The sequence below is a fragment of the Cupriavidus malaysiensis genome (assembly GCF_001854325.1).
In the GTDB taxonomy this organism is placed as follows: domain Bacteria; phylum Pseudomonadota; class Gammaproteobacteria; order Burkholderiales; family Burkholderiaceae; genus Cupriavidus; species Cupriavidus malaysiensis.
Genome location: NZ_CP017754.1, coordinates 904971 through 1017996, shown reverse-complemented (window position 1 = coordinate 1017996; position 113026 = coordinate 904971). Strand labels below are relative to the sequence as shown.

Here is a 113026-nt window from a genome sequence, read left to right as displayed (position 1 = left end):
GCGTACCGCTCCAGCCACGCGACTGGTAGAAGGCCGGCAACCACGCCACCAGGGAAGCATAGCCGCCGTTGACCAGGCCGAAGCAGGCCATCAGCAGCCAGGTGCGCGGGCGCTGCAGCAAGCGGGCACCCGCCGGTGCCGGCCCCGGACGTGCCGGCGCCGGCCTGGGCAGCGCACGCCACGCGAACAGCAGCGCCAGCCAGGCAGGCGCTGCCCAGGCGGCCAGCGCGCCGCGCCAGTTGCCGGACCACTGCGCCAGCAACGGCGTCAACTGGGCACCGAGCGCACCGCCCCCCATCAGCGCGGCCGAATACAAACCCATCACGGCAGCGACCTGCCCCGCCGAACGCTGCTTGATCAGCCCGGGGAACACCGCCTGGATGACGGCCACGCCGGCGCCGCACACCGCCGTGGCGGCAATCAGCGCGCCCCCCTGCGGCCAGGCGGCGCGCAGTGCCGAGCCCAGCCCCAGCAAGGCAAGGGCGCCCAACACCGCGTGGCGCGCCGGCACGGCGCGCCACAGCAGCGGCGACAGCAGGGCACCCACCCCCATCAGCCACATCGGCAGCAGCGTGAGCCAGGCCATGCCGCGGAAAGTCAGGCCGGTGCCGTCGTGGATCTGCTCGGCGAGCGGCCCCACGCCGGTCAGGAACGGCCGCAGGTTCATGCCGACCAGCACCACCAGCGCGAGCCAGGCGGCGCGCGACCCGGGCCGCGCGCGTACTGCCCGCTCAGGCACGGCCGGCCCGTGCGCCGTACACGGCCATCGCGCTGACGCCCACATCGAGCTTGGTCAGCGCCAGCGGCGGCGGCACCAGCGGCAGGCGCAGCTTCTGGTAGGCGGCTTCGCTGGACAGGCCGAAGGGCGCGGCATCGGGATTGTCGAAGGCGTAGTAGACCGCTTCCACGCCCGCCATGACCAGCGCCGCCAGGCACATCGGGCAAGGATGGCCGCTGGCGTAGACCACGCTGCCGGACAGGTCGGGGGTTGCCAGGCGGCGGCTGGCGGCGCGCAGGGCCTCCATCTCGGCATGCGTGGTCGGATCATGGCTGTGCACGATGCCGTTCACGCCGGTGGCGACGATCTCGCCGTGCCTGGCCAGCACCGCGCCGAACGGACGGCCGCCGCGCGCGCGATTGTCCTGGGCAAGGCGTACGGCCTCGCGCAGCAGGTCTGGATGGGTGGACATGGAAACTCCCCGCGGAAATGAGATGAGACGGCCGGGCGTGACAGCGGCTTGGCGACGGCTTGGCGGCAGCCGGCCCGGTCGTGGCAGGCCATTCTAGGAAGCGCCTTGCTGATTGGGAAATTAAATGATGAAATGCCGATCAGTGGCTTTTCAAATACCAGCGATGCTCGATCCCGTACTGCTGCGCAGCTTCGTGGCGGTTGCCGACACCGGCAGCTTCACGCGTGCCGCGGACAGCGTCCACTTGACGCAATCCACCGTCAGCCAGCAGGTGCGCCGGCTGGAGACCCAGTTCGGCTGCGAACTGCTGCACCGCGGCGGGCGCTATGTGACGGCCACGCCCGAGGGCGAGCACCTGCTCGGCTATGCGCGCCGCATCCTGCAACTGATGGACGAGGCCGTGGCCCAGCTGGCGCAAGGCGATGCGCAGGGGGAGATCCGGCTGGGCGTGCCCGAGGATTTCGTCGCCCATGCCTTGACGCCCGCGCTGGCGGCCTTCGCCGATGCGCACCCCGGCGTGCGCCTGGAAGTGACCAGCGGACTGAGCCACGAGCTGTGGCAGCGCTTCCAGCGCAGCGAGCTGGACCTGGTGCTGATCAAGCAGCGCGTGGGCAGCGCGCCGGGCCTGGCCAGCTGGGCCGAACCGCTGTGCTGGCTCGACAGCCGCGAGCGCCCCGCGCGCGGGCGCGACCCGCTGCCCCTGGTGGCCTTCCCGCTGGGCGGGCTCTACCGCGGCGAAATGACCCACCTGCTCGATGCCGCCGGCCGCCGCTGGCGCATCGCCTATGCCAGCGCCAGCCTCGCCGGCATCCGCGCGGCCGTCGCGGACGGGCTGGGTATCACCATGCTGCCGCGCCGGCTGGCCGCCGACGGGCACCGCATCCTGGAGGCGGCGGACGGCTTCGCGCCGGCGCCGGCGCTGGAGCTGAGCCTGCACGTGCAGGCCGAGACCGCCGCCCATACGCGCGACCTGGCCGCGCGGCTGGTGGCGGTATGCGATGCGGCGATGCGGGCCTGAGCCTGAGCCTGCGCCCTAGCCCGTCGCCTCAGCCCAGCATGCCCTCCAGGCGCTCACGGATGATGCGGTGCGCGCCGTCCATGATGCCGTCGATCAGCGCCTGCACCGTCGGCACATCGTCGATCAGGCCGGCCACCATGCCGCAGCTCCACGCCCCGGCGTCCAGCTCGCCTTCCGCCATCACCTTCGGATAGACCCCGGCCACCTGGTCGTAGATGTCGGCGATCTGCAGCGCCTCGCCCTTCTCGCGCTCGATCTCCAGCAGGCGGTCGACGCCGGCATTGCGCAGCACCCGTTCGGTATTGCGCAGCCGGCGCATGATCAGCCGCGTATCGAGCTCGCTCGCCTGCACGATGGCCTGCTTGACCTTCTCGTGCACCGGCGCCTCCTGCGTGGCGATGAAGCGCGTGCCCATATTGATGCCATCGGCGCCGAGCGCCAGCGCCGCCACCAGGCTGCGCGCATCGGCCATGCCGCCCGAGGCGACGAAGGGGATGCTGAGTTCGTCGGCGGCGCGCGGCAGCAGGATCATGTTCGGCACGTCGTCCTCGCCGGGATGGCCGCCGCATTCGAAGCCATCGACGCTGACTGCATCGCAGCCGATCTGCTGCGCCTTCAGCGCATGCCGCACCGAGGTGCATTTGTGGATCACCTTGATGCCGGCCGCCTTCAGTGCCGGCATATAGGCCTCGGGGCTGCGCCCGGCGGTTTCGACGATGCGCACGCCACCTTCGACGATGGCCGCGATGTACTCGGCGTACGGTGGCGCCGAAAAGGTCGGCAGGAAGGTCAGGTTGACACCGATCGGCCGGTCGGTCATGTCGCGGCAGCGCGCGATCTCGCGCGCCAGCAGTTCGGGGGTCTTCTGCGTGAGGCCGGTGATGATGCCCAGGCCGCCGGCGGCCGAGACCGCCGCCGCCAGCTCGGCGAAGCCCACATAGTGCATGCCACCCTGGATGATCGGGTGCCGGATGCCGAACAGTTCGGTGATGCGCGTCTTCATCGTGTTGTCTCCTCGGTTGGATGCGAAGGCGGTAGCGCCCGCGCTATCGTACCGGCTGCGGGCGTTCGGGGCACTGGATGCCTGACTCTAGTCCACTGAATCACTGAAGTCGGTCGGTGCCTGCCATGGCATGCGGGCTCATCGCGTCGTTGCCGATGCTCGCCATAGCCGGGCTATGGCTGCGCTTGGCGCCTAGCGCTGATTCCCGCATGCCATGTCTTTCACCTCCCATTTCAATACATTCTGTCTAGGCGTGAATCGGTGGCCCCCGCGGGCGCGCGCAGGGCAACCCGACTACACTATGGGCTGGCCGCGCCGCCCCGGCGGCGCGGCCCGACCCCAGGAGACAATCCGCCTATCATGACAAGCACAGACAAGAGCGGCAGCCAGACCACCCCCCACTCCCTGCGCAGCGCGGCCAGCGTGCTGGTGCTGCGCGACAGTCCCGCCGGCCCCGAGGTATTGATGGTGCGCCGCGCCGAACGCGACAACGACCGCAGCAGCGGTGCCTATGTCTTCCCCGGCGGCACGCTGGACGCGCAGGACCGCGACCTGCACGCCCACGCCGCCGGCCTCGACGACAGCAGCGCCAGCCAGCGCCTCGGCCTGGCCGCGGGCGGACTGGACTTCTATCTCGCCGCGGTGCGCGAATGCTTCGAAGAGGCCGGACTGCTGTTCGCCTACGGCACCGGTCCCGAGCCGCTCGTGCCCGACCAGCTTCTCCCCGACCAGCTCGCGCTGCTGCGCGCCGCCGCACGCCGCGGCGGCCCCGGCCTGGCCCAGGCCTGCGCGCAGATCGGCCTGAGGCTGGCGGTCGATCGCCTGGCCTACCACAGCTACTGGCTGACGCCGCCAGGCTTGCCCAAGCGCTTCGATACCCGCTTCTTCGTCGCCATCGCTCCGCCCGGACAGGTTGCGCTGCACGACGGCGACGAGGTGGTCGAGCACTGCTGGATCCGGCCCTCCGAAGCAATCCATCCGGACCATGGCCTCAAGCTCGTCAATGCCACGCGCCGCAACCTGGCGGCGATCGCGCACTTCGAGAGCGCGCAGGCCTGCTTCGACTTTTCCGCGCAGCGGCGCGACATCGCCTGCATCATGCCGCGCATCGGCCTCGGCGCCGGCGGCCCGCGCCCGGTCATGCCGGACGAGGCCTGCTACGCCGAGATCGGGCGCATCGACCCGCACGGCAGCGCGCAAGCGCGCTATGAGCTGGAAGCCGGCGCGCCGGTGCGGCTGTCGGAGCGCGTCTGGCGCGTGACCGCCGGCAATGGCAGCGTGATGACCGGCCCCGGCACCAATACCTACCTGGTAGGCGATGCCGCGAGCGATGCCTGGGCCGTGATCGACCCCGGCCCGGACGACGACAAGCATGTGCAGGCCGTGCTGGCCGCGGCGCCGGGCCCGATCCGCTGGATCCTCGCCACCCATACCCACCTCGACCACTCGCCCGCGACGCCGAAGCTGCAGGCCGCCACCGGCGCCACCGTGCTGGGCCGCGCGGCGCCGCCGGGCGCCCGGCAGGATGCCGGCTTCGCCCCGGCACGCGAGCTGCAGCATGGCGAGCGCCTCGCGCTGGGCGAAGGCTGCACGCTGCGCGTGGTACATACGCCCGGGCACGCGTCCAATCACCTGTGCTACCTGCTCGAGGAAGAGAAGACGCTGTTCACCGGCGATCACGTGATGCAGGGCTCGACCGTCGTCATCAATCCGCCCGACGGCGACATGCAGGCCTACCTCGACTCGCTGCGCGCCCTGCTGCAGGAGGACCTGGAATGGCTGGCGCCAGGCCACGGCTTCCTGATCCCGCGCCCCGCCGACGCCATCCGCGTGCTGGTGCGCCACCGCCTGCAGCGCGAGGCCAAGGTCGTCAACGCGCTGGCCGAACTGGGCGCGGCCGAGCTCGGCGCCCTGCTGGCGCGCGTCTACGACGACGTGCCGCCGCGCATGCATCCGGTGGCGCAGCGCTCCTTGCTGGCACACCTGTTCAAGCTCGCCGCCGAGGGGCGTGCGCGCGAGACGGACGGCCGCTGGCAGGCGGCCTGAGACCGGTCGGGCGCGCAGGGCGGACACGACAGGCGCCGGCGCCACCGGCGCGTCCTCCTTCATGCATCGCGCGCATCAGCAAGCGGAATCGACATGGACCTGCGACAACTCCGGCATTTCCAGGCGCTCTACCGCCTGCGCAGCTTCGCCCGCGCGGCCGACGAGATGGCGATGAGCCAGCCGGCGCTCAGCCGCAGCATCCAGAACCTGGAACGCGCGCTCGACTGCCGCCTGTTCGACCGCACCACGCACACGGTCACGCCGACCGAGGCGGCGCGCCGGCTGATCCACCAGGCCGAGACCGTGATCGCGGCCGCCGCCGCGCTCAAGGAGGATGCCGCGGGCTTGAAGGCGTCCAGCCAGGGCACCGTGCGCGTCGGCTGCGGCGCCTATCCGCTGCAGCCCCTGCTGACCGAGACCGTCACGGCCTTCGCGCACAGCCATCCGCTGGTGCACCTCACGCTGACCAGCGGCGATACCACGCCGCTGCTGCAGCGCCTGCTCGACCGCGAGCTCGACCTGGTGGTATGTGATCGCCGCCGCTTCGACGCCTCGCGCTTCGCCGAGGACATCCTGATGCTGGCGCTGCCCACCGAGCCGCTGGCGGTGGTCTTCTCGGCCGAGCATGAGATCGCCGCCATGCAGGGCGAGGCGATCGACTTCTCCGCCTATCCCTGGGCGCTGCCCCGGGTACCGGCCGGCGGCGAGCCTGACTTCACCCCGGCCAGCGTGGCCATGCGCGCCGGCGGCGCCTTCCCGCAGTTCCAGCTGCAGTCCACCGCGGCCTGCCTCGACCTCGCGCGCAGCGGCACCGCGCTCACGCTGGTGCCGCTGTCACTGGCACGGCGCGCCGCCGCCGACGGCCGCCTGCGCTACCTCACGGCCGACCGCCACCTCAGCACCAACGACGGCGTGCACCTGCTCAAGGGACGCAGCCAGACCCCCATCATGCGCGCCTTCGTCAAGGAACTGCGCAGCACCGCGCGGCGCCTCGCGCAGCAGCCAGCCAGGGATGCCGGCTGGCCGGTGACGGGCGGCGCCTGAGCCCGCACACGGGCGCCCCGCCCTTGCTGCATTGCACGCGCGGCACGGCGCCAGCCCTGCCTACTCGCGCCAGCGCGGGGATATGCGAGCGCAGCATGCAGGCGCGCTATTTTCTGATGCGCGATATGCATGACGAAAAGCGCGGCGGCGCACCTAGAATGGGTCGCTGGAGTGCGCCCCCATGACAAGCGAACACGCCCCCCATCCCGCGTCCTTGCGCGCCGCATGCCCGGCCCAACCGGCCGGGCGCCCCGGGCCCCGGCCACCATGCGGCCGGTCATCGCACTCCGCCGATGCCTGAAGCACGGCGCCCCGCCGGCGGCCCGCACCACTTGACGGCCGCGGCCGCAAGACGACAATACGGCCCCCGCCTGCCGGCCCACCAGACCCCGCACCTGCCACGGAGAGACGAGACAATGCAAGCCAACGACCCGCGCTGGGACTTCGACCCGGCCGCGCTGAAGGAAAAGTACCGGCAGGAACGCGAGCGCCGCCTGCGCGCGGACGGCAATGCGCAGTATGTCGAGATCGCGGGCGAACTGTCCCGCTTCGCGGCGGATCCGCACGCCGACCCGGCCTTGCGCCGTGCACCGCAGTCCGACACCTTCGATGCGATCGTGATCGGCGGCGGCTTCGGCGGGCTGCTGGCCGCCGCGCGCCTGCGCGAAGCCGGCTTCGCGCGCATCCGCATCATCGAGAAGGGCGCCGATTTCGGCGGCACCTGGTACTGGAACCGCTATCCCGGCGCGGCCTGCGACATCGAGTCCTATGTGTACCTGCCGCTGCTGGAAGAAGTCGGCACCATGCCCACGGAGAAGTACGCCAAGGCGCCGGAGATCCTCGCGCACACCCAGGCCATCGGCCGGCATTTCGACCTGTACCGCGACGCGCTGTTCCAGACCGAGGCGACCTCGCTGCGCTGGGACGAAGCCGGCGCGCGCTGGCAGGTCGGCACCGACCGCGGCGACCGCCTGCAGGCGCGCTTCCTGGTACTGACCACGGGCCCGCTGAACAAGCCCAAGCTGCCCGGCATCCCGGGCCTGGAGCACTTCGCCGGGCATAGCTTCCACACCAGCCGCTGGGACTACGCCTACACCGGCGGCGATCATCGCGGCGGCATGGCCGGGCTGGCCGGCAAGCGCGTCGGCATCATCGGCACCGGCGCCACCGCCGTGCAGTGCGCTCCGCACGTGGCCGAGGCGGCCGGGCACCTCTACGTGTTCCAGCGCACCCCCTCGTCGATCGACGTGCGCAACAACCAGCCCACCGATCCGGCCTGGGCCGCCAGCCTGGGGCCGGGCTGGCAGCAGCAGCGCATGGACAACTTCAACAACCTGGTCTGCGGGATCCCGCAGGCCGAGGACCTGGTCAACGACGGCTGGACCGACATCATGCGGCTGGTGCGGCCGGACCGCAGCGTCGCCGATCCGGTCCAGGCGATGCAGATGGCGGACTACGCCAAGATGGAGCAGATCCGCGCCCGTGTCGACCACGTCGTGCGCGACCCGGCCACGGCGGCGGCGCTCAAGCCCTGGTATCGCCAGTTCTGCAAGCGCCCCTGCTTCCACGACGGCTATCTCGACATGTTCAACCGCGCCAACGTCACGCTGGTCGACACGGCGGGCCGCGGCGTGGAGCGCATCACGCCGGCCGGCGCGGTGGTGGACGGCCGCGAGTATCCGCTGGACTGCCTGATCTTCGCCACCGGCTTCGAGGTCGGCACCGGCTTCGAGCGGCGCGCCGGCTTCGAACTGCATGGGCGCGGCGGCCTGTCGCTGTCCGACAAGTGGGCCGAGGGCGCCTCCACGCTGCACGGGCTGCTGACGCGCGACTTCCCTAACTGCTTCATCGTCAGCGTGACGCAGTCGGGGCAATCGCCCAACTTCCCGCACATGCTCAACGAGCAGGCCCATCACATCGCCTATGTCGCCGCGCGCTGCGTGGCCGAGGGCGCCGACACCGTCGAGCCGAGCGCCGCGAGCGAGGCCGCGTGGACCGCCACCATCGTGTCCGCCGGCACGCGCCGCGCCGCCTACCAGGCCGAGTGCACGCCCGGCTACTACAACGCCGAAGGCAAGCTGTCGGCGCGCGAGATCCGCAACGGCCCCTACGGGCCGGGCGCCGCCGCCTTCATCGACATCCTGCAGGCCTGGCGCGCCAGCGGGGACTGCGCCGGCCTGGAGTTCGGCCGCGTGAGCGAGGAGGTGCGCGCATGAGCACCCGCCGCGCCATCTTCATCACCGGGGCCGCCTCCGGCATGGGCCGCGAGACGGCCCGCCTGTTCGCCGCGCGCGGCTGGTTCGTCGGCGCCTACGACATCGATGCGGCCGGGCTCGACTCCCTGGCGAACGAACTGGGCCCCGATGCCGGCCTGTTCGCGCCGCTCGACGTGAGCGACCGCGCCGCCTATCTCGCCGCCATCGAGCGCTTCGGTGCCGCCAGCGGCGGACGCATGGACCTGCTCTTCAACAATGCCGGCATCGGCGCCGGCGGCTACTTCGACGAGCAGCCGTGGGAGACCATCGAGCGTATCGTCAGCGTCAACCTGCTGGGCGTGCTCGGCGGCATCCACGCCGCCATGCCCTTGCTGAAGGCCACGCCGAACGCGCTGTGCTTCAGCACCTCGTCGGCCTCGGCGATCTTCGGCGCCGCCGGCATTGCCGTCTATTCGGCCACCAAGCATGCGGTCAAGGGCTTCACCGAGGCCCTCTCGGTCGAACTGTCGCGCCATGGCATCCGTGCCGCCGACGTGCTGCCGGGGCTGATCGACACGCCCATCCTGCCCGAACGCGTGCGGGCGGGAGCGGCGACGGAAGGCATGTGGCGGCTGCTGCCGCCGGTCGCCGTGGCCGAGGCCGTGTGGGCCGCCTATCACGAGGACAAGCTGCACTGGTACGTGCCGCCCGAGCTGGCGGCATTCGACGTGCAGGTCACCGCCGAACCCGAGCGCGCGCGCGACGAACGCAAGCGCCTGCTGGCCGAACGCAAAGGATTCGCACCATGAGCGCCACACCCATGACCACCACGGCGGTCCCCGGCGACCGCCTCGACCTGGGCGCGGTGTCCTGGTCGCTGTTCGAGGCCGGACGCAATCCCTTCGTCATGCTGGTGACCATCTATGTGTTCATGCCCTACTTCTCCACCGTGATGGTGGGCGATCCGGTCAAGGGGCAGGCGCTGGTGGCCACCTACGGCCAATGGGCCGGCTGGATCATCGCGCTGACCGCCCCGCTGCTGGGCGCCTCGATCGACCGCATCGGGCCGCGCAAGCCGCTGCTGCTGGTGTCGACGCTGGTGATGGCGGTGCTGATGATGTCCCTGTGGTGGGCCCGCCCCGACCTGACCGGCCTGGGCATCGGTGGCGTGGTGGTGGCAGCCACCTTGATCAACGTGCTGTTCGGCTACACCGAGGTGCTGCACAACGCCATGCTGGCGCAGGCAGCCGGCCCCCGGCTCGCGCACAAGGCTTCCGGCCTGGGACTGGCGCTGTCGAACGCCGTCTCCGTGCTGGTGCTGGTGTTCGTGCTGTGGGCCTTCGCCCTGCCCGGCAAGGTGCCCTGGGGCTGGATCCCGGCGCAGCCTCTGTTCGGCATGGATCCCGCCGCGCACGAACCCGAGCGCATCGTCGGCCCCATCGCCGGCGTGCTGTGCGTGCTGGGTGCCCTGCCCATGTTCCTCTTCACCCCGGATGCCGCGCGCACGGGCAACGGCATCGCGCGTTCCCTGCGCGAGGGACTGCGCACGCTGCTGGGCATGGTGGGCAAGCTGCGCGGCCACCGCGACATGACCGCCTTCCTGCTGGCGCGCATGCTGTACGTCGACGCGATGACCGCCGTGCTGCTGTTCTCCGGCGTCTATGCCGCCGGCGTGATGAAGTGGCATACGCTGACCATGCTGAGCTACGGCGTGCTGCTGAGCGTGTTCGCGGCGCTCGGCGGCATCCTCGGCAGCCGCCTGGACGCCGCGCTGGGGCCCAAGGTCGCGGTACGCATCGAGGTCCTGATGACGCTGGTGGGCCTGGTCTGCGTGATCGGCATGGCACCCGAGCGCATCCTCTACTTCTGGCACTACGACGCCGCCACCGCGGCGCCGCTGTGGAACGGGCCCTTCTTCCGCACCTGGCCGGACCTGCTCTACCTGCTGATCGGCTTCTCCAACGCGGCCTTCATCACGGCATCCTACTCGTCCAGCCGCACCCTGCTGCTGCGGCTGTCGCCGCCGGGGGAAAGCGGGGCCTTCTTCGGCATCTTCGCGCTGTCGGGTACCGCCACCATGTGGCTGGGCTCCTTCCTCGTGCACTACGCCACCGCGACCTTCCACTCGCAGCAGGCCGGCATGGGGGCCATCGTGGTCCTGATGAGCTGCGGATGGATCGGCATGTGCTTCGTGCGCGGCGGCGGGCGGCTGGCGCCGCATGGTTGACGCGGCATCCGGCATGGCGATCCGGGCGGGGAGGCGGCACACGGGCCGATGATGGTGTAAGTTGTCCTGGTGGCGAGCGCGCTGCGCGCGCGGCCCCAAGAACCCGCCGACGCCATGCCCGATGCCCCGACCCCACGCCAGACCGGCACCGCCGCAGGCAGCCGGCACGGCAAGCTCGATCACGACATCCCCGCCCGGCTGGACCGGCTGCCCTGGTCGCGCTGGCATTGGCAGGTATGCGGTGCGCTCGGCATCGCCTGGGTGCTGGACGGACTGGAAGTCACGCTGGCCGGCTCGCTCGGCGCCGTGCTGCAGCGGCCGGATACCCTGTCGCTCAGCGCTGCCCAGGTGGGGCTGGCCGGCACGCTCTATGTTGCCGGCGCGATCGGCGGGGCCCTGGTGTTCGGCCGGCTCGCCGACAATCTTGGCCGCAAGCGCCTGCTCCTGCTCACGCTGCTGGTCTACCTGCTGGCCACGCTTGCCACTGCCACCGCCCCCGGCTTCGCCTACTTCGCAGGCTGCCGCTTCTGCACCGGGCTGGGCATCGGTGGCGAATATGCAGCCATCAATTCCGCCATCGATGAACTGATCCCCGCGCGCGTGCGCGGACGTGTCAACCTGGCCATCAACGGGACGTTCTGGCTGGGTGCCGCGCTCGGCGCCGGGCTCAGCCTGTTCCTGCTGGATCCCCGCGTGCTGGGCCCCGCGCGCGGGTGGCGCGCCTGCTTCGGCCTGGGCGCGGCGCTGGCCGTGGCCATCCTGCTGGTGCGCCGCCACGTGCCGGAAAGTCCGCGCTGGCTGGCCATGCACGGACGCCTCCACGAAGCCGACGCGACCCTGCGCAAGATCGAGCAGAGCATTGCCGCACGCGCTGCCGCAGCCCCGGCGCGGCCGGCGCCGGCAGAGCGTCCCGCGGCCCGCCGCACGCCGCCCACACTGGGCGACGTGGCCTGGCTGCTGATGCGACGCTACCGCATGCGCAGCGCCGTGACCTTGTCGCTGATGGTGTCGCAGGCCTTCCTCTACAACGCCGTCTTCTTCACCTATGCCATGGTGCTGGTGCGCTTCTACGGCGTGCCGGATGCCCGCGCGGCCCTCTACATCTTCCCCTTCGCGCTCGGCAACGCCGCCGGCCCCCTGCTGCTCGGCCCCGCCTTCGACCGGATCGGGCGCCGCCGCATGGTCTCCTGCACCTATGTCATGTCCGGCGTCGGGCTGGCCTTGACCGGCTGGGCCTTCCTGGCCGGCTGGCTCGATGCGCGCACCCAGGCGCTGTGCTGGGCGGCCGTGTTCTTCCTCGCATCGGCGGCGGCCAGTTCCGCCTACCTGACCGCCAGCGAGATCTTCCCGCTGGAGATCCGCGCACTGGCCATTTCCCTGTTCTACGCCGTCGGTACGGGCGCGGGCGGCCTGGTCGCGCCGGTGCTGTTCGGCCTGCTGATCCAGAGCGGCAGCCGCGCCGCCGTGGCGGGTGGCTACGCCATCGGCGCGACGCTGGTGGTGGCGGCAGGACTGTTCGCCCTGCGGCATGGCATCGATGCCGAACGGCGGCCGCTCGAGGAAGTGGCACCGCCGCTGGGCGGCGGGCCGGTACGGCGGCCCTAGGCGGCACTGGGCGGCACTGGGCGGCGCTAGGCGGCGGCGCGATGCGGTGCCCCCCTGCCGGGCGGGCGCGCCAGCCCGAAATGCTCGCGCAGGGTGTGGCCCGCGTATTCGCTGCGGAACAGGCCGCGGCGCTGCAGGATCGGCACCACCCCGTCGACGAAGTCCTGCAGGCCGTCCGGCAGCGCATCGGGCATCAGGTTGAAGCCGTCGGCGGCACCGTGGCGGAACCAGTGGGCGATGTCGTCGGCGATCTGCTCCGGCGTGCCGACGATGACACGATGGCCGCCGCCTCCGGCCAGTTCGCGGATCAGCTGGCGCACGGTCAGGCCGCGCCCGCGCGCCAGCGTGGCACGGAAAAAGGTGTGATTGCCGTTGCCGCCCGCCGGCAGGGGCAGGTCGTCAGGCAGGCCCTGGTCCAGCTTGAGCCGCTCCGGCGCGATGCCGAGCGTGCCGGCCAGCCGCGTCAGGCTGTAGTCCCAGGGAATGCCATCGACCAGCTCGTCGCGGCGCCGCCGCGCCTGCGCCTCGGTCGCGCCGATGATGGTGGTCAACCCCGGCAGCACGCGTACGGCCTCGGGGCCGCGTCCCAGCGCCTGCGCGCGCGCCTTCAGCCCGCGCGCGTAGTCGAGCGCCTCCTCGAACGACTGCGAGGCCGAGAACACCGCCTCGGCATGGCGCGCGGCCAGCTCACGCCCGTCGGCCGAACCGCCGGCCTGCACCAGCACCGGATACCCCTGCGGCGAACGCGGCAGGTTGAGCGGCCCGTGCACGGCGAAGTGCTCGCCGCGGTGCTCCACCGGATGCACCTTGCCGGCATCGACGAAGCGGCCGCCGGCCTTGTCGCCGAGGAAGGCATCGTCCTCCCAGCTATCCCAGAGCGCCTTGACCACGGTGGTGAACTCGTCGGCGCGCGCGTAGCGCTGCGCGTGGTCGGGCACGCTGTCGCGGCCGAAATTGCGTGCCGACGGCAGGTCGGCGGTGGTGACCACGTTCCAGCCGGCGCGCCCGCCGCTGACATGGTCCAGCGTGGCGAAGCGGCGCGCGATGTTGTAGGGCTCGTTGTAGCTGGTCGAGGCCGTGCCGATCAGGCCGATGCGGGTCGTGGCGGCGGCGATGGCGGCCAGCAGCACGGTCGGCTCGAGCGCGGTGATCGGCCGGAAATGGATCTGGTCGATGATGGCCGCGCTGTCGGCCAGGAAGACCGCGTCGAGCTTGCCGGCCTCTGCGATGCGGGCCACGCGCACATAGTGCTGCACGTCGGTGAAGGCCGCCGGATCGCTGTCCGGCAGGCGCCAGGCCGAAGGCACGAAGCCCGAGTGGAGGATATTGACGTTCAGGTGCAGTTGTCGCGGCGGCGTGGTGCTCATTGGCAGGTTCCCGGTAGCGTAGGACCGGCACCGGGCGGACCAGCCGCATCCGGCGCCATCGGCTTGCGGCGGCGCGGACGGCCCGCGGACGGATGGGTCCGGAGCGCGCTGCGTCCGCCGTATCGCGCCATCACCTTAGGGCACCGCTCCAGCGACGCCAACGAAGCAATCCGCGCATGGATATGCAGGGCGGCCCGGTATGGCCGCCTGTATGGCCGCCTATATGGCCGCCCGTATTGCCACCCGCCTCCCGGCGGTTCCGGCATCGCCACAGGCGCGCCCTCGCACCGCGCGCCGCTTCGCCGCGCTCGCCGCATTTGCAAGTGCGCATTCCTTCTTGGACCGCCACCGCGTGCCTGCCTAGACTGGGTCTCCCGGCTTGGTGCCGGCCGACTTCCACCGCAAACCCTCCCAGTCCAGGTGAACCCGCCCATGAAACGACGCTCGCTTCTTTCCGCGCTGCTGGCCGGCGCTACGATCTTCTCCCTCGCGCTCGGCGGCGCGCCGGCGGCCGCTGCCGACAAGGTGATCAAGGTAGGCGTGCGCGGCGGCGTCGACGAAGAGATCTGGGAAGTGGTTACCAAGGTGGCACAGAAGCAGGGCCTGAACGTCCAGCCCATCGTCATCACCGGCACCGCCAGTCCCAACGAAGCGCTCAACAACGGCGACCTCGATGCCAATTCCTTCCAGCACATTCCATTCCTGCGCGACCAGATCAAGCAGCGCGGCTACAAGCTGGTCACCGTGGGCAACACGCTGATCTCGCCGATCGCCTTCTATTCGCGCAAGTTCAAATCCCTCGAGGCACTGCCGGCAGGGGCGCGCATCGGCATCCCCAACGATCCGAGCAACCAGACGCGCGCGCTGGTGATCCTGCGCGATCACGGCCTGATCAAGCTGCGCGAGGGCTTCGACCCCTTCACCGGCACCGCCACGCTGGCCGACGTGACCGCCAACCCGCGCAAGCTGGAACTGGTGGAGAGCGCCTCGGTGGTGCTGGCGCGCTCGCTGCCCGACGTGGACGCCGCGGCCATCGTCAATACCTTCGCCTACCAGGCCGGCCTGATCGCCACGCGCGACGGCATCGCGGTGGAACGGAAGGAACACAACCCCTACGTCAACGTCATCGCGGTGCGCGAGCAGGACCGCAATGCACCCTGGGTGGCGCCGCTGGTCAAGGCCTACCAGTCGGAGGAGGTGCGGCGCTTCATCCTGTCGAAGTACCAGGGATCGGTGATCCCGGCATTCTGAGCGCGCAGCGCCCCCCGCCCCGCCACCGGCCCCCGAGCAAGGAGAGCCATCGTGACCTTCGCCCCTTCCCCGCCCCCGCCGGATTCCGCGCCGGCCCACATCGTCTTCGAACACCTGGGCAAGACCTATGCCGGCGCGCCGGCGGCCGCGCTCGACGACGTCTCGTTCCAGGTCGCGCGCGGTGAGATCTTCGGCATCATCGGCCGCAGCGGCGCCGGCAAGTCCACGCTGCTGCGCACGGTCAATATGCTGGAGCGTCCCAGCCGCGGCCACGTGCGGATAGACGGCGCCGACATCGGCCGGCTCGACGAGGACGGCCTGGTGGCGCTGCGGCGCCGCGTCGGCATGATCTTCCAGCACTTCAACCTGCTGTCGGCCAAGACCGTGTTCGAGAACGTGGCGCTGCCGCTGCGCGTGGCCGGCGTGCCACGGTTGGACATCGCACCGCGCGTGATGGCGCTGCTCGACCTGGTCGGGCTCGCCGGCAAGGCACAGGCCTATCCCGCCATGCTCTCGGGTGGACAGAAGCAGCGCGTCGGCATCGCCCGCGCGCTGGTGCACCAGCCCGAGATCCTGCTGTGCGACGAAGCCACCTCGGCGCTCGACCCGGAGACCACCGAGCAGATCCTCGCGCTGCTGCGCGACATCAACCAGCGCTTCGGCCTGACCGTGGTGCTGATCACGCACGATATGTCGGTGATCCGCCAGGCCTGCGATCGCGTGCTGGTGCTCGACCACGGCCGCGTGGTGGAACAGGGTGCCGTGCGCCAGGTCTTCCTGGCGCCGCGTGCCGACGCCACGCTGGCGCTGCTGCGGCCGCTGCGCGCGCTGCACCAGGCACTGCCGCCGGCCGCCAACGAACCGGACCCGGGCGCCGCGCGCGGCGCCATGGATGAGGCGAGCGGCCACGCGGCCGGCGCACACGCCCTTTACCAGGAGATTCCGCGCCATGTTTCCGCCGCTGGCTGACAAGTACCTGCGCGCCCTGGGCGAGACGCTGCTGATGTCCGGCAGCGCCTGTGCCGTGGTGTTCGTCTGCGGCATGGCGCTGGCCATCGTGCTGACGCTGTCCGCGCCGGGCGGGCTGTGGCCGCGCCCGCGCCTGCACCGCGTACTGTCGGTGCTGGTCAATGTGTTCCGCTCGATCCCCTTCATCATCCTGCTGGTGGCAATGCTGCCGCTCACGCGCCTGATCGTCGGCACCACCATGGGTACCTGGGCCGCCGTGGTGCCGCTGAGCGCGCACCTGATCCCCTTCTTCGCGCGCGTCGCGCAGGTGGGCCTCAACGAGGTCGATCCCGGCCTGGTCGAGGCCGCGCGCGCGATGGGCTGCCGCCGCTGGCACATCGTGCGGCACGTGCTGCTGCCCGAGGCCATGCCGGCCCTGGTCGGCGGCGCCACCGTCACCGTGATCGCCATGATCGGCTCCTCGGCGATGGCGGGCGCGGTCGGCGCCGGCGGCCTCGGCGACCTTGCCATCCGCTACGGCTACGAGCGCTACGAGACCGCTGTGATGTTCAACGTGATCGCCATCCTGGTGGTGCTGGTGACGCTGGTGCAGTTCGGCGGCGAACGGCTGGCGCGGCGCTTCGACCACCGGCGCTGAGCAACTTCCGGCGCCCGCGCGCATCCGCCCAGGCCCAGTCCGGCGAGGATCTGCCGGGTATGCTGGCCCAGGCGCGGCGCGCAGTCGCCGCGGTTGCGCATCTTGGTCAGGAAGACGTCGGCACCGGCCACCGCGCGGCCGATCACCTCGGCGGCGTCGGGCGGCTCGATCGTGATCACGTCGGCGCCGCATTCGGCCAGCATCGGCGCCGATGACGCCGCCGGGGGCTTGTTATCGACCACCGCGGCCTGTCCCGTCCCGGCCTGCACGGTACGCGAGCTGGCGCGATATGACGCAGCCGGCCGCGCGCAGCGTCCCGGCCGAACCGGTGCCGGCACTGCGCGCGCGGGAAGCCGCCGGGGACTGAGGCGTTGCGCGCCGCCCCGCCCCTGCGCGCGCTGTCAGCGCAGCAGGTTGTGATGGCGCGCGAAGTCGGCCAGCTCGATCAGCGAAGCGATGTGCAGCTTCTCCATGATATTGACCTTGTGCGTGCTGACCGTCTTGCTGCTGATCAGCAGCTCCCGGGCGATGTCCTTGTTGGAATAGCCGCGCGCCAGGTATTGCAGCACCGTGACCTCGCGCTCGGTCAGCAGCGTCAGGGCGTCGCGCCCGGTGGCATAGCCCTGGTGGCGGGCCGCCCCGAGCGCGTGCAGCGGAAACACCGAGTAACCGGCCAGCAGGCTGCGTACGGCGCTGATCAGTTCGCCCAGGCTCTGGCGCTTGGCCACGAAGCCGTGCGCGCCCGCCCGCATGGAGCGGGAACAGGACAGGTCCTCGTCCTGACCGGACAGGACCAGCATGCGCACTTCGGGATGGGCCGCACCGACGCGCTCGATCAGGTCGATGCCCGACATGCGGGGAATGCCGAGATCGACGATAAGCAAGGGGGGCAGGTGTTGGCGCACCAGCTCGAACGCCTCGTCGCCATTGTCGCTCTCCAGGATCTCGTGGAACCCGAGTTCGCGCTCCAGACGCGCGCTGACCGCGAGTCGGATGGCGGGATGATCGTCGACGATGAGCGCGTCGGCCATGGCGGAACGTCCTGGCGGCTGGACCGGGGGAGATGCGCCTGCTTGCCCGCGCGCCGCACTGGCGGGCTTCCGGCCGGGGGCGATGGGTGGGCCGGGCGGCGATCCGCCTTTCCTCATCAGGGCTGAGAAATAGGCTGGAACAAGCATAGGACGCAGGCAGGGTCCGCCACCTGAGTAGCTCCCTCAATGTATTGGCCGTTATTCCGAAACGCAACGAGAATATTCTCAATCAGCCCGATGCCACTGAGGATGCGGGGCGCCTCCGCAGCACGCCGCGCCGGGCACGAGCGCCACACTGCGGCCAGGCGCCTGGCGGGTGCCCGCCGGCTACGCCGCCCCGGAGGCTCCGCCCTGCTCATGCGCGGCGGCCTCGAGCACCTCGGTCAACCTACGGCTGGCGTCGAGGGCGGCAGGGAAGCCGCAGTAGACCGCGCTGTGCACCATCAACTCGCGCAGTTCCTCGGGCGTCACGCCATTGGCGAGCGCACCGCGCAGATGCCCGGCCAGTTCCTGCGGACGATTCAACGCGACCAGCATCGAGACGGTGGCGAGGCTGCGCTGCTTGCGGTCCAGCGCGGGCCGGGTCCAGACCGTGCCCCAGGCGAATTCGGTCACCAATTGCTGCAGGCTGGTGTCGCCTTGCGCCTGGGCGGCATCCAGCGCGCGCTGGACGTGGGCTGGGCCGAGCACTTCGGTGCGCACGCGCAAGCCGTCCTGGAATGCAGGCGTGGGGGCGTAGCCGTCCGGCGCGGTGGTGGTCGATGGGGACAGGGTGCTCATGCTGGCATGCCTCGCGTAGGGGAAAGGGACCGGGATGCCGCAAGCATAGCCGAAGGCCGGAGCACGCCGCTGGCTGCCGGGCACCGTTCCGTGCCCGGCCGGCGCCCGCCGGTGCACCGATGCTCAGTCCGCGCCCGGAGCCAGGAAGCGCGGCGCCGGTGCGGCGCGGGCGAACTCGCGCCCGTCCAGCGTATAGCGCAGGAAGGTCCCGCGCGCCGCATTGTGGGGATGGCGCGCCGCCTCCTCCAGCGTCAGCACGGGGGCAAAGCAGACATCGCTGCCCTCGAACCGCTCGCACCAGTACGCGCTGGGCCGCTGCGCGATGCGCGCGGCGATGCGCGCCTTCAGCGCGGGCCAGTGGCTGCTGTCGTACTGCGCGGCAGGATCGACGTCGTCGAACTCCAGCTTCTCCAGCAGCAGCCGGTAGAACTGCGGCTCGAGGGCGCCCAGCGTGATGGCGCGGCCGTCGGCGCAGCGGTAGACATCGTAGAAGGGTGAATCGTGGAAGGGGCTCGGGCGCGGCCCGCCGATGGTGCCGGCGGCGTGGGCCACCTGCGCCAGCGAGCCGATCATGGCAGCGATATCGGTGATGGCGGCATCGACCACGCAGCCTTGCCCGCTGGCGCGCGCATGCAGCACGGCACTGACGATGCCGAAGGCCAGCCCGAGCGCGCCGGCACCGTCGCCGGTCATGGTCGGCGGCACCATGGGCAGCGCGCCGTCGCGCGCGGCCAGCGACAGCATGCCGGTCAGCGCCACGTAGTTGAGGTCATGGCCGGCGCTGTGGGCCAGCGGGCCGCTCTGCCCCCATCCCGTCATGCGGCCGTAGACCAGGCGCGGGTTGCGGGCATGGCACGCGGCCGGCCCGAGGCCCAGGCGCTCCATGGTGCCCGGGCGCAGCCCTTCGATCAGCACGTCGGCACCGGCCACGAGTTCCAGCGCCGCGGCCACCCCCTCGGCCTGCTTGAGATCCAGGCGGACCACGCGCTTGCCGTACTCCTGCTCCATCTGGGGCGGCACCGCCGCGCCCTTCAGGACGCGCCGCGCATCCGGCGGCACCGGCCGTGCCACCAGCGTGACCTCGGCGCCGAGCCCCGCCAGCATGCTGCCGCACAGCGGCCCGGGGCCGATCCCCTCGAATTCCACCACCTTGACACCGCCCAGGGGCCGGATGCCGCCTTGTCCGCTCATCGTTGTCTCCGTCGATTCCTTGTGTTCCGCTTGTCTTCCGCTTGTGTTCCGGCCGAGCCGGCTGCCACGATGCTAGCCGCGGACCGGCGCCGCCGGCAATGGCCGAATCTGTCAGGCGATTAGCCGAAGCGCTCAGCGCCGCGCGGCTGCCGTGATCGCGGCGGGATTTGATCCAGATCGTGGCAGGCGTGCCGGCAAGCTGCGATGATGGCCATAGGTCGGGGGCGCAAGCGCCCGCGGCTTCCTCTCAGCCCCCAAGACAGGAGATGCCATGAGCAATATCGTGCTGGCGACCGACGGTTCGCCCTTCAGTGATGCCGCTGCCCGTTCCATCGTCGAAGGCCGCCTGCTGAAGGCCGGATTCACCGTCCACGTGGTCCATGTCACCCCCGACGTCACCGGCCAGGTACGCGCCTTCGTCAGCAAGGAAACCATCGACGAGTGGCACAAGGAAGAGAGCGAAAAGGCCATGCAGTCGGTGTGCGACATCCTCAAGGCCGGCAACATCCCCTTCGAGGCCCATTCGCTGCGCGGCTTCGCGCCCGAGCGCATCGTCGCGCACGCCGGCGAAACCAAGGCCGAGGCCATCGTCATGGGCACGCACGGGCGCGGCACCTTCTTCGACGCCGTGATCGGCTCGGTGGCCGGCCGGGTGCTGGCGATGGCACCGTGCCCGGTACTGCTGATCAAGGGAGAGCGCGCGAAGTAGCGCGGCGCTGTCCCGGCCGGCGGCCGCCGGCGGGATACAAGGAAGGAATCAACAAGGCGCCGCGGCTTGCGGCGCCTTGTCCATTGCGGCGCCGGTGCGGGCAGCTCGCTCGTGGCGGACGATGGGTGCGGTTCGCGCCCGTCCAGGAAGACCCGGCAGAGACTGCCCACCCTGCACCAGCCCCGGAGACTAGCTCCAGAGTGGCGGCTCGTCCATCAGCGCGATCTGCTCGCGCAATTCCAGGATTCGGTCCTGCCAGTAGCGCTGCGTGCCGAACCAGGGGAACGCCGCCGGAAACGCCGGATCGCGCCAGCGGCTGGCCAGCCAGGCGCTGTAGTGCAGCAGGCGCAGCGTGCGCAGGGCTTCCACCAGGTGCAGTTCGCGCGGGGAGAATTCGGCGAAATCCTCGTAGCCGGCCAGCACGTCGGCCAGTTGTCCCTGCATGGCGGCACGGTCGCCCTCCAGCAGCATCCACAGGTCCTGCACGGCAGGCCCCATGCGGCTGTCGTCGAAATCCACGAAGTGCGGGCCGGGCTCGGCACCGCGGGCATCCTCGGGATCGATCCACAGCACGTTGCCGCGATGGCAATCGCCATGCAGGCGCAGCAGGGAAACATCGCCGGCGCGTTCGTAGCAGCGCCGCACGCCATCGAGGGCGAGATCGGCGGCAGCCTTCCAGGCCGGCAGCAGGTCGGGCGGCAGGCAGTCGTGGGCCAGCAGCCAGTCGCGCGGCGCCACGCCGAAGGTATCCACGTCGAGCACGGGACGTGCCTGGTAAGGCAGGCGCGCGCCGATGGCATGGATGCGGCCGATGAAACGGCCCAGCCAGGTCAGCGTGTCGGACCGCTCCAGCGCCGGCGCCCGGCCGCCGCAGCGCGGGAAGACCGCAAAGCGGAAGCCGCCATGGTGCAGCAGGGTGCTGCCGCCCACGGCCAGCGCCGGCACGGCTGGCACCTCAGCTTCCGCCAGTTCGGCGACGAAGGCGTGCTCCTCCAGGATGGCCGCGTCGCTCCACCGCCCCGGGCGGTAGAACTTGGCCACCAGCGGCGGGCCGTCCTCGATGCCGACCTGCCAGACACGGTTCTCGTAGCTGTTGAGGGCGAGCAGGCGGCCATCGGCGGCGAAGCCTGCCCCCTCCAGCGCGTCGAGGATCAGTTCCGGCGTCAGGCCGGCATAGGGCAGGTCAGCCCCGGCCCCTTGCGGGGTACCGTTGCCGCCCGGGTCGCCATCGGTATCGCGCATCGCAGCCGGCCTCCGCGGTTCAGGCAGTCAGGATATCAGGACGTGGTCTTGGCACGGCCGCCGAGCAGCGCGGCCTGCTGCGAGGGGCGGCGGCCGCGGGCAGGCGCCTGCGCGCCATCCTGCGGCGGACGCGGCGTCGCGTTGCCGCGCGCGCCGCCGGGGCGGCCACCTTCACGGCCACCTTCACGGCCACCTTCACGGCCGCCTTCACGACCACCCTCGCGGCCTCCTTCGCGATTGCCGCGGTTGCCGCCGTTACCGTTGGCGCCGCCGTGGCCATTACCGCCCTGGCCGCCACGCGCGGCATTGCCGGCACGATCGGCCTGGCCGCCACCGTTGCCACCGCGGCCGCCCTGGCCGCCGGCCGGACGTGCGCCGTTGGCGCCGGCCGCCGGCCGCGGCGCGGCCTGGCCTTCGCCACGCGCGCGCGCTGGCTGGGCCGGCGCGCCGCCTTGCGGCGCACGCGGTGCGCGCGCTTCCTGGCCGCTCCGGCCACGGCCGCCCTGGCCCTGGCCCTGGCCGCGCGACTGGCGGGCCTTCTGGATCGGTTCGGGCGGGATGCTCGGATCCACCTCGAAGCCCGGCAGCACGATCTGCTCGAGCTTGCGCTTGATCAGACGCTCGATGTCGCGCAGCAGGCCATGCTCGTCCACGCAGACCAGCGACACTGCCTCGCCCTCGGCGCCGGCACGGCCGGTGCGGCCGATGCGGTGCACGTAGTCCTCGGGCACGTTGGGCAGGTCGAAGTTGACCACATGCGGCAACTGGTCGATGTCGATGCCGCGCGCGGCGATGTCGGTGGCCACCAGCAGGCGCAGCGTGCCGGCCTTGAACTCGGAGAGCGCGCGGGTGCGCGCCGACTGGCTCTTGTTGCCGTGGATCGCCAGCGCCGACAGGCCTTCCTTGCTGAGCTGCTCGGCCAGGCGGTTGGCGCCGTGCTTGGTGCGGGTGAACACCAGCACCTGGTGCCAGTCGTGCTGGCGTACCAGGTGGGCCAGCAGTTCACGCTTGCGTTCGCGGTCGACCGGGTAGATGCGCTGCTCCACGGTCTCGGCGGTGGTGTTGCGGCGCGCCACCTCGATCGAGGCCGGGTTGTCCAGCAGACGGTCGGCCAGCGCGCGGATCTCGTCCGAGAACGTGGCCGAGAACAGCAGGTTCTGCCGCTTGGGCGGCAGGACGTTGAGGATCTTGCGGATGTCGTGGATGAAGCCCATGTCGAGCATGCGGTCGGCTTCGTCCAGCACCAGGATCTCGATGGTCGACAGGTCGATGGTGCGCTGCTGCACGTGATCGAGCAGACGGCCGGGCGTGGCCACGACGATGTCCACGCCGCGCTTGAGCTGCTCGATCTGCGGATTGATGCCGACGCCGCCGAACATCACCATGGAACGCAGGCGCAGGTATTTGCCGTAGTTGCGCACGCTCTCCTCGACCTGGGCGGCGAGTTCGCGCGTGGGGGTCAGCACCAGGGCGCGCACCGGAGTGCGGGCGCCGCGCGCGGGCGCCGCGGCGTTGGAGCCGGCCAGCAGTTGCAGCATCGGCAAGGTGAAACCGGCGGTCTTGCCGGTGCCTGTCTGGGCACCGGCCAGCAGGTCGCCGCCCTTGAGGATGGCGGGAATCGCCTGCGCTTGAATCGGGGTCGGTGTGGTGTAGCCCTGTTCGGCCACGGCGCGCACCAGCTTGTCGGACAAGCCTAGTTCGGAGAAAGACATGAAATGACGCTTCGGCCACCCGTTCCGCATCAAGATGCGCCAATCGCGGGGCGGCTGCAATGGAGTTCCGGCCGGGGGGCCGGCGAGACGGGGCGACTGCCCCCCGCCTCTTTGGGGGGAAAGGCCGGTAGTGTACCAGCCCTGCGCGACCTGATCAGGTGGCGGCTGCGCTATCATGGCGGCCACGCCACCCGCCCCTTTCCCGTCCGTGCCGGCCCGATCGGCGCCGCGGCACGGCACTGGCGCCGTCCGTCCCCGCCCGGGACCGCCGGGCGCCGGAGTGCTTTCCCCGGATGCCAGCTCCATGCGGTTCAGGTTCATAGAAGACCAGGAAGTCATTCTGTTCGCGGCGATCCCCGTCGGGGTCGCCGCCGCCATCGCCACCACCTTGTTCCGCGAAGCCCTGGAAGGCTCCGGCCTGCTGCTGTTCGGCAGCCGCGCCGACGTGGTGCTGGTCTTCGCCAGCCTTGCACTGGGCTGGCGCGTGGTGATTCCGGCGCTCGGCGGCGCGCTGGCCGGCCTGCTGCTGGTACTGTCGGCCCGCATCGACCGCGGCCGCGCCGGCGTGACCGACTATATGGACGCGGTGGCGAGCGGCACCGGCCGGCTGCCGGTGCGCATCACCCTGCTGCGCTCCCTGTCCTCGTTCTGCTCGATCGTCAGCGGCAGCTCGGTCGGCAAGGAGGGCGCGATGATCCAGCTGGCGGCGCTGTGTGGCTCGCTGTTCCCTTCGGGGCGCGGCGGCGCCGACACCAATATGCGGCGCATGCTGACCGCGTGCGGTGCCGCAGCCGGCCTGGCCTCGGTCTACCACACGCCGCTGTCGGCGGCCGTCTTCGTCGCGGAAGTGGTATTCGGGGCACTTGCAGTCCAACGCCTGATGCCGCTCTTCCTCGCCTCCGTGGCAGGCGCCATGGTCAGCCAGTGGCACAGCGGGCTGGAGCCGCTCTACCCCGGGCTGAACGTAACGGCCGACCTGCACGCGCCGCTGCTGCTGGCCGCCGCGCTGATGGGCGTGCTGGCCGGCGTGAGCGGCGCGCTGTTCCTGCGCGCGGCCGGCATCGCCAAGCGCATCTTCGGCCGCCTGCCGGGTGGACCGGTGGCGCGCCTGGCGCTGGGCGGCGCCTGCGTCGGCGTGCTGGCGCTGGCGGTGCCCGAGGTGGTCGGCAACGGTTACTACACCATCCAGACCATCCTGCAGGAGCACCCCCTCAGCATGCCGGTGGCGGTGGTGCTGGCCGCCAAGCTGGCGGCCACCGTGCTGAGCATCGGTTCCGGCGCGGTGGGCGGCGTGTTCACGCCCTCCCTGTTCATCGGCGCCGCGCTGGGGCAGATGCTGGCGCCACTGGTCGGCGGCGGCTCGCCGGCGCTGCCGCTGGTCGGCATGAGCGCCTTTCTGGCCGCCACCAGCCAGGCGCCCTTGATGTCGGTGCTGATGGTGTTCGAGATGACGCTGGCGCCGGCCCTGCTGCTGCCGTCGATGATCGGCGCGGTGGCCGCCTACTACACGGCATCGCGCTGCCAGACCCTGTCGCTGTACAGCGTGGTCGCCGAGCGCGCCCAGGCCTCGGCCGCCGCCGAGCGCGCCCGCAACATGACGCTGGCCGGCCTGTGCGATCCGACCAACACCACCATCGCGCCGGAGGCGACCCTGGCCGAGGCCAATGCGAAGTTCGCCGAGGCCGGCACCCGCTATCTCTATGTGGTGACCCCGGGCGGCGAGATGCTGGGCGCGGTCTCGATCCACGCCCTGCACCGCGCGCTGGCGCACGGGCCGCAGTCCAGCGTCGCCGACCTGATGGAGCGCGATTTCCCGACCCTGACACCGGACTCCCGGCTGCACGACGCACTCGCCATGTTCTCGGCCAACGCGCTCAACCGCATCCCCCTGGTGCGGGACGCGCAGAGCCGGGAGCTGCTGGGCATCGTCTACAAGCGCCGAGTGCTGCAGGAAGCCTCCACGATGTTCTGAGCCGGCGGCCGGGCGCTCGGCGGCGACAGGGCGCTGCGGGTACAATATCGGGTTGCCCGCTGATGCCGGGCCGCAACCGAGCCAACCCGTCGCCCCGCCGGAGACCCCATGCCCGCTGGCCGTGCCGCGCACTGTCCCGTCCGCCGCCATGTCGGCCTCCTGCCTCGCCTGGCCACCCTGCTGACGCCGCTGGCGCTGGCGCTGCCGATGGCCGGCGCCCTGCTGCCGCTGTCGACCGCCCGGGCCCAGCCGGCACGGGTGATCCCGGCCGATGCGGCCGCCGCCAAGCTGGTGCTGGCCGCGCCCACGTCGACCGGGCCGCAGACCGCGGCGCTGGACGGCAGGACGGTCGGCGTCGCCCCGGGCCTGCGCCTGTTCGGCCCCGACAACCAGCTGCTCACCGTGACGGCGGTGGCCGGCCAGACGCTGCGGGTGCGCTACAAGCTCGATCTGTACGGCCAGCTGCTGACCGCCTGGGTGCTGACCGAGCCGGAGCGCAAGGCCCTGCTGCAGGCGAACTGAACCCCGGCCCCGCCGCGGCCGACGCGCCGCCGGGCAGGCCCACGAATTGCCGGCCTACGCCCCGCGCCATGCGGGCCGCCGGTGCATTGCAACCCCTGATGCCCCCAGGTCAACCACTGAGATCGGCACCATGAAGAAAGTCTTCGTCAAAACCTACGGCTGCCAGATGAACGAGTACGACTCCGACAAGATGGTCGACGTACTCCGCGCCAGCGAAGGGCTGGAAGCCACCGACCGCGTCGAGGAAGCCGACGTGATCCTGTTCAACACCTGCTCGGTGCGTGAGAAGGCGCAGGAGAAGGTGTTCTCCGAACTCGGCCGCATGAAGGCCCTGAAGGCGGCCAAGCCGGACCTCGTGATCGGCGTGGGCGGCTGCGTGGCCAGCCAGGAAGGCGCCGCCATCGTCTCGCGCGCGCCCTATGTCGATGTCGTGTTCGGCCCGCAGACGCTGCACCGCCTGCCCGAGCTGATCGAGCGCCGCAAGGAGACCGGCCGCTCGCAGGTGGACATCTCCTTCCCCGAGATCGAGAAGTTCGACCACCTGCCGCCGGCGCGGGTGGAAGGCCCCAGCGCCTTCGTCTCGATCATGGAAGGCTGCTCCAAGTACTGCAGCTACTGCGTGGTGCCTTATACGCGCGGCGACGAGGTCTCGCGCCCCTTCGAGGACGTGCTGGCCGAGGTGGCCGGGCTGGCCGAGCAGGGTGTGCGCGAAGTGACGCTGCTGGGGCAGAACGTCAACGCCTACCGCGGCGCCATGGGCGGCACCAGCGAGATCGCCGACTTCGCGCTGCTGATCGAGTACGTGGCCGAGATCCCGGGCATCGAGCGCATCCGCTACACCACCAGCCACCCGAAGGAATTCACCTCGCGGCTGATCGAGCTGTACGGCCGCTGCGACAAGCTGGTCGACCACCTGCACCTGCCGGTGCAGCACGCCTCCGACCGCGTGCTGATGGCGATGAAGCGCGGCTACAGCGTGCTGGAGTACAAGAGCATCATCCGCCGGCTGCGCACGTTGCGGCCGAACCTGTCGCTGTCCTCGGACTTCATCGTCGGCTTCCCCGGCGAGACCGAGGCCGACTTCGACAAGCTGATGGCGATGATCGAGGAGATCGGCTACGACACCTCTTTCTCCTTCATCTTCAGCCCGCGCCCCGGCACGCCCGCGGCCAGCCTGCACGACGACACCCCGCACGAGGTCAAGCTGCGCCGCCTGCAACACCTGCAGGCCACCATCGAGGAGAACGTGCAACGCATCAGCCAGGGCATGGTCGGCACGGTCCAGCGCATCCTGGTGGAAGGCCCGGCGCGCAAGGACCCGACCGAGCTGCACGGACGCACCGAGAACAACCGCGTGGTGAATTTCGCGCTGCCGGGCGTGCCGCAGGCCAGCCGCGAGCGCCTGATCGGCCAGATGGTGGAGGTCAGCATCACCGAGGCCTTCCCGCACTCGCTGCGCGGCGAGCTGGTGGTGCGCCAGTAAGCGGCGCGCCCAGCCGGACCGCCAGACCAAGACACCGCAGAAGAAGACAGCCGGAGCGATCCGCCCACGATGAAGATTCCCACCGCCGAATTCGTCGCCCCCAAGGACGACAACACCCGCCTGCAGAACCTGTGCGGGCCGCTGGACGAGAACCTGCGCCAGATCGAGCAGGCGCTCGACGTGACCATCCAGCGCCGCGCCCACCGCATGACAGTGCGCGGCGCCAACGCCAGCGCGGCCGCCGCCGCGCTGGAGCGCTTCTACAACCAGGCACGCACCTCACTGTCGATCGACGACGTCCAGCTCGGCCTGGTCGAGACGCGCCAGGTGGGGGCGCACGGCGCCTACCTGCCGGTCGAGGCAGGCGACGACAGCGCCGATGGCACGCCGGCCGACGAGTCGCCGGTGCTGCACACGCGCCGCGCGGGCCTGCACGGGCGCACGCCGGCGCAGCGCGACTACCTGCGCAATATCCTGTCGCACGACCTGACCATGGGCATCGGGCCGGCCGGCACCGGCAAGACCTACCTGGCGGTGGCGTGCGCGGTGGATGCGCTCGAACGCGATTCGGTCAAGCGCATCGTGCTGACGCGCCCGGCCGTGGAGGCCGGCGAGCGCCTCGGTTTCCTGCCGGGCGACCTGGCGCAGAAGGTCGATCCCTACCTGCGCCCGCTCTATGACGCGCTCTACGACCTGCTCGGCTTCGACCGCACGCAGAAGATGTTCGAGCGCCAGATGATCGAGATCGCACCGCTGGCCTATATGCGCGGGCGCACGCTGAACCATTCCTTCATCATCCTCGACGAGGCGCAGAACACCACGCCCGAGCAGATGAAGATGTTCCTCACCCGCATCGGCTTCGGCTCCAAGGCGGTGATCACCGGCGACACCACCCAGATCGACCTGCCGCGCGGGCAGAAGAGCGGGTTGGTGGAAGCCCAGCACGTGCTGCGCGACGTGCGCGGCATCGCCTCGACGCGCTTTTCCAGCGCCGATGTGGTGCGCCACCCGCTGGTGGCGCGCATCGTCGACGCCTACGACGAATTCCACGCCCAGCACAAGGACGCCTGACTTGAAATCCCGCACGCCTTCCCCTGCCGCCGCCCCGGCCCTGACGCTGTTCGACGCCGACGGCCGCGCCCGCAAGAGTGCCGCCCACGCACTGCGCGTGCAGTTGCCCGACGGCCGCAGCCTGACCATCGACCTGTCGCAGGCCGCCGACGGCGTGGTCGCGCTGGTCGCCGAGCACACCGACACCCGCCAGCAGGCCGGCCTGCTGGTACGGCCGGACAACCACGACGCGCTGGCGGTGGCCATCACCGCCACGCCCCAGACCACCACCACCGGCACGCCTGCCTCGCCGCCGGCGCTGGAACTCGAGGTGCAGACCGGCGAAGGCATCGGCAAGCGCGCCGGCCTGCCGCCGCGCCGCAGGATCGAGACCTGGGTCAAGTCGGCCCTGTATGCCGATGCCACGCTGACCCTGCGCTTCGTCGGTGAGGAAGAAGGCCGCGCGCTGAACCGCAGCTACCGCGGCAAGGACTACGCCACCAATGTGCTGACCTTCGCCTACGCCGAAAGCGTGGACGACCCGGTGACGGCCGACATCGTGCTGTGCTGCCCGGTGGTCGAAGCGGAGGCGCGTGAGCAGGGCAAGCCTCTGGAAGCCCACTATGCGCACCTGATCGTGCACGGCGTGCTGCACGCCCAGGGCTACGAACACGAGGACGATGCCGAGGCGGAGGAAATGGAAGCCATCGAGACCGAGACGCTGCAGGCGCTCGGCTACGCCGACCCCTACCGCAGCATCCGCGACTGAGGCCGGCGGCCGGCGCGGGGGGCGCTCGCCTCGCGCGCGGCCCCTCCCGCACGGCAACCGTGGCATGCCGCTTGAAGCACACATGCTGACATCTGGCGCCACGGGCTTTTAGTGTATCCTTCAAGCGATATCCACTACGCGCTCGTCGCGACATGAACGACCCTTATCCCAGTTCGAAGCCTGCAGATCGTCCCAGATCCCTGCTCGAACGCCTCTCGGACTTCATCTCCCCCGAGCCTGAATCCCGTTCCGAATTGCTGGAGGTGCTTCAGGATGCGCACGCGCGCAACCTGATCGACGCCGACTCGCTCTCCATGATCGAGGGCGTGTTCCAGGTTTCCGAGTTGACCGCGCGCGACATCATGGTGCCGCGCGCCCAGATCGACATGGTCAACATCGCCGACGCGCCGGAGGCCTTCATCCCCTTCATGCAGCAGACCGCGCACTCGCGCTTCCCGGTCTACGAGGGCAGCCGCGACAATGTCATCGGCATCCTGCTGGCGAAAGACCTGCTGCGCTACTTCACCGACGAACACTTCGACCTGCGCGAGGCGCTGCGCCCGGCGGTGTTCATCCCCGAGTCCAAGCGGCTGAACATCCTGCTGCGCGATTTCCGCATCAACCGCAACCACATCGCCATGGTGGTCGACGAGTACGGCGGCGTCGCCGGCCTGGTGACCATCGAGGATGTGCTCGAGCAGATCGTGGGCGACATCGAGGACGAGTACGACCTCGACGAGGACGAGGACAATATCGTGCCGCTGCCCGGCGGTGGCTGGCGCGTGCATGGCCTGACCGAGATCGAGCAGTTCAACGAGACCTTCGGCACGCAGTTCTCGGACGATGACGTCGACACCGTGGGCGGCTTGTTGACCACCCACCTGGGCCATGTGCCGCACCGCGGCGAAGTGGTGACGCTGCCGCCGATGCACTTCGAGGTGCTGCGCGCCGACGCGCGCCAGGTGCACCTTCTGCTGGTGCAGCGCGAACCCGAGCCCGCAGCAGTCTCCGTGGCGGGCGCATGACGGAGCCCACCCAGGTGCTGGGCGCCGCTTCCGGCGCGGTACGCTCGCGCGAGACCGCCGGCCGCCTGGCACTCGCCGCGATACTGGGCGTGGCGCACACGCAGGCATTCGCCCCGCATACGTGGTGGTGGCTGCAACTGCTGTCCCTGGCCGGACTGTGTGCGCTGCTGGCACGCGCCCCGCGCCCGCGCGACGCGGCCGCGACCGGCTATGCCTTCGGCCTGGGCTGGTTCCTGTCCGGCATCTGGTGGCTCTACATCAGCATGCACGTCTACGGCGAAATGCCGGCCTGGATGGCCTCGCTGGCGGTGCTGCTGTTCGCGCTCTACCTCTCGCTCTACCCGGCGCTGGCCGCCGCCGCCTGGCACTGGCTGGGAACGCGCCTGCGCCCGCCGGCTCGCGCCGCCCCCGCCGTCCCCACCGCAGCGGCCGCGCTGCTGCTGCCGCTCGCCTTCGGCGCGCTGTGGGGCCTGTCGGAATGGCTGCGCGGCGTGGTCTTCACCGGCTTCCCCTGGCTGTCGGGCGGCTACGCCCACACCGACGGGCCGCTGGCCGGCTACGCACCGCTGGTCGGTGTCTACGGCATCGGCGCCCTCTCGGCCGCCTGCGCAGCGCTGCTGACTGCGGCGGCCGGGACGCTGGGCGCCGGCCGGGACGGCCGCCGTACCGGCCTGGTGGCGCTGGCGTCCGCGCTGGCCCTGCCGCTGGCCGGTGCCGCGCTGGTGCCGCTGGCCTGGACGCAGCCGGCCGGCCAGCCGATCCGCGTGCGCCTGCTGCAGGGCAACGTGCCGCAGGACATGAAATTCGAGCCGGTCGGCGTGCAACGTTCGCTGGAGCTCTACCGTGACCTCATCACGGCAGCCCCGACGGACCTGGTGGTAACGCCCGAGACGGCCTTCCCGCTGATCCTGCAGGACCTGCCGGTGGACATCGCCATCGCCATCCGCGACTACGTGCAGCACAGCGGCAGCACCGTGCTGTTCGGCGCGGCCGGCGCCGACTCGCCGACCGACTTCACCAACAGCGTGTTCGGCCTGGGGCCGGAGACCGCGCAGCTATACCGCTACAACAAGCACCACCTGGTGCCTTTCGGCGAGTTCATCCCCTTCGGCTTCCACTGGTTCGTCAATATGATGAAGATGCCGCTGGGCGATTTCCGCCGCGGCGGGCTGGACCAGCCGGCGCTGCCGGTGCACGGCATCCACGTCGCGCCCAACATCTGCTACGAGGATTTGTTCGGCGAGGAGATCGCGCAGACGCTGCGCGATCAGGCGGTGCCGGCCAACGTGCTGGCCAACGTGACCAACCTGGCCTGGTTCGGCGACACCATCGCGCTCGACCAGCACCTGCAGATTTCGCGCATGCGCGCGCTGGAGACGCGCCGGCCGATGCTGCGCGCCACCAATACCGGAATGACGGCGGTGGTACTTCCCGACGGCACGGTGGCGCAGCGCCTGCCGACCTTCACGGTCGGCACGCTGGTGGCCACGGTGCAGGGCATGCAGGGGCTGACGCCCTATGTGCGCTGGGGCAATGCGCCGCTTCTGACGGCCTGCCTGGCCTTGGCGCTGCTGGCGTTCTGGCGGGCCCGGCGCCGCGCCTGAGCGCGGCGCCGGGATGCCGCTCAGGCGGCGATGCCGCCGGCGATCGACAGCAGCGCAGCCGCTGCCATGACGGCAATCGCGACGAGATAAGGCTTGCGTGCGAGAAAGGCCATGATGCTTGTCCCCCATTTATCGGTGTTATCGGGCAGCCGGGCCCGACCGTTTGCGTGACGTATCCAGTATCTCCGGCTGCGCATCAATACTGTATACAAAAACGGTATCGGCGCGTATCGGCAGAGTCTTGACCCCCCCTGGGATTTACCCCATGCGTTGCGATTCCCCGACAGCCGCACGGCCCCCTTCGCCGCCGCCCGGGCGCATGCCGCGAGAGCCTTGGCCCGGCTTGGCCGGAGCGGGGGAAAAAACCGATAGAATTCAGGGTTTGGCACGCGCCTGCCGCGCCTGATGGCGCACGTGGCCGTGATGGCCGCCCCGCGGCCCCCACCCCGAGTCTTCGCCTATGCTGACCTTCCAACAAATGATCCTCACCCTGCAGGCCTACTGGGACCGGCAGGGCTGCGCTCTCTTGCAACCCATCGATCTGGAGGTCGGCGCCGGCACCTCGCACGTGCATACCTTCCTGCGCGCCATCGGGCCCGAGCCCTGGCGCGCCGCCTATGTGCAGCCGTCGCGCCGCCCCAAGGACGGCCGTTACGGCGACAACCCGAACCGCCTGCAGCACTACTACCAGTACCAGGTGGTGCTCAAGCCGGCGCCGGAGAACATCCTGGAGCTCTACCTCGGCTCGCTGGAGGCCCTGGGCCTGGACCTGAAGCAGAACGACATCCGCTTCGTCGAGGACGACTGGGAGAACCCCACCCTGGGCGCCTGGGGCCTGGGCTGGGAAGTCTGGCTCAACGGCATGGAAGTGACGCAGTTCACCTACTTCCAGCAGGTCGGCGGCCTGGACTGCAAGCCCATCACCGGCGAGATCACCTACGGCATCGAACGCCTGGCCATGTACCTGCAGAAGGTCGAGAACATCTACGACCTGGTCTGGACCGAGTGGCAGGAGAACGGCAAGACCCGCCGCCTCACCTATGGCGACGTCTACCACCAGAACGAAGTGGAGCAGTCGACCTACAACTTCGAGCAGAGCAACGCCGACATCCTGTTCCGCCATTTCGCCGAGCACGAGGGCGAAGCCAAGCGGCTGATGGAAGCCGCCGATGGCGCGCCGCGGCTGGCGCTGCCCGCCTACGAGCAGGTGCTCAAGGCCGCCCATACCTTCAACCTGCTCGATGCGCGCGGCGCCATCTCCGTGACCGAGCGTGCCGCCTATATCGGCCGCATCCGCAATCTGTCGCGCCAGGTGGCGCAGGCCTACCACGATTCGCGCGAGGCGCTCGGTTTCCCGATGTGCCACGGCGAAGAGGCCCGCGCATGATGGCTCCCGTGCGCAGCAAGCTGTGCTGCGCAGCCGCCGCCCTGGCGCTGGCCGCAGCGCCGGCGGCCGGCGCGCGCGCCAGCACGGGCATGCCCTCGCCGCAAGCGCTGTACCTGCCCGCCGCGCTGTCCAATATCTGCGAGGCCGACCAGCAGGCGCTGCAGCAGGCCATCCTGCGCCACTGGCAGCCCTCGCTGAAGGCGATCGACCAGTGGACCCAGCTGGTGCGCTCCTTCTCCTGCGACCTGTCGGGCTCGAAGGACCTGGGCTGGCACCGGGTGCAGCTGCGCGCCTACGAAAGCGCGATCCGCTACCCGCTGACCTGGCTCGACAGCGAGGTGCGCAACGGCCACGTGCGCAAGCGGCTGAGGACCTACTATTCGGCGGCGCAGTTGCCGCCGCGCATCGACTTCTGGGTCGGCGGGCAGATCGACGAGATCCGCTACGACCGGCGCGCGCAGCGCCTGGACGCGCGCTTCCCGGCCACGCCGGGGCGCGGCACCGGCGGCCCGCCCGGCCAGTGCGCCACGACGCTGCAGTTCCGTCAGCAGAACGGCCTGTGGCTGCTGTCGGGCGTAGAACCTAATACCGGCCCGCACTGCTGATCGCAGCGCGGGACACAACCTGTTGGAAACGATTCATGTCGCAACCCATGACCGACTCGCTGCTGATCGAACTGTTCACCGAAGAGCTGCCGCCAAAGGCGCTGGCGCGCCTGGGCGACGCCTTCGCCGAGGGCCTGTTCGCCGGTCTCGGCGCGCGCGGGCTGCTGGAGGCCGACGCTGCCGTCACCCCCTTCGCCACGCCGCGCCGGCTGGCCGCCCTGGTCTCGGGCGTGCGCCGCACCGCGCCGGACCGTGAGCAGCGCGAAAAGGTCCTGCCGCTGTCGGTGGCCCTCGATGCCGCCGGTGCTCCCAGCGCACCGCTGACCAAGAAGCTGGCCGCGCTGGCCAAGTCGACCGGCGTCGAATCCATCGACTGGCAGACGCTGGAACGGGCCTCGGATGGCAAGGCCGAGGCCTTCTTCTATCGCTACACGGCACGCGGCGCAGCGCTGGCCGAGGGCCTGCAGGCCGCGCTGGACGACATGCTGGCCAAGCTGCCCATCCCCAAGCTGATGAGCTACCAGCGCCCGGACGGCAGCACCGTGCACTTCGTGCGGCCGGCCCACCGCCTGGTCGCGCTGCACGGCGCCGAAGTGGTGCCGGTGTCGGTGCTGGGCCTGCAGGCCGGCAACCTGACCCAGGGCCACCGCTTCCTGTCGCAAGGCACCATCGAGATCCCGCACGCGACCCGGTACGCGGCCCTGCTCGAATCGACCGGCCGCGTGGTGGCCAGCTATGCCGAGCGCCGCGAGCGCATCCGCGGCGAGCTGCTGGCCCAGGCCGGCGCCGACCGCGTGGTCATGCCCGACGCGCTGCTGGACGAAGTGAATTCGCTGGTGGAATGGCCGGTGGTCTATCCCTGCCACTTCGAGGAGGCCTTCCTCGCCGTGCCGCAGGAATGCCTGATCCTGACCATGCAGACCAACCAGAAGTACTTCGCGCTGACCGATGCCGACGGCCACCTGCGCAACCGCTTCCTGATCGTCTCCAACCTGGCCACCGAAACGCCGCAATCGATCATCAGCGGCAACGAGCGCGTGGTGCGGCCGCGCCTGGCCGACGCCAAGTTCTTCTTCGACCAGGACCGCAAGCGGACCCTGGCCTCGCGCGTGCCGCAGCTCGCCAGCGTGGTCTACCACAACAAGATCGGCAGCCAGCTCGATCGCGTGCAGCGCCTGCAGCAGATCGCCGGCCATATCGCCGACGCGATGGACGCGGCCGGCGTGGCGGTGGACAAGGCGGCGGCAATGCGCGGCGCCGAACTGGCCAAGGCCGACCTGCTGACCGACATGGTGGGCGAGTTCCCCGAACTGCAGGGCACCATGGGCACCTACTACGCCCGCCACGACGACGAAGCCGAGGAAGTGGCCCTGGCCTGCTCCGAGCACTACCGCCCACGCTTCGCCGGCGATGCGCTGCCGGCCGGCGCGGTCAGCACCGCGGTGGCACTGGCCGACAAGCTCGAGACGCTGGTCGGCATCTGGGGCATCGGCCTGCAGCCGACCGGCGAGAAGGACCCGTTCGCGCTGCGCCGCCACGCCCTGGGCATCCTGCGCATGCTGGTCGAGAAGCCGCTGGCGCTGCCGCTGAGCCGCCTGCTGGAACTGACCGAACAGGCCTTCGCCGGTGCGCCGGCGGTCAAGCCCGCGCGGGAAGCCATCAGCGACTTCCTCTATGACCGCCTGCGCGGCTACCTGAAGGAAAAAGGCTACACCACCAACGAGGTCGAGGCCGTGGTGAGCCTGCGCCCGGACACCCTCGACGACGTGCTGGGCCGCGTCGAGGCCGTACGCACCTTCGCCGCGCTGCCGGAAGCGGAGGCACTGGCCGCGGCCAACAAGCGCATCACCAACATCCTGCGCAAGAACACCGAAGCGGTGCCGGCGCTGCGCGCCGACCTGTTCCGCGAAGACGCCGAGGGCGCGCTGCATGCCGCCATCGAGCGTGCCCGCCCGGGCGTCGAGGCAGCCTTCGCGCGCGGCGACTTCACCGCGGCGCTGCGCGACCTGGCGCAACTGCGCGAGGCGGTCGACCGCTTCTTCAACGATGTGATGGTGATGGCCGAGGACGCGGCGCTGCGCGCCAACCGCCTGGCCCTGCTGGCCTCGCTGCACGCGCTGGCCAACCGCGTCGCCGACATCTCCAAGCTGGCGGCCTGAACGCCGCCGTCCCGGAACCGCCCACAACGCCGCACCGACCATGCCGCAGACGCCTCCCAAGTTCATCATCCTGGACCGCGACGGGGTCATCAATCTCGACAGCGACCAGTTCATCAAGTCGCCCGACGAGTGGATCCCCATTCCGGGCAGCCTGGAGGCGATCGCCGCGCTGAACCAGGCCGGCTACCGCGTGCTGGTGGCCAGCAACCAGTCGGGCATCGGCCGGGGCCTGTTCGAGATGAGCACGCTCAATGCCATGCACGAGAAGATGCACAAGCTGCTGGCCGGCCTGGGCGGGCGCATCGACGCCGTCTTCTTCTGCCCTCACACGGCTGCCGACGACTGCGACTGCCGCAAGCCGCGACCCGGCATGCTCGAACAGATCTCCGCGCGCTACGGCGTCGAGCTCAAGGGCGTGCCGGTGGTCGGCGACGCGCTGCGCGACCTGCAGGCCGGCGTGGCGGTAGGCTGCAGCCCGCACCTGGTACTGACCGGCAAGGGGCGCGGCACCCTCGATAAAGGCGGCCTGCCCGACGGCACCCGCGTCCACGACGACCTGCAGGCCTTCTCGCGCTGGCTGCTGGCCGGTGCCGGCAAGCCGGCGGCCGCCTCCTGAACCCGAGCCTCCTTCCATGCTCTTTCTCCGCTCCCTGCTGTTCACGCTGTACCTGCTGGTGCTGACGCCGCCCTACGCCTGCGCCTGCTTCCTCGTCTTTCCCTTCATGAGTGCCGAGCGCCGCTTCGCCTTCGTGCGCGGCTGGCCCAGGCTGGTGATCTGGGCGGCGCGCGGGATCTGCGGCATCCGCTACCGCTTCGAAGGCTGGGAACACCTGGAGGCGATGCGCGACAAGCCGGTGGTGCTGCTGTCCAAGCATCAATCGGCCTGGGAAACCATCGCCTACGTGGCCACCCTGCCCAAGCCGCTGTGCTTCGTCTTCAAGCGCGAATTGCTGCTGGTGCCCTTCTTCGGCTGGGCGCTGGGCATGCTCAAGATGGTGCACATCAACCGCAAGGAAGGCCCGCGCGCCTTTTCGTCGGCGGTAAAGCAGGGGCGCAAGCGCCTGCAGGAAGGGGCCTGGATCATCATGTTCCCCGAAGGCACGCGCACGCCTTCCGGCATGGCGGCGCCGCGCTACAAGAGCGGCGGTGCGCGGCTCGCGGTCGAGACCGGCGCCTGGGTAGTGCCGATGGCCGTGAACTCCGGCCGGGTCTGGCCGCGCAACTCCTTCCGGAAGTATCCCGGCCTGATCACCATCTCGATCGGCCCCGCCATTGCCACCGCCAACCAGACCGCCGAGCAGGTCAACCAGGCGGTCCAGCAATGGGTCGAGGCCGAGATGCGCCGCATCGACGCCGACAGCTACCGCCGGGAGGCGGCATGAGGCTGCTGCGGCCGGCCACCGAAACGCCAGGCGCGCAGCTCGAGCTGCCGCTGGCCGAAGGCCAGCCGCCGGAGACGCCGGCCGCGCTACCGTGGCCGGCGCCGCAGCCCAACGCGCGCGCCCTGCAGGTCGGCGAACGGCTGCTGCACTACACCCTCAAGCGCTCGAGCCGGCGCACCATCGGCTTCACCGTCGACGACCGCGGCCTGTCCATCACGGCGCCGCGCTGGGTCACGCTGGCCGACGTCGAAGCCGCCATCTTCGAGAAGCAACGCTGGATCTTCACCAAACTGGGGGAGTGGCGGCACCGCGAAGCGCGCCGCGTGCTGCCCGCCATGCAGTGGCGCGAAGGCGCGAGCCTGCCCTTCCTCGGCCGCCCGATCACGCTGCAGCTGGAATCGCCGGCCGGCATCCTGCTGTTCGATGCCGATCAGGCCACCCTGCACCTGGCCCTGCCCTCGCACGCCGACGAGCAGCAGATCAAGGACCGTGTGCAGGGCTGGATGCAGCAGCAGGCGCGCCGCCTGCTGGCCGAGCGGCTCGACCACTATGCCGACAAGCTCGGCGTGCGCCACAACGCCTTCGCACTGACCTCGGCCGCCACGCGCTGGGGCAGCTGCACGGCCGACGGCAAGATCCGCCTGAACTGGCGGCTGCTGCATTTTCCGCTGTCGATGATCGACTATGTGGCCGCGCACGAGCTGTCGCACCTGAAGGAAATGAACCACAGCCCGCGCTTCTGGGAAACCGTGGAGTCGATCTTCCCGGAATTCCGCGACGCGCGTGCCCAGCTGCGCGCGCACCCGCCCGAGCTGCTGCCCACCTTCTGAACACGGCCGAGCCGCGCGGTGACGCAGCGGTCCGCCCGCCATGCCACGGCCGGCGCCAAACCCGCATCCGGACTAGAATAGCGCCTCTCCCTCGACTCCCGTCCCCACGGCAGAAGGACTATTCATGCGACTCCTCCACACCATGCTGCGCGTCGGCGACCTGCAGCGCTCGATCGACTTCTATACCCGCGTGCTGGGCATGACCCTGCTGCGCGAAAGCGACAATCCCGAATACAAGTACCGCCTGGCCTTCGTCGGCTACGGCCCCGAAAGCGAGACCGCGGTCCTCGAGCTGACCTACAACTACGGGGTCGACCAGTACGAGCTGGGCACCGCCTACGGCCACATCGCGCTGGAAACCGATAACGCCGCGGCCGCCTGCGAGCGCATCCGCGCGGTCGGCGGCAAGGTCACGCGCGAGGCCGGTCCGGTCAAGGGCGGCACCACGGTGATCGCCTTCGTCGAGGACCCGGATGGCTACAAGATCGAACTGATCGAACGCCACTCCACCCGCGACAGCAGCCGCCCCTGAACATGACGATGACGGCAGCGCCATCGGCGCGGCGCCCGCTCGACGGCATGGCGACCGGGCTGATGGTGGCGCTGTGCGCGGTCTGGGGGCTGCAGCAGGTGGTCATCAAGGCCACCGTGCCGCTGATGGGCGCCGTGCTGCAGGCCGGGCTGCGCTCCGCCATCGCGGCGCTGCTGGTGCTCGGCTTCGCGCTGTGGCGCGGCACGCCGCTGTGGCGGCGCGACGGCACGCTGGGCGCCGGCCTGGCGGCCGGGCTGCTGTTCGGCGCGGAGTTCTACTGCATCTTCGTCGGCCTGGGCCACACCACTGCCTCGCGCATGGCGGTCTTCCTCTATACAGCGCCGATCTTCACCGCGCTGGGCCTGCACCTGACGGTGGACGGCGAGAAACTGCGCAGCGGACAGTGGCTGGGCGTGGTGCTGGCCTTCGCCGGCATGGCGCTGGCCTTCGCCGACGGCCTCGCCGGTCACGGCCAGCGCGGCAGCACCCTGCTGGGCGACGCGCTCGGCATCCTGGCCGGCGCGCTCTGGGCGGCGACCACGGTGGTCGTGCGCGCCTCGCGCCTGTCCAGCGCCCCGGCCAGCAAGACCCTGCTCTACCAGCTGGCGGTCTCGGCCGTGCTGCTGCTGGTCATGGCGCTGGCGAGCGGGCAGGCCGCCGACGCACGCGTCAACGGCCTGGTGCTGGCGAGCCTGTTCTACCAGTCGGTGCTGATCGCCTTCCTCAGCTACCTGACCTGGTTCTGGCTGCTCGGCCGCTACCTGGCCTCGCGGCTGTCGGTGTTCTCCTTCCTGACCCCGCTGTTCGGCGTGGCCTTCGGCGTGCTGCTGATGCACGATGCCGTGGGCCCGCGCTTCGCTGCGGCGGCTGTGCTGGTGCTGGCCGGCATCGTGCTGGTCAACCGGCGGCAGTGACGTGCCTGCGCGGCGCGTGGGCCGCGCCGCTCAGGCGGCCGCGCTGATGCGCCGCGCCAGTTCGACGTACTCCTCGACCGGCACCTCCTCGGCGCGGCGGCCGAGATCGAATCCCATGCCCTCGAAGTCGACCTGGTCGCGCAGCATCGACAGCGTATTGCGCAGCACCTTGCGCCGCTGCGAGAAGGCGGCCGCCACCACGTCGCCCAGCACCGTGATGTCGCAGGCGGGGTAAGGCGAGCGCAGGCTGCCGTCGGCCTGGCGCGGCCAGGGAATCATGCGCACCACGGCCGAATCGACCTTGGGCGGCGGGTTGAACGACGACGGCGGCACGTCGAGCACGTACTCCATGTAGTAGCGCACCTGCAGCATGATCGACAGCCGCCCGAAGGCCTTGCTGCCGGGCTGCGCCACCATGCGCTCCACCACCTCCTTCTGCAGCATGAAATGCTGGTCGCGCACGAGATCGGCGAACTGCGCGAGGTGGAACAGCAACGGACTGGAGATGTTGTAAGGCAGGTTGCCGACGATGCGCAGCGGGTGGCCGGCCTGGAACAGGCTGCCGAAATCAAAGGCCAGCGCGTCGCCGGCATGGATGGCCAGGCGCTCGCCGAAGCGGCGCCGCAGGCGTTCGACCAGGTCGCGGTCGAGCTCGACCACCTGCATGCGCGGCAGGCGCTCCAGCAGCGGCCCGGTCAGGGCGCCCAGGCCTGGGCCGATCTCGACCAGTACGTCGTCCGGCTGGGGATCGATGGCATTGACGATGCCGTGAATGATGCCGTCATCGACCAGGAAGTTCTGGCCGAAGCGCTTGCGGGCCACATGGCCCTGGTACACGTTGGAACGCATGGATTCTCGTCAGGCTCCGGCGCGTCGGTGGCGTCCGCTGGCATGGCCCGCCATCTCGGCGGCGCAGCGGATGGACTCGATCATGCTGCCGTGCTCGGCGCGACCGCTGGCGGCCAGGTCGAGGGCGGTGCCGTGGTCGACCGACGTCCGGATGAAGGGCAGGCCCAGCGTGATGTTGACACCGTGACCGAAGGTGCCGTATTTCAGCGGGGCCAGGCCCTGATCGTGATACATGGCCAGCACGCAGTCGGCCTCGCCCAGGTGGCGCGGCTGGAACAGCGTATCGGCCGGATAGGGGCCGCGGGCATCGATGCCGGCATCGACCGCGCGCTGCAGCGCCGGCACGATGACGTCGATCTCTTCGCGGCCCAGGTGGCCGCTCTCGCCGGCATGCGGGTTGAGCCCCGTGACCAGGATGCGCGGCCGCGCCAGGCCGAAGCGGTGGCGCAGGTCAGCGTCGATGATGCGCAACGTCTCCAGCAGCATCGGCACGTCGAGCGCATCGGGCACGGCGCGCAGCGGCAGGTGGGTGGTGGCCAGCGCCACGCGCAGCATGGCATTGCCGTGCGCGGGCTGGGGACCGGCCAGCATCATCACCACGCGCGCGGTGCCGGAACGCTCGGCCAGGTATTCGGTATGGCCGGTGAAGGGAATGCCGGCATCGTTGATGGTGCTCTTCTGCACCGGTGCCGTGACCATGCCCGCGTAGCGTGCCGGACCGCCATCGGCACGGCAGCCATCCATCGCCGCATCGAGCAGCGCCAGCACATAGCAGCCATTGCGCGCGTCGAGCCGTCCGGGTTCGCTGGCCACGGCCAGTGCGATGTCCTGCGCCACCACCTTGCCTTCGGCCTGCAGCCGTTCCCAGGCGTGCGCGACCCCGAGCGCCTCGGCGCGCGCGCGCATCAGGCGCGCGTCGCCCAGCACGTGGAAGCGCAGGCCACCTTCCGTAGCAGCCAGCTGCAGCAGGGCGCCGATGGTGATATCGGGGCCGATGCCGGCGGGTTCGCCGGTGGTGATGGCGAGGGAGAGAGGCTCTGACATGGCGGTGACGATCGGGGAGCGCTGAGCAAGCGGCCGGCGGCCGCTCAGCGGTCGCGGTTCAGGCGGTACTCCACATAGGCGGCCTGGCGCAGCTGGCGCACCCAGTCATCATAGGCGGCGCGCAGCTTGCGCTCGCGGATCTCGGCACGGGCGAAGTCGCGCTGCTTCTCCGGCGACACCTCGGTCTCGCGGCGGTTCAGCACCTGGATCAGGTGCACGCCGAACTGCGTGACGATGGGCTCCGAGATCTCGCCCGGACGCAGGCGGCTCATGGCCTGCTCGAACTCGGGCACCAGCTCGCCCGGCGAGACCCAGCCGAGGTCGCCGCCGGCCTGTGCCGAACCGTCCTGCGAGTAGCGTCGGGCCGCATCGGCAAAGTCACCGCCATGGGTCAGGCGGTCGCGCAGCGTGGTGAGCTGGCGCTTGGCTTCCGCCTCCGGCATGTTGGGGCCGGTGCGGATCAGGATGTGCCGCACCTGGGTCTGCTGGATATGCTGCGGCGCGGCCGGATCGGTGCCCGGTGCGGAGCGCTTGGCGACCAGCTTGAGGATATGGAAGCCGTTGCCGCTCTCGATCACCTGCGGGGCGACGTTGCCCACCGGCAGGTCGAGGATGGCATTGGCAAACAGCGCCGGCAGCCGTCCGATCTCGCGGAAACCGAGGTTGCCGCCGCCGGCGGCCTCCGTGCCGTCCGAGCTGGTCTGGGCCAGCTGGGCGAAATCGGCGCCCGCCTGGGCCTGCTTGAGCAGGCCTTCGGCCTTGGTCCTCAACGCTGCCTTCTGGGCTTCGCTGGCATCTTCGGGCACGCGCACCAGGATCTGGGCCACGTTGTATTCGGTCGGACCGCTGTCGGCGGCACCCTGCCCGCGCGCGGCCAGGTAGTTGTCGATCTCACCGTCGTAGACCTGCACCTTGGAGTCCACCTCGCGCTCGCGCAGGCGGATCACCGCCACCTGCTTGCGCAGCTCCTCGCGGTACTTGCTCCAGGTCATGCCGGTACGCTCGACCTGGGCGCGCAGGTCGTTCACGCCGATGCGGTTCTGCTGGGCCACCGACTCGACAGCACGGTCCACTTCCTGGTCGGTCACGCGGATGCCGGCTTCCTGTGCCGCCTGCGTCTGCACGCGCTCGGTGACCAGGCGCTCCAGCACTTCGGACAAGAGGTCGGCGCGCGGCGGCACCGGGCGGTTGGCAGCACGCAGCTGGTTCTCGATCTCGTCGACGCGGTCGAGCAGTTCACGCCGGGTGATGACGCTGTTGTTGACGATGGCCACCACTTCATCGACCAGCTGCGAGCGCTTGGCGCTGGCGCCAGGCGTGGTCACCCCCAGGGCCGGCTGGGCCGCCGGCGCGCTGGCGCCTCCGGCCTGCGGCATGAAGATGCCGCTGGCACGGCCGGGCGCGGGGGCCTTGAGCTGGGCTCCGGCCGGCGCCGCCACGGTGGCCAGCAACAGGCAGGCCAGCATGCGACGAAGCAGGATCGAAGAAGAAAGAGCAGCGAAATCTCGACGTGTCATCATGGTCCGTCATTCGTAGTGGTCGAGCTGGGAGGGCTGCACGGCCTGCACCGGCACGGGCTGGTAGCCCGGCACGTTCAGGCGCAGCAGATCCAGCGGATTGGTGCCGATCTTGGACAAGCCGCGCAGCTCGACCTGGAAGAAGAAGCGGCCGGTATAGCCGTTCGTCGTATTGCGGAAACGCTGGTAGACGAAGCGGCCCACCCAGCAATCCGCCGCATATTCGAAGCCGACCAGCGCATCGACCAGCTGGCTGGCGCTCAGGTCGAAGGCGACCCGGCCGATGCCGTACAGGCGGCGCGTCAGCGGCCACTGGCTGGACGTCTCGAGCTGGTCGATCGCGCTGTTGTCGGTCACCGAGGTCGCGCGGCGGTAGCGGTAGCCGATATTGAACAGCTTGCGCGTCTCGGGCCGCCACGCGAAGCTGACATTGGTGTAGTCGACGCGGTCGGTGTCCGGATTGTACTGGAGCGCGGTATCCAGGTAGTAGCCGCGGAACAGCTGCACCGTGGCCGCGCCGAGCAGGTCGGACGGGCCGGAGCTGGCGTCGATGGTCGGCGAGCCCCCGATCTGCACCTGCTGGCCCTTGAAGTTGACGCGCTGGGCCAGGGTGCCGCGGAAGCGCTCCACCCCGGTTTCCGCTTCGATCAGGCGCGTGGTCACGCCGACCGTCACCTTGTTGTTGTCGGCGATGCGGTCGTAGCCGGTGAACGGATTCTCGGTGAAGATCTGGCCGTAGCCGAAATCCGACTGCACCGTATCGAACAGCGGGAACTGGCTCTGGTCGCGGAACGGCGTGTAGACGTAGAACAGGCGCGGTTCCAGCGTCTGGACATAGTTGACGCCGAACAGGCGGCTGATGCCGGGCGCATCACGCTCGAAGGTCATGCCGGAGTCGACGCTGAAGGTCGGCACCGTGCGCGTCAGCGAATTGGAGTTGCCGGGCGTGTTCGACGCCGCCTCCATCTGGTACTGCGTCGCGTTGAAGATGAGCTTGGGCTTGACGTACCAGCCCGCGCGCACGATCGGGTAGCTGATCGACGGCTGGATGAAGAGGCGATCCCCTTCGGGTTGCTGGAAGCCGGTGGTCGTCAGCGGGATGCGGAAGCGCGAATAGTCGCTCTCGACCTGGAAGTCGAAGCCGCCCAGGTCATAGCGCGAGTACTTGACGTTGAGCTGCGGCTCGCGGTTGTACGACGGCTGGTTGGGCGCCAGGGTCTGGAACCTCTGCACGCGCGCCAGCACGCTCAGCCCGTTCCAGTTGTAGGTCACGCCACCTTCCTGCGTGTACTGCAAGGTGGTGGCCTGCGACAGGCTGCGCGTCAGGTCGGTCGGGTAGGTGTTGTCCGAGACCTTGTTGACGTTGACATAGGCGCCCAGGCCCGGCGCCAGCGTCTGGTTGTGCTGTACCGAATAGGCCCAACGGTTCGTCCCCGTCTTCTGATCGTCCGGGAGGAATTCGCCGCGGATGCGCCCGGAATAGCCATCACCCAGGTAGCGGAAATCCTCACCGAGCTGGAAACCGCGCGAAGTCAGCACACGCGGGTACAGCGTCAGGTCGCGGTTGGGCGCGATATTGAAGTAGTACGGAACCGTGACGTCGAACCCGGAGCGCGAACCGTAGGAGAACAGCGGCGCCAGCACGCCGCTGCGGCGCTCGCCGGTCAGCGGGAAACTCATCATCGGCGTGGCGAACACCGGCACGTCGAAGAAGCGCATCACTGCGCCGTAGGCGACCCCGACCTGCCGGTCGTTGTCGATGTCCACCTGGCGCGCGCTGAAGTACCAGTCCGCGTTGTCCGGCGAGCAGGTTGTGTAGCTGGTGCGCTGGATGCTGGTGTGGTCCTTGTCGAGGAAGTCGATGCGTTCGGCCTTGCCGTTGCCGCCGGTCTGCTGGAAATAGTAGTCCGGCGACAGCATGTAGCCTTCGTTGGCCTCGACGCGCATGCGCCCCTCCGGGCCCACGGCCAGCGTGCCGTTCTGCGACAGGCGGGCGTTGCCCTGGACGAAGGCCTCGTCGGTGTCCTGGTCGTAGGTCAGGCGGTCGCCCTTGATCACCTTGCCGTCGTTGCGCAGCTCGGCGTCGCCCTGCACCGCCACGCCGCGCTCGTTGTAGCCGTCCATGCGGTCGCCGGAAACGAAGACCGGGGGCCTGGCGTCCGGCTCCTTGCGCACGGTTTCCGGCTCGGGCAGCTTCGGCACCAGTTGGCCCGCCACCGGCGGCACCTCCGGCGCCTGCTCCACGGCCGGTTCGGCGACCGGGAGGTCGGGAATGCCCGAGCCGACGGCCTGCGCGTGCAGGCCGGCCGACCACCATCCGGCCATCGCCAGCACGAGCGGCCGCAGCGCGCTGGCCGGCAGCCTGCCGGCCATGCGCAACGTCGCTGGGTTTGCCTTCTTGTTCGGTGGTCGTGGTTTGACGGTCATGCGAGCGGGTAGTCAGTCGGGTCGGGGCAGCCTGCGCGAACCGCCGCGCCCTTCCGGTACAGGCTATCGGGCCGCCCGACGCCCGCGGTCCGGGCGCCCGGCGCCCGGGTCTGGTCGGGTATTATACGGGGCATCCTATCCTCTACTTCCGGCATGGCAGCACTTCCCCCCGACACACGCCTGGACGCGCTCAAATCCTGGGTCGCATCACTGGGTCCAGCCTGGTCGATCGACCCCGATTCCTGTACCCCGGCCTCCGCCGACGCCAGCTTCCGGCGCTACTTCCGCGTCAACAGCGCGCGTCCCGGCCACGCCACACTGATCGTGATGGATGCGCCGCCCGCGCAGGAGGACTGCCGCCCCTTCATCCATGTGTCGGAGCTGTTCGGCGCGGCGGGCGTGACGGTACCGCGCGTGCTGGAACAGGACCTGGCGCAAGGCTTCCTGCTGCTGACCGATCTCGGCCACCAGACCTACCTGTCGCGCCTGGACCCTGCCAATGCGCGCCAGCTCTATGGCGACGCCGCGGCCGCGCTGGTTCGCATCCAGGCCGCGACCCGTCCCGGCGCGCTGCCGGCCTACGACCGCGCCCTGCTGCAGCGCGAACTCGACCTGTTCCCCGAGTGGTATGTGGCGCGGCATCTGGGTGTCACGCCGAGCACCGCCCAGCAGGCCGACCTGCGCGAGGTCATGGACACGCTGCTGGCCAACAACCTGGCGCAGCCGCAGGTCTACGTGCACCGCGACTACCATTCGCGCAACCTGATGGTGCTGGACGGCGAAGCCAATCCCGGCATCCTGGACTTCCAGGACGCGGTGATCGGCCCCATCACCTATGACGCCGTCTCGCTGTGGCGCGACGCGTATATCGAATGGGAAGAAGAGGAGCAGCTCGACTGGCTGATCCGCTACTGGGAACGCGCGCGCCGCGCCGGCCTGCCGGTGGCGGCCGACTTCGGCGATTTCTACCGCGATTTCGAGTGGATGGGCCTGCAGCGCCACCTGAAGGTGCTGGGCATCTTCGCCCGCCTCTATCACCGCGACGGCAAGGACGGCTACCTGGCCAACCTGCCGCTGGTGCTGAAGTACGCGCGCCAGGTGGCCGGCCGCTATAGCGAGCTGCGCAAGCTGGTCCGCCTGTTCGATGCACTCGAAGGCGTCGAGCGGGCCGCCGGCTATACCTTCTGAAGGGCGCGCCGTGCCCGACCCGAGTACCGCCAGGCCGGCCGCCGGCGCGGCCCGCGCCGGCGAGTGGTGGGCCGGCGTGCGCGCGCTGGCCCCGATGCTGCTGGGTGTGGCGCCCTTCGGCCTGATCTATGGGGTGCTGGCGGTCAATGCCGGCATGCCGGCCTGGCTGGCCTGCGCCATGAGCGCCATCGTCTTCGGCGGCGCCTCGCAGATGATCCTGACCCAGCTGTGGGCGGCCGGCACGCCGGCCCTGGTGATGGCCCTGACGGTGGCCATGGTCAACCTGCGCCATGCGCTGTACTCGGCCACCATGGCGCCAGCGCTGGCACCGCTGTCGCGCGGCTGGAAAGCGCTGATCGCCTACCTGCTGACCGACGAAGCCTTCGCCGCCATGACGCGCCGGCTGGATGGCGGCAGCGCCGACCGCGGCGCCGGCCCCTATCGCCACTGGTATTTCTTCGGCGCGGGCTTCGCGCTGTGGGCCGGATGGCAGGTCTCGACGCTGGCCGGCGTACTGGTCGGCGCGCAGGTGCCGCGCCACTGGCCGCTCGACTTCTTCCTGCCGCTGACCTTCATCGGCATCATCGTGCCGGCGCTCAAGCACCGCGCCCAGCTCGCCGCGGCCCTGGTGGCCAGCGCGCTGGCCGTGGCCTGCCACGGGCTGCCGCACAAGTCGGGGCTGATGGCGGCAGCCCTGGGCGGCATCGCCGCCGGCATGCTGCTGCGCGACCGCGGCAAGCGTTCCGGCCGGCCCCGCGAGCACGGTGGCACCCCGGAAGGCGACCGGCACGGCCCGAGGCGGCGCAGCGGGAGCGCAGCATGAGCGACCTGGTCCTGCTGGCCGTGTTCGTCGGAGCCGGCCTCGCCACTTTCCTGATCCGTCTGTCCTTCATCGCGCTCGAGGGTCGCGTGCGCCTGCCGTCCTGGTTCCGCACCTCGCTGCAGTTCGTGCCGCCGGCCATGCTGTCGGCCCTGATCGCCCCCGACCTGCTGATGCGCGATGGCCACCTCGACCTCAGCCCCGGCAACGCGCGCCTGCTTGCCGGCGCGGTGGCCATCCTGATCGCCGCGCGCACGCGCAGCATCGGCTGGACCATCGCCGGCGGCATGGCCGCGCTGGCAGCCCTGGAGTACCTGTTGTGAAAGCGATGATCTTCGCCGCCGGACGCGGCGAACGCATGCGGCCCCTGACCGACACCTGTCCGAAGCCGCTGCTGGCCGTGGGCGGCAAACCCCTGATCGTCTGGCAGATCGAGGCGCTGGCGCGCGCCGGCCTGCGCGAGATCGTCATCAACCACGCCTGGCTCGGCCTCCGCATCGAGGCCGAACTGGGCGACGGCGCGCGCTTCGGCGTGAAGCTGTCCTACTCGCCGGAAGCCAGCGCCCTGGAGACGGCGGGCGGGGTGGCGCAGGCGCTGCCTTTGCTGACCGGTGCGGGCAGCGGTGCCGGCACCGACACCGCGCCAGCGCAGACGGGGGAGATCTTCCTGGCCGTCTCGGGCGACGTTTTCTGCGACTTCGACTACGCCAGCCTGCTGCCGCGCGCGCGCGCCATGGCCGGGGCGGCACAGCCCCGCATGCACCTGGTGATGGTGCCCAACCCGCCCTTCCATCCGGGTGGCGACTTCGCCCTCGACGCCGCCGGCCGGCTGTGGCAGGACGCCCCCGCCGGCGCCGAGCGGCTCACCTTCGGCAATATCGGCCTGTACGACACGCGCTGGTTCCGGCACATCGCTGCCGGCGACAAGGTGCCGATGACGCCCCTCTATCGCGCCGCCATCGCCTCCGGCGCGGCCAGCGGCGAGCGCTTCGAGGGGCGCTGGGAGAACGTCGGCACGCCGGCCCAGCTGGCCGAACTGGACCGCGAACTGCGCGCGGCGGGGCTGGCCGCACCGCTCTGACGGCCCCCGGCCCGCGGCCCCCCCGGCGCGCCTCCGGGTGCAGGGAACGCAGCGGCGGCGGTAGAATCGAATCCATCGAACAGACTTCCCGGCCCTCACATGTCCGCACCCGAACCTGCCCTCCTCGCGGCCTGCCGCGAACGCCGCGCACGCGTACTGCAGCAGTTGCGCGCGGCCGGCGGCGGCGTGGCGATCCTGCCCACCGCCCCGGAAGCCATGCGCAACCGCGACAGCGACTACCCGTACCGGCACGACAGCCACTTCTACTACCTGAGCGCCTTCACCGAGCCCGAGGCCGTGCTGGTGCTGGTCGCCGGCGCCGAGGCCGGCGCCGACCGCAGCATCCTGTTCTGCCGGCCCAAGCATGAAGAGCGCGAGATCTGGGACGGTTTCCGCTACGGTCCCGAGGGCGCACTCGCGGCGTTCGGCTTCGACGAGGCGCATTCGGTCGAGGAACTCGATGCGCGGCTGCCCGCGCTGCTGGCCGACCGCGCCGTGCTGGCCTATCCGCTGGCCGCCAGCTCGCGCATCGACCGCCAGGTGCGGCGCTGGCTCGATGCCGTGCGCACGCTGTCGCGCTCGGGTGTCGCGGTGCCGGCCACCGTGCTGGACCTGCACAACGTGCTCGACGAAATGCGCCTGTTCAAGGACGCGGGCGAACTGGCGGTGATGCGCCGCGCCGGCGAGATCTCAGCGCAGGCTCACGTGCGGGCCATGCGCACCAGCCGCGCCGGCCTGCGCGAGTACCACCTGGAGGCCGAGCTGCTGTACGAGTTCCGCCGCCACGGCGCGCAGAGCGTGGCCTACAACTCTATCGTCGCGACCGGTGCCAACGCCTGTGTGCTGCACTATCGCGCCGGCCCGGCCGAACTGCGCGACGGCGACCTGTGCCTGATCGATGCCGGCTGCGAACTCGACGGCTACGCCTCCGACATCACCCGCACCTTCCCCGTGTCCGGCCGTTTTTCCGCTGCGCAACGCGAGCTGTACGACCTGGTGCTGGCGGCACAGGAAGCGGCCATCGCCGAGACGCGCGCCGGCGTGCCGTACAACGTGCCGCACGACGCTGCCGTGCGCGTGCTGGCGCAAGGCATGCTCGACACGGGCCTGCTCGACCGCAACCAGGAAGGCACGCTGGACGACGTGCTGGCCAATGGCAGCTACCGCCGCTTCTATATGCACCGCACCGGCCACTGGCTCGGCATGGACGTGCACGACGTGGGCGAATACCGCGTGCCGGGCCTGGCCGCGGCCGGCACCGAGCGGCCGTGGCGCGCGCTGGAGCCCGGCATGGTGCTGACCGTCGAGCCGGGCATCTACGTGCGCCCGGCCGAGGACGTGCCGGAGCGCTACTGGCACATCGGCATCCGCATCGAGGACGACGCGGTCGTCACCGGCGGCGCCTGCGAGCTGATCACGCGCGGCGTGCCGGTCAAGGCGGACGAGATCGAGGCACTCATGCGCGAAGGCGGGCCGCGATGATTGCCTGGCTGCGCAACCTGCTTTCCGGCGGCCGGCCGGCCGCCGCGCATCCGCAGGCCACCCCCGACGAGCCCTTCGTCATCAACCTGTTCGAAGACCGGGCCGTGGTCCACCGACCCGACGGCCAACGCGAAGAAGTGACATGGGACGCACTCGAGCGCGTGGTGATACGTGTCTCTGATCGCGCCCCCTGGAACGGTGCTCTCTGGCTGATCCTGGTCGGCGCCGCCGACAGCGGCCAGGGTTGCGTGGTCCCGGCCGCGGCCGTCAACTACGGCGCGCTGCTGGCCAGGCTGCAAGCCCTGCCCGGCTTCGACCAGCACAAGCTGGACAATGCCCGGCGCGACGCCGATGCCGGCAAATCCCGCTCCGACGCCATCTGCTGGAAGCGCGGCGCTGGCGCCGAGCACCCCGCCTCCGAAGCCTCCCCGCCTCCTCATGACGAAGCCGGCAAGCCCTGATTCCTTCGGCACGCCCGGGGCGGCCGCGGATGTTCCCTCGGACGTCGCCTTGGATGCCGCCGACGTCGCCATCGCCGGCGGCGGCCCTGTCGGCCTGGCCCTGACCTGCCAGCTGCTGCGCAGCACCGACCTGCGCGTCACGCTGATCGACGCCGCCACGCCTGCCCGCGCTGCGCACGATCCGCGCGCGCTGGCCCTGTCGCACGGCAGCCGCGAGCTGCTCGATGCCCTCGGCGCCTGGCCGGCCCAGGTCACCCCGATCGAGCATATCCACGTGTCGCAGCAGGGCCGTTTCGGCCACGTGGCGCTGCACCGCGAGGACTACGGCGTACCGGCACTGGGCTACGTGGTCCGCTACGGCGACTTGTGCCAGGCCCTGGAGCGGGCATTGGAACAGGCCCGGACCGCGGCCGGCGCGCCGCGGCTGACCCGGGTCTTCCAGACCCGGATCGATGCTGTGGAAGACGCCGCCGGAGCCGCCGCCGGAGCCGCCGCCGGCATCGTGCGCCTGTCGGGTACCGGTGCCGACGGCCAGCCCGCCGTGTTCGCGGCCCGCATCGCGGTGCAGGCCGAGGGCGGCCTGTTCCAGCGGCAGATGCCGGCAGGACCGGGCCCGCGCGGTTGGCATCGCGACTACGGGCAGACCGCCATCATCGGCCACGTCCGCTGCAGCGCGCCGCGGCCCGGCTGGGCCTGGGAGCGCTTCACCGAAGAGGGGCCGCTGGCGCTGCTGCCGCATGACGACCACGGCGTCGCGGGCTACGCGCTGGTGTGGTGCTGCGCGCCGGACGAAGCCTCCCGGCGCCTGGCCTTGCCCGAGGCCGAGTTCGTTGCCGAACTCGGCGCGGCCTTCGGCCCGCGCATGGGGCGCTTCACGCTCGCGGGCAAGCGCCACGCCTTCCCGCTCGGCCTGAACGCGGCGCCGGTGACGGTGCGCGGACGTACCGTGGCTATCGGCAATGCGGCGCAAACGCTACATCCGGTCGCCGGCCAGGGCCTGAACCTGGGCCTGCGCGATGCCTTCGTGCTGGCCGACGCCTTGCGCACGGGATGCACGCCGCGCAGTCTGCAGGACTTTGCCGCGCGGCACCGGCTCGATCGCGCCGTCACCATCGGCGTCACCGACTTCCTGCCGCGCGTGTTCGCCCTGCCCTCCCCGCTCGCGGCCCACGCGCGCGGGGCCTCGCTGGCCGCGCTGGCATGCCTGCCGCCCTTGAAGCACGCGCTGGCGCACCAGATGATGTACGGCATGCGGCGCTGAGGCCCGGCCTCGGACAACGCCTCGCCGGCCCCGGCGGCGCGCCGGCGCCGGGGCTTGCGATTATTTGCTCAAATCTTGGGCAACCCCTCCCGTTTGGCGGTAAAATCCTGCCCTCGCCCATGTCCCGACCGCCAGCCGAACGCTGTTTTGGCCGGGCATGCTTTTCCATTTTTGCATCTTGCTTCCCGTCCGCCCGGCAGGCCGACGCCAGCGGGTAATCCTCGAACGCCATCGTGCAGATCGGACCGCATCGCCTTCGCAACAACCTCTTCGTCGCGCCCATGGCCGGCGTGACGGACCGCCCCTTCCGCCAGCTGTGCAAGCGGCTCGGGGCCGGCTATGCCGTCTCCGAGATGGTCGCGTCGAACGCCCAGTTGTGGAAGAGCGAGAAGACCATGCGGCGCGCCAACCATACCGGGGAAGTGGAGCCGATCGCGGTGCAGATCGCCGGCGCAGAACCCGGCATGATGGCCGAGGCGGCCCGCTACAACGTCGAGCGCGGCGCGCAGATCATCGACATCAACATGGGCTGCCCGGCCAAGAAGGTCTGCAATGTGGCGGCCGGTTCGGCGCTGCTGCAGAACGAGCCGCTGGTGGCACGCATCGTCGAGGCGGTGGTGGCGGCCGTGGCCGAGGTCGATGCGAAGGTGCCGGTCACGCTGAAGATCCGCACCGGCTGGAACCGCGAGAACCGCAACGCGCTGCGCGTGGCGCGCCTGGCCGAAGACGCCGGCATCAGCATGCTGACGATCCACGGCCGTACCCGCGCCGACCTCTACCACGGCGAGGCCGAGTACGAGACGATCGCCGCGGTCAAGGCGCAGGCCGGCATCCCGATCGTCGCCAACGGCGACATCACCACACCGCAGAAGGCCAGGCAGGTGCTGGCAGCGACCGGCGCCGACGCGCTGATGATCGGCCGCGCGGCGCAGGGACGGCCCTGGCTGTTCCGCGAGATCGAGCATTTCCTCGCCACCGGCGAACTGCTGCCGCCGCCCGAGGTGGCCGAGATCCGCGCCATCATGAACGAGCACCTGGCCGACCACTACGCCTTCTACGGGGAATTCACCGGCGTGCGCACCGCGCGCAAGCATATCGCCTGGTACACGCGCGGCCTGAAAGGGGCCAACCTGTTCCGCCACCACATGAACACGCTGGACAGCAGCACGGCGCAACTCGCCGCGGTCAACGCCTTCTTCGACGAGCAGGCGCAGCTGTCGGACCGGCTGGTCTATGTGGACGAGGCGCAGCAGGGCGACCAGGACGGGCAGGACAGCGAAACCGACAACAAGAACAGGGAGTTGCTTGCCGCATGAGCCGCAATGCGATCGACCAATGCATCCGGGACAGCCTGAGCGCCTACTTCCGGGACCTGGACGGCGAGGAGCCGTCGAACATCTACAACATGGTGCTGGAGGCCGTCGAGCGCCCCCTGCTGGAGGCAGTGATGACGCGCGCCGAGCGCAACCAGTCGCTGGCCGCCGCCTACCTCGGCATCAATCGCAACACGCTGCGCAAGAAGCTGCAGCAGCACGGTTTACTTTGAAGAGTCCCCCCGAGCCATGATCAAGCAAGCCCTCCTCTCCGTTTCCGACAAGACCGGCATCGTCGACTTCGCGCGCGAACTCCACGCGCTGGGCGTGACGCTGCTTTCCACGGGCGGCACCGCCAAGCTGCTGGCCGACAGCGGCCTGCCCGTGACCGAGGTCGCCGACTACACCGGCTTCCCGGAAATGCTCGACGGCCGCGTCAAGACGCTGCACCCCAAGGTGCACGGCGGCATCCTGGCGCGCCGCGACCTGCCCGAGCACATGGCCGCGCTGGCCGAGCACGGCATCCCGACCATCGACCTGCTGGTGGTCAACCTCTACCCGTTCCAGCAGACCGTGGCCAAGGATGACTGCACGCTGCCGGACGCGATCGAGAACATCGACATCGGCGGCCCGACCATGCTGCGCTCGGCAGCCAAGAACCACCGCGACGTCACCGTGATCGTCGATCCGGCCGACTACGCGCCGGTGCTGGCCGAGATGCGCGCCCATGGCAACCAGGTCGGCTACGACACCAATTTCCGCCTGGCCACCAAGGTGTTCGCGCATACCGCGCAGTACGACGGCGCCATCACCAACTACCTGACCAGCCTCGGCCCGGAGAAGTCGCACCAGGCGCGCAGCCGCTACCCGCAGACGCTGAACCTGGCCTTCGAGAAGGTGCAGGAAATGCGCTACGGCGAGAACCCGCACCAGTCGGCCGCCTTCTATCGCGACCTGAAGGCCGTGGACGGCGCGCTGGCCAACTACGTGCAGCTGCAGGGCAAGGAACTGTCGTACAACAACATCGCCGATGCCGACGCGGCCTGGGAATGCGTCAAGTCCTTCGCCCCGTCCGCCGGCGCGGCCTGCGTCATCATCAAGCACGCCAACCCCTGCGGCGTGGCGGTCGGCGTCTCCGCCCTGGAAGCCTATGAGAAGGCCTTCAAGACCGATTCGACCTCGGCCTTCGGCGGCATCATCGCCTTCAACGTCGAACTGGACGAAGCCGCCGCGCAGGCGGTCGCCAAGCAGTTCGTCGAAGTGCTGATCGCGCCGTCGTTCTCCGCCGGCGCGCGCGCCGTGTTCGAGGCCAAGCAGAACGTGCGCCTGCTCGAGATCCCGCTGGGCCAGGGCCTCAACCCGTTCGACTTCAAGCGCGTCGGCGGCGGCCTGCTGGTGCAGGGCCCGGACGCCAAGAACGTGCAGCCGGCCGAGCTGCGCGTGGTGACCAAGCGCCACCCGACGCCCAAGGAAATGGATGACCTGATGTTCGCCTGGCGCGTCGCCAAGTTCGTCAAGTCCAATGCCATCGTCTTCTGCGGCGGCGGCATGACGCTGGGCGTGGGCGCGGGCCAGATGAGCCGCGTCGACTCGGCACGCATCGCCAGCATCAAGGCACAGAACGCCGGCCTGACGCTGGCGGGCTCGGCCGTGGCATCGGACGCCTTCTTCCCGTTCCGCGACGGCCTGGACGTGGTGGTGGATGCCGGCGCGACCTGCGTGATCCAGCCGGGCGGCTCGATGCGCGACGACGAGGTGATCGCCGCCGCCGACGAGCGCAACATCGCCATGGTGCTGACCGGCACCCGCCACTTCCGCCACTGATGCACTGATGCACTGACGGCCGGCGTCTCCGGCCGCGCCCTTGCGGCGCCGGCCGCTGACGTCCCCACACCGATGCCTGCCCCGGCAGGCACCGGGCGGCGCGGCAATCCCACCGCCGCCCGCGCCAGGCGCTAAACTAGTGCCCATGGCATCCCCCCTCCCACCATGCGCATCCTAGGCATCGACCCCGGCCTTCGCACCACCGGCTTCGGCGTGCTGGAAAAGCGCGGCAACCAGCTCCACTACATCGCCTCCGGCACCATCAAGAGCGATGGCAACAGCAGCCTGCCCGAGCGGCTGAAGACCCTGTACGACGGCGTGGCCGAGGTCACGCGCACCTATGCGCCCGACTGCGCGGCCATCGAGAAGGTTTTCGTCAACGTCAATCCGCAATCCACGCTGCTGCTAGGCCAGGCCCGCGGCGCCGCCATCTGCGGGCTGGTGGGCCATGGCCTGCCGGTGTACGAGTACACGCCGATGCAGCTCAAGGTGGCGGTGGTCGGCTACGGCCGCGCCAACAAGGAGCAGGTGCAGGAGATGGTGGTGCGCCTGCTCGGCCTGCCCGGCCGGCCGGGTACCGACGCCTCCGATGCGCTGGGCGTTGCCATCTGCCATGCCAATGGCGGCGACGCGCTCGGCACGTTGGCCGGGCTCGCGCCGGAGCTGGCGCGGCGCGGCGTGCGCGTGCGCCGCGGGCGCCTGGTCGGCTAGTCATCATCGGACCCGCATCCCGCTCGGCCGGCAGGCCGTTGCCCTCCTGACGCCTTGAAGGCTTGACGCCTTGGCGCGCGCCCTCGGCTACACTGGCGGCGATTTTCTTCCCGAAGCGCACGGGCGCACCCACACGCCCGGCTTCGCCATTCGAGACCCACGAGACATGATCGGACGCATTGCCGGCACGCTGCTGGAGAAGAACCCGCCCCACCTGCTGGTGGACTGCCACGGCGTCGGCTACGAAATCGACGTGCCGATGAGCACCTTCTACAACCTGCCGCAGACCGGCCAGCCGGTGACGCTGCTGACGCAGCTGATCGTGCGCGAGGACGCGCACCTGCTGTACGGCTTCGCCACGGCTGCCGAACGCAATACCTTCCGCGAGCTGATCAAGATCACCGGCATCGGCGCGCGCATGGCGCTGGCGGTGCTGTCAGGCATGTCGGTATCGGAGCTGGCCCAGGCCATCACGCTGCAGGAAGCCGGCCGGCTCACGCGCGTGCCCGGCATCGGCAAGAAGACGGCCGAGCGGCTGCTGCTGGAGCTGAAGGGCAAGCTGGGCGCGGAGCTCGGCCATGCACCGGGAGCCGCCGCGGTGCACGACAGCGCGGTCGACATTCTCAACGCCCTGCTGGCACTCGGCTATTCGGAGAAGGAAGCCGGCGCCGCCATCAAGCAGGTGCCGGCCGGCACCGGCGTCTCGGAGGGCATCAAGCTCGCGCTCAAGGCGCTCTCGAAGTCCTAGACCACTGCATCACGGAAATCGGTCGGTGCCTGCCGCCGCGGGCGCGGGGCGTAGAATGGCGCCATTCCGCCTGCCAACACCATGATTGAAACCGACAAGCTTTCCGGCCCCGAGCGCGTGATCTCGGCCGCGCCTGCCTCCAAGCACGAGGAGGCCTTCGAGCGGGCCCTGCGGCCCAAGCTGCTCGACGAATACGTCGGCCAGGAGAAGGTGCGCGGCCAGCTCGACATCTTCATGCACGCCGCGCGCAAGCGGCGCGAGGCGCTCGACCACGTGCTGCTGTTCGGGCCGCCTGGCCTGGGCAAGACCACGCTGGCCCACATCATCGCACGCGAGATGGGCGTCAACCTGCGCCAGACTTCCGGCCCGGTGCTCGAGCGCCCGGGCGACCTGGCCGCGCTGCTGACCAACCTGGAAGCCAACGATGTGCTCTTCATCGACGAGATCCACCGGCTGTCGCCGGTCGTCGAGGAGATCCTGTATCCGGCGCTGGAGGACTACCAGATCGACATCATGATCGGCGAGGGCCCGGCCGCGCGTTCGGTCAAGCTCGACCTGCAGCCGTTCACGCTGGTCGGCGCCACCACGCGCGCCGGCATGCTGACCAATCCGCTGCGCGACCGCTTCGGCATCGTCGCGCGCCTGGAGTTCTACACGGCGCAGGAGCTGGCGCGCATCGTCACGCGCTCGGCCGAGCTGATGGGCGCCCATATCGAGGCCGGCGGCGCGCTGGAGATCGCCCGCCGCGCGCGCGGCACACCACGGATCGCCAACCGCCTGCTGCGGCGCGTGCGCGACTATGCCGAGGTCAAGGGTGACGGATCCATTACACGCGAGATGGCCGACGCCGCATTGTCGATGCTCGACGTGGACCGCGCCGGCTTCGACCTGATGGACCGCAAGCTGCTGGAAGCCGTGCTGCACAAGTTCGGCGGCGGCCCGGTCGGCGTCGATAACCTCGCCGCCGCCATCGGCGAGGAACGCGACACCATCGAGGACGTGCTGGAGCCCTACCTGATCCAGCAGGGTTACCTGCAACGCACGCCGCGCGGGCGCGTGGCGACGGCCAGCGCCTACCGCCACTTCGGCCTGGCCACACCCGACGCTGGCGGCGAGGCGCCGTACGACCCGGCCGGCACCGTCTGAGTGCCGGCATGCGGGCCGCCCACGGCCCATGCCCCTGCGCATTGCCAGCCACGTTCCCCGCCACATTCCCCGCTACATTCCCGACCGGTTTGCCGCGCCGCGGCAAACCCGGGCTTGGCCCGCCTCGCGCGGCGGGAACCGCCCCGCGCGCGAGTTAAGCGTTTTTGAGTGCCGTTGAAAAACTTTTTGTGGTGCGTTGCCCGGAATTGACGGATTGACCACAATAGTCGAGCCGGCTTGCTGCTTGAGCGTTACGGATCCGGCGCATTGTCTTTCACATGGAGACTCAAATGGATCGACGCGGTTTTATGTTTCGGATCTCGGCCACCGGGCTGGCCGTGGCCACGACCGCCGTGGCCACCGGCTGCACCACGACCGGCAGCGAGGCGCCGACGGACGTCGCAGCCAAGCGCCAGCAGATCAACGCCGGCGTGGAGGGTGCCCTGAACCGCTTGTACGGCTCGGTCAGCGGCTCCCGTGAGCTGGCCCAGCGCGCCCAGGGCATCCTGGTGTTCCCGCGCGTGCTCTCCGCCGGCCTGGTGGTCGGCGGCGAATACGGTGAAGGCGCGCTGCGCAGCCGCGGCCAGACCGTGGGCTACTACAGCACGGCCTCGGCCTCCGTCGGCCTGACCGCCGGTGGCCAGTCCAAGGCCGTCATCATCATGTTCATGACGCCGGAAGCCTATAGCAAGTTCCTCAACAGCAGCGGCTGGACCGCGGGCGTCGACGCCAACGTGGCGCTGATCAAGGTCGGCGCCAACGGTACCATCGACACCCTGGTCAGCCAGCAGCCGGTGATCGGCTTCGTGCAGACCAATGCCGGGCTGATGGTCGACGTGTCACTGAACGGCTCCAAGATCAGCAAGCTCAACATCTGAGCCCGTGCCGGAGTCGCCCTGTGGCGGTCGGCTGTCGCTCCGGCGCCACAGAAGATCCCGGCCGCGGCCGGGATCTTTCCCATGCAGGCGGGGTGCGGCAGCGGCTGGCATAATCGCCGGGAAACGCCGACCGACATGCCGCCCTCCTCGACCGCCAACACCGCCCAGACCCTCACCGGCGGCCGCGTCTACCGCTACTACGATTTCGTGATGGCGGCCTTCGTCACGGTGCTGCTGTGCTCCAACCTGATCGGTGCGGCCAAGGCGGCCCAGGTCACGCTGCCCGTGCTGGGCCCGGTCACCTTCGGCGCGGGTGTACTGTTCTTCCCGGTTTCCTACATCTTCGGCGACGTCCTGACCGAGGTCTATGGCTACGGCCGCGACCGGCGCGCGGTATGGGCCGGCTTTGCCGCGCTGGCCTTCGCCACCTTCATGAGCCTGGTGGTGCTGAGGATGCCGGTGGCCCCCTTCATGGCGGACTACCAGAAGAGCCTGGAAGACGTGTTCGGCAATACCTGGCGCATCGCCATGGGCTCGCTGATCGCCTTCTGCTGCGGCAGCTTCGCCAACAGCTATGTGCTGGCCAAGATGAAACTGTGGACCGGCGGCCGCTGGCTGTGGACACGCACCATCGGCTCGACACTGGCGGGCGAGCTGGTCGATTCGTCCTTGTTCTACGTGATCGCCTTCTACGGCATCTGGCCACTGGAGAAGGTGGTGCAGGTGGCCATCGCCCAGTACGTGCTGAAGACCGGCTGGGAAGTGGTGATGACGCCGGTGACCTACAAGGTGGTCGCCTTCCTCAAGGCGGCGGAGCATGAGGACTGGTTCGACCGCGGCACCGACTTCACCCCATTCCGCGTACGGGTCTGAGCGGGCGGCAGCAGCGCACGGCCGACGACCGGCGGCGCGCTCAGGGCACGCGCCGGTCCACTTCGTCCAGCGTCAGCGCCTCCAGGTGCTGGATGTCCCCCCACTGCATCAGCGACAGGCGGTCGCCATCGCAGCGCAGCCGGTTGATGCTGGCGTTGAGCAGTTCGTGCTGGCGCGGCGCTTCCAGCGTCATGTCGGTGGCCTCGCGGTACAGGCAGTCGAGCACGCCGCCGTGCGCCACCAGCGCGATGCGTTCGCCGGGATGGCGGCGCGTCAGCGCCAGCGCGATCTCGACCGCACGCTGGTGAAAACCGCGCAGGCTTTCGCCGTTCTCCGGCGCGTAGTCCGGCACGCGCGCCTGCCAGCGCGCGAAGTCCTCGGCGCGCCGCTCTGCCACCTCGGCATAGCTCATGCCCTCGAGCACGCCGTAACAGCGTTCGCGCAGCCTCGGCTCCGGACGCACCGCCAACCCGAGCGCCTCGGCCAGCGGCGTGGCGGTCTGCAGCGCGCGCGACAGGTCGCTCGAATAAACGGCATCGATGGGCTCGCCGGTGAGCGCGCCGGCAAGCGCGCGGGCCTGTGCCTGGCCGGTCCCGTTGAGCGGGATATCGAGCTGGCCTTGCAGGCGCCGCTCGCGATTCCAGGCCGTCTCGCCGTGGCGGATCAGGATCAGGTGGGTCATGGCCAGTGCGTGCGGCCCGAAGCTCTGCGACATGCCGTTTCCTCGTTGCGGGACGCCGTGCAGTGCACCCTGCCCGGCTTTTCCGGTCTTCTTGGTCTTTACTTGGCGAATTTCGGATTGAGCGTGTAGGTACCGGTCAGGCTGGCCTGCGCCAGCACGTGGCCGGCCATCGCCGCGAGCACCTGCGCGCCGGTGAAGCTGCCCTCCAGCGGCAACCGTTCGACGTCCAGCGCGTAGACGGTGAACACATAGTGGTGCACCAGGGCGTCGTTCCACGGCGGACAGGGGCCGTCATAGCCGAAGTAGTCGCCCTTCATGTCCGGGTCGCTGGCGAACCAGCCGGTGTAGTCGTTCAGGCCATGGCGCAGGCCGCCCGCGGTGGGCGTGCCGCCGGCCGCCTCGGGGCCGGGCTTGCCGCGCGCGATCACGCCGTCGCTGTGCGAGCCCGCGCTGATCGAGCGCAGGCCGGAAGGGATGTCGATCAGCACCCAGTGGTAGAAGTCCACGCGCGGCAGCGCGGCGGGCACCTCGCGCCCCTCCTGGTTGACGTCGTCGCCACGGCTGGGGACATCGCGGTCATGGCAGATCAGCGCATAGGAGCGGGTGGCGGCCGGTACCTCGTCCCACTCCAGGTCCGGATTGCGGTTGCTCGACAGCGCCACGTGGCTGGCTGCGTCGGGCACGCAGAAGGCGTATTCGCCAGGGATCGGACCGTTGTCGGCGAACGACTTGCTCCAGATCTTCATTTGACTCTCCTTGCTCGAAACGAGCCCGCGCCCCTCATGCCGCGGGCGGCACCCGCAGCCAGAACGTGACCGGGCCATCGTTGGTCAGGCTGACCTGCATCATCGCACCGAACTCGCCGGTCTCCACCTGCGGATGCAAGACCCGGGCCCGCGCCACGAAATGCTCGTACAGGCGGCGGCCGTCCTCGGGCGACGCCGCCGGGGTGAAGCTCGGCCGCGTGCCGCTGTTGGTGTCGGCGGCCAGCGTGAACTGGGACACGACCAGCAGCCCGCCGGCGCCGCCCTTGCCATCGATGTTCTGCACGGCCAGGTTCATCTTGCCGGCCTCGTCGGGAAAGACCCGGTAGGCCAGCAGCTTGGCCAGCAGGCGCTCGGCCTGGGCCTCGGTATCGCCGCGCTCGGCGCACACCAGGGCCAGCAGACCGGCGCCGATGGCACCGGTGGTCCGTTCGCCGACGGTGACGCGCGCCTGCGAGACACGCTGGATCAGGGCGATCATGTGCTTGCGCCCCGCGCTCAGGACAGCGTCACGCGGGCGAAACGGCGCTTGCCGACCTGCACCACATAGGTACCTGCGGCCACCTTCAGCCCCTTGTCGCTGACCGTGGCGCCGTCGATTTTGACGCCGCCCTGCTCGATATTGCGGTTGGCCTCGGAAGTCGAGGGCACGAGATTGGCCTGCTTCAGCAACTGGGCGATGCCGAGCGGCGCACCGCCCAGGCTGACCGCGGGAATCTCGTCGGGCACGCCGCCGCGCGCGCGGTGGTTGAAGTCCTCGAGCGCCTTCTCGGCATCGGCCGCGCTGTGGAAGCGCGCCACGATCTCCTGCGCCAGCATCACCTTGCAATCGCGCGGATTGCGGCCCAGCGCGATCTCCTGCTTCATCAGTTCGATCTCGGCCAGCGGACGGAACGACAGCAGCGTGTAGTACTGCCACATCAGGTCGTCCGAGATGCTCATCAGCTTGCCGAACATCTCGCCCGGGGCCTCGGTGACGCCGACGTAGTTGCCCTTCGACTTGGACATCTTCTCGACGCCGTCCAGGCCCACCAGCAGCGGCATGGTCAGGATGCACTGCGGCTCCTGGCCGTATTCCTTCTGCAGCTCGCGGCCCACCAGCAGGTTGAACTTCTGGTCGGTGCCGCCCAGCTCCAGGTCGGACTTCAGCGCCACGGAGTCATAGCCCTGCATCAGCGGGTAGAGGAACTCGTGAACCGAGATCGGCACCCCTGAGCGGAAGCGCTTGGTGAAGTCATCGCGCTCCATCATGCGGGCGACGGTGTACTTGGCGGCGAGCTGGATCATGCCGCGCGCGCCGAGCGGATCGCACCACTCGCTGTTGTAGCGGATCTCGGTGCGGGCCGGGTCCAGCACCAGGCTGGCCTGGCGGTAGTAGGTCTGGGCGTTGCCTTCGATCTGCTCGCGCGTCAGTGGCGGACGCGTGGCGTTGCGGCCGGACGGGTCGCCGATGGTGGACGTGAAGTCGCCGATCAGGAAGATGACTTGGTGGCCGAGGTCCTGCAGTTGGCGCAGCTTGTTGAGCACCACGGTGTGGCCGATATGGATGTCCGGGGCGGTCGGATCGAGGCCCAGCTTGATGCGCAGCGGTACGCCGGTCGCTTCGCTGCGGGCCAGCTTCTGCAGCCACTCGGATTCGATCAGCAGTTCGTCGCAGCCGCGCTTGGACACCTCCAGGGCGTGCATCACCGACGGCGTCAGGGGGTAGTTGGCCGCGGGGCCGGAGGACACTTCAGTCATGACGTAAGTCGTTGAAAAACATGAGAATTCGACACGGCCACCGGCAGGGAATCTGGTACAATCCGCCCTTCCGGCGCGACGGGAGCAATCCCGCGGCCAACCGCCATTGTAGGCGGCAAATGCAAAGCGCCCGCACCGCACCTCGGGGAGCGAAGGCAGACGAAGCAAATCGTCGCGGCAGCGGGGCCAAACCAAGAGTGAATTTTACGTGATGTGGTCCAGACTCCGCGAAGTTTTCGCGCGTGAGCTGGTGGTACTCGTCGACCCGACCAACGCGCACCATGCGCGCCGCCGCAAGCAACTGACGGCGGCGGTAGGCACGGTGTTCGCGCTGGGCATGGCCGCCGCCATGGGTGTGGCCCCGCGCTCGGCCTACGACGATCCCCAGGCACCGCGCGTGCTGCAGCCGATGCGCCTGCCCGACCTGCGCGAGCAGCTCGACAAGCTGACCGACAGCGACGCCACCTACGTGCGCCAGGAGCGCATGCTGCGTGGCGACACCATCGCCACGCTGCTCAAGCGGCTGGGCGTGGACGATCCCGATGCCCAGGCCTTCATCGCCAGGAATCCGACCGCGCGCGGCCTGTTCGGCCTGGAGCCGGGCCAGGCCGTGCAGGCGGAAGTCGACGAGCGCAACCTGCTGGTGTCGCTGCAGGCCAACCTCGGCGGCGACGTGGCCAACTCCCGCCTGCTGGTGATCGAGCGAGCCGGCGGCGACGACCTCAACCCGCAATACCGCGCACGCGTGCAGACGGTGGGCAACGAGACGCGCTACGAGATGGCGTCGGGCGCGATCGGCAGCGGCGGCTTCTTCAACGCGATGGACGCCGCCAACGTACCCGACGAGATCGTCGAGCAGATGATCTCGATCTTCTCGGGCGTGATTGACTTCCAGCACGATATCGCGCGCGGCGACCGCTTCCGCATCGTCTACGAGGCAGGCTTCCGCGACGGCAGCCTGGTGCGCAACGGGCGCGTGATGGCGGTCGAGCTGATCAACCACAATGAGCTGTACCAGGCGCTCTGGTATGCGCCGGAAGGCAGCAAGAGCGGCGCCTACTACACCTTCGACGGCCGCAGCATGCAGCGGCCCTTCCTGCGCACACCGGTCGAGTTCACCCGCATCTCGTCCGGCTTCGGCGGGCGCGACCACCCGCTGCATCACTACTGGGCGCAGCACAAGGGCGTGGACTTCGCCGCGCCGGTCGGCACCAAGGTGTTCGCCTCGGGCGATGGCGAGGTCGATTTCGTCGGCCAGCAGAACGGCTACGGCAACCTGGTCATCCTGAAGCACGCCAACGGCTACTCGACCTACTACGCCCACCTGTCGGGCTTTGCCGGCGTGCAGCGCGGCCAGCATGTGCGCCAGGGCCAGGTGATCGCCTTCGTCGGCCAGACCGGCTGGGCCACCGGACCGCACCTGCATTACGAATTCCGCCACAATGACGTACCGCAGAATCCGCTGACCACGGCGCTGATGGAATCGCCCGCGCTGAGCGGACCCGCTCGCCAGCAGTTCCTGAGCTATACCAGCAGCATGCTCAGCCGCATCAACGCGCTGCGCACCTACAACGTGCTGACCGCCAGCAACTGAGCGAGGCGGCGCCCCGCACCCGACCGGACGGAGCCGGACCATGACCCTCAATGCACGCTTTATCGGCATCATGTCCGGCACCAGCATGGATGGGGCCGACGGCGTGCTGGTCGACTTCTCCGGTCCGCGCCCGCTGGTGCTGGCCGCCGCCCACCAGCCCTTCGACGCGGCGCTGCGCGAGGCCTTCGGCGCGCTGCAGCAGCCGGGGCCCGACGAGGTCCACCGCGAGGCGCTCGCCGCCAATGCACTGGCGCACGTCTACGCCGACTGCACGGCCACGCTGTTGCGCGAAGCCGGCCTCGGCAGCGAGGATGTCTGCGCCATCGGCGCGCATGGCCAGACCATCCGCCACCGCCCCGGGCAGTATGATGGCATCGGCTACACGCGCCAGAGCCAGCATCCTGCCCTGCTGGCCGAGCTGGCCGGCATCGACGTGGTGGCCGATTTCCGCAGCCGCGACGTGGCTGCCGGCGGCCAGGGCGCACCGCTGGTGCCGGCCTTGCACCACGCCCTGTTCGGCGCGGCCGGCGAAACCCGCGTGGCCTGCAATATCGGTGGCATCTCCAACATCAGCATCCTGCCGGCGGCCGACAGCGGCCGGCCGGTGACCGGCTTCGATTGCGGCCCCGGCAATGCCCTGCTCGACCACTGGATCGCCAGCCGGCGCGGCCTGCCCTACGATGCCGGCGGTGCCTGGGGCGCCAGCGGCAGCGTCAACGTGGCGCTGCTGCAGCGGCTGCGCGACGAGGACTATTTCCGTGCGCCGCCGCCCAAGAGCACCGGGCGCGACCTGTTCCATCCGGCCTGGCTGGACGCCCGCCTGGGTGCCGCCGGCGAATTGCCGCCAGCCGACGTGCAGGCCACACTGGGTGCGCTGACCGCCGGCGCCATCGCCGCCGACGTGCGCGCCTACGCGCCCGATGCGCGCCGGCTGATCGTGTGCGGCGGCGGCGCCCGCAATGCGCATGTCATGGCCTGCCTGGCGCAGGAACTGCCCGGCGTCTCGGTGCAGACCAGCGCGGACTTCGGCGTGCCGGTCTCGCAGGTAGAGGGCATCGCCTTCGCGTGGCTGGCGCGCCAGTGCCTGCAGCGGGCCGCCGGCAACGTGCCGACCGTGACCGGTGCCGCCGGGCCGCGCGTGCTGGGCGCGCTCTACCCCCGCTGAGCGGCCGCACCGGCGCACCTCACGCTGCGCCGCCTTCGGCCGCTTCCGGAACGGTCTGCCGCACCCACGCCAGAAAGGCCCGCGCCAGCGGTGCCGGCCGCATCGCCGGCGAGCAGGCCAGCACGACACGCTGCGGCTCGACCGCGTCGCGCAATGGACGGCAGGCAAGCGGCCTGCCGTCATAGCTTTGATCCCCCGCCGGGCGCGTACAGGACAGCGCCACCCCATAGCCGTGCGCGACCAGCCCGCGCTGCATCTCGAAGGTCTGCGTGTACTGCAGCGCGCGCGGACGCAAGCCCTGCGCCCAGAACAAGGAAAGAAAATACTCGCGCGTCTGCGCGATGTCCTCGAGGATCAGCACCTGCCCGGCCAGTTCCTGCAGGCTGACGGCCGGCAGCCGCGCCAGCGCATGGTCGCCCGGCAGCAGGGCATGGGGCGCCAGTTGCGCCAGGGTCCAGCGCTCCACGCCGGCATCGAAGCCCAGATCGTAGGTCAGCGCCAGTTCGGCCTTGCCGCTGCCCAGTGCGCGGTGGACGCTGGCCAGGTCCGACTCGAGCAAGGTCACCTCCACCGCCGGGTGGCGCTGCCGGAAGCCGGCCAGCAGGCGCGGCAGGTAGTACGGCCCGAGGTCCTGGAAGCAGGCGATGGCCAGCTGGCCCGACAGCGCGGCCTGGCCGGCGCCCGCGCCGCCCAGGTCCGCCGCCAGCGCCAGGATGTCGCGGGCACGCCCCAGCAGGCGCTGGCCGGCAGGCGTCAGCTCCAGCCCGCGGCTGATGCGGCGGTGGAACAAGGCCTCGCCGAGCGCCTGCTCGAGTTGTGCGATGGCTTGCGATACCGAGGGCTGCGAAACGTGGCGCGCGCGGGCGGCGGCGCTGATGCTGCCCTGCTCCGCGGCGGCGATGAAGTACTCGAGCTGACGAAAGGAAAAGGGGATCATGATTTCCTATATTGGAAGATAGGAAATATATGCTTTTCCTATGAAGGCGTGCAGACCATACTTGCGGCAGCCGGCACGGGAGACCGGACGATGTCGTCGTTGCCGTCGGATCAGGGAGAAAGTCGGATCAGGGAGAAAGCTTGATGGAAATCAGCACGCAACAGATCGAGGCCTACCAGCGCGATGGCGCGCTCGTGCTGCGCGGTGCCTTCAGCGACTGGGTCGAGCCCCTGCGCGAGGGCTTCGCGCAGAACCTGGCGCAGCCCGGTCCCTTCGCCATCGAGAATGTACGCGGGGGCGAGCGCGGCCGCTTCTTCGAGGACTATTGCAACTGGCAGCGCATCGCGCCGTTCGAGGACTTCATCCGCCGCTCGCCCGCCGCGGCCATCGCCGGCCGCATCATGGGCGCCAGTGCGGTGCAGGTCTTCCACGAGCACATCCTGGTCAAGGAACCCGGCACCGACAAGCCGACGCCCTGGCACCAGGACCTGCCTTACTATTGCGTGGATGGCCTGCAGACCGCCAGCTACTGGATCCCGCTGGACCCGGTCGACGCCACCAACACCCTGCGCGTGGTCCTGGGTTCGCACCGCTGGCCCAAGCTGGTGCGGCCCAAGCGCTGGGCCAGCAACGAGAACTTCTATGCCGGCCGCGACAGCTTCATGGACATGCCCGACGTCGAGGACGGCAGCCATCGGATCGTCGCTCCGCAACTGGCCCCCGGCGATGCCGTGGTCTTCGATTTCCGCACCGTGCACGGTGCGGCGGGCAACCAGGGCACAGGCCGCCGACGCGCCTTCTCGGCGCGCTTCCTCGGCGACGACGTACGCTTCATCGAGCGCCCGGGGCGCACCTCGCCGCCCTTCCCCGGTATCGGCCAGCGCGATGGCGAGCGGTTGCGCGAAGACTGGTTCCCCGTGGTCTGGCGCGCACCCGCCGTCCAGGCGTAGCGGACGGCAGGCACAGGAAGCAGAAAAGAAAAAGCGCACCGAAGTGCGCTCGATTCCTGCCTCTCGTCCTGGCGGCCCCGGGGCGATTCCGCGAGCCGGCCAGGCCGGCGACACTCAGACCGAGAAGGACGAGCCGCAGCCGCAGGTGGTGGTCGCGTTCGGGTTCTTGATCACGAACTGCGCACCGTTGATGTCTTCCTTGTAATCGATCTCGGCGCCGACCAGGTACTGGTAGCTCATCGAGTCGATCAGCAAGGTGACGCCGTTCTTCTGCATCGTGGTGTCGTCTTCGTTGACGTCTTCATCGAAGGTGAAGCCGTACTGGAAGCCGGAGCAACCGCCGCCCTGCACGAACACGCGCAGCTTCAGGTTGGCGTTGCCTTCTTCCTCGATCAGTTCCTTGACCTTGTCGGCAGCGCTGTCGGTAAAGACGAACGGGGCCGGCACGTCCTCGGTAACGGGTGCCTCGGCGACTGCGTTCATGGGGTTCTCCTGTTTAGATACGCCGGTATTTTAAGCGCTCTGGCGAGATCGTGCCGAAACCCCGTGAATTCAAGGGACTCTGGCCGCCACCCGCCTCCCGCATGCCTCAAGCGGCACTCCGTTGGCGCAGACCCGCCACCGCGGTCAGCGCCGCCTCTTCGCGCGGCGCCGCCTGTGCGGCGTCCGAGGCGCCAGCCACAGCCCGCGCCTCGGCTGCGGCTGGCGGCGGTACCGGATCGGCCCCTTCGCTCGCAGCCTCCGCATCGGCCACGTTGGCCAGGCCGGCGTCCTCGCCCACGGCAGCGGCATCGCTTGCACCGGCCTCGGCCGGCGCCGGCAACGCCCGCGTTTCGCCCTGCACCCGCGGCACGAGACGGCCCTCGACAAGAGCCCCCTGCTGCATCTCGAGAGCTGCATAATGCACTTCGCCATGCACCCTGGCCTGCGACTGCAGCTCCAGCAGTTCACTGGCATACACAGGCCCGGCCACGGTGCCGTTGAGCACGAGATGGGCGACCCGCACTTCGCCCTCGACGCGGCCGCTCTCGCTGAGCACCAGCATGCTGGGCTGGCCTGCCAGCGCCACCACGTTGCCGCGCACGCGCCCGTCCAGGCGCAGGCCGCCGGCAAAGGACAGATCTCCGTCGATCACCGCCTCGCGGCCGATCAGGGTATCGATCGTCAGGCCTTTCTTCTTCGAAAACAACATAGCTTCCTCCTCTTGCCGGGCCGGCCCTGTGGATTCCCACCGGCCGCGCGGCAACGCGCTGCGATTGTAGCCGCACGGGGCACCGCCATGACGGCAAGGTACATGTTGGCGAGCTTTCGCCCCTGCGCTTGCGCCGCCACCCGCGCAGGGCAAAAAAAAACCGCACGGTGACCGTGCGGTTTTTCTCTCGACCTGCCGGGGCAGCAACCCCGGCAAGCGCGCATCAGCGCTTCGAGAACTGCTTGCGGCGGCGTGCCTTGTGCAGACCGACCTTCTTACGTTCCACTTCACGCGCATCGCGGGTGACGTAGCCGGCCTTCGACAGCGCGGACTTCAGCGTGGCATCGTAGTCGATCAGGGCACGGGTGATACCGTGGCGCACGGCACCGGCCTGGCCGGTTTCGCCACCACCGTTCACGTTGACCTTGATATCGAAGGTCTCGCCGTGCGAGGTCAGTTCCAGCGGCTGGCGCACGATCATCAGCGAGGTTTCGCGAGCGAAATACTCTTTGATGGGCTTGCCGTTGACGATGATGTCGCCCTTGCCCGACTTGATGAAGACACGAGCCACAGCGCTCTTGCGGCGGCCGGTACCGTAATTCCAGTTTCCGATCATGGATGGCCCCCTTAGATTTCCAGCGCCTTAGGCTGCTGCGCTTCGTGCGGATGCTCGGCTTCGGCGTACACCTTCAGCTTCTTGATCATCGCGTAGCCCAGCGGACCCTTCGGCAGCATGCCCTTGACAGCCTTCTCCAGGGCGCGGCCCGGGAAACGCTGCTGCATCTTGCCGAACGTGGTTTCGTAGATACCGCCCGGGTAGCCCGTGTGGCGATAGTACTTCTTGTCCGTTTCTTTGGTACCCGTGACACGCAGCTTGGCTGCATTGACGATGATGATGTAATCACCGGTGTCGACGTGCGGAGTGAATTCCGGCTTGTGCTTGCCGCGCAGACGGCGTGCCACTTCGCTGGCGACACGGCCGAGGACTTTGTCCGTCGCGTCAATCACGTACCAGTCGCGCTTTACCTCGTGAGGCTTGGCGGAAAAGGTCTTCATGATTTTTCCTGAGACTTGTAGAACCTGCCCGAAACTTGCCGTGCCATGCGAGACCAGTCGCATGCGCCGGCGATCGGCCGGTCCTTGGGACCTGGCCTTCCTGCTTGTGTGTGCAGGCTCTCCCTGAATTCTCTTCCGCGGGCATGACGGAAAACCGTAGATTATACTCGGGCAACTGCTCGACGCACAAGCAAAAGCGAGCCCCATCGTCAAGTTCCGAGGACTGAGCGGCGCCGGATAGCATCCATCCAGGACTCGGCACGACCGACGGCGCGACCGACAGGCGAAAAAAAACCCAAGCGCTAGGCTTGGGTTTGAATCCACCAAAGGAGGAGGGTGGAGGAGACACCTGGAGATCGACGGAGGCCGCGGGCGGTGCGGGCTGAGCTGTTCGCTTTCGCACTCTGGCGCGCTGCAGATGCCGTCGTTCAATGGAAGCCATTATACATGAGCGCTTGTGCGACGCAAGAAAATTTGCAGTGCGAAATGCCTTACCGCATTGTAAAAAATTGTGCGGACGCAACATTGCCGCATGAATCCGTTATTTATCAAATACTTACATATCAATCATGCTTGTCGCCAAAGCGTCATCTTAGAAGAAACCCTCGAACTGTGCGGCGTAAACCGGCTCAAGCGGCACTCTCGCTGTAGACGATATACTGGCAAAAGCAAGGCCTGACCATCACGCGTTTGCGAACAGGAACGCACCGAACAGAACCCAGAACACAGGACGGACTCACATGGAATGCAAAGTAACTTGGACGGGCCCGGAGGGGATGAGCTTCATCGCCCAGACCGGCAGTGGTCATCTGGTGACCATGGACGGTGCGCCGGATGGCGGCGGCCACAACCTGGCACCGCGCCCGATGGAGATGGTGCTGCTCGGCACCGGCGGCTGCACCGCTTATGACGTGGTATTGATCCTCAAGCGCGGCCGGCACGATGTGCGCGGCTGCAGCGTCAAGCTCGAAGCCGAGCGGGCCGGCGAGGATCCGAAGGTGTTCACGCGCATCAACTTCCACTTCGTCGTTACCGGGCACAACCTGAGCCCAGCCGCGGTGGAGCGCGCGGTGACGCTATCGCATGAGAAATACTGCTCGGCCTCGATCATGCTGGCCAAGACCGCCGAGATCACCCACAGCGTGGAAATCGTCGAAGGCTGAGGCGCCTCCGGACACGGCCGGCGCGTGCCCGGCCGTGCGCTGGAAAGAGAAGCAAAGCAGGCCGATAAGCCGGATTCTGTGCGCGCGGCCCGCCTGACGGCGAGCCACGCGTGACAACCATTCCTCTAGGCCGACCGTTACCGACCGGCTCCAGCTCCCTACCCGCAGGCTCAGCGGGCCGCCTCGATGCCTGCCTATTTGGGATTGCTCCAGGTGGAGGTTACCGCGTTTCACCCTTGCCGCCAGGCGTACCCGGCGGCAAGACTCGTCTCTGTGGCCCTATTCCGCACGTCGCCGTGGATGGCTGTTAGCCAACACCCTGCCCTGTGGAGTCCGGACTTTCCTCCCCTCGCCGCCTGACGGCGGCGAGCAGCGATTGTCTGGCCTGCTTTGCGAGGACGGAGTCTAACACCGCGGCGCCGCGCGCGCGACCCGCGCGCGGCGGATGCCCAGCCGGGCCCGGCATCCGTCGCACCTGTCCGATCCATCTGACTTTTCCAACGAACGATCCGATCGGACCTGTCCTTCCCCCTCTGCCCGCCCCCACTCCGTCTAGAATGTCCTTCCGCTTCGTGTACATCAAACGCCACATCGAAGCCACTCCCGCCATCGCCTCGAACCCTGCATGCGCCTGCCCACCCAAGCCAACACGACCCCACTCGCCGCCCTTGCCCTGGCCTGCAGCCTGCTGCTGAACGCCGTCCCCGCCTGCGCGCTCAGTTCCGTGCCGGTCCCGCCCGCGGCGAGCACGCTGCCCGCCCGGGTCACCTCGGTGGAGGGCATCACAGAATACCGCCTGCCCAACGGCCTGCGCATCCTGCTGGCGCCGGACGCGGCACAGCCGGTCACCACCGTGAACGTCACCTACCTGGTCGGCAGCCGTCACGAGAACTACGGCGAAACTGGCATGGCGCACCTGCTGGAGCACCTGCTGTTCAAGGGCACGCCGGCCTATCCTGGCGATACGATCCCGCGCGAGTTCGCACGCCGTGGGATGCAGTTCAACGGCACCACCGCCCAGGACCGCACCAACTATTTCGCCACCTTCGCCGCCAGCGAGGACAACCTCGACTGGATCCTGCGCATGGAGGCCGACCGCATGGTCCACAGCTTCATCGCCAGGTCGTCGCTGGACAGCGAGATGACGGTGGTGCGCAATGAACTGGAGATGGGGCAGAACAATCCGAACAGTGTGCTGTTGCAGCAGGTGGTGGCCGCCGCCTACCAGTGGCACAACTACGGCCATGCGCCGATCGGCGCGCGCAGCGACGTCGAACAGGTGGGCATCGAGCGCCTGCAGGCCTTCTACCGGCGCTACTACCAGCCCGACAACGCCGTGCTGGTGATAACCGGCAAGTTCGACCGGGATGCCACGCTGGAGCGGGTCGCGCGCTACTTCGGCGCCGTGCCGCGGCCGGCACGGGCGCTGCCCGCCGAGCATACCGTGGAGCCGCCGCAGGAAGGCCCGCGCGAGGTGACCCTGAACCGGACCGGCGATGTGCCGGCGGTGATGGCGCACTACCATATCGCTCCGGGCGCCCATGCCGATACGGCGGCGATGGCGCTGCTGGCCGACATCCTCACCAGCGCGCCGGGCGGCCGCCTCTACCGCGCCCTGGTCGAGAGCGGCAAGGCATCGGCGCAGGGCGGCATCCTGCGCGCGCTCAAGGATCCGGGCTCCGCGATCTTCGTCGCCGTGGCCGGCAAGGACAAGCCGCTGGCGCCGGCGCGCGAGGCCCTGCTGGCCGAGCTGGAGGGCTTCGCCGCGCGGCCGGTCACGGCCGAAGAGCTGGAGCGTGCCCGCACGCGGCTGCTGAACGCCTACGAAGAGACCCTGAACGACCCCGCCGCTTACGGGCTGGCCTTGTCGGAAGCCATCGCCAAGGGCGACTGGCGCCTGTTCCTGATCGGCCGCGACCGCATCGCGCAAGCCAGCCTGGAAGACGTGCAGCGCGTGGCACTGCACTATCTCCAGCCGGCCAACCGCACCCTGGGCCAGTTCGTGCCAACCGCCCAGCCGCAGCGCACGACCATTCCGGCACCGCTCGGCCAGGCCGAGATCGCGGCCATGGTCGATGGCTACCAGGGCAAGCCGGCGGCGGCTCCGATCGCCGCGTTCGATCCCTCGCCGGCCAATATCGAGGCCGGCACGCTGCGGCCCACGCTCGCCAACGGCATGCAGCTCAGCCTGCTGCCGAAGCCGACGCGCGGTGGCAGCGTGAGCGGCGTGCTGTACCTGCGCATGGGCGACACGGCCAGCCTGCAGGGACTGGATGCCGCGGGCGGCCTGACCGCCGCCATGCTGGTGCGCGGCGCGGGGGCGCTGGACTTCCGCCAGGTCGCCGACCGCCTGGAGGCTCTCAAGGCAGGCGTCTCGATCAGCGGCGATGCGGAACGGGTCACGGTGCGTTTCCAGACGCGCCGGGCCTACCTGCCCGACCTGCTGGCATTGCTGCGTGACGTGTTACGCGCGCCGCAGTTCCCGGCCAGCGAGCTGGAAACCCTGCGCAGCCGGGCGATCGCGGGACTGGAAGGCCAGCTCACCGAGCCCGGCGCGCTGGCGCGCAACGCCCTGGCACGCCACGGCGACCCCTACCCGGCAGGCGACCCGCGCCATACCGACACCCTCGAAGAGCGTATCGCCGCCCTGCGGCGCGTGCGCGTCGAAGACCTCAAGGACTTCCACACCCGCTTCTACGGCAGCAGCCACGCCCAGCTCGCGCTGGTCGGCGACTTCGATCCCGCCGCCACCAAGGAGCAGCTCGCCACCCTGTTCGGCGACTGGAGCGCGCCGGCACCGTTCACCCGCGTGCCGCGCCCCTACCTCGACATCGCCCCGGCCGCCATCGTGCTGCGCACGCCTGACAAGGCCAGCGCCGTTTATGTGGCGAACCTGCCGGTCAAGCTGACCACCGAGGATGCCGACTATCCTTTGCTGCTGATCGCCAACCGCGTGTTCGGCGGTGCCAGCCTGAAGAGCCGGCTGGCCGACCGGCTGCGCCAGCGCGACGGCATCAGCTATGCGGTCGCCAGCATGCTGCGCATCGGCTCGCTGGACGATGCCGGCAGCTTCGCGCTGCAGGCGCAATATGCGCCGCAGAACCTCGACAAGCTGCGTCGCGCGGTCGACGAGGAACTGGCGCGGCTGGTCAAGGACGGGATCACCGAGGAAGAACTGGCCGAGGCCAGGAACGGACTGCTGCAGGAGGCCGCGGTCGGCCGCAGCGACGATGGCGCGCTGGCCGCCAACCTGGCCAACCAGCGCTATCTGGGCCGCACCATGCTGGTCTCCGCCGAACGCGAGGAGAAGATCCGCCAGGCAAGCGTCGCGGCGGTCAACGCGGCCTTGCGCGCGCATCTCGACCCGGCCCGGCTGACCCAGGTCTACGCCGGCGATTTCCCCGCGACCGCCGAGGCACCGGCCCGGCCTTGATACAGCTGGACCGCCGCGACCGGCGCCGCCGTGCTCAGGCAGCGCGGCGCCCCGGCCGGAACACGGCGGTGTCCTCGTAATAGGCGGGATCGCCATTGTCCGCGCACCAGCCGGGCACGCCCAGCACCGGCAGCGGCGCGAAACGGCGCGGCGCGAACTGGCCTTGCGCCACGGCCGCCCGCAAGGACGCGGCGACGGCCTCGTCCACGGCCCGGCAGTCCGGCGCCTCCGGCGGCGCTGCTTGCGATTTTCCACCATGTGCCACGCCCGCCGGCGCCAGGTCCAGCGGCCAGGCGTGTGCGGTGACCGACTTGTAGGGCCGCACCAGCTTCTCCAGCAGGGCATGGCCGAAAGGCAGGACCGTGCAGCGGTCATGCCAGGCAATGCGCGCCTCGACGAACAGCGCGCGCCAGCCGAAGCCGCGCAGGGCGGACTCCAGGGCGGGCTCCGCGCTCAGGAACAGCACGGCGTTCTCGTCGAACAGGGTGGCCGCGTCGCGCACCGGGCCCCGACTGGCCTGCACGCCGTCGCGCGCGATGGCGGCCGCCTGCAGCCGATTGAGCAGACGCTTGGCGGCGGGGAAATGCAGCCACACCAGCGCATTGAAGAAGTCGTGCAGATTGTCCCGCGTGGGCACCGCGCCGGTGGCATGGATGTGCGCTTCATAGGCGCAGCCGTCGGGCAGCGCGGCCTGAGGCACGAAGTGCAGCGGCAGCCCTGCGTCGTTGCACAGGCCCAGCGGCGCCGCGCAGGCATCGAGCGCCCCGCGCAGGTCGGCGCCCGCCGCTACGGCGCAGGCCAGGGGCTGGCCAAGCGCGCGCAGCGGCGCGAACCAGGGCCGCGACCAGTCGATGGCGGCCAGCGCCGCGGCCAGGGCCGCGTCCGGAGCCGGCGCGCCGGCCGGCATCTGCCCCGCCACGCGCCTTACTTCGCCTTCCAGCGCAGCACCTCGCCGGCGCGCAGCGGTACCAGCGTGGTGTCGCCGTAGGGCAGCTCGGCGGGCAGCTCCCAGTCTTCGCGCGTCAGCGTCAGCGTGCCGGCATTGCGCGGCAGGCCGTAGAAGGCCGGGCCGTTGAAGCTGGCGAAGGCTTCCAGCTTGTCGAGCGCGCCGGCCGCATCGAAGGCTTCGGCGTACAGTTCCATCGCATGCAAGGCGGTGTAGCAGCCGGCGCAGCCGCAGGCGTGCTCCTTCAGGCCGCGCGCGTGCGGCGCGCTGTCGGTGCCGAGGAAGAAACGGTCGCTGCCCGAGGTCGCCGCCGCCACCAGCGCCTCGCGGTGGATCTCGCGCTTGAGCACCGGCAGGCAGTAGTAGTGCGGGCGGATGCCGCCGGTGAAGATGGCGTTGCGGTTGTACAGCAGGTGGTGGGCGGTGATGGTGGCTGCCACCGGACCTGCCGCGTCGCGCACGTATTGTGCGGCGTCCTTCGTTGTGATGTGTTCGAACACCACCTTCAGTTCCGGGAAGTCGCGGCGCAGCGGCGTCATCACACGGTCGATGAAGACCGCCTCGCGGTCGAAGATATCGATGTCGCCGTCGGTGACTTCACCGTGCACCAGCAGCGGCAGCCCGACGCGCTGCATCGCTTCCAGCGCACCCGCACAGCGCCGCAGGTCGGTCACGCCGGCATCGCTGTTGGTGGTGGCGCCGGCCGGATACAGCTTGACGCCGTGCACGAAGCCGCTCGCCTTGGCTGCGACGATCTCTTCGGCCGGCGTGTTGTCGGTCAGGTACAGGGTCATCAGCGGCTCGAACTGCAGTTCTGCCGGCAGCGCCGCCAGGATGCGCGCGCGATAGGCCGCGGCCTGCTCGACCGTGGTCACCGGCGGCTTCAGGTTGGGCATGATGATGGCGCGCGCGAACTGGCGGGCGGTATCGGGCAGCACGGCGGCCAGGGCAGCGCCGTCGCGCAGGTGCAGGTGCCAGTCGTCCGGGCGGGTGATGGTGAGGGTCTGGGTCATGGCTTCGGGGGTCTTGCATGGCCCGCCGCGATGACGGCGGGCGCGGTTTTACGGAGTGGGGACGGGCCGGGAGCTTGGGCTTAGACGATCAGGATAGCGCGGTAGTCGTTCACATTGGTGCGCGTGGGGCCGGTCACGACGAGGTCGCCGATGGCATCGAAGAAGCCCCAGGCGTCATGCGCGTCGAGCTGCCGCCGGGCCGTCACACCGGCCGCCTCGGCCCGCGCCAGCGAGTCCGGCGCGGCGAGCGCGCCGGCATTGTCCTCGGAACCGTCGATACCATCGGTGTCCGCGGCGATGGCATGCACATCGGCCAGGCCGCCGAGCTCGAGCACCAGCGACAACAGGAACTCAGAGCAGCGGCCGCCGCGCGCGCCCTTGGCGCCGGCCGGCAGGGTGACGGTGCATTCGCCGCCGGAAATCAGGGCCACCGGCGCGGCGAAAGGCGCATTGTACGCCCGAATCTCGCGCACCAGCGCGGCATAGACCTGGGCCACCTCGCGTGCCTCACCGGTCACCGTATCGCCCAGCAGGACCGGCTGGATGCCGTGCGCGCGGAAGCACGCGGCGGCCGCCTCGAGGCTGCCGTGCGCGGTGGCGATCATGCGGTTGTCCACACGCGCGAAGACGGCGTCGCCCGGCTTCGGCGTCTCCGCCAGCTCACCGCGCGCACCGCGTTCGAGATGCTGCAGCACCGCCGCCGGCACCGTCGCGCCGTAGCGCCGCAGGATGGCCAGGGCATCGCCGAAGGTACTCGGGTCGGCCACGGTCGGCCCCGAGGCGATCGCGCTCGGATCGTCGCCAGCCACGTCGGAAACGATCAGCGTGGTGACCGGCGCGCGGCTGGCCTGGGCCAGCCGCCCACCCTGGATGCGCGACAGGTGCTTGCGCACGATGTTCATGTCAGTGATGGGCGCGCCGCAGCGCAGCAGCTCGCGTGTGGTGGCCTTGAGATCGGCCATGGCAATGCCGTCGGCCGGCAGGGACAGGAGGCTGGAGCCACCGCCGGAAACCAGCACCACCAGGCGGTCGTCGGAACCCAGTGCCTGCACCCGCGCGAGGATTTCCGCCGCGGCCTGCTCGCCGGCCTCGTCGGGCACCGGATGGCCGGCTTCGATCACACGGATATGCCGGGTAGGCAGGCCATGCGCATAGCGCGTGACCACCAGTCCCTCCAGCGCCGCGCGCCCCTCGTAGGCACGCTCCACCGCAAGCGCCATCGAAGCCGCGGCCTTGCCGGCGCCCACCACCAGGGTGCGCCCGCCGGCATGCGGGGGCGGCAGGTGCGCGGCCACCACCTGCAGCGGATCGGCCGCCGCCACCGCCGCCTGGAAGCTTTCCAGCAACAGCGCGCGCGGATCGGGCACGGTACCGGCCGCGCCGCTCACAGCGCCTCCGCGATCGCGCGGCCCAGATCGGCGGTTCCCGCCGTGCCGCCGATGTCGCGCGTCAGCGGCGCATGTTGCGGACCGGCCGCCAGCACCGATTCGATGGCCTGCAGCACCGCCGCCCCAGCCTCGGCATGGCCCAGGTGCTCGAGCATCATCGCCCCGCACCAGATCTGGCCGATCGGGTTGGCGATGCCGCGCCCGGCAATGTCCGGCGCGGAGCCGTGCACCGGCTCGAACAGGCTCGGGAAGGTGCGCTCGGGATTGATGTTGGCCGAGGGCGCGACGCCGATGGTGCCGGTGCAGGCCGGGCCGAGATCGGACAGGATGTCGCCGAACAGGTTGCTGGCCACCACCACGTCAAACCAGTCGGGGTGCAGCACGAAATGGGCCGTCAGGATGTCGATGTGGTACTTGTCGACCTTCAACTCCGGGTAGCCGGCGGCCATCGCCTCGACCCGCTCGTCCCAGTAGGGCATGGTGATCGAGATGCCGTTGGACTTGGTCGCCGACGTCAAGTGCTTTTTAGGACGCTTCTGCGCCAGTTCGAAGGCGAACTTCTGGATTCGGTCGACGCCGATCCGGCTCATCACCGTTTCCTGGATCACCACCTCGCGCTCGGTGCCCGGGAACATGCGACCGCCGATGCTGGAATACTCGCCCTCGGTGTTCTCGCGCACCACGTAGAAGTCGATGTCGCCGGGCTTGCGATTGGCCAGCGGGCAAGGAATACCGGGCATCAGCCGCACCGGGCGCAGGTTCACGTACTGGTCGAAGGCGCGCCGGAACTGCAGCAGCGAGCCCCACAGCGAGACGTGGTCGGGCACGGTCGCAGGCCAGCCGACGGCGCCGAAATAGATCGCGTCGTACTTGACCAGCGTGTCGAACCAGTCGTCGGGCAGCATCTTGCCGTGCCGGGCGTAATAGTCGCAGCTGGAGAAATCGAAGTGGTCCCACTGCAGGTCGATGCCGAAGCGACGCGCGGCGGCGTCCATCACGCGGATGCCTTCGGGCATCACTTCCGTTCCGATTCCGTCTCCGGGAATCACGGCGATCTTGTATTGGCTCATGTGCGGGAAGGCCTGGCGGCCTGGGGGTCGGGAGGGGGCGGGAACCCGGCCGGCACGGCCCTGGCGGCCGCGCTTGGCAGCGATCCGGCCGCGCGGGATAATAGCTGCATTCTATTGCAAAGCGGCAGTCCGCTGCCGCCCCGGTGCTCCGCCATGTGCCAGCTGCTAGGCATGAACTGCGCCACGCCGACCGACGTGACGTTCTCCTTTACCGGTTTCGCCGCCCGCGGCGGCGTCACCGACCACCATGCCGACGGCTTCGGCGTGGCCTTCTTCGAAGACAAGGCCTGCCGCCTGTTCATCGACAACCAGTCGGCCGGCACCTCGCCGGTGGCCGACCTGATCAAGCGCTACCCGATCAAGTCGAAGAACGTCATCTCGCATATCCGCAAGGCGACCCAGGGCACCGTGCTGCTGGAAAACTGCCACCCCTTCATGCGCGAGCTGTGGGGCCGGCACTGGATCTTCGCCCACAACGGCGACCTGAAGGGCTACCACCCTTTCCTGTCCGGGGTCTACCAGCCGGTGGGCGACACCGACAGCGAACTCGCCTTCTGCGCCCTGATGCAGGGCCTGCGCAAGCGTTTCCCCGGCTCGCAGCCGCCGTTGAACGAGTTGTGCCACGCGCTCGCCGACATCACGCGCGACATCACCCTGCACGGCGTCTTCAATTACCTGCTGAGCAACGGCCAGGCCCTGTTCGCCCACTGTTCCACGCGCCTGTACCGTCTGGTGCGGCAGTGGCCCTTCTCCACCGCCCACCTGATCGACGCCGACCTGTCGATCGACTTCGCCCAGGTCACCACGCCGGAGGACCGCGTGGCGGTGATCGCCACCGCGCCGCTGACGGACAACGAGACCTGGACCGCCTTCGAACCGGGCGAGCTGATCATGTTCGAGAACGGCCTGCCGACCATGACGCTGTCGGTGCCGATCCCGCCCGAGGTGCAGGCCAAGAACGCGGCCAATACCGCCTGCACCTGAAGCGCTGAAGTACGGGCAGCAAAAAGGGACGCCGAGGCGTCCCTTTTCCATTCCGGCGCGACCTGCCGCCGCGCTTCAGTGCTGCAGGATCTTCGACAGGAACTGGCGTGCGCGCTCGGAACGCGCCTCGATATTGCCGAAGAACTCCTCTTTGGCGCAGTCCTCGACGATCTTGCCGGCGTCCATGAAGATCACGCGGTTGGCCACCTTGCGTGCGAAGCCCATCTCGTGGGTCACGCACATCATGGTCATGCCTTCCTGCGCCAGCTGCACCATCACGTCCAGCACCTCGTTGACCATTTCCGGGTCGAGCGCCGAGGTGGGCTCGTCGAACAGCATGCAGATCGGATCCATCGACAGCGCGCGCGCGATCGCCACGCGCTGCTGCTGGCCGCCCGAGAGCTGGCCCGGGAACTTGGCCGCCTGGCTCTTCAGGCCGACCCGCTCCAGGTACTTCAGGCCCTTGGCGGTAGCCTCTTCCTTGGAGCGGCCCAGCACCTTCATCTGCGCGATGGTCAGGTTATCGGTGATCGACAGGTGCGGGAACAGCTCGAAGTTCTGGAACACCATGCCGACGCGCGAGCGCAGCTTGGGCAGGTTGGTCTTGGGATCGCCCACCGAGGTGCCGTCGACCAGGATGTCGCCCTTCTGGAAGGGTTCCAGCGCGTTGACGGTCTTGATCAGCGTGGACTTGCCCGAGCCCGACGGCCCGCACACCACCACCACCTCGCCCTTGGCTACCTTGGTGGTGCAGTCGGTCAGCACCTGGAAGGCGCCATACCACTTGGAAACGTTGTTGATTTCAATCATACGGCCACCTTTTTCTGATAGCGCCGGACCAGCAGCGAGGCAGAGAAACAGATCACGAAATAGACCAGGCCGGCGAACAGCAGCATCTCGACGATGCGTCCGTCACGTTCGCCGATGCCGTAGGCCTGCCCGAAGAAGTCGGCCAGCGCGCTGACGTAGACCAGCGAGGTGTCCTGGAACAGGATGATGCCCTGGGTCAGCAGCAGCGGCACCATATTGCGGAAGGCCTGCGGCAGGATCACCAGCCGCATGGTCTGCCCGTACGACATGCCCAGCGCCTGCGCGGCGAACATCTGGCCGCGCGACACGCTCTGGATGCCGGCGCGGATGATCTCGGAATAGTAGGCCGCCTCGAACAGCGAGAACGCCACCAGCGCCGAGGTCATGCGCAGGTCCGAGGCCGCCGACAGGCTGAACACCTTCTGCAGCACCTGCGGGATGATCAGGAAGAACCACAGCAGCACCATCACCAGCGGCACTGAGCGGAACAGGGTCACGTAGCTCTTCGCGAACCAGCTCAGCGGCTTGACCGACGACAGCCGCATCATCGCCAGCAGCGTGCCCCAGACGATGCCGACCACCACCGCGGTGACGGTGATCTTCAGCGACAGCATCATGCCCTCGCCGAGCACGGACAGCGACTCGGGGTTGATCGAGGAGAAGTCGAATTGATAGGCCATGGCTTCTCCTTATTTGCTGCTGATGAAGCCGGGCACGCGGGTGCGGGCCTCGACCCAGCGCATGAACAGCATCACGGTCAGGTTGATCAGCGCGTACATCACCGTCACCGCGATGAAGGATTCATACGGGCGCGCGGTGTAGTCCACCAGCTGGCGGCCCTGCGCGGCCAGCTCGAGCAGGCCGATGGTCGACGCCACGGCGGAATTCTTGAAGATGTTCAGGAATTCCGAGGTCAGCGGCGGCACGATCATGCGGAAGGACATCGGCAGCAGCACGTAGCGGTAGGTCTGCGCCAGCGTGAAGCCCATCGCCAGGCCGGCATTCTTCTGCCCGCGCGGCAGCGAATTGATGCCCGAGCGGACCTGTTCGCAGACACGCGCCGCAGTAAAGGTACCCAGACAGAGCATGGCCGCCAGGAACTGCTGGGCGAACGGATTCATCTGCTTGAAGGTCTCACCGCCGGGCAGCAGTTCGGGCGCGACGAAGTACCAGATGAAGAGCTGCACCAGCAGCGGAATATTGCGGAAGATCTCGACGTAGGTCGCCGCGATGCCGGCCAGCAGCTTGTTCGGCACCGTGCGCAGCACGCCGAGCACGGAGCCGATGACCAGAGCGATGATCCACGAGGACAGGCCCAGCGCGATCGTGACCTTCAGCCCGGAAATCATCCAGTCCAGGTAGGTCTCGTTCTGCGCGGCCTGCTCGAGGAAGACTCCCCAATGCCATGTGTAGTTCATGATGCGTCCTCAAAAAGAAACGGAAGGACTCGCCTTCCGTTTCGCACTCCCGTTCAGCCCCGATCAGTCAAGTGCCTTGTCGTTCGGGTTCTTGAAGAGTGCCTTCATGTCGTCGGACAGCGGGAAGTCCAGGTTCAGGCCCTTCGGTGGTACCGGCTGCATGAACCATTTGGTGTACATCGTGTTGATGCTGCCGTCCTTCATCAGGCCGGCGATCACGCCGTCGGCGACCTTCTTGAACGGTGCGTCATCCTTGCGGATCATGCAGCCGTAGGCCTCGCGCGACTGCGGCTTGCCGACCACGATCCAGTCGGACGGGTTCTTGGCCTTGGCGCGCTCGCCATACAGCAGCGCGTCATCCATCATGAAGGCCACCGCACGGCCGGACTCCAGCGTCAGGAACGACTGGCCATGGTCCTTGGTGCTGATGATGTTCATGCCCAGCTTCTGGTCGTCGTTCATCTTGCGCAGCAGGCGCTCCGACGTGGTGCCGGCGGTGGTGACGACGTTCTTGCCCTTCAGGTCGGCCCAGTCCTTGATGCCGCCGTCCTTCTTCACCATGATGCGGGTGCCGATGATGAAGATGGTGTCGGTGAACGAAACCTGCTTCTGGCGCTCGAGGTTATTGGTGGTCGAGCCGCACTCGATATCGATGGTGCCGTTCTGCAGCAGGGGGATGCGGTTCTGCGAGGTGATCGGGATTTCCTTGACCTGCAGGTTCGGCAGCTTCAGCTTGTCCTTGATGGCTTCGACGATCTTGATGTTGATGTCGTAGGAATAGCCGACCTGGCGCACGCCGCCCAGGTTGTAGTTGAAGGGGATCGAAGAATCCCGCACGCCAAGCGTGATCACGCCGGTATCTTTGATCTTCTTGAGCGTGCCCGTCAGTTCCTCAGCGGCCTGAGCCGTACCGCACAGCAAACCGACCGCCACCATCGCGGTAGCCAACTTGGCAAAATTCATGTGTTCTCCTTGACCATGAAGAGACTGGACGGGGCAGATAAAGCCACATCCCGCCGATGAAATAGTATTGCTTAGCGCGTCACTCAAGACAACGGGTTTTTCCCCTAATTGCCCCCGATCCTGGTCAAGGCTTGCGCACCGCATCAAAGTCGCGGCATAAAGGAAAAGCGGCTGCCGTGGGGGACGGCAGCCGCTTTTTTGTGCATCACGATCAGGAATGGTGCATTGCATCAAACCGATCGGGTGGGGCCTCTCCGCTCAGGGATAGAGACCACGCATCTCGCGCGCCTGCAGGATCCGCGTGCAGGCGACGATAAACGCCGCCGTGCGCAGGGTCACCTTGTTGTCCTGGGCAACCTGCCAGATTGCCCGGAAGGCCTCTTGCATGATCCGTACCAGGCGCTGGTTGATCTCCTCCTCGGTCCAGAAGAAGCTGGAGAAGTCCTGCACCCACTCGAAGTAGGACACCGTCACGCCGCCGGCGTTGGCGATCACGTCGGGGGCCACCAGGATGTTGCGCTCGCGCAGGATGTCGTCGGCCTCCGGCGTGGTCGGGCCGTTGGCGCCCTCGATGATCAGCTTGGCCTGGATCTGCGGCGCATTCTTGGCGGTGATCTGGCCTTCCAGCGCGGCCGGGATCAGGATGTCGCAATCGACCTGCCAGAACTGCTCGGTGCTGAGCGTCTCGCCGCGGAAGCCTTCGATGGTGCCGCTGTGCGAGGCATACTCCATCATCGCCGGCACGTCCAGGCCGGCCGGGTTGTACAGCGTGGTGCGGTGGTCCTGCACCGCCACCACCTTGGCACCGGCTTCATGGAACAGCTTGGCCGCGACCGCGCCCACGTTGCCGAAGCCCTGCACCGCCACGCGGGCGCCCTTGATCTCCATGCCCAGGTTGCGGGCAGCCTCGCTGCCGACCACGAACACACCGCGGCCGGTCGCCTCGTGGCGGCCCAGCGAGCCGCCCAGCGAGATCGGCTTGCCCGTCACCACGCCGGTGGCGGTGCTGCCGGAATTCATCGAATAGGTGTCCATCATCCACGCCATCACCTGGGCATTGGTGTTGACGTCGGGCGCCGGGATGTCCTTGGTCGGCCCGATGATGATGTTGATCTCGCTGGTATAGCGGCGGGTGACGCGCTCCAGCTCACCGTGCGACAGCGTGCGCGGGTCGACGCGGATGCCGCCCTTGGCGCCGCCGTAGGGCACGTTGACCGCCGCGTTCTTCACCGACATCCAGGCCGACAGGGCCATCACTTCCGACAGGGTCACGTCCTGGTGGAAGCGCACGCCGCCCTTGCCAGGGCCGCGCGAGAGGTTGTGCTGCACGCGGTAGCCCTCGAAGTGGGCGATGGTACCGTTGTCCAGCTCGATGGGCACGTCGACGATCAGCGCGCGCTTGGGACGCTTCAGGGTCTCGACCCAGCGCGCCAGCGAGCCCAGGTAGGGCGTGACGCGGTCGACTTGCTTGAGATAGATGCCCCAGGGGCCGAGTTCGGCCGCATTCAGGTAGGAAGGCAGGGCATGTTCGTGGGAAGGAACGTGAAGCGGTACGGCGGATGACATCGTTGGGTTCCGGTGACAAGGTGCCGCTAGCTTAGGCGAGCGCCGAAGGCGGAATCCAATGCCGATTGCTCATCCCGTCATGCAAATCCTGCATAACCTTGACACCCTGCGCTCCCGCCGCCAAGCCAGGCTGCCGGCGCCTCCCGGGGCTCCGCTCGCTCTCTTCAGGCCTCGCTCAGACTGGCCCAGACCTGGTCGACCAGTTGCCGCTTGCGCCGTGCCGGGCCGCCGCGCCGCTCGACCCCACCCTCGCCAGGCCGGGCCCGGTACAGGCGGATCTCCATCTCGATGGAAAGCGGTGCCGCGCGCGCCGCTTCGGCACGCACCAGGCGGCCCTGCGCCACCTCGTCGCGCACCGCGCTCTCCGGCAGGAAGGCCATGCCGTGGCCGGCCAGCGCCATCACCTTGAGCGCCTCTGCCATGTCCGTCTCGTAGCATTTGTCGAGCTTGAAGTCCTCGCCGCTGTCGGCCAGCAGGAGGTCGACCATGCGCCCGAGGAAGGCATTGGCGGTGTAGCTGAGGAAGGGCACGGGCTTGCGCTCCGTGCCGGGCAGCCGGTACAGGGGCTTGCCATCCGCGTCCGGCGCGCTGTAGGGCGACAGCCGCTCGACCCCGAGCACCAGCATGTCGTAGTGGGCCGGATCGAGCTGGATGGCCTGGCGCGCATGGTGATAGACCATGACCAGGTCGCAACCTCCCTCCACCAGCATCAGCACGGCATCATGCACGTTGAGCGCGCGCAGCCGGCACGGCAGCGTGCCGAGCTTGCCCTCCAATGCCTTGAGCCATTCCGGGAAGAAGGTCAGCGACAGCGTATGCGGCACGGCGAATTCGAGCACCAGGCCATTGGACGACCGCTGTCCGCGCATCAGCGCGCGCGTCTCGCTGACCTGGGCCAGCATGGCCAGCGCCTGTTCATAGAAGACTTTCCCCGCCGATGTCAGGCGGGTCGGATAGCTGGAGCGGTCGATCAGTTCGGTGCCCACCCAGGCCTCGAGCGACTGGATACGCCGTGAAAAAGCCGGCTGCGTCACATGGCGCAGTTCGGCCGAGCGCGAGAAGCTGTGCGTTTCCGCCAGGCTGACGAAGTCTTCAAGCCATTTGATTTCCATGGGGCAGCATTATCCACCGGGCGGCAGCGAGGGAAGGAAATGCCCGATCTTCGCTCATATCAGGAATGATTTTCCACCCCGCGGGAAATCCAAGCCATAGAATAAACGCCTCTACCCCTCCAATGCGCCCGCCGACCCCGGCGACCCGCGCCACGCGTTGAACCAGGACATGGACCGCTACGACAGACAGATACTGGAAATCCTGCAGGACGACGCCACCGTGCCGGTGGCGGAACTCGGCGAGCGCGTCGGACTGACCGCGACGCCCTGCTGGCGCCGCGTACAGAAGCTGGAGGAAAGCGGCGTGATCCGCAAGCGGGTGGCGCTGCTGGACCCGGCCCGGCTCAATGTCGGCGTGACCGTGTTCGTCTCGGTACGCACCAGCCAGCACAACGACCGGTGGCTGAAGCAATTCCACGCACTGGTCGCCTCCATCGCCGAAGTGACCGAGTTCTATCGCATGGCCGGTGACACCGACTACCTGCTGCGGGTGGTCGTGCCGGACATCGCCGCCTATGACCGTGTCTACAAGAAGCTGATCCAGGGAGCGGAACTGGCCGACGTCAGCTCCAGTTTCGCGATGGAGCAGATCAAGTACACCACCGCGCTGCCGCTGGATTACGCCTAGGGCCGGCTTCGGCGAGCGCGGCGGGATCTGCAGCGCGCCGGCTGGCTCTCTCTCCTGCTTGCGGGAGAGGGAGCCAAGACACTGTACTTGACCAATGCCTTTGGTGCACTGGTGCATCTGCACACCGGCCGGCTTGCGCAAGCGCGACAGGGCTCACCATGCCGCCAGCTCGCTTCCCTCCCGCTGCGGGCCGATGCCTGGCCCCGGCACACTAGCCCCGGTGCGCCCACCCCGTCATGCGCTTCTCCAGCACGGCGAACAGCTCGTACATCAGCATCGCCATCACCGCGATCACCACCAGGCCGGCGAAGGCCAGCGGCATCTTCATCGCCGAGCCGGCCGAGACCAGCAGATAGCCGACCCCCTCGTTGGCGGCGTTCATCTCGGAAACGGTGGTCCCGACGAAGGCCAGCGTGATCGCCACCTTCAGCGAGGCGAAGAAGAACGGCATCGCGCGCGGCAGGCCGACCTTGAACAGCACGTCGCGGCGCTTGGCGCCGAGCACCCGCAGCACGTCCTCCAGCTCCGGCTCCAGCGTGGCCAGCCCGGTGGCGATGTTGACCATGATAGGGAAGAAGGAGATCAGGAAGGCGGTCAGGATGGCCGGCCCCACGCCAAGGCCGAACCACACCACCAGGATGGGCACGAAGGCGGCCTTGGGCAGCGCGTTGAAGGCCGTCATCAGCGGGTAGCCCGCGGCATAGGCCAGGCGCGAGGAGCCCATCACCAGGCCCAGCACCACGCCCACGCCGATGGCCAGCGCGAAGCCCGCCATGGTGGTCCAGAAGGTGCGCCAGGCGTGGCCGCCGATCACATCCCAGTACTGGAACAGCGCCGTGGCGATGCTGGCGGGACTGGGCAGGATGAAGTCCGACACGTCGAACACGAGGCAGGCGCCCTGCCACAGCACCAGCACGGCGCCGAGCAGGATCCACGGGGCCACGCGCTGCACGCGGCGTTGCTGGGCGGAGGTCATCGTCATCATCAGTGCTGGCGTACGTGGCCGATCTTCTCGCGCAGCGCGTGCACGAGTTCGGCGAAGGGTTCGGTGTAGGTCAGGTCGAGGTCACGCGGGCGCGGCAGGTCGATCTCCTTGCGCAGCAGGATGCGGCCCGGCCGCTGGCTCATCACATAGACGGTGTCGGCCAGGAACACGGCTTCGCGCAGGTCGTGCGTGACCAGGATCACGTTGAAGCGCTGGGCCTGCCACAGGTCGCGCAGCACGCACCAGAGTTCCTCGCGCGTGAAGGCGTCGAGCGCGCCGAAGGGCTCGTCCAGCAGCAGCATGCGCGGCTGGTGGATCAAGGCCCGGCAGATCGAGGCGCGCTGCTGCATGCCGCCCGAGAGCTGCCAGGGGTACTTGTCCTCGTAGCCGGCCAGCCCCACCGTGCGCAGCAGTTCGCGCGCACGCGCCACGTACTCGTCGCGGCGCGCGCGCAAGGTCGAGCGATAGGGCTCGACGATCTCCAGCGGCAGCATGACGTTGTCCAGCGTGGTGCGCCAGGGCAGCAGCGTGGGCGCCTGGAAGGCCATGCCGACCTGCTGCAGCGGCCCCGTGACCTTCTCGCCGGCGACCTTGACCACGCCGCGCGTGGCCGGCCGCAGGCCGGTGGCCAGCTTCATGAAGGTCGACTTGCCGCAGCCGGACGGGCCGACAATGGCGATGAACTCACCGGGCTCGACACGCAGCGAGACGTCCTCGACGGCGAACTCGCCCCGGTGGGCCAGCTCGTCGTTATAAGCCAGCCAGACCCGGTTGAATTCGACGAACGGCGTGGTGGCGACGGTGGAGGTAGCCGTGGCCGCTGGCGCGCCGGCACGCAGCATGGCGGACGTCGCGCTCATCGCAGCACATCCAGTTCCGCCGCGCCGGGCAGATAGGCGTCGGTCCAGACCGCATCCGGATTGATGCGGCCCTTGGTGGCGAAGGCGTCGGCTACCTGCGAGGCCATCAGCGACAGGCGCGGCTTGCTGATGCGGCCGAAGCCCTCGGCACGCGCGTCGGGCGACTTGACCACGCCATCCAGCGCGATCTTCAGGCGTTTCAACTCGAGTTTCTCGTCGATGATGCCGTCGCGCGCCTTGATCGCCTTGACGCCCTCTTCCGGATGCGCGATCACGTCGCGCGCCGACTTGGCGAAGGCACGCAGGAAGCCCCTGACCGCCTCGGGGTTCTTCTTCAGGAAGTCCTCGGACACCACCACGGCGTTGCCGTACATCTTCACGCCGTACTGCGGATACGGCAGCACCACGATGTCCTCGTCCTTCACGCCGCGCGCATTGAGATTCAGGATCGAGGTGAAGGTGAAGCCGGTGATGGCATCGAGGTCGCCGCGCACCAGCATGGTCTCGCGCAGCGTCGGGTCCATCGCCTGCCAGTTGAAGGCCGCCGCCTGCAGCCCGTTGGCCTTGGCGAAGATCGGGAAAGCACGGCGGCCGGCATCGAAGACCGGTGCGCCCAGGCGCTTGCCAGCCAGGTCCCTGGGCGCGCGGATGGCGGACTTCTTCAGCGCCAGCACCGCGGCCGGCGTGTTGTTGTAGACCATCATCACGGCTACCGGCTTGTTCTTCGCGTCCGGGTTGTTGCCGTAGAACTCCATCACCGAGGCCATGTCGGCGAAGCCCATGTCATAGGTGCCGGAAGCCACGCGGTTGACGACGTTGCCCGAGCCGTTGCCGGCGTCGATCGACACATCGAGCTTCTCCGCCTTGTAGTAGCCCTTCTGCTCGCCGAGCAGGAACAGTGCCGACGGTCCCTCGAAGCGCCAGTCGAGCTGGAAGCGGACCTTGGTCTGTGCCTGCGCGGATGCCGCGAATTGTGTCGACAGCACCATGACAGTGCCCAGCCCCAGGGCGAGCTGCAGCAGGCGACGGCGCCCGCGCGCGCGGCGCGCGCCAGCAGCGGGCATGCCGTCCAGCGGGAAAGCGGTGATGGGTGCGGCGGCAGCAGGGGTTTTCTGCATCTCTCTTCTCCATTCCTTAGTCTCGATGGAGAGAGTCTCAGCAAGCCCCGTGCCATGCACGCGCGCACTACCCCGGGGCGTGGGCTTGCGCGACTGTCGAACCAAATCTGTGCAGCGGCTTATCCGCAGCGGATTGCGACAGCACATTGTCGACAATCCATCGTCAGCACGGCCACGCGGCCGCGTGGCAGGCGCGCCGGCTCAGGCGTCCTGCGTCTCGTCGCCGACCTCGATGGCGCGCGCGTCCGCGCCTGAGGCCGCGTCGGCCTCGCCCTCGCGCGCGCTGCGCGCCTGGATCTCCCACATTTCCGCATAGCGGCCGCCGGCGCGCATCAGTTCGGCATGGGTGCCACGCTCGACGATGCGGCCATGGTCCATGACCAGGATCTGGTCCGCATGCACCACGGTGGAGAGGCGGTGCGCGATCAGCAGCGTGGTGCGGTCCTGCGCCAAGCGCATCAGCTCGGCCTGGATCGCCTGCTCGGTACGCGAATCGAGCGCGGAGGTCGCCTCGTCGAAGACCAGGATGGGCGGGTTCTTCAGCAGCGTGCGCGCGATCGCCACGCGCTGCTTCTCGCCACCCGATAGCTTGAGCCCACGCTCGCCGACGGGCGTGTCGTAGCCTTGCGGCAGCTCGCGGATGAAGGTGTCGATCTGCGCGGCGCGCGCGGCCGCGATGACCTCGTCATGGCTCGCCTCGGGGCGGCCGTAGGCGATGTTGTAGTAGATGCTGTCGTTGAACAGCACGGTGTCCTGCGGCACGATGCCGATGGCCCGGCGCAGGCTGTCCTGCGAAACCGCGCGGATGTCCTGGCCGTCGACCAGGATGGCGCCGGCGCCGACGTCGTAGAAGCGGAACAGCAGCCGTGCCAGGGTCGACTTGCCCGAGCCGCTGTGCCCGACCACGGCGGTGGTGGTGCCGGCGGCGATGGTGAAGTCGACGCCGTCCAGGATGGTGCGGTCGCGCTCATAGCCGAAGCCGACGTCGCGGAAACGCACCTCGGCGCCCGCGACGCGCAGCGCCGGCGCGCCGGGTGCATCGGCGACTTCCTGGTTGGTGCCGAGCAGCACGAACATGCGGTCCATGTCGGTGGTGGCCTGCTTGATCTCGCGGTAGATCACGCCGAGGAAGTTCAGCGGGATATACAGCTGGATCATCAGGGTGTTGACCAGCACCAGGTCACCCAGCGTCAGCCGCCCGGCGGCGACCCCGACGGTGGCGCGCCACAGGATCAGGATCAGGCCGACGGCGATGATGGCCTGCTGGCCGAAGTTGAGGAAGGACAGCGAATTCTGCGAACGGATCGCCGCGGTACGGTAGGTGCGCAGGTTCTCGTCATAGCGGCGCGCCTCGTACTCTTCGTTGCCGAAGTACTTGACGGTCTCGAAATTGAGCAGCGAATCGATGGCCTTCTGGTTGGCGCGCGAATCCAGTTCGTTCATGCGGCGCCGGAAATGGGTGCGCCACTCCGTCACCACCACCGTGAACACGATATAGCCCGCCAGCGCCACGGCGGTGATGCCGGCAAACCAGATGTCGTAGCGCACGATGAAGAAACCCATCACCAGCGCCATCTCCACCAGCGTGGGCAGGATGCTGTACAGCGAGTACGAGATCAGCGACTGTATGCCACGCGTGCCGCGCTCGATGTCGCGGCTCATGCCGCCGGTCTGGCGCTCGAGGTGGAAACGCAGCGAGAGGCCGTGCAGGTGGCGGAACACCTGCAACGCGATCTCGCGCACCGCGCTCTGCGTCACCTTGGAGAAGAGGATCTCGCGCAGCTCCGTGAACAGCGTGCCGGACAGGCGCAGCAGGCCGTAACCGACGATCAGGCCGACCGGCACCACCAGCAGCGCGCGCGTGTCGCCGGGCGCGATGTTCATGCTGTCGACCAGCTTCTTCATCAGCACCGGCACGCCCAGGTTCGCCACCTTGGCCGTCACCAGGCAGGCCAGCGCCAGCAGCACGCGCCATTTGTAGTGCCAGACGTAGGGCAGCAGGTTGCGCACGGTCTGCCAGTCGCCGCGCCGCGCGCCTTGGCCGGGCAGCAGCGGATGGGAGGCGGCCGGTGCCGGCTCGGACGATGTGGGGAAGCGTCTCATACGTTAGAATTCAGGCCGATGTCCGATTGTCGCAGAGTTCGCGGCACCCGGCTGGCACGCTCCCCGCGCGCCGCGGCCACCCGGCCGGACCCACCGGCCTTGCGCGCAGGCCGCCATCTTCCCGATTCCAGCATCATGAGCCATTCCCACGTCGTCCCTGCACTGCCGGCAGGCAAGAACCCCGCGCTGCGCGTCGTCCCGATGCCCGCCGACGCCAATGTCCACGGCGACGTGTTCGGCGGCTGGATCATGTCCCAGGTCGACATCGCCGGCTCCATCCCCGCGGTGGAGCGCGCCCAGGGCCGCGTGGCCACGGTGGCGGTCAACAGCTTCCTGTTCAAGCATCCGGTCTTCGTCGGCGACCTGGTGAGCTTCTATGCCGACATCGTCAAGACCGGGCGCACCTCGATCACGGTCTCGGTCGAGGTCTACGCGCAGCGCATGCGCCACAGCAACGAGATCGTCAAGGTGACGGAGGCGACGCTGACCTACGTGGCGACGGATGAAGAACGCCAGCCCCGGGTCCTGCCGATGCCGTGACGCGGCCGTCCGCCGGGCCATCGGCAGGCCGCGCCTGCCGTGCCCGGCGCGGAAAAAAGGGCGCCGCCCGGCGCCCTTTGCGTGATGCCCGCTGCGGGCAGATCACAAACGCTTGCCATAGCCGTCCCGCAACTCCCGCTTGAGCACCTTGCCGATCGCGCTGCGCGGCAGCGACTCGACATAGTGCAGCGCGGCCAGCCGCTGCGTCTTGCCCAGCCGGGCATTGATCCAGGACAGCAGTTCCGCCTCGGAGGCACCCGCGCCTTCGCGCGCCACCACGAAACCGACCGGCGTCTCTCCCCAGGCGTCGGAAGGCACGCCGACCACCGCGACGTCGCCGACGTCCGGGTGTTCGCGCAACTCCGACTCGAGATCGCTCGGATACACGTTGAAGCCGCCCGAGATGATCATGTCCTTCTTGCGGTCCAGCAGCGTGAGGAAGCCGTCGGCATCGAAGCGACCCATGTCGCCGGTGCGGATGAAGCGCTTGCCGGCGGGGTCGTACCACTCCGCGTCGGCGGTCTTGCCCGGCTCGCGGTGGTAGCCGCTCATCATGGTGGCCGAGTGGCCGACCACTTCGCCGGCCTCCCCGTGCGGCACCTCGCGGCCCTGGTCGTCGATCAGGCGGATGTCGTGGCCCTCGACCGGCCGGCCCACGGTGTGCAGCTTGTCCGGGAAGTCATGGGCGCGCAGTTCGCACGAGCCGCCGCCTTCGGTCATGCCGTAGTACTCGGTCAGGCGGCCCGGCCAGCGGCGCAGCACGTCGGCCTTGACCTTGGCGGCGAACGGCGAGCTGGTGCAGAACTTGGCCTGGAAGGAGGACAGGTCGTAGCGGTCGAAATCGGGATGCGCCATCAGGCGCTGGTATTGCACCGGCACCAGCATGCTGTGGGTGACGCGGTGCTGCTGCGCCAGGTCCAGGTAGCGCTTGGCATCGAACTTGGGCATCAGCACCACGGTGCCGCCGAAGGTCAGGGCCGGGAAGAAGCTCACCAGCGTGGTGTTGGAGTACAGCGGCGTGGACACCAGCGTCACGGCCTCCGGGCTGTAGACCGCGCCGCCGGCGCGCTTGGCGTACGACCAGCGCATGCCATGCGACTGCACGATGCCCTTGGGCGTGCCCGTGGTGCCGGAGGAATAGATGATGTTGAACGGCCATTCGGGCTGGATCGCCACCGGCTGAGGACGGGCCCCGGGGCCGGCCAGCCAGTCGGCCAGCGGCGCTTCGGACGGCGCGGCGCCGCTGTCCAGGCGCACGCGGCGCGTGCCGAGCTTGCGCAGCTGCTCCGCGTGCGGCGCCAGCGCCGCCGAGACCTCGGCATCCAGGAACAGCAGTCGTGCCTGCGCGTTGCCGATCATGCCGAGCAGGCCGGCGGCGGTGGACGATGGCGCCAGCGGCGCCACGGCGACCCCGGCGCGCAGGCTGCCGAGGAAGGCCACGGCGTAATCGATCGAGCCAGCCGCGCACAGGGCGATCGCATCGCCGGGGCCGAAGCCGTCGCGCTGCAACGAAGCGGCGAAGCGATCCGTCATCGCGTCCAGTTCCGCATAGCTCACGCGCCGCTCGTCGAGGATCAGCGCGGGATGTGCCGCACGCTCGACCGCGTACTGCCGGATCATGTCGGTGACCGGGGTAAAGGCCTGCTCTAGCAGGCTGGCTGCCGTCGTCATCTTGTCTCCTGGGTGGTTCCGCGGCGGCGCCGGCCGGCGCCGCTGCTGCCGTCGTTCGTATCGTTTTCCGGCATGCTTCGCGGCCGGGAAACCCGGCCGCGAAACTGGTTTTTTACCACAGCTGCGCCATCGCTGCAGGGCGCAGCGGTGCCGGCACGGCAGCAGGACCGTCGCCGGCGCCGACCGGTTCCGACCGGTTCAGGAATGACTGGTCGGATCGGCCGGTCGCGCGGCGAGCCCGGCGCCCAGGAAGAAACGGAACATCGCACCGGGGCAGCGCAAAGGGGCTGCCCCGGCCCTCACTGGAAGCGAGTGAAGTCCGGCTTGCGGCGCTCGAAGAAGGCTGCGAAGGCTTCCTTCGCCTCGGGCGACTGCAGCAGGCGGCGGAACACCGCCCCCTCCTCGGCCATCCTCGCCTCCACGGCGGCCATATCGCCGCCCTTCATCAAGCGCTTGGTCTCGCGCAGCGAGGAGGCCGGCAGCGCGGCCAGCCTGGCGGCCTGCTTGCGCGCGAAGGCCTCCAGCTCGCCCACCGGCAGCACGCGCGTGACCAGGCCGATGCGATAAGCCTCTTCCGCATCGAACGCCTCGCCCAGCATCAGCTTCTCGGCCGCGCGCTGGTAGCCGAGCAGGCGCGGCAGCAGCAGGCTGGAAGCCGCCTCCGGGCACAGGCCGAGCTGCGCGAAGGGCAGCGACAGCCTGGCCGTCTCGGAGGCGTAGACGAAATCGCAGTGCAGCAGCATGGTGGTGCCCACGCCCACTGCGGGACCGCTCACGGCAGCCAGCAGCGGCTTGCTGGCATGGCTGATCTGGTACAGGAACTGGAACACCGGGGCCTCGGCCGCGTCCGCGCCGTCCACCGGCGGGCGCTGTGCGAAGTCTTCCAGGTCGTTGCCCGCGGTGAAGATCTCCGGTTTGCCGCAGAACAGGATGGCGCGCACGGCCGGATCGCCTTCGGCCTCGCGCAGCGCGTCGGCCATCGCCTGGTACATCGCTGCGGTGATGGCATTCTTCTTGTCGGCGCGGTCGAAGGCGATGGTCAGCACGCCCTGTTCGATTCGGGTCTGGATACTCATGCTTGTCTTGTCTCTCTCGTCGTCTGTGTTGCGGTGGCCGGGGTCCGCCGCGCTCAGTCCAGCGGCGGTGGATCCTCGGAAAGGAAAGATAGCTCAGCCCGAAGGCCTTCGCACCGTGCCAACCCCGAGCGTGTCGAACAGCGCGCGCGGCATGTCGCAGGCCGCATCCGCCAGGATGACCGTCTCCTTCGTCTCGTCTCCCCTTCCGTCCGGTGAACCGCCCGGCGGGCGGCAAGGCACTGCCGGCCGGAACGCTGCCGGCCGAGGCACTGCCTTTCTTCGCCTGACAGGGAGAGGGGCCGCAGCAGCCCCGGCCCCGCGTGGCGCGTTCAGACGCGCTCGAAGATTCCCGCGGCACCCATGCCGGTGCCCACGCACATCGTGACCATACCGTACTTCAGCTGGTGGCGGCGCAGCGCATGCACCACGGTGGCCGAGCGGATCGCCCCGGTGGCGCCGAGCGGGTGGCCCAGCGCAATGGCGCCGCCCATCGGATTGACCTTGGCCGGATCCAGCTGCAGGTCGCGCATCACCGCCAGCGACTGCGCGGCAAAGGCTTCGTTCAGTTCGATCCAGTCGATCTGGTCCTGGGTCAGGCCGGCGGCCTTCAGCGCGGCGGGGATCGCTTCCTTGGGGCCGATGCCCATGATCTCCGGCGGCACGCCGCGCACCGCGAAGGAGACGAAGCGGGCCAGCGGCACCAGGTTGAACTGCTTGAGGATCTTCTCGGAGACCAGGATCAGCGCGCCGGCGCCGTCGGAGGTCTGCGAGCTGTTACCGGCGGTGACGCTGCCCTTGTTGGCGAACACCGGGCGCAGCTTGGCCAGGCCTTCGAGCGAGGTGTCGGGACGCGGGCCTTCGTCCAGCGCGACGGTGCGGTTCTTGACCGTGATCTCGCCGCTGGCCAGGTCGGGGAATCGCTCGCTGATCTCGATCGGGGTGATCTCGTCGGCGAACTCGCCAGCCTGCTGTGCCTTGACGGCCTTCTGGTGCGAAGCCAGCGAGAAGGCATCCTGGTCCTCCCGGCTGACCTTCCACTGCTGCGCCACCTTCTCGGCGGTCAGGCCCATGCCATAGGCAATGCCGACGTTCTCGTCGCGGGTGAAGATGGCCGGCGACATCGACGGCGTGTTGCCCATCATCGGCACCATGCTCATCGATTCCACGCCGGCGGCGATCATCACGTCCGATTCGCCGACGCGGATGCGGTCGGCCGCCATCGCCACCGCGCTGACGCCGGAGGCACAGAAGCGGTTGACGGTGATGCCGCCCACGGTATTGGGCAGGCCGGACAGCAGCGCGCCGATGCGCGCCACGTTCAGGCCCTGCTGCGCCTCGGGAATGGCGCAGCCGACGATGGCGTCTTCGATCAGCGCGGGATCGAGTCCCGGCACCTGGGCCACGGCGGCCCTCAGCACGGTGGCCAGCAGGTCGTCGGGACGGGTGTTCTTGAACATGCCCTTGGGGGCCTTGCCGATCGGCGAGCGGGTCGCGGCGACGATGTAGGCGTCTTGCAGTTGTTTCATGATCTCGGTTCCTCGCTTGCCTGTTAGTTGCGCACCGGCTTGCCGGTCTGCAGCATGCCCATGATGCGTTCCTGCGTCTTGGCCGTGCCCAGCAGGTCGACGAAGGCGCGGCGCTCCAGCGCCAGCAGCCATTCCTCGCTGACCAGCGAACCCGCCTCGACGTCACCGCCGCACACCGCTTCGGCGATCCGGCTGGCGATCAGGAAATCGTGGGCCGAGATAAAGCCGCCGTCGCGCAGGTTCACCAGCGAGGCCTTGATGGTGGCGATGCCCGAGCGGCCCGCCACCGGCACCAGCGCGCCCGCCACCGGCGGACGGTAGCCGGCGTCGGCCAGCGCGCGCACCTGCTGCAGCGCGACGTGCAGCAACTCGTGCACGTTGAACACGACGGGATCGGATTCCTGCAGGTAGCCGATCTTGCGCGCGTCGAGCGCCGACGCGGAGACCTTGGCCATGGCCGCCGCCTGGAAGCGATTGGTGAGGAACTGCAGCAGGTTGGTGCTGCCGGCTGCCTGCGCCGCGCGCGCAGCCGCCAGCGCCGCTTCCTTGAGACCGCCGCCGGCCGGCACCAGGCCCACGCCGACCTCCACCAGGCCGATGTAGGTCTCGAGCGCCACCACGCGCCGTGCCGAATGCAGCATCAGCTCGCAGCCGCCGCCCAGCGCGATGCCGGAAGCCGCCGACACCACCGGCACCTGTGCGTACTTGACGCGCATCATGCCGTCCTGGAACTTCTTGACGAAGGGCTCGATGCCCTTGGCACCGCCCATCATGAAGGCCGGCATGGCCGCCTCCAGGTTGGCGCCGGCGGAGAACGGGCCGCCGGGCGCGCCCAGCTGCAGCGAGGTCGGCTGCCATACCACCAGGCCCTTGTACCCGGCTTCGGCCAGGTCGACGGCGCGCGTCAGCGCGTCGATCACGTCCGGTCCGATGGTGTTCATCTTGCTCTTGAACGAGATCACCAGCACGTCATCCTGGCCTTCGGCCACCCAGATGCGCGCGGCGTCGTTCTCCTCGACGGTACGGCCGGCCTGGCGCGGGTCGAGCGCCGCCGAGCCCTTCAGCGCGGCACGGAACAGCTGGCGCTGGTACACCGGCAGTGCGCTGCGCGCGGCGAAGGAGTGCGTGGCGGGCGCCCAGGAGCCTGCCGCGGTATGCACGCCCTGCGCCTCGGCCACCGGACCTTCGAACACCCAGGCCGGCAGCGGTGCCTTGGACAGCGCCTTGCCGCCCTCGACGTCTTCCTTGACCCATTCGGCCACCTGCTTCCAGCCGGCCGCCTGCCAGTCCTCGAAGGGTCCGCTGCTCCAGCCGAAGCCCCAGCGGATCGCCAGGTCGACGTCGGCGGCGGAACCGGCGATCTGCTCGAGGTAGACCGCGATGTAGTGGAACACGTCGCGGAACACGCTCCACAGGAACTGCGCCTGCGGATTGGACGATTCACGCAGCAGCTTGATGCGCTCGGCCGGCTCCTTCTTCAGCATGCGCACCACGATCTCGTCTGCCTTCTTGCCCGAGTCGACGTACTGGCCGGTCTTGGCGTCGAGCACCTTGATGGCCTTGCCGTCCTTCTTGTAGAAACCGGCGCCGGTCTTCTGGCCGAGCGCGCCGGCATCGACCAGGCCCTTGAGCACGGCCGGGGTCTTGTACACCGGTGCGAAAGGATCATCCTGCAGGTTGTCCTGCATGGTCTTGATCACGTGGGCCATGGTGTCCAGGCCCACCACATCGGCGGTGCGGAAGGTTGCCGACTTGGCGCGGCCCAGCTTGGAACCGGTCAGGTCATCGACCACATCGAAGGGAATGCCGTACTTCTCGGCCTCGGCGAACACCGCCAGGATGGAGAAGATGCCAACGCGGTTGGCGATGAAGTTGGGCGTGTCCTTGGCTCGCACCACGCCCTTGCCCAGCGTGGTGGTCAGGAAGGCTTCCAGGTGGTCCAGGATCTCCGGCTGCGTAGTGGCGGTCGGAATCAGCTCCACCAGGTGCATGTAGCGCGGCGGGTTGAAGAAGTGCACGCCGCAGAAGCGCGCCTTGAGGCCGGCGTCGAAGCCTTCGGACAGCGCCGTGATCGACAGGCCCGAGGTGTTGGTGGCGAAGATCGCATGCGGCGCCAGCGCGCCCTGTACCTTCTTGTACAGGTCGTGCTTCCAGTCCATGCGCTCGGCGATCGCCTCGATGACCAGGTCGCATTCACCCAGCAGGGCGAGATCGTCCTCGTAGTTGGCGGGGCGGATCAGGCCGGCTTCGTCCTTGATGCCCAGCGGGGCGGGAGACAGCTTCTTGAGGTTGTCGATGGCACGCAGCGCGATGCCGTTCTTGGGACCTTCCTTGGCAGGCAGGTCGAACAGCACGACTGGCACGCGCGCGTTGACGAGGTGGGCGGCGATCTGCGCGCCCATGACGCCGGCACCGAGCACGGCGACTTTCTTGACGATGAAATTGGACATGCGCGCTCCTTGGGAGGTGAGCGTTGGAGGTGTGTGGGGGTGGCTGAGACGATGGCTGGCGGCGGGTACCCTGCTTGGCGGCTCCCCTCTCCCGCTTGCGGGAGAGGGGTTGGGGGTGAGGGCAGGCGCTGGACCATGCGTGATCGCAACAAGCACCGCCGGCCCTCACCCCCGGCCCCTCTCCCATTGCATGGGAGAGGGGAGCAAACCCGCGCTGGCGAGGAACTCCCGCCTCGGGCCGCGCCGCCTCAGAACAGGTCGGCGTCCAGCGCCATCAGCGTGGCCGAACCGGCGCGCGCCTTGCGGATCTCGGCGGCCGTTTCCGGCAGCAGCCTGGCGAAGTAGAACCGTGCGGTGGCCAGCTTGGACGTGTAGAACTTGTCGCCGCCGGCTTCCTTCTCCAGCGCGATCTTGGCCATGCGTGCCCAGAAGTACGAGAACACCAGGTGGCCCACCACGCGCAGGTAAGGCACGGCGGCGGCGCCCACTTCGTCGGCGTTGCCCATCGCCTTCATGCCGATTTCCATGGTCAGCTTCTGCACCTTGTCGCCCAGGTCGGCCAGCGGGTTGACGAACTCCTGCATGGCTTCGTTGGTGCCTTCGGCCTCGACGAAGTCCTGCACGATCTTGCCGAAGGCCTTCATCTTGGCGCCCATGTCGCCCAGGATCTTGCGGCCCAGCAAGTCGAGCGCCTGGATCGTGTTGGTGCCCTCGTAGATCATGTTGATACGGGCGTCGCGCACGTGCTGCTCCATGCCCCATTCGGAGATGTAGCCGTGGCCGCCGAACACCTGCATGCCCTCGTTGGTGGCGGTGAAGGCGTTGTCGGTCAGGAAAGCCTTGATCACCGGCGTCAGCAGCGCCACCAGGTCGGCGGCCTGCTTGCGCACGGCCTCGTCCGGGTGCGACAGTTCGCGGTCGATCTGCAGCGCGGCCCAGTAGCTGAAGGCGCGGCCGCCTTCGGCGTAGGCCTTCTGCGTCAGCAGCATGCGGCGCACGTCCGGATGCACGATGATGGGGTCGGCCGGCTTGTCCGGCGCCTTGGGACCGGTCAGCGCGCGCATCTGCAGGCGGTCCTTGGCGTAGGCCAGCGAATTCTGGTAGGCCACCTCGGTCAGGCCCAGGCCCTGCATGCCCACGCCCAGGCGGGCCGCGTTCATCATCACGAACATGGCGTTCAGGCCCTTGTTGGGCTCGCCCACCATCCAGCCCTGCGCACCGTCCAGGTTCATCACGCAGGTGGCGTTGCCGTGGATGCCCATCTTGTGCTCGATCGAGCCGCACTGGATGCCGTTGCGCTGGCCCGGCTTGCCGTCGGCGTCGGGGATGAACTTGGGCACCACGAACAGCGAGATGCCCTTGGTACCCTGCGGCGCGTCCGGCAGGCGCGCCAGCACCAGGTGGATGATGTTCTCGGACAGGTCGTGCTCGCCGGCCGAGATGAAGATCTTGGTGCCGGTCAGGCGATAGGAGCCGTCGGCGGCCGGTTCGGCCTTGGTGCGCAGGATGCCCAGGTCGGTGCCGCAGTGCGGCTCGGTCAGGCACATGGTGCCGGTCCACTCGCCGGAGACCAGCTTGGGCAGGTAGCGCTGCTGCAGTTCGGGCGTGCCGTGCGCGTGCAGGGCCTCGTAGGCGCCATGCGACAGGCCGGGATACATGGTCCAGGCCTGGTTGGCCGAGTTCAGCATCTCGTACAGCGCATTGTTGACCAGGATGGGCAGGCCCTGGCCGCCGTACTGCGGATCGCAGCCCAGCGCCGGCCAGCCGGCCTCGACATACTGCCGGTAGGCTTCCTTGAATCCCTTGGGCGCGCGCACCACGCCGTCGCCGACGTAGGTGCAGCCTTCGCGGTCGCCGCTCTGGTTGAGCGGGAAGATGACCTCGGAGCAGAACTTGCCCGCTTCCTCGAGCACCTGGTTGATGGTATCCGCGTCGATGTCGGCGTGCGGCGGCATCGCCTTGAGTTCGGCTTCCACGCCGAGCAATTCATGGAGCACGAACTGCATGTCGCGCAACGGTGCGGTGTACTGGCCCATCAAAGACTCCTTCGAGGTTGTGATGCCGCCGAGCCGACCGTGCGCATGGTGGGCACGGAACGCCGCGGCGGCCTCAGGTACGGTACGACTGGATCAGCTTGTTCAACGCGACCATGGCAAGTTCGGCGCTGTCAGGCAGGCGCAGGAAGCGGGCGTCATGATGCAAGCCTAGTTCAAGGCTGTACATCTCGAACAGCATCAGGCGCGGATCGCAATCCGCACGCAGGTGCCCCTCTTCCTTGGCCTGGGCGATGGCGCGCGTCAGCGCGGCGCGCCAGATGGTGACGCTCTTGACGAGTTCGTCACGTACCGGACTGCCCGCACGGTCGTCATATTCGACCGCGCCGCTGATGTAGATGCAGCCGGTGGTCACTTCCTGGATGCGCTTTTCCATCCACCGGCGAACCATCGACCACAGGCGCGGCAGGCCGCGCGGCTCCTGCAGGGAGGGATAGAACACCTCCTGCTCGAACCGGCGGTGATACTCGCGCACCACTTCCACCTGCAGGTCTTCGCGCGAACCGAAATGCGCGAAAACGCCGCTCTTGCTCATCTGCATGCGTTCCGCGAGCAGGCCGATGGTCAGCCCTTCGAGCCCGTCGCGGGACGACAGTTCCAGTGCGGCGTCCAGAATGGCCGCGCGCGTCAGCTCGCCCTTGCGCATGGGCGCGGGCGAGGCGGAAGCGGCGGATTCGAGACGGGCTGACTGGTGTCGCATGATTGATTTCTCCGTTCTTTTGCGTGGCAGCACGCTGCATGCCACGTATCTGACGTTGATCTGACGTTGACCTTGCGGCTGCCCTGGCAGCCGCGAATGCACGCAGTCTAAGCCAAAAAAGAACGGTCGTTCAGATTATTGTGAATGGGCCCGTCCGGCAGCAAGCAATTAATTAGATCACCGTTTCTAAACGGAGCGCGCCGCAGCATGGCCGACAGGACTGCCGCGCAAGGGCTTGCGGTGGTGCATGCGGCAGAGCAGCAAGACTCAGTAGCGGCCGGTCACGCCGGCGATCATGACACCGAGCCGGAGCACCAGGTAGGAAGCCCAGTTGACCAGCCGGCGCAGCGGCGAGCGCCTGGCATGCGCGTCGGCGCGCACCGGCACGCTGCGCTGCGAGATGGCATGTTCCAGTTCGGCACGCAGCCCGGCGCAGAAGCCGGCATCGTACACCGCCACGTTGGCCTCGCGCGCGAGCAGCAGGCTGAACGGGTCCATATTGCTGGAGCCGACGGTGGCCCAGGTGTCGTCGACCACGGCCACCTTGGCGTGCAGGAAGCTGTCGTCGTACTCGTGGATCTCCACGCCCGCCTCCAGCAGCGTCGCGTACAGCGCATGGGTGGCGTAGTGCTGCAGGCGGTATTCCACCCTGCCCTGCAGCAGCAGCCGCACGCGCACGCCGCGGCGCCGGCACGACAGCAGCGCGCGGCGCAGCTTGTGTCCCGGCAGGAAGTAGGCGTTGGCAAGGACGACATCGCGGCGCGCGGCGCCAAGCGCCTGCAGGTAGGCGCGCTCGATGGCGCGGCGGTTGCGCAGGTTGTCGCGCAGCAGCAGCGCCGCGCGCATGCTGCCCGCGCTGTCCTGGCGCTGGGCCGGCGGCAGGTCGGTGAGCAGCGGGAACTCGGCGGCGGCGCCGGCCAGGCCGACCATCTGCATCTCGTCGCGCAGCGACAGCTGCCACCAGAGCCGCTCGGTGGTCAGGGCGATCTGGTCGACCAGCGGCCCTTCCACCGCCACCGCGAAATCGTAGCGTGGCCCCAGGCCGGCGTCGTCCATCGGGCCGTGGTTATGGTCGTCGATGATATTGATGCCGCCGACGAAGCCGATGCGGCCATCGATCACCGCCAGCTTGCGGTGCAGCCGCCTCAGGTGGCGCCGCGCCAGGCGGAAACCGCGCAGCGGCCGATAGATGCGGAAGCCGGCGCCGGCCTCGCGCAGCCTTGCCGCCAGCGTGGCCGGCATGTCGCCGGCGCCGAAGCCGTCGACCGCCACGCGCACGTCCACGCCGCGCTGCGCGGCACGCACCAGCGCGTCGGTCACCGCCGCGCCGACGGCATCGTCCGCATAGATATAGGTCTCCAGCGCCACCGAGAACAGGGCACGGTCGATGGCGCCGATCAGCGCCGGGAAGAACTCGGCACCGCCGTGCAGCAAACGCACGTGGTTGCCCCCCACGGGCCGGCCGCGGCGCCACTCCGAGCGCAGCGGGCCGGCCGGGCGGCCATGGGCACCGGGCGCGAACGCCGTCGCCTTGACTTCCGGCCGCGCCGGGCCGGCCGGGTTGGTTATCCGTGACATGCGGTGATTATCGGCCACGCCGGCGCCGCAGGCCAGGGCGCGGGATGCGCCGCGCGGCCGCAATCTGCTATCGTCGGGATCATTCGACCACGCCCCCACGGAACGCATCTTGAAGGTATTCGGCATCGCCGGCACGTCCGGCAGCGGCAAGACCACCCTGCTCGACCAACTGATCGCGCGCCTGGTCGGCGCCGGCCTGCGCGTGGCGGGCGTCAAGCACACCCATCACGGCTTCGATCCGGATACGCCGGGCAAGGACTCCTGGCGCATGCGCGAAGCCGGCTGCGAAAACGTGGTCCTGGTCGGCGCGCGCCACCTGACGCTGCTGCGCCGCTATCCCGAGGACCACCCGTCGCCGGAGCTGGCCGATGCCCTGGCCGTGCTGCCCGCCGACATCGACCTGGTGCTGGTGGAAGGCTACAAGCGCAGCGGCATCCCCAAGCTGGAGGTCTTCCGCCCCGCCCACGGGCGGCCACCGCTTTGGCCGGACACGCCTGGCGTGATCGCGGTAGCCAGCGACGCCGTGGCCGAAGTGGGTACCCTCACCGCACTGCCGGTGCTGGACCTGGCGGACATCGACGGCATCTGCGCCCTGGTCCGCGCCCACGCCACGCCCTGGCCGCAGCCGGACTGAAACATCCGCCAAGGCACGCCCGGCAAGGCGTGGCACCGCATCCTGTCAGGCCGCGTCCGCCAGCCCGGGATCGCCACCGCGGGCCAGTTCGGCCACCAGCGGCACATGGTCGGAACGCTGGGCCCAGTCGCGCCCGGTCAGGGCGGCGGCCCGCTCGATGTGGAAGCCGCGCACGTAGATGCGATCGAGCTGCCACCAGGGCATGTGGCTGGGAAAGGTGTGCAGGCGGGCGCCGCGCGCGTGCGAGGCCTCCAGCACGCCGAGGGTGGAGCAGATGCTGGCATCGAGCCGGTGGTTCCAGTCATTGAAATCGCCGGCGATCACCAGCGGCGCCTCGCGCGGCACCACCTTGCGCACCCGCTCCACCAGCGCCTCGGCCTGGCGCGCGCGGCTGCGGGCGAACAGGCCGAAGTGCACGCAGATCAGGTGCGCCTCGATGCCGTTGACGTCCGCCACCGCATGCAGCAGGCCGCGCTGCTCGAAGCGATGGTCGGAGATGTCGAGGTTTTCCGACATCAGGATCGGATGGCGCGACAGGATGGCGTTGCCGTGGTGGCCATGGTCGTAGACCGCGTTGCGTCCGTAGACCGCGTGCGGATAGGCGTCGGTGGCCAGGTAGTTGAGCTGCGTGTGGTCGGGATCGAACAGCGCCGCCGCGACCAGGCGGTCGTTGCGGTCCTGCACCTCCTGCAGGAACACGATGTCGGCATCCATGGCCTGCAAGCCGTCGCGCACGTTCTGGATGCGCGGCCGGCGCGCGATGCCCGTCACGCCCTTGTGGATGTTGTAAGTGACGACGCGCAGCTTCATCAAGCAGCTCCGCACGGCGCCACGCGCCAGGCCAGCTGGCGCACCGCTTCCGCATTGCTGCGCGAGAAGCAGCGCTCGGCGGCCTGCTCCCAGGGCAGCCATTGCCACTGCAGGTGCTCGCGCGGCGCCAGCTTCGGTTCCAGCGGCCGCGCCACGCACAGGCCGAACCAATGCTCCGTGTTGCGGGTGACGCCCGGGGCATAGCGATGGCGCCACTGTGGATAGATCTCGTATTCGATGGTGTGGTGCCAGTCCGTGAGCACATGCTCGCTGGCCACGATGCCCGTCTCTTCCGCCACCTCGCGCGCCGCCGTCCCGGCCAGCGGCTCGTCCACGGCATCCAGGCTGCCGGTCACGGACTGCCAGAAACCCGGCCGGTCGGCCCGCTCCAGCAGCAGCACCTGGAGATCGGGGGTGTGAATGACAACGAGTACGGATTCGGGAATCTTGTAGGACATGGGAGATGCGGCAGCGACGGCGGGCGACAGCGAACCTAAGCTTACCCCAGATGGGCCACCGCGCCAGGAAAATTCGGGCGGATCCGCCGGCTTTCCAGGCCTGGCGCGGCGCCGCGCATCAGGCGGCGGCGTCGCCGCGCGCTGACGACGCGGCGGACGACGCGGCGGACGGCGAGGTGGACGGCACGGCGGGCGGCTCGCCCAGCCAGGTATCGAACACGGCCGGCGTATCGCCATGCCCCCAGGCCGCGCGCAGTTGCTCCATCAGCGGCAGCAGTTCCCACCCGTAGCGGCGGGCGCCCTCGACAGCCCGCCGGGCCAGCGTCTCGGCGCTGTCATGGGCCTGCTGCCGGCACCGGCCACGCTGCTGGGCCACCTCCTTCTCGCGCAGGCCGAGCGCGTTGTACTTCTGGATCAGCAGGCGCTGGTAGTCGCCCCCGTCTGCGCCCGCCGCCTGCGCGTTGGCCTGCTCGAAACGCAGCACGATGGCAGCGGTCTCCTGGTCGATGCGCTCGGCCTCGCCAGCCAGTGCCTGGACGCTGTCCTGCAGGGCCTGGGCCTCGCGCCGCATCGCCTGCAGCGCGGCGGCTTCTTCCTCGAACACGCGTTGCGCCGCCAGGTAGGCCTGGACCACGGGCTGCGGCGCCACCACCAGCAGCGGATCCGCGCCGGCGCCGCGGCGGCCGGCCAGCAGCGCCTCGTCGGGCAGGCGCAGATTGCCCAGGTCGCCCAGCCAGCGTTCGCGCGCCATCACCGTCGCCACGGTATCCAGCGCCACGCGGCGCAGGGCCTCGGCACGCTGGGCCTCGACCGGCGCGGCCGCGCCGTTGCCCTCATCGCCGCGCACGGCATGGGCGATATCCGGCACGCAGGCGGCCACCGTGGTGGCCACCGATTCGGCCATGGCCTGGGTGGCGCGGCGCACGGCGCGCCGCAGTTCGAAACGCGCCAGCAGCAGCATCGCCAGCCCCGCCGCCAGCCAGGCCAGCAAGGTCTCGGCATGGGCCAGCAGGAACTGGCGGATCAGTTCAACATCCAGGTTCACGAGCAGTCCTCCCAACAGTCGTCGCGGCACCGCCCGCAGCCTCGTCGCGGGCCCACGGCATGTGCCTGAAGCAGAAGGACACGGCGGCGCGGCGCTTCGTTCCGGACAGTAACAATTGGAAACCAAGCGCCCGGCACCACGCGAAAAAAAAGCCGCGCTTGTGCGCGGCCTTTCCCTGCCCGGCGTGATGCCGCCGTGGCTCAGCCGGCCTTCGGCTCGGCCTGGCGCAGGCGGATGTGCAGTTCGCGCAATTGCTTCTCGTCGACCGCGCTCGGGGCCTGGGTCAGCAGGTCCTGGGCACGCTGGGTCTTCGGGAAGGCGATCACGTCACGGATCGAGTCGGCGCCGGCCATCATGGTCACGATGCGGTCCAGGCCGAAGGCGATGCCGCCGTGCGGGGGCGCACCGTATTGCAGCGCATCCAGCAGGTAGCCGAACTTGACGCGGGCTTCCTCGTCGTTGATCTTGAGCGCGCGGAACACCTTGCTCTGCACGTCGGCGCGGAAGATACGCACCGAACCGCCACCGATCTCCCAGCCGTTGAGCACCATGTCGTAGGCCTTGGCCAGGCACTTGCCCGGGTCGGTCTCCAGGTACTCGAGGTGCTCGTCCTTCGGGCTGGTGAACGGGTGGTGCATGGCCACCCAGCGCGCGTCTTCCTCGTCGTACTCGAACATCGGGAAGTCCACCACCCACAGCGGCTTCCAGGCGTCCTCGAACAGGCCGCTGGACTTGCCGAACTCGGAGTGGCCGATCTTCAGGCGCAGCGCGCCGATGGCGTCGTTGACGACCTTGGCCTTGTCGGCGCCGAAGAAGATCACGTCGCCGTCCTGGGCGCCGGTGCGCTTCAGGATCTCGGCGATGGCCGCGTCATGCAGGTTCTTGACGATCGGCGACTGCAGGCCGTCACGGCCCTTGGCCAGTTCGTTGACCTTGATCCAGGCCAGGCCCTTGGCACCGTAGATGGCGACGAACTGGGTATAGGCATCGATCTCGCTGCGGCTGATCTGGGCGCCGCCCGGCACGCGCAGCGCCACCACGCGGCCGCCTTCGGCGTTGGCCGGGCCGGAGAAGACCTTGAAGTCGACGTCCTTCATCACGTCCGTCAGCTCGGTGAATTCGAGCTTGACACGCAGGTCCGGCTTGTCCGAGCCGAAGCGGGCCATGGCCTCGCGGAACTCCATCACCGGGAACTTGGCATCCAGGTCCACCGACATGGTGTTCTTGAACACGGTGCGGATCATGTTCTCGAACATGTCGCGGATGTCCTGCTCGGTCAGGAAGGAGGTCTCGCAGTCGATCTGCGTGAACTCGGGCTGGCGGTCGGCGCGCAGGTCTTCGTCGCGGAAGCACTTGGTGATCTGGTAGTAGCGGTCGAAGCCCGACACCATCAGCATCTGCTTGAACAGCTGCGGCGACTGCGGCAGCGCGAAGAAGTGGCCCGGGTTGACGCGCGACGGCACCAGGTAGTCGCGCGCGCCTTCCGGCGTGCTCTTGCCCAGCATCGGCGTCTCGATGTCGATGAAGCCCTGGGCATCGAGGTACTTGCGCACTTCCATCGCCACCTTGTAGCGCAGGCGCAGGTTGTACTGCATCTGCGGGCGGCGCAGGTCCAGCACGCGGTGCGTCAGGCGCGTGGTCTCGGACAGGTTGTCGTCATCGAGCTGGAACGGGGGCGTGACCGACGGGTTCAGCACGGCCAGTTCGTGGCACAGCACCTCGATCTTGCCCGAGGTCAGGTTGCTGTTCTCGGTACCGTCCGGACGGGCGCGCACCTTGCCGGTGATACGGATGCAGAACTCATTGCGGATCTCTTCCGCGACCTTGAACATCTCGGGACGGTCGGGGTCGCACACGACCTGCACCAGGCCTTCGCGGTCGCGCAGGTCGATGAAGATCACGCCACCGTGGTCGCGGCGGCGCTGCACCCAGCCGGTCAGGGCCACTTCCTGGCCGATCAGTTGTTCGGTCACCAGACCGCAGTAGTGAGTACGCATGGAGGACATAAAAGGATCCCTGGAATGTCGCGGCCGCCCCGGGCGGCCGCGGTCAATTGGTGTGCGAAGGGTCGGCCGCTTCTTCGGCCGGCCTGGCATGCGCCGGTGCCGCGGCATCGGCGGCGCGGGCGCCGCCACCGTGCTTGCGCGGCAGGTCGGCCGGTGCCACCACGCCCATCGAAACGATGTACTTGAGCGCGGCATCGACGGTCATGTCGAGTTCGATGGTGTCGGCCTTGGGCATCATCAGGAAGAAGCCCGAGGTCGGGTTGGGCGTGGTGGGCACGTAGACGCTCACGTATTCGCCCTGCAGGTGGTTCTGCACGTCGCCGCCCGGCCGGCCGGTCAGGAAGGCGATGGTCCACGAGCCTTCGCGCGGGTACTGCACCAGCAGCGCCTTGCGGAAGGCATTGCCGGAAGACGACAGCAAGGTATCCGAGACCTGCTTGACGCTCGTGTAGATGGGGCCGACCACGGGAATGTGGCGCAGCAGGGCTTCCCACCAGCGCACCAGGCGCTGGCCGATGAAGTTGTGGGCCAGCATGCCCACCAGCAGAATGAACAGCAGCGTCAGGATCGCGCCCAGCCCGGGCACGCGCCAGCCGATCAGGCGATCGGGCCGCCAGGACAGCGGCAGCAGCGCCAGGCTCTGGTCCATGGTGCTGATGACGAGGTTCAGCACCCACAGGGTGATGCCCAGCGGTACCAGCACCAGCAGCCCGGTCAGGAACCAGGTCTTCAGGGCCGACGTCTTGTTGCTCGCCACGGCTTACCTGGGCTCAGTGGCAGGCACAGGCGCTGCCGCAACCGCCCGAGGCGGCCGGCGTGCTGGCCGCCGAGTCCGAACCGGCGCCGGCAGAGGATGCCGCGCCCGCGTCGGATGACGAGGAAGCGGCGGACGTCGACGAGCTGGCCGGCGCACTGGTACCGCCGCTGCCGCCACGGAAATCGGTCACGTACCAGCCCGAGCCTTTCAGCTGGAAGCCGGCCGCGGTCAGCTGCTTCTTGAATGTGCCGCTCGCACCGCACGAAGGGCAGTCGGTAAGCGGAGCATCGCTCATTTTCTGCAGCACATCGCGCCCGTGGCCGCAGGCGTCGCAACGGTAGGCATAGATCGGCATGGTGGCTCTATGGTGAAAGACTGGGGTGGAATTCCGGCAAACCCCGGTGCCGCGAAGGCGGATCGATGCCCGGGGACACGGCAACCGGCGATGCAAAGCCTTGAATTATAAACCGTTCGCGGGAAAGCTGGCCCGGGGAAAAGAGGGGGGACAAGGCGCCTGCTAAGCCCCTTCGGCCGCGCGCACCGTCTTCCGGCATCGCCGCCGGCCGACGCGATGCCGGCCGAATCAGGCGATATGCACTTCCTTCACGCGCGGATGGTCGCCGATCCACTGCGGCAGCAGCGAGCCCAGCACCATGCCGCCGACCGAGAACAGCAGCCCCACCAGCTGCGGCGGCACGGCCGCGTCGGCGAAGGACACCTCGCACACCAGCCAGGACGCCAGCCCCAGCAGGATCGCGGCCAGGCCGCCCTGGCGCGTGGCCGGCTTCCAGAACAGGCCGAAGGCCAGCGGCACGAAGGACGAGACCAGGGTCACCTTGTAGGCGTTCTCCACCATGTGGAAGATGGACAGGTGCGAGTTGAGCGCGAACAGCGTCACCAGCGTGGTGAACCCCAGCACCACGGCCTGCATCACGCGCAGGAAGCGGCGGTCGTCGAGATGGCGGAAGTACGGACGCAGGATGTTCTCGGCGAACGTCACCGAGGGCGCCAGCAGGGTAGCCGAGGCGCAGCTCTTGATGGCCGACAGCAGCGCGCCGAAGAACATCACCTGGGCGAACATCGGCGCATGCTGCAGGATCAGTTGCGGCAGGATCAGCTGCGAATCGGCGTTGATGTACTTCTCCACCATCTGCGGGTCGATCAGCGTGGCCGAGTAAGCCAGGAACATCGGCACGAAGGCAAAGCAGAAGTACAGCACGCCGCCCAGCACCGATGCGCGGCCGGCGATCTGCTCGGTACGCGAGGAGGTGACCCGCTGGAACACGTCCTGCTGGGGAATGGAGCCCAGCATCATGGTGAACAGCGCCGCGGCGAAGCCGATGATCTGCAGCAGGTCGAGCGAGGGCAGGAACTCGAACTTGCCGGCCGCCGCCGCGTGCGACACCACCGCCGCCACGCCACCGGCCTGGCCGCTGACCTCGTAGCCGATGTAGAGCATGCCGACCACGATGATGATCATCTGGATGAAGTCGGTTACCGCGACCGACCACATGCCACCGAACAGCGTGTAGACCAGCACGCTGGCGGCGCCGATCATCATGCCGGCCTCCTGCGACAGCGCGCCGTCCGAGACGGTGAAGAAGACCAGCCCGAGCGCCTTGATCTGCGCCGCCACCCAGCCCAGGTAGGACACCACGATGCACAGCGTGGTCAAGACCTCGGCGAGCCGCCCGTAGCGGTTGTGATAGTAGTCGCCGATGGTCAGCAGGTTCATCCGGTACAGCGGCCGGGCAAAGAACAGGCCCACCAGGATCAGGCACAGCGAGGAACCGAAGGGGTCGGACACGACGCCGGACAAGCCCTCGCGCAGGAACACGGCGGGGATGCCCAGCACCGTCTCGGAGCCGAACCAGGTGGCGAAGACGGTGGCGGTGACGATGTAGAACGGCAGGCTGCGGCCGGCGACCGCGAAGTCCGTGGTGTTGCGCACGCGCAGCGCCGCCCACAGGCCGATGCCGACCGAGATTACCCAGTAGATGATGACGAACCAGATCAGCATGACGCCGCCCTATGCCCAGAGATGCCCTGTTGGCGAGAAACCGAATGCCGGGTCGGGCGGCCGCCAGCGGCTGCTGGCCGGCTCCACTCCGCCGGAGTCCAATTCATCGGTCGGGGCCGCCTGGGGATTGCGCCTGCCTGCGGTCGTAGCCGAATCAAAACGCGGATTATAGCGACGCCGGCCCGCTCGGGAGAAAAAACCAGGGGTCCGGGAGATTCGGCAGGCCTGCGCGTGGCGTTCCGGCCACGGCCTGTGCCGGCGGCGCGACAGCGGCCCGCGCGGCACCGCGGCTACCAGTAGCCGGCCAGCGACAACAGCTGGGTCAGCACCACGCCGGCCACGAAGCCGCCGAGCAGCAGCACGGCCACACCGACCAGCCGGTTGGTACGGCGCTGTTCCTGCAGCAGCGCCGCCAGCAGCTTCTCCTGCCCGGCCTCGCTGGTGAGCGCGCGCCGCTCCAGGAACTGATGTACCAGGCGGGGGAAGTCGGGCAGCATCTTGGCCCATTGCGGCGCCTCGATCTGGATACGCTCCCACGCCCCCTTCCAGCCCACCTGTTCGTGCATCCAGCGTTCGAGGAAGGGCTTGGCGGTCTTCCACAGGTCGAGGTCGGGATCGAGCTGGCGCCCCAGCCCTTCGATATTGAGCAGGGTCTTCTGCAGCAGCACCAGCTGCGGCTGGATCTCCACATTGAAGCGGCGCGAGGTCTGGAACAGGCGCATCAGCACCATGCCCAGCGAGATTTCCTTGAGCGGCTTGTCGAAATACGGCTCGCAGCAGGCGCGCACGGCACTCTCGAGCTCCTCCACGCGTGTCTCCGGCGGCACCCAGCCCGATTCCACATGCAGCAGCGCCACGCGGTGGTAGTCACGCCGGAAGAAGGCGATGAAGTTCTGCGCCAGGTAGTTCTTGTCGAATTCGGAGAGCGCGCCGACGATGCCGAAGTCGAGGGCGATATAGCGGCCGAAGGTCTCCGGCTGGACCGAGACGAGGATATTGCCCGGGTGCATGTCGGCATGGAAGAAACCGTCGCGGAACACCTGGGTGAAGAAGATCTCGACGCCCTCCTCCGCCAGCTTGTGCATGTCGACGCCGGCCGCGCGCAGGGCCTCGGTGCGCGAGATGGGGATGCCATGCATGCGCTCCATCACGAACACCTCGCTGCTGCACCAGTCCCAGAACACCTCGGGCACCAGCAGCAGATTGGTCTGGGAGAAATTGCGGCGCAGCTGGCTGGCGTTGGCCGCCTCGATCATCAGGTCGAGTTCGTCGTGCAGGTACTTGTCGAACTCGGCCACCACCTCGCGCGGCTTGAGGCGCTTGCCGTCGGCCCAGAGCCGCTCGAGCCAGGTGGCGACGTCGCGCATCAGCGCCAGGTCGCTGTCGATCACCGGCAGCATGCCCGGGCGCAGCACCTTGACCGCCACTTCGCGCCCATGGTTCGGCCCGCCCTTGAGCTTGGCGAAGTGCACCTGGGCAATCGACGCGCTGGCCACCGGCTGCTGCTCGAATTGCTCGAACAGCTCCGCCAACGGCCGGCCCAGCGAGCGCTCGACGATCTTCACGGCCAGCGCCGGGTCGAAGGGCGGCACCTGGTCCTGCAGCTTGGCGAGTTCATCGGCAATGTCCTGCGGCATCAGGTCGCGGCGGGTCGACAGCACCTGGCCGAACTTGACGAAGATCGGGCCCAGCCGCGTCAGGGCCAGCCGCAGGCGCTCGCCGCGCGGCGCATCCAGGCGGCGCCCGATGGTGATGATCTTGACCAGGAAGCGGATGCGGCGGCTCTTGAAGCCGGACAGCACGAGTTCGTCGAGCCCGTAGTAGAGGACGACGAAGACGATCTTGCAGAGGCGCAGGAAACGGGTCATGCAGGGGTAGTCAGGAGCAGGAGGTAGGCCGGCCGGGGGCCGGTCGAGGCGGTATGGCGCACGGGCATCAGCGGTGCGCCGACGGCAGTGCCCGCGGGCCCATGCCGCTGCCGGGCTCTAGCTTCTCCAGGCGCTTCTCCAGCCGCGCCAGGTCATTGCGCAAGGCCGCCACCTCGGCACCGAAGGTATCGAGCGCGGCATGGCGCACGAGCAGGGGACGCTCGTCCAGCAGATATTCGGTCACATTTTCCACCATCGCACGCCGCACACCGTCGGCGTGCGCGTGGGCCCGGCGCGCGCCGTCGACCAGGCGCTGCGCCAGGCTGTCGCCCGCCACGCCGCCGAGCACGCCGCGCAGCGCGCGCGCCAGATCCTCGGCAGCATCCCAGCGCAGGCTGCGCGCCAGCGTCGACACGGTGTTGGCCAGCTCGGCATCGCCCTCGATGCGCACGTGCTTCATCGCCGCCGCCTGACCGCCCGACGAGATATCGCCCGCCACCAGCGGCCATTGCTGCAACGGCACGCTCAGGGTCACCGACGGCTCGGCATCGGCTGCCGCCACCTCGACCAGGCCTTCGTCGGTCACGCGCAGCCCCAGCGTGAACGCCGCGGCATCGAAGCGGATCACACGCCCGGCCGCCGGCGCGAGCATGCGCTGGGCCCAAGGCTCCTGTGCCAGCAGGTGGTTCAGTGCCGTGATCGCGGGCGAGGCCAGGGGGGTGGGAAGTTGGCTCATGGCGGTGGAAGAGAATGCTGGGTACGGCTGGGTACGGCCGGATACTGGATTGCCGGATGCCGTGCGTCCGGTCCGCGTCGGCGCCTGCAGGACAGCAACGGCAGCGGCAACGGCAACGGCGAGCCGGCCAGGCAAGCCGGAAACAAAAAGGCCCACGCCTTCGCGTGGGCCTCCATTCTAAGCCAGTCGCCGTCGCAGAGGCGGCAAAGCCGCTCAGGATGCCTGCTGGATACCGGCCAGCAGCCAGCCGCCGCTGCCGGTGGTCGGCTTGGCGAGGTTCCAGACTTCGGTGAACGGCTGGGCCGGATCGCCCGCGCGCTCGCGGATCATGCCGGCGAACTCGACGCTGGCAATGTGCTGCGTGTCCGTCGATTCGATGCCCA

Annotated in this window: 104 protein-coding genes and 1 other RNA gene (2 of these 105 only partly in view); 51 read left to right on the top strand and 54 right to left on the bottom strand. The window is 69.1% G+C overall.

The window, feature by feature from the left end:
• Positions 1-784, bottom strand: partial view of a cyanate transporter gene (locus tag BKK80_RS04465; RefSeq protein ID WP_084545470.1) — the 5' portion only. 536 nt of this gene lie to the left of the window's left edge; the window shows 784 of its 1320 coding nt (coding positions 1-784); its start codon is at positions 782-784; its stop codon lies off the left edge, out of view.
• The gene (locus BKK80_RS04460; RefSeq protein ID WP_071011122.1) at positions 732-1190 is read right to left on the bottom strand and encodes a nucleoside deaminase; all 459 of its coding nucleotides are present in this window, start codon (positions 1188-1190) and stop codon (positions 732-734) included. The genes BKK80_RS04465 and BKK80_RS04460 overlap by 53 nt, the downstream gene beginning before the upstream one ends.
• 163 nt (positions 1191-1353) lie before the next feature.
• Between BKK80_RS04460 and BKK80_RS04455 the strand changes: the two genes are divergently transcribed.
• Positions 1354-2208, top strand: coding sequence for a LysR substrate-binding domain-containing protein (locus BKK80_RS04455; protein WP_071037492.1), 855 nt, complete (start codon positions 1354-1356; stop codon positions 2206-2208).
• Between the two features lie 28 nt (positions 2209-2236).
• Here the strand turns inward: BKK80_RS04455 and BKK80_RS04450 are convergent, their stop codons facing one another.
• Positions 2237-3211: an NAD(P)H-dependent flavin oxidoreductase gene (locus tag BKK80_RS04450; RefSeq protein WP_071011119.1), complete on the bottom strand. Its 975-nt coding sequence runs from the start codon at positions 3209-3211 to the stop codon at positions 2237-2239.
• Positions 3212-3571: 360 nt separating this feature from the next.
• Here BKK80_RS04450 and BKK80_RS04445 point away from each other — a divergent pair, with 360 nt between their 5' ends.
• From BKK80_RS04445 to BKK80_RS04420, 6 genes are all read left to right on the top strand, one after another.
• Complete coding sequence (locus BKK80_RS04445; protein WP_071011118.1) at positions 3572-5257, top strand: MBL fold metallo-hydrolase; 1686 nt, start codon at positions 3572-3574, stop codon at positions 5255-5257.
• Between the two features lie 93 nt (positions 5258-5350).
• Complete coding sequence (locus BKK80_RS04440; RefSeq protein ID WP_071011116.1) at positions 5351-6301, top strand: LysR family transcriptional regulator; 951 nt, start codon at positions 5351-5353, stop codon at positions 6299-6301.
• 416 nt (positions 6302-6717) lie between these two features.
• A complete protein-coding gene (locus tag BKK80_RS04435) occupies positions 6718-8517 on the top strand; it encodes a flavin-containing monooxygenase (protein ID WP_071011114.1) in 1800 nt (599 codons plus the stop codon).
• On the top strand, positions 8514-9305 hold the full coding sequence (locus tag BKK80_RS04430; protein ID WP_071011113.1) for an SDR family oxidoreductase: 792 nt from the start codon (positions 8514-8516) through the stop codon (positions 9303-9305). Before BKK80_RS04435 ends, BKK80_RS04430 begins: the two co-directional genes overlap by 4 nt.
• Positions 9302-10723: an MFS transporter gene (locus BKK80_RS04425; protein WP_084545469.1), complete on the top strand. Its 1422-nt coding sequence runs from the start codon at positions 9302-9304 to the stop codon at positions 10721-10723. Before BKK80_RS04430 ends, BKK80_RS04425 begins: the two co-directional genes overlap by 4 nt.
• A gap of 114 nt (positions 10724-10837) precedes the next feature.
• A complete protein-coding gene (locus BKK80_RS04420) occupies positions 10838-12328 on the top strand; it encodes an MFS transporter (RefSeq protein ID WP_083384197.1) in 1491 nt (496 codons plus the stop codon).
• Positions 12329-12354: 26 nt separating this feature from the next.
• On the opposite strand, the gene BKK80_RS04415 is transcribed toward BKK80_RS04420, so the two are convergent.
• Positions 12355-13695 carry an LLM class flavin-dependent oxidoreductase gene (locus tag BKK80_RS04415; RefSeq protein WP_071011112.1) on the bottom strand — a complete coding sequence of 447 codons (1341 nt, stop codon included), beginning with the start codon at positions 13693-13695 and terminating at the stop codon, positions 12355-12357.
• Between the two features lie 432 nt (positions 13696-14127).
• Here BKK80_RS04415 and BKK80_RS04410 point away from each other — a divergent pair, with 432 nt between their 5' ends.
• Genes BKK80_RS04410 through BKK80_RS36215 form a run of 4 tightly spaced genes read left to right on the top strand, consistent with a single transcriptional unit; the run spans position 14128 to position 16767 of the window.
• Positions 14128-14946, top strand: a complete 819-nt coding sequence (locus BKK80_RS04410) for a MetQ/NlpA family ABC transporter substrate-binding protein (protein WP_071011111.1) — start codon at positions 14128-14130, stop codon at positions 14944-14946.
• Positions 14947-14997: 51 nt separating this feature from the next.
• On the top strand, positions 14998-15915 hold the full coding sequence (locus tag BKK80_RS04405) for a methionine ABC transporter ATP-binding protein (protein WP_269466352.1): 918 nt from the start codon (positions 14998-15000) through the stop codon (positions 15913-15915).
• Positions 15896-16552, top strand: coding sequence for a methionine ABC transporter permease (locus BKK80_RS04400; protein ID WP_071011110.1), 657 nt, complete (start codon positions 15896-15898; stop codon positions 16550-16552). The genes BKK80_RS04405 and BKK80_RS04400 overlap by 20 nt, the downstream gene beginning before the upstream one ends.
• Positions 16553-16611: 59 nt before the next feature.
• Entirely contained in the window at positions 16612-16767 is a 156-nt protein-coding gene (locus BKK80_RS36215; RefSeq protein ID WP_157903153.1) for a hypothetical protein, read from the top strand.
• 186 nt (positions 16768-16953) lie between these two features.
• On the opposite strand, the gene BKK80_RS04390 is transcribed toward BKK80_RS36215, so the two are convergent.
• From BKK80_RS04390 to BKK80_RS04380, 3 genes are all read right to left on the bottom strand, one after another.
• The gene (locus tag BKK80_RS04390) at positions 16954-17583 is read right to left on the bottom strand and encodes a response regulator transcription factor (RefSeq protein WP_071011106.1); all 630 of its coding nucleotides are present in this window, start codon (positions 17581-17583) and stop codon (positions 16954-16956) included.
• Between the two features lie 327 nt (positions 17584-17910).
• Positions 17911-18363 (bottom strand): carboxymuconolactone decarboxylase family protein, encoded by a 453-nt coding sequence (locus tag BKK80_RS04385; protein ID WP_071011105.1) that lies wholly within the window; start codon positions 18361-18363, stop codon positions 17911-17913.
• Positions 18364-18486: 123 nt separating this feature from the next.
• The gene (locus BKK80_RS04380) at positions 18487-19554 is read right to left on the bottom strand and encodes a CaiB/BaiF CoA transferase family protein (RefSeq protein ID WP_071011103.1); all 1068 of its coding nucleotides are present in this window, start codon (positions 19552-19554) and stop codon (positions 18487-18489) included.
• A 271-nt stretch (positions 19555-19825) separates the two neighbouring features.
• Between BKK80_RS04380 and BKK80_RS04375 the strand changes: the two genes are divergently transcribed.
• Positions 19826-20263: a universal stress protein gene (locus BKK80_RS04375; RefSeq protein ID WP_071011102.1), complete on the top strand. Its 438-nt coding sequence runs from the start codon at positions 19826-19828 to the stop codon at positions 20261-20263.
• 189 nt (positions 20264-20452) lie between these two features.
• Here BKK80_RS04375 and BKK80_RS04370 read toward each other — a convergent pair whose 3' ends face one another.
• Positions 20453-21505 carry a serine/threonine protein kinase gene (locus tag BKK80_RS04370; protein ID WP_071011101.1) on the bottom strand — a complete coding sequence of 351 codons (1053 nt, stop codon included), beginning with the start codon at positions 21503-21505 and terminating at the stop codon, positions 20453-20455.
• Between the two features lie 35 nt (positions 21506-21540).
• Positions 21541-23217, bottom strand: coding sequence for a DEAD/DEAH box helicase (locus BKK80_RS04365; RefSeq protein WP_071068630.1), 1677 nt, complete (start codon positions 23215-23217; stop codon positions 21541-21543).
• A gap of 304 nt (positions 23218-23521) precedes the next feature.
• Between BKK80_RS04365 and BKK80_RS04360 the strand changes: the two genes are divergently transcribed.
• The 15 genes from BKK80_RS04360 (at position 23522) to BKK80_RS04290 (ending at position 39451) form a co-directional block, all read left to right on the top strand.
• Positions 23522-25189: a ClcB-like voltage-gated chloride channel protein gene (locus BKK80_RS04360; protein ID WP_071037498.1), complete on the top strand. Its 1668-nt coding sequence runs from the start codon at positions 23522-23524 to the stop codon at positions 25187-25189.
• A 108-nt stretch (positions 25190-25297) separates the two neighbouring features.
• On the top strand, positions 25298-25711 hold the full coding sequence (locus tag BKK80_RS04355; RefSeq protein ID WP_071068629.1) for a hypothetical protein: 414 nt from the start codon (positions 25298-25300) through the stop codon (positions 25709-25711).
• A 130-nt stretch (positions 25712-25841) separates the two neighbouring features.
• A complete protein-coding gene (miaB, locus tag BKK80_RS04350; RefSeq protein WP_071011094.1) occupies positions 25842-27194 on the top strand; it encodes a tRNA (N6-isopentenyl adenosine(37)-C2)-methylthiotransferase MiaB in 1353 nt (450 codons plus the stop codon).
• A gap of 69 nt (positions 27195-27263) precedes the next feature.
• Positions 27264-28265: a PhoH family protein gene (locus BKK80_RS04345; RefSeq protein ID WP_071011093.1), complete on the top strand. Its 1002-nt coding sequence runs from the start codon at positions 27264-27266 to the stop codon at positions 28263-28265.
• Between the two features lies 1 nt (position 28266).
• A complete protein-coding gene (gene ybeY, locus BKK80_RS04340) occupies positions 28267-29013 on the top strand; it encodes an rRNA maturation RNase YbeY (RefSeq protein WP_071011091.1) in 747 nt (248 codons plus the stop codon).
• 152 nt (positions 29014-29165) lie between these two features.
• On the top strand, positions 29166-30038 hold the full coding sequence (locus tag BKK80_RS04335; protein ID WP_071011090.1) for an HlyC/CorC family transporter: 873 nt from the start codon (positions 29166-29168) through the stop codon (positions 30036-30038).
• Positions 30035-31642, top strand: a complete 1608-nt coding sequence (gene lnt, locus BKK80_RS04330) for an apolipoprotein N-acyltransferase (RefSeq protein WP_071011088.1) — start codon at positions 30035-30037, stop codon at positions 31640-31642. The genes BKK80_RS04335 and lnt overlap by 4 nt, the downstream gene beginning before the upstream one ends.
• Before the next feature lie 460 nt (positions 31643-32102).
• Entirely contained in the window at positions 32103-33029 is a 927-nt protein-coding gene (glyQ, locus tag BKK80_RS04325; protein ID WP_071011086.1) for a glycine--tRNA ligase subunit alpha, read from the top strand.
• Entirely contained in the window at positions 33026-33634 is a 609-nt protein-coding gene (locus tag BKK80_RS04320) for a hypothetical protein (RefSeq protein ID WP_071037500.1), read from the top strand. The genes glyQ and BKK80_RS04320 overlap by 4 nt, the downstream gene beginning before the upstream one ends.
• A gap of 35 nt (positions 33635-33669) precedes the next feature.
• Positions 33670-35793, top strand: a complete 2124-nt coding sequence (glyS, locus tag BKK80_RS04315) for a glycine--tRNA ligase subunit beta (RefSeq protein WP_071037501.1) — start codon at positions 33670-33672, stop codon at positions 35791-35793.
• A gap of 40 nt (positions 35794-35833) precedes the next feature.
• On the top strand, positions 35834-36409 hold the full coding sequence (gene gmhB / locus BKK80_RS04310) for a D-glycero-beta-D-manno-heptose 1,7-bisphosphate 7-phosphatase (protein ID WP_071011081.1): 576 nt from the start codon (positions 35834-35836) through the stop codon (positions 36407-36409).
• Between the two features lie 16 nt (positions 36410-36425).
• The gene (locus BKK80_RS04305) at positions 36426-37175 is read left to right on the top strand and encodes a lysophospholipid acyltransferase family protein (protein ID WP_071068628.1); all 750 of its coding nucleotides are present in this window, start codon (positions 36426-36428) and stop codon (positions 37173-37175) included.
• A complete protein-coding gene (locus tag BKK80_RS04300; protein WP_071011078.1) occupies positions 37172-38005 on the top strand; it encodes a M48 family metallopeptidase in 834 nt (277 codons plus the stop codon). The genes BKK80_RS04305 and BKK80_RS04300 overlap by 4 nt, the downstream gene beginning before the upstream one ends.
• A gap of 124 nt (positions 38006-38129) precedes the next feature.
• Positions 38130-38537 (top strand): lactoylglutathione lyase, encoded by a 408-nt coding sequence (gene gloA / locus BKK80_RS04295; protein ID WP_071011076.1) that lies wholly within the window; start codon positions 38130-38132, stop codon positions 38535-38537.
• An 8-nt stretch (positions 38538-38545) separates the two neighbouring features.
• On the top strand, positions 38546-39451 hold the full coding sequence (locus BKK80_RS04290; protein ID WP_071016066.1) for a DMT family transporter: 906 nt from the start codon (positions 38546-38548) through the stop codon (positions 39449-39451).
• A gap of 30 nt (positions 39452-39481) precedes the next feature.
• On the opposite strand, the gene rsmA is transcribed toward BKK80_RS04290, so the two are convergent.
• Genes rsmA through BKK80_RS04270 form a run of 4 tightly spaced genes read right to left on the bottom strand, consistent with a single transcriptional unit; the run spans position 39482 to position 45288 of the window.
• Positions 39482-40300, bottom strand: coding sequence for a 16S rRNA (adenine(1518)-N(6)/adenine(1519)-N(6))-dimethyltransferase RsmA (gene rsmA, locus BKK80_RS04285; protein WP_071068627.1), 819 nt, complete (start codon positions 40298-40300; stop codon positions 39482-39484).
• 9 nt (positions 40301-40309) lie between these two features.
• Positions 40310-41344, bottom strand: a complete 1035-nt coding sequence (gene pdxA / locus BKK80_RS04280) for a 4-hydroxythreonine-4-phosphate dehydrogenase PdxA (protein ID WP_071068626.1) — start codon at positions 41342-41344, stop codon at positions 40310-40312.
• Between the two features lie 44 nt (positions 41345-41388).
• A complete protein-coding gene (locus BKK80_RS04275) occupies positions 41389-42861 on the bottom strand; it encodes a peptidylprolyl isomerase (protein ID WP_071016064.1) in 1473 nt (490 codons plus the stop codon).
• A 9-nt stretch (positions 42862-42870) separates the two neighbouring features.
• Positions 42871-45288 (bottom strand): LPS-assembly protein LptD, encoded by a 2418-nt coding sequence (locus BKK80_RS04270; protein WP_071037504.1) that lies wholly within the window; start codon positions 45286-45288, stop codon positions 42871-42873.
• A gap of 153 nt (positions 45289-45441) precedes the next feature.
• Between BKK80_RS04270 and BKK80_RS04265 the strand changes: the two genes are divergently transcribed.
• The 15 genes from BKK80_RS04265 to BKK80_RS04195 all read left to right on the top strand — a co-directional run bounded on the left by BKK80_RS04265 (position 45442) and on the right by BKK80_RS04195 (position 59074).
• On the top strand, positions 45442-46476 hold the full coding sequence (locus tag BKK80_RS04265) for an aminoglycoside phosphotransferase family protein (RefSeq protein ID WP_071068625.1): 1035 nt from the start codon (positions 45442-45444) through the stop codon (positions 46474-46476).
• Positions 46477-46570: 94 nt separating this feature from the next.
• Positions 46571-47299, top strand: coding sequence for an AzlC family ABC transporter permease (locus BKK80_RS04260; protein ID WP_232346304.1), 729 nt, complete (start codon positions 46571-46573; stop codon positions 47297-47299).
• Entirely contained in the window at positions 47296-47619 is a 324-nt protein-coding gene (locus tag BKK80_RS04255) for an AzlD domain-containing protein (protein WP_071011066.1), read from the top strand. The genes BKK80_RS04260 and BKK80_RS04255 overlap by 4 nt, the downstream gene beginning before the upstream one ends.
• Positions 47616-48377 (top strand): N-acetylmuramate alpha-1-phosphate uridylyltransferase MurU, encoded by a 762-nt coding sequence (gene murU, locus BKK80_RS04250; protein WP_071037507.1) that lies wholly within the window; start codon positions 47616-47618, stop codon positions 48375-48377. Before BKK80_RS04255 ends, murU begins: the two co-directional genes overlap by 4 nt.
• 99 nt (positions 48378-48476) lie before the next feature.
• On the top strand, positions 48477-49859 hold the full coding sequence (locus BKK80_RS04245; protein ID WP_071068624.1) for an aminopeptidase P N-terminal domain-containing protein: 1383 nt from the start codon (positions 48477-48479) through the stop codon (positions 49857-49859).
• Entirely contained in the window at positions 49856-50320 is a 465-nt protein-coding gene (locus tag BKK80_RS04240) for a hypothetical protein (RefSeq protein ID WP_071068623.1), read from the top strand. Before BKK80_RS04245 ends, BKK80_RS04240 begins: the two co-directional genes overlap by 4 nt.
• Positions 50298-51581, top strand: coding sequence for a UbiH/UbiF/VisC/COQ6 family ubiquinone biosynthesis hydroxylase (locus BKK80_RS04235; protein WP_084545468.1), 1284 nt, complete (start codon positions 50298-50300; stop codon positions 51579-51581). The genes BKK80_RS04240 and BKK80_RS04235 overlap by 23 nt, the downstream gene beginning before the upstream one ends.
• Positions 51582-51814: 233 nt before the next feature.
• Entirely contained in the window at positions 51815-52897 is a 1083-nt protein-coding gene (gene dusB / locus BKK80_RS04230) for a tRNA dihydrouridine synthase DusB (protein WP_071011056.1), read from the top strand.
• Positions 52894-53127, top strand: a complete 234-nt coding sequence (locus BKK80_RS04225; RefSeq protein WP_071011054.1) for a Fis family transcriptional regulator — start codon at positions 52894-52896, stop codon at positions 53125-53127. Before dusB ends, BKK80_RS04225 begins: the two co-directional genes overlap by 4 nt.
• A gap of 16 nt (positions 53128-53143) precedes the next feature.
• Positions 53144-54718, top strand: coding sequence for a bifunctional phosphoribosylaminoimidazolecarboxamide formyltransferase/IMP cyclohydrolase (purH, locus tag BKK80_RS04220; protein WP_071068622.1), 1575 nt, complete (start codon positions 53144-53146; stop codon positions 54716-54718).
• A gap of 165 nt (positions 54719-54883) precedes the next feature.
• On the top strand, positions 54884-55429 hold the full coding sequence (ruvC, locus tag BKK80_RS04215) for a crossover junction endodeoxyribonuclease RuvC (protein ID WP_071011050.1): 546 nt from the start codon (positions 54884-54886) through the stop codon (positions 55427-55429).
• A 166-nt stretch (positions 55430-55595) separates the two neighbouring features.
• The gene (ruvA, locus tag BKK80_RS04210; RefSeq protein ID WP_071011048.1) at positions 55596-56177 is read left to right on the top strand and encodes a Holliday junction branch migration protein RuvA; all 582 of its coding nucleotides are present in this window, start codon (positions 55596-55598) and stop codon (positions 56175-56177) included.
• Positions 56178-56258: 81 nt separating this feature from the next.
• Entirely contained in the window at positions 56259-57323 is a 1065-nt protein-coding gene (gene ruvB / locus BKK80_RS04205; RefSeq protein WP_071011046.1) for a Holliday junction branch migration DNA helicase RuvB, read from the top strand.
• Positions 57324-57613: 290 nt separating this feature from the next.
• On the top strand, positions 57614-58201 hold the full coding sequence (locus tag BKK80_RS04200; RefSeq protein WP_071011044.1) for a BPSL1445 family SYLF domain-containing lipoprotein: 588 nt from the start codon (positions 57614-57616) through the stop codon (positions 58199-58201).
• Positions 58202-58336: 135 nt separating this feature from the next.
• Positions 58337-59074 carry a queuosine precursor transporter gene (locus BKK80_RS04195; RefSeq protein ID WP_071011042.1) on the top strand — a complete coding sequence of 246 codons (738 nt, stop codon included), beginning with the start codon at positions 58337-58339 and terminating at the stop codon, positions 59072-59074.
• A 40-nt stretch (positions 59075-59114) separates the two neighbouring features.
• Here the strand turns inward: BKK80_RS04195 and BKK80_RS04190 are convergent, their stop codons facing one another.
• From BKK80_RS04190 to tyrS, 4 genes are all read right to left on the bottom strand, one after another.
• A complete protein-coding gene (locus tag BKK80_RS04190) occupies positions 59115-59789 on the bottom strand; it encodes a histidine phosphatase family protein (RefSeq protein WP_071011041.1) in 675 nt (224 codons plus the stop codon).
• A gap of 65 nt (positions 59790-59854) precedes the next feature.
• Positions 59855-60502 carry a YbhB/YbcL family Raf kinase inhibitor-like protein gene (locus BKK80_RS04185; protein ID WP_071011039.1) on the bottom strand — a complete coding sequence of 216 codons (648 nt, stop codon included), beginning with the start codon at positions 60500-60502 and terminating at the stop codon, positions 59855-59857.
• Positions 60503-60536: 34 nt separating this feature from the next.
• On the bottom strand, positions 60537-61001 hold the full coding sequence (dtd, locus tag BKK80_RS04180) for a D-aminoacyl-tRNA deacylase (RefSeq protein ID WP_071011037.1): 465 nt from the start codon (positions 60999-61001) through the stop codon (positions 60537-60539).
• Positions 61002-61018: 17 nt separating this feature from the next.
• A complete protein-coding gene (tyrS, locus tag BKK80_RS04175; protein WP_071011035.1) occupies positions 61019-62260 on the bottom strand; it encodes a tyrosine--tRNA ligase in 1242 nt (413 codons plus the stop codon).
• Positions 62261-62471: 211 nt separating this feature from the next.
• Between tyrS and BKK80_RS04170 the strand changes: the two genes are divergently transcribed.
• Both BKK80_RS04170 and BKK80_RS04165 read left to right on the top strand, forming a co-directional pair.
• Positions 62472-63854: a M23 family metallopeptidase gene (locus tag BKK80_RS04170; protein WP_071011034.1), complete on the top strand. Its 1383-nt coding sequence runs from the start codon at positions 62472-62474 to the stop codon at positions 63852-63854.
• A gap of 40 nt (positions 63855-63894) precedes the next feature.
• Positions 63895-65019 carry an anhydro-N-acetylmuramic acid kinase gene (locus BKK80_RS04165; protein ID WP_071068621.1) on the top strand — a complete coding sequence of 375 codons (1125 nt, stop codon included), beginning with the start codon at positions 63895-63897 and terminating at the stop codon, positions 65017-65019.
• A gap of 19 nt (positions 65020-65038) precedes the next feature.
• Here BKK80_RS04165 and BKK80_RS04160 read toward each other — a convergent pair whose 3' ends face one another.
• Positions 65039-65956 (bottom strand): LysR family transcriptional regulator, encoded by a 918-nt coding sequence (locus tag BKK80_RS04160; RefSeq protein ID WP_071068620.1) that lies wholly within the window; start codon positions 65954-65956, stop codon positions 65039-65041.
• A gap of 143 nt (positions 65957-66099) precedes the next feature.
• Between BKK80_RS04160 and BKK80_RS04155 the strand changes: the two genes are divergently transcribed.
• Complete coding sequence (locus BKK80_RS04155) at positions 66100-66906, top strand: phytanoyl-CoA dioxygenase family protein (protein ID WP_071037510.1); 807 nt, start codon at positions 66100-66102, stop codon at positions 66904-66906.
• Positions 66907-67020: 114 nt separating this feature from the next.
• On the opposite strand, the gene erpA is transcribed toward BKK80_RS04155, so the two are convergent.
• From erpA to rplM, 4 genes are all read right to left on the bottom strand, one after another.
• On the bottom strand, positions 67021-67389 hold the full coding sequence (gene erpA, locus BKK80_RS04150; RefSeq protein ID WP_071011027.1) for an iron-sulfur cluster insertion protein ErpA: 369 nt from the start codon (positions 67387-67389) through the stop codon (positions 67021-67023).
• 106 nt (positions 67390-67495) lie between these two features.
• Positions 67496-68098 (bottom strand): bactofilin family protein, encoded by a 603-nt coding sequence (locus BKK80_RS04145; protein WP_071011025.1) that lies wholly within the window; start codon positions 68096-68098, stop codon positions 67496-67498.
• 223 nt (positions 68099-68321) lie between these two features.
• Positions 68322-68714, bottom strand: coding sequence for a 30S ribosomal protein S9 (rpsI, locus tag BKK80_RS04140; RefSeq protein WP_071011024.1), 393 nt, complete (start codon positions 68712-68714; stop codon positions 68322-68324).
• Between the two features lie 11 nt (positions 68715-68725).
• Complete coding sequence (gene rplM, locus BKK80_RS04135; protein ID WP_071011023.1) at positions 68726-69154, bottom strand: 50S ribosomal protein L13; 429 nt, start codon at positions 69152-69154, stop codon at positions 68726-68728.
• A 740-nt stretch (positions 69155-69894) separates the two neighbouring features.
• On the opposite strand from rplM, the gene BKK80_RS04130 reads away from it, so the two are divergent.
• On the top strand, positions 69895-70317 hold the full coding sequence (locus tag BKK80_RS04130; protein WP_071011022.1) for an OsmC family protein: 423 nt from the start codon (positions 69895-69897) through the stop codon (positions 70315-70317).
• A gap of 49 nt (positions 70318-70366) precedes the next feature.
• On the opposite strand, the gene rnpB is transcribed toward BKK80_RS04130, so the two are convergent.
• An RNA gene (gene rnpB, locus BKK80_RS04125) (RNase P RNA component class A) lies at positions 70367-70709 on the bottom strand.
• Between the two features lie 233 nt (positions 70710-70942).
• Between rnpB and BKK80_RS04120 the strand changes: the two genes are divergently transcribed.
• The gene (locus tag BKK80_RS04120; protein ID WP_071068619.1) at positions 70943-73750 is read left to right on the top strand and encodes a M16 family metallopeptidase; all 2808 of its coding nucleotides are present in this window, start codon (positions 70943-70945) and stop codon (positions 73748-73750) included.
• Between the two features lie 34 nt (positions 73751-73784).
• Here the strand turns inward: BKK80_RS04120 and BKK80_RS04115 are convergent, their stop codons facing one another.
• The 4 genes from BKK80_RS04115 to BKK80_RS04100 all read right to left on the bottom strand — a co-directional run bounded on the left by BKK80_RS04115 (position 73785) and on the right by BKK80_RS04100 (position 78167).
• Positions 73785-74657, bottom strand: coding sequence for a DUF3025 domain-containing protein (locus BKK80_RS04115; RefSeq protein WP_071068618.1), 873 nt, complete (start codon positions 74655-74657; stop codon positions 73785-73787).
• 17 nt (positions 74658-74674) lie between these two features.
• Entirely contained in the window at positions 74675-75709 is a 1035-nt protein-coding gene (gene pyrC / locus BKK80_RS04110) for a dihydroorotase (RefSeq protein WP_071068617.1), read from the bottom strand.
• An 80-nt stretch (positions 75710-75789) separates the two neighbouring features.
• Positions 75790-77097, bottom strand: a complete 1308-nt coding sequence (locus tag BKK80_RS04105; protein ID WP_236903717.1) for a glycerate kinase type-2 family protein — start codon at positions 77095-77097, stop codon at positions 75790-75792.
• Positions 77094-78167, bottom strand: a complete 1074-nt coding sequence (locus BKK80_RS04100; RefSeq protein ID WP_071068616.1) for a tartrate dehydrogenase — start codon at positions 78165-78167, stop codon at positions 77094-77096. Before BKK80_RS04100 ends, BKK80_RS04105 begins: the two co-directional genes overlap by 4 nt.
• A gap of 153 nt (positions 78168-78320) precedes the next feature.
• On the opposite strand from BKK80_RS04100, the gene BKK80_RS04095 reads away from it, so the two are divergent.
• Positions 78321-79151 carry a class II glutamine amidotransferase gene (locus BKK80_RS04095; RefSeq protein WP_071011015.1) on the top strand — a complete coding sequence of 277 codons (831 nt, stop codon included), beginning with the start codon at positions 78321-78323 and terminating at the stop codon, positions 79149-79151.
• Between the two features lie 75 nt (positions 79152-79226).
• Here the strand turns inward: BKK80_RS04095 and BKK80_RS04090 are convergent, their stop codons facing one another.
• The 6 genes from BKK80_RS04090 to BKK80_RS04065 all read right to left on the bottom strand — a co-directional run bounded on the left by BKK80_RS04090 (position 79227) and on the right by BKK80_RS04065 (position 85020).
• Entirely contained in the window at positions 79227-79961 is a 735-nt protein-coding gene (locus tag BKK80_RS04090; protein ID WP_071011014.1) for an amino acid ABC transporter ATP-binding protein, read from the bottom strand.
• A complete protein-coding gene (gltK, locus tag BKK80_RS04085) occupies positions 79958-80641 on the bottom strand; it encodes a glutamate/aspartate ABC transporter permease GltK (protein WP_071011012.1) in 684 nt (227 codons plus the stop codon). Before gltK ends, BKK80_RS04090 begins: the two co-directional genes overlap by 4 nt.
• A 9-nt stretch (positions 80642-80650) precedes the next feature.
• Positions 80651-81379 carry an amino acid ABC transporter permease gene (locus BKK80_RS04080; protein WP_071011011.1) on the bottom strand — a complete coding sequence of 243 codons (729 nt, stop codon included), beginning with the start codon at positions 81377-81379 and terminating at the stop codon, positions 80651-80653.
• A 63-nt stretch (positions 81380-81442) separates the two neighbouring features.
• Positions 81443-82342 (bottom strand): glutamate/aspartate ABC transporter substrate-binding protein, encoded by a 900-nt coding sequence (locus BKK80_RS04075; protein WP_071011009.1) that lies wholly within the window; start codon positions 82340-82342, stop codon positions 81443-81445.
• Positions 82343-82600: 258 nt separating this feature from the next.
• Entirely contained in the window at positions 82601-83908 is a 1308-nt protein-coding gene (locus BKK80_RS04070) for a Glu/Leu/Phe/Val family dehydrogenase (RefSeq protein WP_071011007.1), read from the bottom strand.
• 164 nt (positions 83909-84072) lie between these two features.
• On the bottom strand, positions 84073-85020 hold the full coding sequence (locus BKK80_RS04065; RefSeq protein ID WP_071011005.1) for a LysR family transcriptional regulator: 948 nt from the start codon (positions 85018-85020) through the stop codon (positions 84073-84075).
• Positions 85021-85189: 169 nt separating this feature from the next.
• On the opposite strand from BKK80_RS04065, the gene BKK80_RS04060 reads away from it, so the two are divergent.
• Positions 85190-85648 (top strand): Lrp/AsnC family transcriptional regulator, encoded by a 459-nt coding sequence (locus BKK80_RS04060; protein ID WP_071011003.1) that lies wholly within the window; start codon positions 85190-85192, stop codon positions 85646-85648.
• 211 nt (positions 85649-85859) lie between these two features.
• Here the strand turns inward: BKK80_RS04060 and BKK80_RS04055 are convergent, their stop codons facing one another.
• The 4 genes from BKK80_RS04055 to BKK80_RS04040 form a co-directional block, all read right to left on the bottom strand.
• Complete coding sequence (locus BKK80_RS04055; protein WP_071068615.1) at positions 85860-86633, bottom strand: ABC transporter permease; 774 nt, start codon at positions 86631-86633, stop codon at positions 85860-85862.
• Positions 86633-87475, bottom strand: a complete 843-nt coding sequence (locus tag BKK80_RS04050) for an ABC transporter ATP-binding protein (RefSeq protein WP_156811345.1) — start codon at positions 87473-87475, stop codon at positions 86633-86635. Before BKK80_RS04050 ends, BKK80_RS04055 begins: the two co-directional genes overlap by 1 nt.
• Positions 87476-87489: 14 nt before the next feature.
• Entirely contained in the window at positions 87490-88557 is a 1068-nt protein-coding gene (locus tag BKK80_RS04045) for an ABC transporter substrate-binding protein (RefSeq protein ID WP_071016060.1), read from the bottom strand.
• Between the two features lie 255 nt (positions 88558-88812).
• Positions 88813-90714 (bottom strand): ABCB family ABC transporter ATP-binding protein/permease, encoded by a 1902-nt coding sequence (locus BKK80_RS04040; RefSeq protein ID WP_071037515.1) that lies wholly within the window; start codon positions 90712-90714, stop codon positions 88813-88815.
• Positions 90715-90849: 135 nt separating this feature from the next.
• Between BKK80_RS04040 and BKK80_RS04035 the strand changes: the two genes are divergently transcribed.
• Entirely contained in the window at positions 90850-91254 is a 405-nt protein-coding gene (locus tag BKK80_RS04035; protein ID WP_071010996.1) for an acyl-CoA thioesterase, read from the top strand.
• 102 nt (positions 91255-91356) lie between these two features.
• Here BKK80_RS04035 and BKK80_RS04030 read toward each other — a convergent pair whose 3' ends face one another.
• The 7 genes from BKK80_RS04030 to clsB form a co-directional block, all read right to left on the bottom strand.
• Complete coding sequence (locus tag BKK80_RS04030; protein WP_071010994.1) at positions 91357-92925, bottom strand: class I adenylate-forming enzyme family protein; 1569 nt, start codon at positions 92923-92925, stop codon at positions 91357-91359.
• Positions 92926-93224: 299 nt separating this feature from the next.
• Positions 93225-94001, bottom strand: a complete 777-nt coding sequence (locus BKK80_RS04025; protein WP_071010993.1) for an enoyl-CoA hydratase — start codon at positions 93999-94001, stop codon at positions 93225-93227.
• 329 nt (positions 94002-94330) lie between these two features.
• Positions 94331-95530, bottom strand: coding sequence for an acetyl-CoA C-acyltransferase (locus tag BKK80_RS04020; RefSeq protein ID WP_071016059.1), 1200 nt, complete (start codon positions 95528-95530; stop codon positions 94331-94333).
• 20 nt (positions 95531-95550) lie between these two features.
• Positions 95551-97977: a 3-hydroxyacyl-CoA dehydrogenase/enoyl-CoA hydratase family protein gene (locus BKK80_RS04015; protein WP_071068614.1), complete on the bottom strand. Its 2427-nt coding sequence runs from the start codon at positions 97975-97977 to the stop codon at positions 95551-95553.
• A gap of 248 nt (positions 97978-98225) precedes the next feature.
• Entirely contained in the window at positions 98226-100013 is a 1788-nt protein-coding gene (locus BKK80_RS04010) for an acyl-CoA dehydrogenase C-terminal domain-containing protein (protein ID WP_071010990.1), read from the bottom strand.
• Positions 100014-100086: 73 nt separating this feature from the next.
• Positions 100087-100677, bottom strand: coding sequence for a TetR/AcrR family transcriptional regulator (locus BKK80_RS04005; protein ID WP_071037517.1), 591 nt, complete (start codon positions 100675-100677; stop codon positions 100087-100089).
• Between the two features lie 321 nt (positions 100678-100998).
• On the bottom strand, positions 100999-102309 hold the full coding sequence (gene clsB / locus BKK80_RS04000) for a cardiolipin synthase ClsB (RefSeq protein WP_071038467.1): 1311 nt from the start codon (positions 102307-102309) through the stop codon (positions 100999-101001).
• 109 nt (positions 102310-102418) lie between these two features.
• Between clsB and mobB the strand changes: the two genes are divergently transcribed.
• Positions 102419-102943 carry a molybdopterin-guanine dinucleotide biosynthesis protein B gene (mobB, locus tag BKK80_RS03995; RefSeq protein ID WP_071010987.1) on the top strand — a complete coding sequence of 175 codons (525 nt, stop codon included), beginning with the start codon at positions 102419-102421 and terminating at the stop codon, positions 102941-102943.
• 45 nt (positions 102944-102988) lie between these two features.
• On the opposite strand, the gene BKK80_RS03990 is transcribed toward mobB, so the two are convergent.
• From BKK80_RS03990 to BKK80_RS03945, 10 genes are all read right to left on the bottom strand, one after another.
• Positions 102989-103753: an endonuclease/exonuclease/phosphatase family protein gene (locus BKK80_RS03990; protein ID WP_071010985.1), complete on the bottom strand. Its 765-nt coding sequence runs from the start codon at positions 103751-103753 to the stop codon at positions 102989-102991.
• Positions 103753-104211, bottom strand: a complete 459-nt coding sequence (gene nudB / locus BKK80_RS03985; RefSeq protein WP_071010983.1) for a dihydroneopterin triphosphate diphosphatase — start codon at positions 104209-104211, stop codon at positions 103753-103755. Before nudB ends, BKK80_RS03990 begins: the two co-directional genes overlap by 1 nt.
• Positions 104212-104329: 118 nt before the next feature.
• Positions 104330-105256 carry a hypothetical protein gene (locus BKK80_RS03980; protein ID WP_071068613.1) on the bottom strand — a complete coding sequence of 309 codons (927 nt, stop codon included), beginning with the start codon at positions 105254-105256 and terminating at the stop codon, positions 104330-104332.
• Positions 105257-105456: 200 nt separating this feature from the next.
• Positions 105457-107262 (bottom strand): aspartate--tRNA ligase, encoded by a 1806-nt coding sequence (aspS, locus tag BKK80_RS03975; RefSeq protein ID WP_071010980.1) that lies wholly within the window; start codon positions 107260-107262, stop codon positions 105457-105459.
• Between the two features lie 43 nt (positions 107263-107305).
• A complete protein-coding gene (locus tag BKK80_RS03970) occupies positions 107306-108019 on the bottom strand; it encodes a DUF502 domain-containing protein (RefSeq protein ID WP_071010979.1) in 714 nt (237 codons plus the stop codon).
• A gap of 13 nt (positions 108020-108032) precedes the next feature.
• Positions 108033-108374, bottom strand: a complete 342-nt coding sequence (locus BKK80_RS03965; RefSeq protein WP_071010977.1) for an FmdB family zinc ribbon protein — start codon at positions 108372-108374, stop codon at positions 108033-108035.
• Positions 108375-108602: 228 nt separating this feature from the next.
• Positions 108603-110039, bottom strand: coding sequence for a high affinity choline transporter 1 (locus BKK80_RS03960; RefSeq protein WP_071010975.1), 1437 nt, complete (start codon positions 110037-110039; stop codon positions 108603-108605).
• A 290-nt stretch (positions 110040-110329) separates the two neighbouring features.
• A complete protein-coding gene (ubiB, locus tag BKK80_RS03955; RefSeq protein ID WP_071010974.1) occupies positions 110330-111907 on the bottom strand; it encodes a ubiquinone biosynthesis regulatory protein kinase UbiB in 1578 nt (525 codons plus the stop codon).
• A 67-nt stretch (positions 111908-111974) separates the two neighbouring features.
• Positions 111975-112643, bottom strand: a complete 669-nt coding sequence (locus BKK80_RS03950; RefSeq protein ID WP_071068612.1) for a ubiquinone biosynthesis accessory factor UbiJ — start codon at positions 112641-112643, stop codon at positions 111975-111977.
• 213 nt (positions 112644-112856) lie between these two features.
• Positions 112857-113026, bottom strand: the 3' portion of a protein-coding gene (locus tag BKK80_RS03945; RefSeq protein WP_205683711.1) for a Tim44 domain-containing protein. The gene runs 826 nt beyond the window's last position; only the last 170 of its 996 coding nucleotides appear in the window; its start codon lies off the right edge, out of view; the stop codon is at positions 112857-112859.

Coding starts and splice junctions, on each gene's coding strand:
- BKK80_RS04460 (WP_071011122.1), bottom strand. CDS start 1,190: ATGTCCACCCATCCAGACCTGCTGCGCGAGGCCGTACGCCTTGCCCAG.
- BKK80_RS04455 (WP_071037492.1), top strand. CDS start 1,354: ATGCTCGATCCCGTACTGCTGCGCAGCTTCGTGGCGGTTGCCGACACC.
- BKK80_RS04450 (WP_071011119.1), bottom strand. CDS start 3,211: ATGAAGACGCGCATCACCGAACTGTTCGGCATCCGGCACCCGATCATC.
- BKK80_RS04445 (WP_071011118.1), top strand. CDS start 3,572: ATGACAAGCACAGACAAGAGCGGCAGCCAGACCACCCCCCACTCCCTG.
- BKK80_RS04440 (WP_071011116.1), top strand. CDS start 5,351: ATGGACCTGCGACAACTCCGGCATTTCCAGGCGCTCTACCGCCTGCGC.
- BKK80_RS04435 (WP_071011114.1), top strand. CDS start 6,718: ATGCAAGCCAACGACCCGCGCTGGGACTTCGACCCGGCCGCGCTGAAG.
- BKK80_RS04430 (WP_071011113.1), top strand. CDS start 8,514: ATGAGCACCCGCCGCGCCATCTTCATCACCGGGGCCGCCTCCGGCATG.
- BKK80_RS04425 (WP_084545469.1), top strand. CDS start 9,302: ATGAGCGCCACACCCATGACCACCACGGCGGTCCCCGGCGACCGCCTC.
- BKK80_RS04420 (WP_083384197.1), top strand. CDS start 10,838: ATGCCCGATGCCCCGACCCCACGCCAGACCGGCACCGCCGCAGGCAGC.
- BKK80_RS04415 (WP_071011112.1), bottom strand. CDS start 13,695: ATGAGCACCACGCCGCCGCGACAACTGCACCTGAACGTCAATATCCTC.
- BKK80_RS04410 (WP_071011111.1), top strand. CDS start 14,128: ATGAAACGACGCTCGCTTCTTTCCGCGCTGCTGGCCGGCGCTACGATC.
- BKK80_RS04400 (WP_071011110.1), top strand. CDS start 15,896: ATGTTTCCGCCGCTGGCTGACAAGTACCTGCGCGCCCTGGGCGAGACG.
- BKK80_RS36215 (WP_157903153.1), top strand. CDS start 16,612: ATGCTGGCCCAGGCGCGGCGCGCAGTCGCCGCGGTTGCGCATCTTGGT.
- BKK80_RS04390 (WP_071011106.1), bottom strand. CDS start 17,583: ATGGCCGACGCGCTCATCGTCGACGATCATCCCGCCATCCGACTCGCG.
- BKK80_RS04385 (WP_071011105.1), bottom strand. CDS start 18,363: ATGAGCACCCTGTCCCCATCGACCACCACCGCGCCGGACGGCTACGCC.
- BKK80_RS04380 (WP_071011103.1), bottom strand. CDS start 19,554: ATGAGCGGACAAGGCGGCATCCGGCCCCTGGGCGGTGTCAAGGTGGTG.
- BKK80_RS04375 (WP_071011102.1), top strand. CDS start 19,826: ATGAGCAATATCGTGCTGGCGACCGACGGTTCGCCCTTCAGTGATGCC.
- BKK80_RS04370 (WP_071011101.1), bottom strand. CDS start 21,505: ATGCGCGATACCGATGGCGACCCGGGCGGCAACGGTACCCCGCAAGGG.
- BKK80_RS04365 (WP_071068630.1), bottom strand. CDS start 23,217: ATGTCTTTCTCCGAACTAGGCTTGTCCGACAAGCTGGTGCGCGCCGTG.
- BKK80_RS04360 (WP_071037498.1), top strand. CDS start 23,522: ATGCGGTTCAGGTTCATAGAAGACCAGGAAGTCATTCTGTTCGCGGCG.
- BKK80_RS04355 (WP_071068629.1), top strand. CDS start 25,298: ATGCCCGCTGGCCGTGCCGCGCACTGTCCCGTCCGCCGCCATGTCGGC.
- miaB (WP_071011094.1), top strand. CDS start 25,842: ATGAAGAAAGTCTTCGTCAAAACCTACGGCTGCCAGATGAACGAGTAC.
- BKK80_RS04345 (WP_071011093.1), top strand. CDS start 27,264: ATGAAGATTCCCACCGCCGAATTCGTCGCCCCCAAGGACGACAACACC.
- BKK80_RS04335 (WP_071011090.1), top strand. CDS start 29,166: ATGAACGACCCTTATCCCAGTTCGAAGCCTGCAGATCGTCCCAGATCC.
- lnt (WP_071011088.1), top strand. CDS start 30,035: ATGACGGAGCCCACCCAGGTGCTGGGCGCCGCTTCCGGCGCGGTACGC.
- glyQ (WP_071011086.1), top strand. CDS start 32,103: ATGCTGACCTTCCAACAAATGATCCTCACCCTGCAGGCCTACTGGGAC.
- BKK80_RS04320 (WP_071037500.1), top strand. CDS start 33,026: ATGATGGCTCCCGTGCGCAGCAAGCTGTGCTGCGCAGCCGCCGCCCTG.
- glyS (WP_071037501.1), top strand. CDS start 33,670: ATGTCGCAACCCATGACCGACTCGCTGCTGATCGAACTGTTCACCGAA.
- gmhB (WP_071011081.1), top strand. CDS start 35,834: ATGCCGCAGACGCCTCCCAAGTTCATCATCCTGGACCGCGACGGGGTC.
- BKK80_RS04305 (WP_071068628.1), top strand. CDS start 36,426: ATGCTCTTTCTCCGCTCCCTGCTGTTCACGCTGTACCTGCTGGTGCTG.
- BKK80_RS04300 (WP_071011078.1), top strand. CDS start 37,172: ATGAGGCTGCTGCGGCCGGCCACCGAAACGCCAGGCGCGCAGCTCGAG.
- gloA (WP_071011076.1), top strand. CDS start 38,130: ATGCGACTCCTCCACACCATGCTGCGCGTCGGCGACCTGCAGCGCTCG.
- BKK80_RS04290 (WP_071016066.1), top strand. CDS start 38,546: ATGACGGCAGCGCCATCGGCGCGGCGCCCGCTCGACGGCATGGCGACC.
- rsmA (WP_071068627.1), bottom strand. CDS start 40,300: ATGCGTTCCAACGTGTACCAGGGCCATGTGGCCCGCAAGCGCTTCGGC.
- pdxA (WP_071068626.1), bottom strand. CDS start 41,344: ATGTCAGAGCCTCTCTCCCTCGCCATCACCACCGGCGAACCCGCCGGC.
- BKK80_RS04275 (WP_071016064.1), bottom strand. CDS start 42,861: ATGACACGTCGAGATTTCGCTGCTCTTTCTTCTTCGATCCTGCTTCGT.
- BKK80_RS04270 (WP_071037504.1), bottom strand. CDS start 45,288: ATGACCGTCAAACCACGACCACCGAACAAGAAGGCAAACCCAGCGACG.
- BKK80_RS04265 (WP_071068625.1), top strand. CDS start 45,442: ATGGCAGCACTTCCCCCCGACACACGCCTGGACGCGCTCAAATCCTGG.
- BKK80_RS04260 (WP_232346304.1), top strand. CDS start 46,571: ATGCTGCTGGGTGTGGCGCCCTTCGGCCTGATCTATGGGGTGCTGGCG.
- BKK80_RS04255 (WP_071011066.1), top strand. CDS start 47,296: ATGAGCGACCTGGTCCTGCTGGCCGTGTTCGTCGGAGCCGGCCTCGCC.
- BKK80_RS04245 (WP_071068624.1), top strand. CDS start 48,477: ATGTCCGCACCCGAACCTGCCCTCCTCGCGGCCTGCCGCGAACGCCGC.
- BKK80_RS04240 (WP_071068623.1), top strand. CDS start 49,856: ATGATTGCCTGGCTGCGCAACCTGCTTTCCGGCGGCCGGCCGGCCGCC.
- BKK80_RS04235 (WP_084545468.1), top strand. CDS start 50,298: ATGACGAAGCCGGCAAGCCCTGATTCCTTCGGCACGCCCGGGGCGGCC.
- BKK80_RS04225 (WP_071011054.1), top strand. CDS start 52,894: ATGAGCCGCAATGCGATCGACCAATGCATCCGGGACAGCCTGAGCGCC.
- purH (WP_071068622.1), top strand. CDS start 53,144: ATGATCAAGCAAGCCCTCCTCTCCGTTTCCGACAAGACCGGCATCGTC.
- ruvC (WP_071011050.1), top strand. CDS start 54,884: ATGCGCATCCTAGGCATCGACCCCGGCCTTCGCACCACCGGCTTCGGC.
- ruvA (WP_071011048.1), top strand. CDS start 55,596: ATGATCGGACGCATTGCCGGCACGCTGCTGGAGAAGAACCCGCCCCAC.
- ruvB (WP_071011046.1), top strand. CDS start 56,259: ATGATTGAAACCGACAAGCTTTCCGGCCCCGAGCGCGTGATCTCGGCC.
- BKK80_RS04200 (WP_071011044.1), top strand. CDS start 57,614: ATGGATCGACGCGGTTTTATGTTTCGGATCTCGGCCACCGGGCTGGCC.
- BKK80_RS04195 (WP_071011042.1), top strand. CDS start 58,337: ATGCCGCCCTCCTCGACCGCCAACACCGCCCAGACCCTCACCGGCGGC.
- BKK80_RS04190 (WP_071011041.1), bottom strand. CDS start 59,789: ATGTCGCAGAGCTTCGGGCCGCACGCACTGGCCATGACCCACCTGATC.
- BKK80_RS04185 (WP_071011039.1), bottom strand. CDS start 60,502: ATGAAGATCTGGAGCAAGTCGTTCGCCGACAACGGTCCGATCCCTGGC.
- dtd (WP_071011037.1), bottom strand. CDS start 61,001: ATGATCGCCCTGATCCAGCGTGTCTCGCAGGCGCGCGTCACCGTCGGC.
- tyrS (WP_071011035.1), bottom strand. CDS start 62,260: ATGACTGAAGTGTCCTCCGGCCCCGCGGCCAACTACCCCCTGACGCCG.
- BKK80_RS04170 (WP_071011034.1), top strand. CDS start 62,472: ATGTGGTCCAGACTCCGCGAAGTTTTCGCGCGTGAGCTGGTGGTACTC.
- BKK80_RS04165 (WP_071068621.1), top strand. CDS start 63,895: ATGACCCTCAATGCACGCTTTATCGGCATCATGTCCGGCACCAGCATG.
- BKK80_RS04160 (WP_071068620.1), bottom strand. CDS start 65,956: ATGATCCCCTTTTCCTTTCGTCAGCTCGAGTACTTCATCGCCGCCGCG.
- BKK80_RS04155 (WP_071037510.1), top strand. CDS start 66,100: ATGGAAATCAGCACGCAACAGATCGAGGCCTACCAGCGCGATGGCGCG.
- erpA (WP_071011027.1), bottom strand. CDS start 67,389: ATGAACGCAGTCGCCGAGGCACCCGTTACCGAGGACGTGCCGGCCCCG.
- BKK80_RS04145 (WP_071011025.1), bottom strand. CDS start 68,098: ATGTTGTTTTCGAAGAAGAAAGGCCTGACGATCGATACCCTGATCGGC.
- rpsI (WP_071011024.1), bottom strand. CDS start 68,714: ATGATCGGAAACTGGAATTACGGTACCGGCCGCCGCAAGAGCGCTGTG.
- rplM (WP_071011023.1), bottom strand. CDS start 69,154: ATGAAGACCTTTTCCGCCAAGCCTCACGAGGTAAAGCGCGACTGGTAC.
- BKK80_RS04130 (WP_071011022.1), top strand. CDS start 69,895: ATGGAATGCAAAGTAACTTGGACGGGCCCGGAGGGGATGAGCTTCATC.
- BKK80_RS04120 (WP_071068619.1), top strand. CDS start 70,943: ATGCGCCTGCCCACCCAAGCCAACACGACCCCACTCGCCGCCCTTGCC.
- BKK80_RS04115 (WP_071068618.1), bottom strand. CDS start 74,657: ATGCCGGCCGGCGCGCCGGCTCCGGACGCGGCCCTGGCCGCGGCGCTG.
- pyrC (WP_071068617.1), bottom strand. CDS start 75,709: ATGACCCAGACCCTCACCATCACCCGCCCGGACGACTGGCACCTGCAC.
- BKK80_RS04100 (WP_071068616.1), bottom strand. CDS start 78,167: ATGAGCCAATACAAGATCGCCGTGATTCCCGGAGACGGAATCGGAACG.
- BKK80_RS04095 (WP_071011015.1), top strand. CDS start 78,321: ATGTGCCAGCTGCTAGGCATGAACTGCGCCACGCCGACCGACGTGACG.
- BKK80_RS04090 (WP_071011014.1), bottom strand. CDS start 79,961: ATGATTGAAATCAACAACGTTTCCAAGTGGTATGGCGCCTTCCAGGTG.
- gltK (WP_071011012.1), bottom strand. CDS start 80,641: ATGGCCTATCAATTCGACTTCTCCTCGATCAACCCCGAGTCGCTGTCC.
- BKK80_RS04080 (WP_071011011.1), bottom strand. CDS start 81,379: ATGAACTACACATGGCATTGGGGAGTCTTCCTCGAGCAGGCCGCGCAG.
- BKK80_RS04075 (WP_071011009.1), bottom strand. CDS start 82,342: ATGAATTTTGCCAAGTTGGCTACCGCGATGGTGGCGGTCGGTTTGCTG.
- BKK80_RS04070 (WP_071011007.1), bottom strand. CDS start 83,908: ATGTCATCCGCCGTACCGCTTCACGTTCCTTCCCACGAACATGCCCTG.
- BKK80_RS04065 (WP_071011005.1), bottom strand. CDS start 85,020: ATGGAAATCAAATGGCTTGAAGACTTCGTCAGCCTGGCGGAAACGCAC.
- BKK80_RS04060 (WP_071011003.1), top strand. CDS start 85,190: ATGGACCGCTACGACAGACAGATACTGGAAATCCTGCAGGACGACGCC.
- BKK80_RS04055 (WP_071068615.1), bottom strand. CDS start 86,633: ATGATGACGATGACCTCCGCCCAGCAACGCCGCGTGCAGCGCGTGGCC.
- BKK80_RS04050 (WP_156811345.1), bottom strand. CDS start 87,475: ATGCTGCGTGCCGGCGCGCCAGCGGCCACGGCTACCTCCACCGTCGCC.
- BKK80_RS04045 (WP_071016060.1), bottom strand. CDS start 88,557: ATGCCCGCTGCTGGCGCGCGCCGCGCGCGCGGGCGCCGTCGCCTGCTG.
- BKK80_RS04040 (WP_071037515.1), bottom strand. CDS start 90,714: ATGAGACGCTTCCCCACATCGTCCGAGCCGGCACCGGCCGCCTCCCAT.
- BKK80_RS04035 (WP_071010996.1), top strand. CDS start 90,850: ATGAGCCATTCCCACGTCGTCCCTGCACTGCCGGCAGGCAAGAACCCC.
- BKK80_RS04030 (WP_071010994.1), bottom strand. CDS start 92,925: ATGACGACGGCAGCCAGCCTGCTAGAGCAGGCCTTTACCCCGGTCACC.
- BKK80_RS04025 (WP_071010993.1), bottom strand. CDS start 94,001: ATGAGTATCCAGACCCGAATCGAACAGGGCGTGCTGACCATCGCCTTC.
- BKK80_RS04015 (WP_071068614.1), bottom strand. CDS start 97,977: ATGTCCAATTTCATCGTCAAGAAAGTCGCCGTGCTCGGTGCCGGCGTC.
- BKK80_RS04010 (WP_071010990.1), bottom strand. CDS start 100,013: ATGGGCCAGTACACCGCACCGTTGCGCGACATGCAGTTCGTGCTCCAT.
- BKK80_RS04005 (WP_071037517.1), bottom strand. CDS start 100,677: ATGCGCAAGGGCGAGCTGACGCGCGCGGCCATTCTGGACGCCGCACTG.
- clsB (WP_071038467.1), bottom strand. CDS start 102,309: ATGTCACGGATAACCAACCCGGCCGGCCCGGCGCGGCCGGAAGTCAAG.
- BKK80_RS03990 (WP_071010985.1), bottom strand. CDS start 103,753: ATGAAGCTGCGCGTCGTCACTTACAACATCCACAAGGGCGTGACGGGC.
- nudB (WP_071010983.1), bottom strand. CDS start 104,211: ATGTCCTACAAGATTCCCGAATCCGTACTCGTTGTCATTCACACCCCC.
- aspS (WP_071010980.1), bottom strand. CDS start 107,262: ATGTCCTCCATGCGTACTCACTACTGCGGTCTGGTGACCGAACAACTG.
- BKK80_RS03965 (WP_071010977.1), bottom strand. CDS start 108,374: ATGCCGATCTATGCCTACCGTTGCGACGCCTGCGGCCACGGGCGCGAT.
- BKK80_RS03960 (WP_071010975.1), bottom strand. CDS start 110,039: ATGCTGATCTGGTTCGTCATCATCTACTGGGTAATCTCGGTCGGCATC.
- ubiB (WP_071010974.1), bottom strand. CDS start 111,907: ATGACCCGTTTCCTGCGCCTCTGCAAGATCGTCTTCGTCGTCCTCTAC.
- BKK80_RS03950 (WP_071068612.1), bottom strand. CDS start 112,643: ATGAGCCAACTTCCCACCCCCCTGGCCTCGCCCGCGATCACGGCACTG.